Genomic DNA, 115343 nt, shown 5'->3' on the forward strand with positions numbered 1-115343 from the left:
ACCGGTGGAGGTGTAGTTCCAGCTGCTCTGGAGCCCTTCGGCGCCTTCCAGCTCCACGATCGCCTGCCGCCCGGTGATCGCCGGCTCGGTCCCCGGAAAGTCGAACCCCGCAATCTTCCGCACCAGACTCCGCCCACCGTCACACCCCACCAACCACCCCGCCCGCACACTCCCCGCATCACTCTCTCCACCGGCGTTGTCGACCAGCGGGTTGTCGACCAGCGGGTTGTCGACCAGCGGGTTGTCGACAATCCGATCGTTCACACGGGCGTTGCTCAGGTGGACGGTGACGCCTTCGTCGTCGGTGGTGAAGTTGGTGAGTTCCACGCCGCGGCGGAGCTCGACGCCGAGTTCGGCGGCGTAGGCGCCGAGGACAGCCTCGACCGTCTGCTGAGCGACGGCGAACACAGACCTGGCCGGACCCGCGTCGCGGAACTCCGGGTCCTCGAAGTCCACCGTCGCCGAGCTGACCATGATCCCGGCGAAGTGACCGGCCGGCGGCGCACCACCCGCCTTCCTCCCCGAACCTCCGGCTCCACCCGAACCTCCGGCTCGACCAGGTCCTCCGGCTCCGGATTGCTGGGCGCGGAAGGCCATCATCTGCTCGAAGGCCTGCCGCTGCGCCTCCTGCAGCGCCGGCAGCAGGCCGCGGCGGTAGAACGCCTCGGCGGTCGGCAGGTTCACCGATCCGGCTTTGATCGTCGGATCGATCTCGAGCAGCCGCTCGACCACCAGTACATCCAGTCCGGCCAGCCGGAGTTCACAGGCGAGCATCAGGCCGGCCGGCCCGCCTCCGGAGATCACTACGTCCTTGGTGTCCATGAGTAAAATATTAGACCGAGTATAAAATTTGGTCCAGTACAATCTCATCCATGCCCGAGCCAGGACTGCGCGAACGCAAGAAGCAGGCGACCCGGCGGATGATCGCGAACGTCGCCACCGACCTGTTCGTGCACCGCGGATTCGACGCGGTGACGGTGGCGGAGATCGCCGAGGTGGCCGGCGTGTCCAAGATGACCGTCTTCAACTACTTCCCGCGCAAGGAGGATCTGTACCTGGACCGCCACCTCGACCGGCTCCGCGAACTCGAGGCCGTCGTCCGCGACCGCCCGTCCGGCGAGCCCGTGTCCATGGCGATGCGCCGGTACCACCACGAACTGCTCAGCTCCCGGCATCCACTGTCCGGCGCGATCGAGGGTGTGCTCGGGTTCTGGACCGTGCTGCAGTCCAGCCCCGCCCTGATGTCGCGCATGGTCGAGCAGGAACACGAGATCGCGCAGATGCTGACCGGCGTACTCACCGACGAGACCGGCGACGAGTTCGGCGCCCGGCTGGTCGCGAACCTGCTGACCGCGACCATCACCACGATCTTCCACACCCCGGTCGCCCGGATCATCGCCGGCGACGACATCGCGCAGGTGCAGCACGATCAGGTCGCCGTCATCGACCACGCCTTCGACGTACTGGACCACGGTCTCGCCGCGGATCGATGAATCGGTCCAGGGAGGGAGCGACATCACTCCGATGGGTGAGGTGGCGACGGTCCGTGTCCGTCATGATCGGAGCGTGACCACTACCGAGCGTCCCGTTCCTCGCTGGGCCTACCGTCTCGCGCACGCGATCCCGTTCCTCGCGCTACCTTCCGGGCTCTGGCGGCTCGGCCTGGTCTTCGGGTCCTCGATGGGCCTGCTGGACACGAACGGGCAGGCGGCCGCGCTCGGCGGCGCGGGCGGCAAGCTGTACGTCATCTTCCTGACGGTCTTCTCCGAGCTGGTCGCGCTGACCGCGCTCGGGCTGGTCAGTCGCTGGGGCGAGATCGCGCCGCGCTGGATCCCGTTCATCGGCGGCCGGCGCGTGCATCCGTACGCGGCGATCGTCCCGGCCGTGCTGGGATCGCTGTGCCTGATCGCGATCTGGACGTTCGCGTTCCGGGACGTGTTCACCGACGACTTCATCCAGTTCAGCAGCCCGGCCTGGAAGGCGCTGATGCTCGCCTGCTACCTGCCGCTCAACCTCTGGGGACCGGCGCTGCTGGTCGTCACCTGGGCGTACTACCGCAGGCGGGTCAGCGCGCTCGCGGTCGCGGTCTGAGCGTGGCCGAGGGCAGCGGCGGGGCCGGCAGCGGTGCCCCGTCGTACCCGGGAACCATCCCGAAGCGGTCGTTGCCGCCGGCCTCGATCGCGCCCTGCCAGGCATCCCGTGCGGCGACGATCTCTTCATGGGTACGGCCAATGAAGTTCCACCACATCACCAGCTCCTCCTCGAACGGCTCGCCGCCGAGCAGCAGGAAGCGCACCCCGTTGTCGGAGGCAACGAGCTCGATCGAGTCCCGGCTCGCGCCGAGGTAGACCAGCTCGCCGAACCCGGGCGTCAGGTCCCCGACCGAGAGCGCCCCGTCGACGACGAGCACGGCGTACTCGTTGGAGGGCGTCAGCGGCAGTGTCAGCGTACGGCCCGCGTCGATCGTGACGTCGGCGCCGACGAGCGGTGTGTACGCCGGCGCCGGCGAGGTGACTCCGGCCACGGTCCCGATCATCACGGTCCCGTACGCGCCGTCGAGCTCGAGCCGCGGCAGGTCGGCGTACGCGTTGAAGGCGGGCGGGGTCGTCGTACGCACACTGTCCGGCAGCGCCACCCACAGTTGGGCACCGTGCAACATCGGCGGGGCGTCCGGCGTCGAGACCTCGGAGTGCGCGATCCCGTTGCCGGCGGTCATGATGTTCAGCTCGCCGGGGCGGACCAACGCGTGCGATCCGACGCTGTCGCGGTGCTCGATCTCGCCCTCGAACAGCCAGCTCACGGTCTGCAGGCTGGTGTGCGGATGCGGCGGGACCAGCATGCCGCGCTCCCCCGGCGCGTCGTACGGGTCGACGCGCTGTGTCAGGTCGTCGGGCCCGTAGTGGTCCACGAAACACCAGGCGCCGACCATGCGGCGGTTCTTGTTCGGCAGGAGCCGTCGTACTTTGGTGGTCCGTCCCAGCACCACCTCGCGCGCCTCGAGCAGCTCCAGCGCCGGCCCGTCGCATTCGCCGGTGCCGATCACCTCGGCCGGGTCTTTCTCGAGATCGCTCATGATGCCGTCCAATCCGCCAGGACCTGCTGGTCCCAGGTGTTGATGACACGCTCCGGAGTGACGCCGCAGTCCTCGGCGCGTTCGCAGCCGTACACCTGCCAGTCGAGCTGGCCGGGGGCGTGCGCGTCGGTGTCGATCGAGAACAGGCAGCCCGTCTCGACCGCCATCGAGAGCAGGCGTTTCGGCGGGTCGAGGCGTTCGGGGCGGGAGTTGATCTCCACCGCCGTACCGAACTGACGGCAGGCCTCGAACACCACCTCGGCATCGAACTCCGACTCCGGACGGGTGCCGCGGCCGCCGGTGATCAGCCGGCCGGTGCAGTGGCCGAGGACGTCGACGTGCGGGTTGGCGATCGCGCGGACCATGCGTTCCGTCATCGGCTCGGACGCCATCCGCAGCTTCGAGTGCACGCTCGCCACCACGATGTCGAGCCGGGCCAGGATCTCCACATCGCAGTCCAGCGAGCCGTCCTCGTTGATGTCGACCTCGATGCCGTTCAGGATCGTGAACCCGTCTAGCTCGTCCTGCAGCAGTTTGTTGAGCTCGGCAACGACCTCGAGCTGCTGCAGCCGCCGCTCGCGGGACAGTCCGTTGGCGACCGTCAGCCGGGGCGAGTGATCGGTGAGCGCCATGTAGGAGTGCCCGAGGCGGTGTGCCGTCCGAGCCATCTCCTCGATCGGACTGCCGCCGTCCGACCACTCAGAATGCAGATGCAGATCGGCCTTCAGCTCGGCGCGCATCCGCTGGCCGGCCGTGGTCAGGTCGGTGGCCGCCTCCTCGAGCTTGACCAGGTACGACGGGGTCGCGCCGTCCATCGCCTCGACGATCACGGCCTCGGTCTTCGGGCCGATGCCGGCCAGCTCGGTCAGCGTCCCCGCACGCCGGCGCGCCCGGACCTCGGTGGCCGGCAACGCGGCGATCGTGTCCGCAGCCCGCCGGTACGCGTTCACCCGATGCGTCGGCTGCCGATCCCGCTCGAGGTAGTACCCGATCGCCCGCAGCGCCGCGATCGCATCGTCGACGCCCGCTTTGTCCGTCATACGCCCATCTTCCGCCATTTCCCTGGCAGACCCAGTAATTTGCCTGGCAGACCCATCAGGTCGGGGGTTCCACCCCCTGCACACCGGCCGAGAACCCCCCATTTGCCTGGCAGACCCACCAAATTGCTGGGTCTGCCAGGCAAATGGGGCGGGAGAGGGTCGGACGGGCCGGGCTATGGTCGGGACGTGGTGAGAGACGGGCATCGGGCGCGGGCGGACCGGCTGCAAGGGGCGACGGGCGCGCTGGCGACTGCGGCGCAGGCGGCGATGGAGGCCGAGCTGCCGTGGTTCGCGCAGTTGTCCGCGCAGGACCGGTCCTGGATCGGGCTGGTCGCGCAGTCCGGGATCTCCGCGTTCGTCGAGTGGTTCCGCGACCCCGAGGCGCACTCCTCGATGCCGACCCGGATCTTCGGCTCCGCGCCACGGGAGTTCACCCGGGTGATCTCGCTGCACCAGACCGTCGACCTGGTACGGACCACGATCGAGACCATCGAGAACACCATCGGCACACTGCTGCCGCCGGACGACGTACCGATCGTCCACGAGGCCATGCAGCGGTACGCGCGCGAGGTCGCGTTCGCCGCCGCCACCGTCTACGCGCAGGCCGCCGAGATGCGCGGCGCCTGGGACGCCCGCCTCGAGGCCCTGCTCGTCGACTCGGTGATCCGCGGCGAGACCGACGAATCCGTCCGGTCCCGCGCCTCCGCTCTCGGCTGGACCGGCGCCGTCGGGACGACGGGTTCTATCGCACCGAGCGGGGCCGAGGTCGCCGTGGTGGTCGGACGGGCGCCCGAGGCCGAGACGCCGGCGCCCGCGAACGGCAGCTCGAGCATCGTGGACATGGTCCGGCACGCCGCCCGCGAGGCCGGTGCTGACGCACTGTGTGCGATCCAGGGCGACCGCCTGGTGGTAGTACTGGGCGGTACAAGCAAACCTGTGGAGATCGTACAAAAGCTCGCTCGCTGGTTCGGACCCGGCCCGATCGTCGTCGGACCAGTCGTGAAGGACCTGATGTCGGCGGTCACCTCGGCCCGCGCGGCCGTCGCGGGGCTCCGCGCAGTCGCGGCCTGGCCGCGCGCCCCGCGACCCGTCGAGGCCGACGAACTGCTCCCGGAACGGTCACTCTCCGGAGACGGCCATGCCCGCCGGCAACTCGCCAACGAGGTCTACTCACCGCTCACCGCGGGCGATGGGGTCCTCCTCGACACCGTTTCGGCGTACCTGGACTCCGGCGGCTCGATCGAGGCGACGGCCCGGGCGCTGTACGTCCACGCCAATACCGTCCGGTACCGGCTGAAGCGTGTGGCGGACCTCACGGGCTACAACCCGCTGAACCCCCGCGACAGTTTCACACTGCGTGTCGCACTGACGTTGGGCCGCCTGCTCACTCCGGACGCGAGCAGCTCCGTTTTGTAGGATCTCCACAAAAGCGGGCCGGTAGAATTCGTGCTCGCCGTGCGGCTCCGCAGGGGCCTTGCTGAGGGAGAGTTGTCTCGTGCTCGTCATCGTCGCGCCCGGTCAGGGTGCCCAGACTCCAGGATTCCTCGAGCCGTGGCTGGCGGATCCCGTGTTCGAGAGCCGGCTGCACTGGCTCTCCGCGGTCGCCGGCCTCGACCTCGCCCACTACGGCACCGCAGCCGACGCCGACACGATCCGGGACACCGCGATCGCGCAGCCGCTGCTCGTCGCGTCCAGCATGCTCGCCGCGCTGGCGGTGTTCCCGCACCCGGCCGACGCCTTCGCCAAGGTCGGCGCGGTCGCCGGCCACAGCGTCGGTGAGCTCGCCGCCGCAGCCGGTACGGGTGTGCTGACCGCCGAGCAGGCGATGGTCCTGGTCCGCGAGCGAGGCAAGGCGATGGCCGCCGCGGCTGCGCTGACGCCGACGTCCATGACCGCAGTACTGGGCGGCGACCGGGACGAGGTCCTCGCGAAGCTTGCCGAGCACGGTCTGACCCCGGCGAACGACAACGGCCCCGGCCAGATCGTTGCCGCAGGCACCGTCGAGGAACTGGCCGCACTGGCCGCCGACCCGCCCGCGAAGGCGCGGCTGATTCCGCTGTCGGTCGCGGGTGCGTTCCACACGCGGCACATGGAGCCGGCCGTGCAGACGCTGGCGAAGTACGCGACCGCGGTCAGCACGCATGATCCGCGGACCCGCCTGATCTCGAACCGCGACGGTCACGTCGTCCACGACGGCCAGGATGTTCTGCAGCGGCTCGTCACCCAGGTGAACGCGCCGGTTCGCTGGGACCTGTGCATGCAGACCATGTCCGACCTCGAGGTCACCGGCATCCTGGAGCTGCCCCCGGCGGGCACGCTGACCGGGATCGCGCGCCGGGCGCTGAAGGGGGTCGAGACGTTCGCGCTGAAGACCCCGGACCAGCTCGACGATGCCCGCGCCTTCGTCGACAAGCACGGCAGCCCGTCCGAGATCGACGCCTCGCCGACCTGGCGACTGCTCGTCGCCCCGATCAAGGGCACCTTCACGCGCACCGTCGCCGTACGGCGCGAGACCGGGGAGACGGTCGAGGCCGGTGAGGTCGTGGCGAAGGTCGCGAGCCTGCGCGACGAGGTCGAGGTGACCGCACCGCACGGCGGCATCGTCGTCGAATGGCTCGCCGAAGAAGGCGACCCGGTCGCCCCTGGCCAGCCTCTCCTGCGTCTGCACCCGACAGAGGGCAACTGACATGATCACCGCATCGACCGGTTCGCAGTACGCAGGCATCCTCGGGATCGGGTCGTACCGGCCGCGGCGCGTGGTGCCGAACTCGGAGATCCTGGAGCAGATCGACTCCAGCGACGAGTGGATCCAGACCCGTTCCGGGATCAAGGAACGGCGCTGGGCCGGCGAGGACGAGACGGTCCTGATGATGTCGGTGAACGCGGCCAAGGACGCGATCGCCGAGTCCGGCATCGACCCGGCCGACATCGGCTGCGTGATCGTCTCGACCGTCACGCACCTGTACCAGACGCCCGCGATCGCGACCCGGGTCGCGGTCGAGGTGGGCGCCCCGACCGCCGCCGCGTTCGACATCTCCGCCGCCTGCGCAGGGTTCTGCTACGGCGTCGCGATGGCCAACGACCTGGTCCGCGGCGGCAGCGCGAAGTACGTGCTGGCGATCGGCGTCGAGCGGCTCAGCGACATCACCGACCGGACGGACCGCAGCACCGCGTTCATCTTCGCCGACGGCGCCGGCGCCGCGATCGTTGGTCCGGCCGACGAACCGGGGATCGGCCCGGTGGTGTGGGGCTCCGACGGCACGCAGCACCAGGTGATCAGCCAGAAGGAGTCCTGGCAGGAGGTGTTCGGCAGCTTCAACTGGCCGCACCTCACGATGGACGGCAACCCGGTGTTCCGGTGGGCTTCCTTCGAGATGGCCAAGACCGCGCAGCAGGCCCTGGACGTGGCCGGTGTGAAGGCCGAGCAGCTCGACCTGTTCGTACCGCACCAGGCGAACATGCGGATCACCGACGCCATGCGCCGGACGCTCAAGCTGCCCGACCACGTCAAGGTTGCCCGCGACATCGAGCGCCAGGGCAACACGTCGGCCGCGTCGATCCCGCTCGCGATCACCGCGATGCGCGACAACGGCGAGGCCAAGAGCGGCGACCTGGCGCTCATCATCGGCTTCGGGGCCGGGCTGGTCTACGCCGCCCAGGTCATCCGGCTGCCGTAGTCCATAGTTGTCCGGGGCGGCTCAGGTGGCCGAACCGGCAGTAAGTCAGCAGAAATCCGAAAGGGAACCAAGAAATGGCCAGCACCGAAGAGATCCGTTCCAGCCTCGCCGAGATCGTGAACGAGATCGCCGGCATCCCGGTCGAGGACGTCCAGCTGGACAAGTCCTTCACCGACGACCTCGACGTCGACTCGCTCTCCATGGTGGAGGTCGTGGTGGCCGCCGAGGAGAAGTTCGACGTGAAGATCCCCGACGACGAGGTCAAGAACCTGAAGACCGTCGGCGACGCGGTCGCGTTCATCGAGCGCGCCCAGAACGGCTGACCTCCGTCACCGTGCTGGCCAGGGTGCTCGTCGGGGCGCGTCCCCGATGAGCACCACGCCGGCGAACCGCAGTACCCACCCCTCGCTCCCAACCGCACAACGCTCCTGTGAAGGATGAGGTAACCATGTCGAAGACCCGAGTCGTCATCACTGGGCTCGGAGCCACGACCCCGCTCGGCGGCGACGTGGCCAGCTCCTGGGAAGGGCTGCTGGCAGGTCGCTCCGGCGCCCGGCGGCTGACCGACGAGTGGGCCCAGAACCTCTCGGTGCAGATCGCCGCACCGGCCGCGGTCGAGCCGACCGAGGTCATCGAGCGGGTCAAGGCCCGTCGCCTCGACCGGACGGCGCAACTCGCCGTGGTCGCCGCCCGCGAGGCCTGGGCCGACTCCGGCCTCGAGGACTCCGGGCTGGACAAGGAGCGGCTCGGTGTCGCGGTGGCCTCCGGGATCGGTGGCCTGCACACCACCCTGTCGAACTACGACGCCCTGCAGTCCAACCCGCGCCGGGTGTCGCCGCTGGCGATCCCGATGCTGATGCCGAACTCGTCGGCCGCGTACGTCAGCCTGGAGTTCGGCGCGAAGGCCGGCGTGCACACCCCGGTCTCGGCCTGTGCCTCCGGCAACGAGGCGATCTGGCTCGGCCTGGACCAGATCCGGCTCGGCCGCGCGGACGTGGTCGTCGCTGGTGGCGCCGAGGGGTCGATCATGGCGCTGCCGCTGGCTGCGTTCGCGATGATGCAGGCGCTCAGCAAGCGCAACGACGACCCGGAGAAGGCGTCGCGTCCGTGGGACGTGGACCGGGACGGCTTCCTGCTCGGCGAGGGCGCGGGCATCCTGATCCTGGAGTCGTACGAGCACGCCAAGGCGCGCGGCGCGAAGATCTACGCCGAGCTCGCCGGCGCGGGTATCTCCGCGGACGGGCACGACATCGCCCAGCCGGACCCGACCGGTTCGGGTGCGCGGCGCGCGATGGAGCGGGCGCTGTCCGAGGGCGACCTGACCCCGGCGGACATCTTCCACGTCAACGCGCACGCCACCTCGACGCCGCAGGGCGACATCGCCGAGTCGATCGCGATCCGGCAGGCGCTCGGCAAGGAGGCCGATCACGCGATCGCCACCGCGCCGAAGTCGATGATCGGTCACCTGCTCGGCGGCGCCGGAGCGGTCGAGTCGGTCGCCACCGTACTCGCCGTGCACCACCGGATCTCGCCGCCGACCATCAACGTCGACAAGCTCGACGACCAGATCGATCTGGACGTCGCTACCGAGCAGCGCAAACTGCCCGACGGCGACATCGCGGCCCTGAACAACTCCTTCGGCTTCGGCGGCCACAACGCCGCCATCGCCTTCAAGTCGGTGTAGCCGGATGACCATCGCCCCGGCGAAACCCGCGAAACTGCCGAGGGAGCAGGACCCCCGGAATCCGGTCACCCGGCTGACGAACCTGCTCGACCCCGGCAGTCTCGAGCTGATCACCCCTGACAACCTGTCGGGGATGATCGCGGCTCGTGGGACGATCGCCGGGGCCTCCGTGGTCGCGTTCTGCTCCGACGCCACCGTGATGGGTGGGGCGATGGGCGACGAAGGCTGCGACGTCGTCGTGCAGGCGTACGAGGTCGCACGCCAGGATCAGGTGCCGATCATCGGCTTGTGGCACTCCGGCGGCGCCCGGCTGGCCGAGGGCGTACTGAGCCTGCACGCCGTCGGCAAGATCTTCTACGCGATGACGCAGGCGTCCGGGAAGATCCCGCAGCTGTCCGTCGTGCTCGGCCCGGCGGCGGGCGGTGCGGCGTACGGCCCGGCGCTCACCGACATCGTCATCCTCGGTCCTGAGGGCCGGATCTTCGTCACCGGACCGGACGTGGTCCGCTCGGTCACCGGTGAGGACGTGGACATGCTCCGGCTCGGTGGACCCGAGCCGCACGGCCGGCGCTCCGGCGTCGTCCACATCACCACGGACAGCGAAGCGGCAGCGGTCGAACAGGCGCGCCGGCTGACCGACCTGCTCGCGAACCAGGGGTCGATGTCCGCAGACCTCCCGGACACCGACCTGTCCGGATTCCTGCCCGAGTCGGCGAAACGGGCGTACGACGTGCATCCGCTGGTCGGCGGGGTGCTCGACGACGACGCTGTGTCTGCACCGGTCGAACTGCACCAGCGCTGGGCGCCGAACATCGTCACCACGCTCGGCCGGCTCGGCGGACGGACGGTCGGCGTGATCGCCAACAATCCGCTCCGGCTGGGTGGTTGCCTCGACGCACTCTCCGCGGAGAAGGCGTCCCGGTTCGTCCGGATGTGCGACGCGTTCGGCGTACCGCTCGTCGTACTGGTCGACGTCCCCGGATACCTGCCCGGCGTCGGACAGGAATGGGACGGTGTCGTACGGCGCGGCGCGAAGCTGCTGCACGCGTTCGCCGAGGCCGTCGTACCGCGCGTGACGCTGGTGACTCGCAAGACGTACGGCGGCGCGTACATCGCCATGAACGCGCGCTCACTGGGCGCCACCCGCGTCTTCGCGTGGCCGCGGGCCGAGGTGGCCGTGATGGGCGCGGTGGCGGCCGTACGGGTCCTGCACCGGCGCCGGCTGGCCGAGGTCGATCCCGAACTACGGCCGCAGGTCGAGGCCGAGCTCGCCGCCGAACACGAGAAGATTGCCGGCGGCATCGACCGCGCCCGCGAGCTCGGCGTCGTCGACGAGATCGTCGAACCCACCCGAACCCGTACTGCCCTGGCCACCGCGCTGGCCACCGCCTTGGCCGCGGCCGACGGCCCGATCCGCGGAGCCCACGGCAACATCCCGCTCTGAAACCGCTGGACACACACGAAGGGCGCGAACCCTGAGGTTCGCGCCCTTCACGTGGTGCGGCCGCTGTTGTTGACAACCACCGGGGGTGTCCCGACACCCGGTGGCCCAGCGGCCACGGCCCCTCCCACCCTTGTAGTACGTCTGATGCTCAGTCTCATCGAAAAGTTCGGGGAAGTCCCTGGCTTTCACAGGTTTCTTCTGAACTTCTCAGGAGATGCTTAGACAACCTGGTGGAGCCAGCGGACCGGGGCGCCGTCGCCGGCGTAGCGGAAGGGCTCGAGTTCGTCGTCCCAGGGGCGGCCGAGGAGGCGCTCGACCTCCTCGGTCAGGTCGGCCTCGCCGGCGGCCGCCTTCAGCATGGCCGCCTTCAGCCGCTCCTCCGGCACCATGATGTCGCCGTGGACGCCGGTGGTCGCGTGGTAGATGCCGAGTTCGGGCGTGAACGAGTACCGCTCACCTTCGGCGCCGTTGCTCGGCTCCTCGGTGACCTCGAACCGCAGCTTCTGCCAGCCGCGCAGGGCGGATGCCAGCTTGGCCGCGGTGCCGGCCTCGGCCTGCCAGGACAGCTCGGCCCGGTACGTGCCCTGGGCCGCCGGTTGCGGCGTCCAGTCCAGCTTCACGGGCACGCCAAGGATGCCGCCCGCGGCCCATTCGACATGCGGGCACAACGCTGACGGCACCGTGTGGACGTACAGAACGCCACGAGTTGTCGCCACCGGGACCTCCTGTGCTCGAGGGGCGCCTTCCCCAGCGTTCTCGAACAATCTTGTCGGTCTCGGTGTGTTCAGTCCCTCAGGGCATCACAAGACGACCCGCGAAACTTTGGTCCATCTTGCATCACCACCCCCGTAAACACCAGTAACCTCGCCGTGTCAACTACATCCCGTCGACATCACCGCCGTGTCGCGACCTACGGGAAGCGGGTGGCGAGGGCGATGCAGGCGCCGGCGGCGGCGAGCGTGAAGAGCATCGCGATGCCGGCGTACCGGGCGGTGATCTCCTTGTCGACCTCGTCGTAGCCGACCGAGGAGCCGATGTCCTTGTAGACGTCCTTCAGCTCGCCCGCGGACTCGGCCGTGTAGGCCTCACCACCGCTGATCTCGGCGATGCTGCGCAGCTCGGCGCGGTCCGGTGGTACCCGCTGCCGGATGCCGTCCATCTCGATGAAGCCGGAGTCGGTGCCGAAGCAGATCGTGTAGACCGGGGTCTTCTTGGCCTTCGCCTCCTGCGCACCTTCCTGCGCGGTACGGCCGACCGTCCGCTTGCCGTCCGACAGCATCACGATCCGCGCCGGGGCCGGGTCGTTCGGGTGCGCGGGGTCCGGGGGCACTTGGGTGAGCGCCTGCAGCGAGGTGAAGATGCCCTCACCGGTCGCGGTCGACTCGGCCAGCTCCAGGCCGTCGATCGAGCGGTCCACGGTGGAGCGGTCGGTGGTCGGCGGCACGATGATCGAGGCCGTGCCGGCGAAGTTGACCAGCGACACGTTGAACTTGGCCGGCAGGTTGTTGACGAACTCCTTCGCCGACTCCTTCGCCGCCTCGAGCCGGTTCGGCTCGATGTCGGTGGCCATCATCGACAGCGAGACGTCGATCGCGACCACGATCGTGGCCCGTTCCCGCGGCACCTTGACCTTGTCCTTGGGCTGCGCGAACGCCACGATGCAGGACAGCGCGCCGAGCAGCGCCAGCCCGACGGCGACGTGCCGGCGCCATTGCGGGCGCCGCGGGGCCACCCGGTCGAGCAGCGCGATGTTGGTGAAGCGCAGCGCGTACTGCGAGCGGCGGTGCTGGAGAAAGAGGTAGCCCGCGAGGATCAACGGGATGAGCAGCAGGAACCACAGTCTGGCCGGAGACAGGAACTCCATCAGCGAGCCACTCCCTTCGGCGGTTGGTGCAGGCGGGGCGCGACCCGCCGGTAGGCGAGTACGAACCGCACGGTGTCGGCGACCCAGTCGCGGTCGGTCCGCAGCACGAGATGTCCCGCACCTACCCTACGCAGGGCGGCCCGGGTTCGTTCCCGCTGTGCGAGAGCGGCCACTCCGAACGCCTCCCGGACCTTGCGGCGCCGGGTGTCGATCTCCCGGACCTGACCGGTCTCCGGGTCACCGATCGTGACCACGCCGATGTTCGGCAGCTCCAGCTCGCGCGGGTCGACGATCTCGACCGCGAGCACTTGATGCTGGGCGGTCAGCTTGCGCATCGCCCGCTCCCAGGACGGCTCGACCTGACTCGCCACCTCGCCGTCCTCGGGGGTGAGGAAGTCGGACACGACCACCCGCAGGCCGCGCTTGCGCTGCGTCCGGGCCATCGACTCCAGCGCGGCCGCCAGGTCGCTGCGATGCGCCTCCTCGCTCTCACTGAACTGCTCGGCGAGCAGCGCGCGGAGCAACCCGTACAGCGCCAGGCGTCCGGACCGGGCCGGCCAGCGACGCAGCGCCGAGTCGCGGAGCATCAGCCCGCCGAACCGGTCACCGAGGCGATGGGTCAGGAACCCGACAGTGGCGACCGCCGCGACCGCGAGCTCGCGCTTCTCGATCGTCGACGTACCGAAGTCCATCGAGCCGGACAGGTCGACGAGCGCCCAGGTCTCCAGCTCACGGTCCGCGATCAGGTCGCGGACGTGCGGCATCGTGGTCCGCGCGGTGACCGCCCAGTCCATCCGCCGTACGTCGTCGCCCACCTGGTACGCACGCGCCTCCGCGAGCTCGGTGCCGGGGCCCGGCAACAGCCCGAGGTGCTCGCCGTGCAGGTAGCCCTCGAGCCGCCGTACGACGGTCAGCTCCAGCCGCCGCAGCGCACGCTCAGGAGCGAGCTGCGAGATCGTCATCGCAGCCCGCGGATCCGGTCGGTTGGGCACTACACGAACTCCGGGCGGCCGGAGCCGTCGTTGCCGTCGCGCCAGACCGGCTGCGGCGGTGGGACGGTGGCCAGGATGCGTTCGATCACGGCGCGCGGGTCGATGTTGTCCGCGACCGCGTCGAAGGTCAGGCCGAGACGGTGACCCATGACGTCCAGCGCGACTGTCTGGATGTCGCTCGGCAGCAGGTAGTCACGGCCGTGGATCAGCGCGAGGGCGCGGCCGGCGGCGATCAGACCGAGGGTCGCGCGCGGGCTGACACCGAGCTCGATGATCGGCTCCAGGTCGGGCAGGTGGAAGTCGGTCGGCGTCCGGGTCGCCATCACCAGGCGGACGGCGTACTCCGCGACCAGGTTGTGGACGAACACCTGCTCCGCGGACCGCTGCAGCTCGAGGATGGTCTCCGGCTTCAGCACCTGGCGCGGCTCCGGCGGGTCGACGCTCATCCGGCGGAGGATCTCGAACTCCTCGTGCCCTCGCGGGTGCGGTACGTCGATCTTCACCAGGAAGCGGTCGCGCTGCGCCTCCGGCAGCGGGTAGACGCCCTCGGACTCGATCGGGTTCTGGGTGGCGATCACGATGAACGGCTTCGGCATCGGGAACGTCTGACCGCCGATCGACACCTGCCGCTCGGCCATCAGCTCCAGCATCGCGGACTGCACCTTGGCCGGCGCGCGGTTCACCTCGTCGGCGAGCACGAAGTTCACGAAGGTCGGGCCGAGCTCGATGTCGAACGTCTCGCGGGTCTGCCGGTAGATCCGGGTGCCGACGATGTCGGACGGGACCAGGTCCGGGGTGAACTGGATCCGGGCGAACGTACCGCCGACCACGGAGGCGAAGGTCCGGACGGCGAGCGTCTTCGCGACGCCGGGGACGCCCTCGAGCAGGCAGTGACCCTGCGCGAGCAGCGACACCATCAGGGTCTCGACCATGTGCTCCTGGCCGACGATCACCCGCTTGACCTCACCGATGGCCTCGCCGATCAGCCGGGACTGCTGGGCCACCGTTCCCGCCGGCACCGTGGTTTCGGTCATGCCTGTCCTTCCGGGGCCCGCGCGCGAGCCATGTCAAACACCGTCATTCCCCACTTCGCAACACCGGCCATTCCATCAGATCCCCGGGTCCAGCGGCCCAAGGGTCCCGTCCCATCCTGCCCCCCGCCCCCAAATCCCGCGCCCCCGCGCCGCGCCGCGCGCCGCCCCCGCGCCGCGCCGGATGCCGGTCGCACTTTGTGCACGAGGTCCGTACGGCGCGTGCGTCGTCGTACGGATCTGGTGCACAAGGTCGCTCAGCAGGAGCGGCGGCGACAGTGCTACCGGGGATGTGGTGGGATTGGGGTGATGACCGCGACCGAATCCCAGACCGAGGTGCAGCCGGAGGACCGGCCTGCCCTGGAGATTCCGGACGCCCTGCCGCTGCAGCCGGAGGACCCGCCGCGGGTCGGCGAGTTCTGGCTCCGCGGCCGGCTCGGGGCGAACGCGGCCGGTTTCCTGTACACCGCCAGCGCCGAGGACGGCCGGGACGCCATCGTCGCGATGATGACCGAGGGCTCCGCCGACGACGCGGCCGCCCGCGAACGGTTCGTGAACGCCGTCGACGACCTGCCGGTGGACGCCGTACTGGCGCACAACGGCTCCGACGACGACGATCTCGCGCTGTGGGCCGCGATCGGGCCGATCCGGACCGCCGACGGCTCCAGCGCGGCCTCCGACGAGCGGCTGATCGCGGAGCGCCGCGGCGAGGAGATCCTGTCCGCGGTCCTGATGGACCGGATCCCGCAGACCGGCAAGCTCCGCGGACCCGACTTCCGGCACTACTGGGAGAACCGGCGGCGCCCCGGCCTGTTCCGGATCTGGCCGCTGCCGTGGCCGAGCGCGCTACGACCGGCGTCCCGATGGTCGCTGGCGCTGGCGCTGCTGACGATGGCCGTGATCATGGCGCTTGCGGTCTTCCTGGCCTGGTTGCTGTTCCGGCACGCCGCGCCGCTGGAGCCCGAGCCGGTGATCCCGACCCCGAGCGGCACCACGACGGTGACAGTCACGCCGACCACTCCGCCGCCGGGGTCGGGCTCCCCCACCACCGTCGGACCGACGGTCACCAGGCCCACCACCATCAACCCGACCGAGACGCCGCCGACCGGCACGCCGCCGACGCCCACCGATCCGGGCGACAAGTTCTAACGCGTCCGCAGGGCTGTTCAGGAAGTCGCGGGGCTGTTCAGGGCGTCGCGGGGCTGCCGGGCGTGCTCGGGCTGTTCAGGGCGTCGCCGGGCTGCCGGGCGTGCTCGGGCTGTTGCGCTGCCTGGTTCTGGCCAGAGCGATCAGGCCGAGCAGGCTGATGACGGCCCAGCTGCCCTCGAGGAGCAGGAAGCCCCAGGACAGCTGCACGGCCGCGATCGTTGCCAGCACCCCCGATCCGAGCAGGTTCAGGACCTGGTATGTGACCGTACGCTGGTGCAGCCGTCCGGCCTGAGCGGCCGCGAACGCGATCAGAATGGTGATCGCACCAACGATCTCGAGCACATCGAGCGCATGCATGAGGACGCCCCCTCCTGGAGGGTAAGGCGTCGTCTTGTCCGTCCGGGTACGGCGCCGCTCGTCCGGGGAACCCGCCGAAGCACGGGCTCCTAGATGGAGGATAGCAACCGGACGAGCCCGGGATCCTTCCACAGCCGTTCGGGGACGGGCTGCCTGACGAGCGCTGCGTCGGCGCGGATCTCGGCCGGCGAGGACGCCGCGATCAGTACGGACGTGACCGCCGGATGCCTGCTGGGAAAGGCGAGGGCCGCCTGCGGCAACGAGACGCCGTACTGCTCGCAGACCGCGGAGATCCGCCGCGCCTGCACGGTGTCGGCCTGCAGCACCAGTACGCCGGCCACGATCGCGGACACGCCCCGCGCGAGGCAGTGATCGAGGAGCGGGAGCGCTTGCTGGTCGAGCAGCGAGTACTGGCTTGTCAGCAGTACACAGTCCAGGTCGACGTACTGGATCAGCCGATCGAGTTCACGCCAGTCGTCGGACACTGCGCCGACCACCTTGATCACACCGTCGCGGCGCATCCGGTCGAGTACGGGGTACGCCGTCTCGTCATGCGTCGGCGCGAACACCAGGTCGACCGCGAGCCCGAGCCGTTCGCTGCTCGCGCGGATCGAGGCCTCCGGGTCGTCGCCCACCAGTTTGGTCGACAGCAGGAACTCGCCTCGCGGCCGCGGCTGTAGCGCCATACCCAGTCGTTGTTCCGAGGGGCTGTACGCCGGTGAGGTGTCGAAGAAGCGGATGCCTGCCTGGTACGCCGCATCGACCGTGGCGATCGCGGTCTCGTCCGACAGCTCGGCCAGATGTGAGCCGCCGAGGCCGAACCGCGGCGGGCGGAACCGGACCGTCGACCGCGGGGCGAGAACGTGGCTCGGTGCAGCCATCGCACTCACCTCCGCAGGTCGACTACCTCCAGGATCACGGCTCGGCGCCTTCTTCGCACCTCGAACTCAGCCCCCGCACCTGCGCGGCCGTACCTCAGCGACCCGGCGTCAGAGGTCCGGGGGCAGCGGTCCGGGGGCAGGGTCCCGGGGGTCAGCGGTCCCGGGGTCAGCGGCTGAGGTGTCGGCCGCTGAGGTGCCAGCCGCTGGGGTGCCAGCGGCTGGGGGTCAGCGGCCGCAGGTCAGCGGCCGGAGGTGTAGAGCGTCTTGACCTCCTCGTCGGTGAGCGCGCGGTCGTACAGGTGGACCTGGTCGACCGTCCCGTCCAGGTAGTCGACGGGGTTGCCGCCGAACTTGGCGCGACCGATGACCGTGTTACCGGTCGAGCCGGCGTCCAGCGAGCAGGCCGCTTTGGTCGCGACGAGTTGCCCGTCGACGTACAGCCTCAACTCGCCCTTCACCACATCGCGGACGCCGGTCACGTGGTACCACTGCCCCGGGTTCGGCTTGGTCGGCGCCAGTGCGCGGACACCCGGGAAGCTCATCGCGAACCGCTCGTCCTGGCCCGAGTACTGCAGGAAGAACGCGCTGTCCCGGTCGCCGTCCTGGCTCACGAACGTCTGGAACGATCCGTCCGCCTTGTTCAGCTTCACCCAGGCGCTGGCGCTGTAATTCTTGCCGGTATCGAGCAGCGCCGCACCCGTGTCGACGTACTGCCCTGATCCGTTCAGCGCAACGCCTTGACCGTTCTTGCCCTCGGCGAAGATCGCACCGCCCTGGAGCGTGGCGTCATTGTTGCCGACGGCATCTTCCCCGGTCCCGTCCAGCGGATAGAAGTGGATCCCGTCCGCGCCCGGTGTCCCCGGTCCCGGATCCGGCGTCCCACTCCCGCTGCCGTTCGCATTGTCAACAATCTGCTTGTTGATTGTCCGCACCTGGGCGAAGTCCATCTTCGGCACCCGGCGGTCGTAGGTGAAGAAGCCGTTCAGCTCCCCCTCGACGTCGGTGATCTGGGTGTAGACCGAGCCGCTGATCCCGCACTGGGCCGCCGATCTCAGTACGTCGGTCTGGTTCTCGACGTACCGGCGGGTGAGCGTCGCCGAGTCCGGCTCCATCTCGTACGCCGATCCGTCGCCGAACCACATGTGATCCGGGACCTTCAGCCCGAACCCACCGTGCTCGCCGTCGACGGCTGCCCTGTCGCCGGTCGGCATCGTGGTCGCCGGTCCGAGGTACGCGTGATAGTCGAGGATGTTGCCGCGCCCGGAGTCGCCGTGCGAGTTGCAGCAGTTCACGCCACTGTGGGCGTTCACCAGCCGCGACGGGTCCTGCGCAGCCACCGAGTCCGCAACCTGCCCGGTCTCGGTCCGGTCCCACTCACCCCAGCCCTCGTTGAACGGGACCCAAACCGTGATCGAGGTGAAGCTCTTGTGCTCCTCGACCATCTCGTGCAGCTCGGACTTCCACTGGGTCCGCCAGGGCTCGGGCATCGCGTCGGTCTTGGTCGCCGGCATGTCCTGCCAGACCATCAGACCGAGCTTGTCGGCCCAGTAGTACCAGCGATCCGGCTCCACCTTGATGTGCTTGCGGACCGTGTTGAACCCGAGTTCCTTGTGCTGCTCGAGATCGAAGCGCAGCGCCGCGTCGGTCGGCGCGGTGTTCAGCCCGTCCGGCCAGAAGCCCTGGTCAAGCGTCGACAGGTTGAACAGGATCTTGCCGTTGAGCGCCATCCGAAGCTTGCCGTCGGCCCCTTTCTGCAGGCCGACCTGGCGCATCCCCGCGTACGAACCGACCTGGTCGACCACCTTGCCCCGATCGAGCAGCCGCACCTTCAGGTCGTACAGGAACGGATGATCCGGGGACCAGGTCTTCGGGTGCGGGATCTTCAACCCCAGTTCGGTGTTCGCCTTGCCCAGTACTTTGCCGACAATCCGATTGTTGTCGTACGCCGTGACCTCGACGTCGTTGCCCGCGGGCCCGGTCGTCGTGGCGTTCACCTTCAGGGTCTGGTTCGGCAGGTCCGGTGTCGTCTGCAGGCGGCTGATCGACGCCGTGTTCACGGGCTCCATCCAGACGGTCCGCCAGATCCCCGAGCTGCCCTGGTAGAAGATGCCGTGGTCGCCGACCTCACGCTGCTTGCCGATCGGCTGGTACGTCTCGTCGGTCAGGTCCTCGGCCCAGACGATCAGCTCCTGTGGGCCTTTCGCGTGCAGGGCACTCGTCACGTCCACGTCGAAACCGTCGTACCCGCCGCGGTGCGTCGCGACCTGGCGGCCGTTCACCCACACCTTCGCGTCGTAGTCGACCGCGCCGAAGTGCAGCAGGAGTTGCTTGCCCTTCCAGTTGTTCGGCACCTCGAAGGTGCGGCGGTACCACATCCGGTCCTCGTGCTTCTGCAGACCGGACAGGGCCGACTCGATCGGGTACGGGACGAGGACCTTCTCGCCGAGCGTACGGCCGATCGGCGGCTGCTCGTCCGGCGCGGCGGCGGACCATTCCCAGAGGCCGTTGAGATTGCGCCATTCGGGGCGGGTCAGCTGTGGTCGCGGGTACTCCGGAAGCGCGTTCGTCGGCGAGACGTCGGCGGTCCAGGGCGTCGTCAAGGGCGGCGTGCCGACGTGCCAGTCCGGCGCTGCCTGGACCTGGCCGGCGGGGACGACCGCGGCCGAAGCCACCAGGGCCACGGCCGCAAGGATCTTGAGCATGGGCATGTCCTTTCGGGGCGGAAAGGTGCCGTTGGTGGGCTCGCTACGCTCGCCTACGGCCCACCCATGACAACGCTCTCACCACAAAAGCGCAAGAGCTCGCGCACGATCAAACATTGACGCAGACCGGGCTCGGCGTACTGAAGTCGCCCGTCTGCGTCAGAGCACCGGTGGTCCGATCCACCCTGAACGTCGTGACGTTGTTCGACTTCTGATTCGCGACGAACAGCAGTCCACCGGTCGGGTCGAACGCGGCGTGCCGCGGCCAGTCGCCGCCGCAACTCGGCGTACCGATCGGCTCGAGGCCGGCACCGTCGGTCCTGAAGATCGCGACGCTGTTGTGCCCGCGGTTGGTCACGTACACGAACCGCCCGTCCGCGGACATCAGTACCTCACCCGGGTAGTTCTGCGGTCCGGTCGGCGCCGTGGGCAGTGTGGAGAGCGGCGTGAGGACGCCGTCGGCGTACCCGCAGATCGTCACGGTGCTGTTCAGTTCGTCGGCGACGTATGCGTACTGCCCGGACGGATGCAGGACCAGATGTCGCGGACCGGTGCCGGTCGCGAGTTTCGCCTGGTGCTGCAGGGTGAGCTTTCCGGTTGCGAGCGTGTACGCGTACAGCGAGTCGGTGCCGAGATCGACCGCGAGTACGTATTCACCGGCCTGTACGACCTGGTGCGCGTGCGGCGCGGACCCCTCGTGCTTCACGAGATCAGTTTGTTGCCCGAGGCTACCGTCCGGGTTGATCGGGTGCACCGCGATGTCGCCGGATCCGTAGTTCGCGGTCAGTTGATGGTCGCCGATCTTGGCGAGATGACAGGGGCCGGATCCCTTGGTGGGTTGACGATTCAGCATCCGCGGGGACGCCGAGATGTCGATCGCCGTGACGGCGCCGGCATCCTGCTCGTTCACCGCGTACAGGAAGTTGCCCTCGCGGATCACGAAGGACGGGTCCGGTACGTCGATCGTCCCGGTCTTCGTGATCCGGCCCTCGGCGTCGTACCTCGCGATACCGATGCCGTCGCCGTACGTCCCGAGATACATCGTGCCGCCCACGCCTGATCCCTCACGACGTAAGGGCTCCTGGGTGATGCGGTGGTGGATCGGGACGATCGCCGCACTGAAGCCGAGGAGCGCCCGGCGGGTCAGGCTCACGCCGCCACCGGGACGCTGACCCACGCCGGATCGCCGGCCGGCGAGCTGAAGGTCACCGTGGAGCCGACCACGCTCCGTCCGAGGTAGCGCGGATCCACGGTGTCGACAATGAGTACGAGATGGTGCCCGGCCGGCACCTCCCAGCTCGTCGCCTCCAGTTGTACGTCAATCGGGACCGCCCGTCCGGGCGTCGCGCCGCGCAACGTGTAGGGCTTGTGCGTGATCAGCGAGCCGACTCCGAGCGCGTCGACGTCGTACAGGTACGCGAACAGCGACGTACTCGCCGCTGAGGGCTTCACAGTGACGTGCAACTTCGGCGCACCGTTCACGACCGTCTTCTGATCGACGGCCGGCCCCGACCAGACTCCCGCGAACGACCTGCTCACCAGCGGCGTCACCACCCCGGTCGGGATTGTCAACAATCCTTGCAGCGCACCGGAGACCAGTGCGACTCCGCTGTCCGCGACCGTCGGTACGCCGGCGCCGATCGACCGGCTCCATCCGCTCTGCTCCTTGCCCTGCAGCGCACCCGCCTTGGTCAGGTACGACGTGTGCTCCTGGCCGACCGCCGCCCAACTCGAGTAGCCGCGCCACGTGCCACGCTGCGACTTCACCTGCACCGGCGCCTCCCGATCAGCGCCATTGTCCGCACCGGTGAGGTAGTGCCGCAACCAGCCGGCGAGCTCGTCCCAAGTCTCGTTCGGCAGCCCGACCGCCCCGCTCGCCTCTGGCGTGGCGTGATCGCCGTGCGCCAGCAGCAACCGCTTCGGTGTGGTCAGCCTGGTGAAGAAGTCCGTGTACTGCGAGGGCGGGAAGATCGAGTCCTCGAACGCATTCGCCAGGAACACCGCCGGATTGTTCGCGTTCAGATTGTCGACCATCGTCGCCGCCGACCGCACCGGCGACAGCTGCTTGGCCTCCGCGATCGCGCCGTCGAAGTCACCGGTGACGAACTTCGTCTGCAATGCCGCCATCTCTGGCCCGGGCCGCCCGGTGACGTTGCCCAGGGCAAGCAGACCGGCGACGGCCTGGAGCGCGACCGTGTCGTTCGGGTCCAGCGAGCGGATCAAGTCCGCCCAGCCGCTCATCGCACCGACGGCCTTGATCCGCGGGTCCTTCGCCGCCGCGAGCAGTGACGTACCGGCGCCGTACGAGATCCCCACCGCCGCGACCCGGCTGGTGTCGGCGGACGTGTGCTGAGCGGCCCAGTCGATGACCTTGCTGACATCGGCGACCGTCGGCGGTCCGGCGATGTCGATCCCGCCGCCGGTGTCCCAGAATCCACGGCTGGAGTACGAGATCACCTGGAACCCGGCTGTCGCGAGCTTCGCTCCCTGCCCGACGTACTCGACGTTCGGCACACCCCAACTCGACGGCATCACCACAAGCGGGAACGGCCCGTCACCCTGCCCGGTCGGCGTCAGGACGACCGCCCCGATCCCGATCCCGTCGGCGCCGGGGATGCGCTCGTACGACGTACTGAAGCCGGCGGCAACCTGACTGGCATCTGCCCGTGGACCTGCTGCCACGAGAGCGAACGCGACAGTCAGGGCAACGGCAAGAGCGGCGGCAAGTCGGCGCACTGGAGACCTCCGGCATCGGGAACTACCGGAGAGTAACCACAAACCTTCGCCTGTGTCACTACCTCGGCACGGTGTGTACCGGATCAACCCCGGTTGCGTCGACCGACCACGCCCACAGCCGCTGCGCGAGCTCAGGGTCCTGTGCGGCGCGGCTCGGCAACACGAGCGTTGGCGTACCGCGGTACTCGAGGAAGCTCGGACCGACGAACGACCCGGGCGGCAGATCGGCGTACGTCGCCGCATACAGGCTCGGCCACGCGCCGGCCGCGGCGGACTGCGCCACCAGCCGAGTCGCAAGGCGCCAGGCCTGCGCCTGGAGGGCGCGACCCGCGAGCTCGGGACCAGCGGCCTGCAGGTGGGTCGAGGCGTACCCGGGGTGTGCGCCGACGCTGATGACGTCCGCGCCCGCGGCCCGGAGGCGGCGGTCGAGCTCGAACAGGAAGAGCAGATTGGCCAGCTTCGACTTCCCGTACGACTCCCACTTGCGGTAGCTGCCGGCCGGCCGCCGCAGGTCGCCTTCACCGATGCCACGAACGGTCCTGTGCATAAAGGAGCTGACTGTCACAACGCGACTCGAAGGCGTCTTCAGCAGCAGCGGCAACAATCGGCCGGTGAGCGCGAAGTGCCCGAGATGATTCGTACCGAGCTGGAGCTCGAACCCGTCGACGGTCTGCCGGTACGGCGGAGCCATCACGCCGGCGTTGTTGATCAGCAGGTCCAGGCCGTCGTACTGCCCGCTGACCTCGTCGGCCGCGCGCTGCACGCTGGCCAGGTCGGCCAGGTCCAGCTCCAGCACCGTCGGCGCCCGCCCACCCCTCTGGGTCAGCGTTTCCGCTGCCTGCGCGGCCTTTTCGGGGTTGCGCGCGGCAACTATCACGTCGGCGCCGTGTCTGAGCAGTTCCAGCGCGGTCTCGTACCCGAGCCCGCTGGTGGCACCCGTGACGAGCGCCCGTCGTCCGGTGAGGTCGGGAATGTCCGCCGTACTCCAGGTCATGCGCCCACAGTAGTGGTGGGCGCACGACCTGGTTGTTGCTGACCTTACGGAAGGATCTTGCGGGCCTTGAACGCGTCGGTCACCGTTTGCGCGGCAGCCTTGCCGTACAGCAGCCGAGCAGCCTGGACGGTGTCCTGGGCCGCGCCGGCGAACGAGGTGTCGGGGTCGTAGAAGAACGTCGCCTCGAGGATCAGCTTGTTCGCCTTCGTCCGGCCGAGCGACTGGTGGATGTCCCAGAGCGCCCGCGACCAGATCTCACCGTCGTCGTGCACCTCACCGTCGATGTCGTCGGTCGTCTTGGTGCCGTCCGTACGGCGCAGGCAGTGCGGCTCGTCGCTCGTGTACGACGTCGCGTCCCAGTCCATCACGCACGGCAGCTCGAAGCCCTTGCTGACCGGGATCGAGTTCGTGACGGCCCAGTAGTCGCCGAAGCCTTCACCGATCGCGCCGGCCTGCTCGGACTCGCCGAAGCCCGGTACGACATCGTCCTGGATCGCGTGCCCGTACTCGTGCCAGATCACCTCGGCGTCCTCGGCGTCGTCGACCCCACCCTCACCGGTGGTGATCATGTCCGTCGACGGGTCGTAGAACGAGTTGTCGCCTGCATACGTATCCACGCTGAAGTCCTGCGACTCGTTGTTGACGTCGGTGAACCCGAGCTTCTGGATGTACTCCTGCGTCTGGTTGATGTGGTAGTACACCATCACCTGCTCGAACTTCTCGTTCGCGCGCTGGTAGACGAAGGTGTTCGTCTTGCTCTGGGCGATCCCGCCCTTCGCCTCCTTGATGTTGACGAAGGAGCCGTTCAGCTTCCCGGAACCGTCCAGGTTGCGCAGGATCACGTTCTTCTGGGCGAGGAACAGCGCATCCTGGTTCTTGTCGTTCTGGTCGGTCAGCTTCTCGTTCTGCTCGCTGACCACCGGGTTCGGGTCGAACACCGATCCGCGGCCGTCGATGTTGTCGCTGATCACCTTCGACTCGACGACACTGCCGGTCTTCGCATCCACCAGCGACCGGCTGACACCTTCGGTCGAGCGGCTCGTGACGTTCCAGACCAGGCGAGCATTCGGCCCACCGATCACCGCGAGCTGCGCGGCACCACTGGTCGCAGCCGGCTGCCGTACAAGACTCTTGTTCGGCCCCGCGGCCCGCCGCGCCCGAGCAGTCACCGTCGCGTTAGCAGTCTGCGTAGCAGCCGCGGGCGTGGTAGCCGCACTCACATCCAGATTCGCCGGCACGGCATCCCGCCCGTCCGCGACCTCTACGGCCCCACCCTTGGCCACATGCTTCGCGTAGTACCCGTTGACAACCGGCAAGCCCTTGAACGTCTGCTGATACCAATAATGCGTACCAAGCAACGACGTCTTCGTCTTCACCAGCTTCAGCCCGTCCGGATCCCCCCGCACCCCCTCCGGCGCAGCCCCCGCAGCACTGGTGAACGACAACCCCATCGAAACCGTCGCCACCCCAGCCACAACACCCAACAGCACCTTGCGCCGTCCGGCCATAAGACCCCTCCCAATCTCATCCTACGTAACCCAACCATCACAGCCAGTCCGGACCCTAGTTCCCTCCCCCACGCCCTGTGAAGCACCCAACCGCGACGCCTCACCCCGCAAGGGAAAACCCCCACCCACGGCCCGCCAACGTCCAGCCCAAGGCCTTGAACATGGACGTCGCACTCGCACGAAGTGCCCAGATGACTGATGGTCCATCACGGCTACGAACAGCAGATGTCGATGTCGACGCGGCTATCGCGGGTTCTGCAACTTCTCTAGTGCGCGAATTCGCTCCGAGACTCGGGGCTGCCCGGACAGTAAATCGTTGCGGATGGTGTTTGCTGTCAGTCCTTTTCCACCCTCAGTTGCCTGCCATCCGTAGAAGACCTCGATCAATTTCGGTCCGTATCCAAACTCTGCGGCAGCACGATCTGCCTCCCGTTCGGTCCACCTACCCAGCCAAGCCATGAGCGGAATCGCCAGCAGAATCAGCAAGTACAACGACGGCTGGACGATGCTCTCGTGGAAGATGAGCATCGAGATGAAGACCCCGAGATACATGAGAAGGAGGATCCCGCCGATCAAGCATCCAAGAGCCGGCACGGCCCGGAACAGCTTTCCCAACAGCCGGAGCACCGCCAAGATCATGCGCGCAGGTAAGGAGTACCAGAATCCAAGGAGACTGAGCCACGCTCGACCTCTGAGATGGTGTGTGAGCTCATGCGCCAGCACCGCCTCGAGATGGCTCGGCGGAAGGGTGTAGAGCGACCAGTGTGTCACTGCGACCGTGTGTCCAGCCGTCGGTGGGCCCGTAATGTCAGCGGCCTCTTGGATCCACAATGCGAACGGCCGGTCTGCCACACCGAAGCGCGCCACGACGGCGTTCCAAATCGGCCCGAGGCGGGCTTCTTCCACATTCGTTGGCCGACGTAGGCGGAAGGCAATCCTCGCCAGGAAGTCTTCGACAGGCCTCAAGAGGACAACCCCTCCTGACAGCAGCCAGACCAGCACTGCAATCCACGTGCCTGCCTCGAGGTCGAAGAAGAACCCGCAGGCCCAATAGATACAGGCGAAGCTGAGAAGTAGCCAGCCGAGAGCCGGAACCAGATCTGCGTACCGCGTGAGTGGTGTCCGCCCGGGGGTCTCTGAAGGCAACTGCCGCGGACGATGCATATGCGGCGATCGCGGACCTGCCGGAAGATTGCTGTGGCTCGACACCTCCGGCGATCGACGATCGGGAGTGCCGTCGTCGGCTCTGCGGCGTGGGTCAGGCAGAGGACCACTGCCGGAACTATTCACCGAACGTTCCTTTCACGCAGACGGACCGAAGAGCCGCAACTACAGATCGCACAGACCACATCGCGAACCGCGCCGGTGCGCTTAGTAGACAGAGACATGGACATGGTCGTAGTGGCCGCCGGTCGCGCTTGTCGTGTCGTAGATGCCACCACCGTCATATGCCTTCCACTGTCCCGTGCGAGCTGACCAGATCTTGCCGTACCAGATCACATAATGCACACCGGTTCGCGCAGCGTTCTGTACCGCCCAGTTCGCGATGCGATCGCCGTTCGCACGAGCAGGCGACGACTGTCGGGCGTCGGTGCCCACAAAGACATCACACGCTCTTCCCTTCGGGTGATCACTCGTCGGATTCCAAGCATGGGCGTCCCAGCAACCCATGCTGAGGGCACCGAGTGCGGCGCGCGCCTGGCTGATCCACGCAGCCATGCGCGGTGTCACCTGGCCACCAGTCCCGCTCGGGTCCGTCACTGTCGCTTCCTCTGGTGGCCAGACTCCATTGATCGGCTTTCCGGAAATAAGCCCACCTCCGCAGTCATCAGCATCGTCGGATGTGACCACGCCTTCATCGCCGCCTGGCTTTGCTCCGGCCCGTCCCGCATAGGGATCACCGCTCCGGGTGAGGTCGATCCCGGCAAGTGTTGCGATCGTTCGTGCGGCTGTCTCCTGCTTCGCATAAGCAAACGGGTAACCAGATCGCTGAACCGCCTGGGCGGCGTCGTTGTATGACATAGACGGCCATCCGTCTATGTCAACCAATCCAGGCGGACTAGGCGGGTTAGAACCCCCGAAGAAGGCGTCAGCGGAATATGTTGGATCCATGATGTCCTCAGCAGTCCCCCACCCGGTGGATGGCCGCTGCTGAAACAGGCCCAACGAATCTCGATCACCCCCTGTCAGGTTCTGAAGCTGCGACTCCTGCAATGCGGTCATCAAAGCCACCAAAGTAGCTTGGCCAGGTAATCCACGTTTCTTTGCGACGTCATCGATCAGTTTTGCGAAGGCAACCTGGTTGGCGCGCAGCGATCCGTTCCCTTCGGATCCATCGTCACCCATGCCAACTCCCGGCGGGCAAGCTGCAACCACCTGGCTGCCGCTCGTCCCAAACGGAACAAGCATCAGTAGGCTCACTAGGGCAAGCAGTGCAACGATTCCGCCGACCTTGATCACCCAACTTCGGCGAGCAACCAGACCGACAGCCCTGGAGAGATCGCTGTCGTCGTACACGTCACCCTCCGCGCTTGATCATGGTCCGGTCCCACCGTCTACATCACTAATGACCCAGCCGTTTCCCTGCGCAACCACTGTGACCAACAGCGGAACCGTTATGCGCCCGGGCTTGCTCCCTGTGATGTCGACCACGACGGTGACAAATCTGCTGATCCGTCCCGCAGTATCCACCGGAGCCGAATTCGGTTTCGGTGCTCCGACGGTCGCCGAAAACACCCTCGATGAGCCCTTTTGTGCCTTCAACGCTTCATAGGTCGAATCACCTTGCGCGATAAAGCTGGTCACGAGATCGCTGGTCATGTACTGCGCTGCGTCCTCTACAAAGTCTGCATACGTCCGCGTACCTGGCGTCCTTGTGTAGAACTGTTTCGCCCACCTGCCGACCACGTCATTCGCGCTGGCCGTTGCCGACGGATTCGGCTGTAGCATCACAGGCGGCGGCGTGGTATCCCGAGTCTCGGAAGCCGATGGCGTCGGCAAGGGCGTTGAATCCACGCTGGTCGGCAAGGGAAGTGGCCCGGCCGGAGTCAGGATGCCAACCGGCGATCCAGTTGCTTCTTCACGCCCAAGGAGCCTCGGCAACCCCCCACCGATCCCCAAGATGATGATGACAAGAAGGACCACGACGACGAGCACACTGGCCGGGCTCACTGGCTCCGCCCTGCGTCGATCACGCAGCCAGGCCATGCGTTGACCCTGGTCCTCGCGACGCCAAGCCTTCTTCGCTCGGCGGCGATCCCGCCGACCTAGCTCGCCAAAGTCATCAGGATATTCGTAATCGGTCCGTACCAGATCACGCCAATTCTCTGGAGGCTCAGGTCCATCGTGGCGAGGCTGTTCAGCCTGACGTCCGGAAGAATGACTACCGGATCGCTCGACCGAATCCTTCCGCTTCCGTGCCGCCATTGGAGTCACCTACGACCGCGGCCGGGCACAAGGACCGTGACCCCGTCCTTGCTCACTGATGAGTAGTCGCGATATCTCCGCTGCTTGGTCGACGGCAGCCTGCGCCGCTCACGAGGGCCCTTGGGCGGCCCGTCCCGCAGACTGGCCGAGTGAGAATACGTTCGTGGTTCATACCGGCTACCTGCCGCTTCGACAGGCGCTCGTCGGCTGTGACGTCCTCGCGCACCGTCGGAACTTGTCTTCACTCTCGACTGGGATGACGTGCCCCCTCCAGCGCTTGACACGCCCTTGCCGACCGGGCTGATGACCCCTGCAGCATTGACGCTGAGAGTACGCCCGGTATCGCCTTTTGCGTCCTGCTCTCCCTGACGCCGGCTCCCGAGGCCTCGAGGACTTTGAGCGTTCGCAAGCCGCGAACGCTGCAACGCCTCACCCGAGCGTGAGGCTCCCGAGTGACGGCCATCCGCAGAACCGGTTGCCGGCAGGCTGCGTCGCTGCGATGGTCCGCTGAATTCGTTCGCAGCCTGCGCCCCGGGCGATCCATACCCTGGGGCTTGCCGGAAAATACGCACCGAGGAGACTCGCTGCGTGCTCGATCTCTCCTGAGCCGTTGTCCGCTCTTTGTTTCGCTCAGCGACTGTCGGACTTGCTGCACGACCACCAACCGCTCCGAGGATGCGGCGCATGGCGGTCATCGCCCCACGACGGGCCATTCCACCCATGGCGAGACTTCCCGCCCCCGGGCGCATCATGCCGGCCATGCTCTCAAGGAGTCTCCTGAGCCTGAACGCCGCCATCAGGACGGCGATGGCGAGGCCGCTCACCGGGAGCCATCCGAGACTGCCGGTCAGGCTGAAGACGGCCGTCACGAGTGTCAACGTCGCACTGAAGACCAGCATTGCCAGGATCGACTGCAGAACTAGTCCAAGCAGAGCCTCGAACCAGTTCACACCCCATTGCCTTGGCCGTCCAGGAATGATCCACAGACAGGCAAAGAAGACGCCGACCACCAGCAGCAGCAGACATCCCACAAACGCCATCAGCGCCGTAAAGGCAAGACCGATACTCAAGAACGCAAACATCGATGCGGCCACGGCCGCCAGGGCCAGGACACCGATACGGCCGAACGGATTATCTCCCTTAGCCCACTTCGACGTGCCGGCATCGTCACCCCCTTCCGCCTTCGGGATGTCCTTTTCTATGTAGTCTTTCCGCGCTTCCCCGTCAGTTCCTTTGTCCAGGATTGCCTTGCCGTATCGTTTGCAAGCCTCAATGGAGCCGAGGTCAGCGACACACCAAGGTGTGACTACGAATCCGCGCCAGGTGGCATCGGCCGACTTACGCAACAAGGTGTCGCTCGTGGAACCGGTGAAGCCAGGTTCCGGCCACGGAATAGGCGATTGAACAGTACTGCCCAAAGCATCTTTCGCCGGCTCCATAACTGCCTGGGCACCCACCTGCCGTGCGCCGTCCACGCCATTCAGCCAGGTTCGCGGCGCCACTGCGAAACTCGTCGCCAATATGCCAGCCGCAAGCACCCAAACGAGTTGGCCCATTGCGCTACCTGTAGACCGTCGCTGGGTGTAGGCCGCAATCGCTCCAAAAGCCAACGCAGACGGGAGCAGCCAACCTACCAACTGACCATTGATCGCACCAATGGCGCCGGACGCAGCATTGTTCACTGGCTGGATATCTGTGAATGAGAACAACCACCATCCGACCGAGATCGCTCCTCGCATAACGACCACGATGTACATCATCATCATGTTGGCGTAGCCGTTGAACGCCGTGTCGATCGGATCGCGAAGACTCTTGTCGAAATCCAGTCCGTATAGCATCGGACTGTACTGCTCAAATAGCGTGCGACCGTCCCCGTGTGTCAGGTCGGGTGTTGGAAGTAGGTCGGCGAATCCGGTGGGGTTTGTGGGGCCTTGGTTGGGGTCTGCGGCTAGGGCTAGTTGGGCGGTTATTACGAAGGAGAAGGCTAGGACGGTGGCGGCGGTGCGGGCTCGTCGCTGCCAGTTCATGCGACGTGCTCCTTGTTGCCGGTGGGGCGGGGGGTGTCTTTGGCTGCGGGGTCGGAGGTGGGGGTGCCGTCTGCCGGGTACATCGCTTCGTTGTAGGCGGCTTCGTCTGCTTCTTGGTCGTAGACCTCGTCGGGGCCTATGGGGGACTCGTGGCGGACGGGCTGGTGGCGGTCTTGGCTGGTGCTCTCGCCGTTGGATTGACCGTTGAGTTGGTCGTTCGCGGGTGTGGATGGGTGACCGTTTTGTTGCGCGACGGGGGGTTCTGACGGGGAGGGCACGGGGCGGGTTTGCGCGTCGACCGGAGGAGGTCCGGGAGTGGCTGGGGCGGTGGGGGCTGAGGGCTCGGTCGAGGGGTGCTGTGGTGCTGAGTTGGGTGCGGGGTGCGTCGCGATGTTCGCAGGCGCCGGCGGCGGGGTGATTGGTGCTGAGGTCGCGCCGCCGCCGGCGTTGCTGCCGTTAGGAGTTGCGGGCGCGCCGCCGTACGCCGGCCCACGCACACCGTCGTCGGACGGTGCGATGCCGTTGGACGACGGTGTACCGCTCGACGGTGCCGTGCCGTTGGACCTTGGCATGCCGCCGCCGTTGGGAGATGGGGCGCGGCCGCTCTGGGGCGGGTCGGTGTATGTGACGGGGTAGTGGTCCGCGTCTGTGTAGGGCGGTGGTGGCTGGTGGTTGTGGGCGTCGGCCTGGGAGGTGACGTTGGCGGCCGGCTCCAGGAGTTCGTTCTCGTCTTCGGCGAAGGGGTCTTCTTCGACCTGGGAGGCGGTGACGGGGTTGATTGTTTCGGGGGTGTGTTCGGATTCGGGGGTGGTTCTGAGGAGGGCGGCGACCCGTTGGCTGGGGATGTCGATTTGGACGGTGGCTACTTCGTCCCAGCGGTCGCGCATGATGCAGTGGCCGTGGCGGATTGATTTGCCGTTGGCGGCGGTGTTGATGCCGCGGACCAGGGTTTGGTACGGGGCGGTTTGTGGGCGGCCGAGCAGCTCCAGGAGCGAGTCGACCTGTTCGCGGGAGCGGAGGCTGAAGGCGAACAGGGTGGTGATCTGCTCCACCAGGCCGGGCAGCTTCAAAATGCTGGCCGGGTCCTGGGTGTCCAGGACGAGGGAGGCGCCGAGGGCACGGCCGACGCGGGCGATGTAGTCGAGGAAGGAGGCGCCGTCCGGGGTCTTGGTCAGCAGGTGGACCTCGGGGACGATGACGACCTTCGAGCGGCCGCGGAACTCGCGGCGTCCGGTGGTACGGATCATCCAGGCCAGGCAGCCGCGAAGGCAGGCCATGCCGACGCGTTCGATCGGCGACCAGGACTCCGGCGCCGACTCGGGGGACGGCAGCGTGAGGCCGGGCATCTGGACGACCCAGAGGCCTGGGTTCGTGGTCAGGGAGGAGAGGCCGGACGGCGGGCCGGCGACGACCGAGCCGAGGCCGGTCTCGACCAGGTCGCGGAGCGCGAAACCGACCGTACGGACGGTCTCCGAGTCGGAGGCGCAGAGCCGCTGGATCACGCCCCACGACGAGGGGTCGGGCGACTGGATCTCGGCGCGGGTGGCCGCCATGACCGGTGCCTCCGCGGCACCACGCAGGTGCGGCGGGAGCAGGAGCATGAGCTGCGACGGCGCCTGCAGGAGCGCGTCGTCCACGGGCAGCACCCGCAGCAGGTCCGCCGCTCCGGAGAACTGTGCCGTGATCTCGATGACAGCAGTCGGTACGCCGTACTCGGCGGCGACCGCGGATACGCCCGCTGCGTCGCCCTTCAGGTCGAGCAGCGGCACCCAGGCGCCCGCGAAGGCCGAATCCAGACCGCCCATCATCGCGGCGGTCGTCTTGCCTCGGCCCGATCGGCCGAGGAAGAGCGTCGTCGTCGCGTCGCCGAGAGCCGAACCGGCGGCGGCGTCGAATCGCACCAGACCCGGCGTGGAGCCGGTCAGGTACCCAATGGCCGGGCCAGTGGCGTCACCGATCGAAGCACCGCCCCAAAACCAGGACCCGAAGAAGGCTGTCGACTCGCGGACGTGTCCGAGGTCCGGCACGCGCAGTTGGTCGCCTGGCAGCGATTCCAGCCACAGGTCGCGCTGCTCGTCGGCGCCGGCCGCGACCGTGATGCCGCGGTCGGCGTAGTGCGCGATGACTGCGTCGACGTACGCCTCGAGGTCCTCGCGGGTATCCGCGCTGACCAGCAGCCGCGGGTGGTCCTCGACCAGGGTCAGGCCACTGCGGTTGATGTCGCGCTTGACCTCACGCATTACGCGCTCGGTCTCGACGATCTCGTCGGCGGTCTCCTCCGCAGTACCCTTCGCGGCCGAGCGGCGCTGCTCCTTCGCGCTCTTCCGGGTCTCGTCGACGAGGTGGCGCGCGGTCTTCTTGGTCAGCACGCGGAACCGTACGGACGCCTCGACGGTCACGTCGATCTCGTCGCCGTCGTCGTCGATCGCCTTGATCTCCGACAGCGTCCGCAGCCACTCCCCCGCGCCCGGGGTCTCGAGCTCCTCGGGGAAGTCGGTCATCGCCAGAACGGTCGTGTACGCGGCGATCTGGCCGCGGGTGTCGTAGATCCGCAGATGATCTGTGTACGGCACGACGCGGCCGGACGTGAGCCGGGCCAGCGAAGCGCCCGTGATCAGTCCGCGACGCGGCGCGGCGACGGCACCACGGTGCATCTCGCGGCTGATCAGCCAGGAGATGACCTCGGCCGGCGCGGTGTGGGCGCGCCAGACGGTCGAGCCGAGTTGACGAGCGAGCTTGCGCACCCGCTCGTCCAGGTGCGCGAGCTCGCGCGCACTCACTCGCCACGACGTCGTACCGAGGGCGTCGCTGATCGAGCCGCGGACCTGTGCGGTCGCCCGCGGGTCCCGGTCGCTCAAATGCACGCCCAGAGCGACGTACCGCTCCGGCATCCGCATCTCGTCGATCCGGTCGGCCCGGGTCTGCGCCCAGCCCTCGTGGTCGCCGAGCCGGTAATGGCCGTTCACCGAGTCGATGTAGTCCTGGCCGGTCGAACGGCCCCAGACCACTTTCAGGTGGCTGAGCCGGTCGCCGAGGATGGTCGCGGCCGCGCTGACCGCCGCGTCCAGGGCCGCGTCCTGCTCGCCCTCGGTGGCCAGGTCCGTGTTCGCGACCGAGATCAGGAACCACGCCTCGGCGCTGCGCTCGGTCACCAGCAGACCGTCGGCGATGGCGACCAGCCGCGGCGGTGGCAGGCCGCGCTCGCGACCGACCCCCACCAGGTTCAGGAGCTTGTCAGCGATCTTCATTCAGGCCTCTTCCTGACGACGTCCTGCGACTCACCCGTTGTACGTGTTCGGAACCCAGCAGGCGGGCCCGCTGGTTGACCGTGATGTCCGCGCCCGCACGGACCATCGGATCGAGCTCGACGACGGCCTCGCGCTCCCACTCCGGCGTGACCCTCGCCTTCGCCAGGTCGGCGACCTTACGGGTCGACATCCGCTCCCGCCACGGCAGGTACTCCGACTTGTCCGCGGCCCGGGCGCCGAGGCCGATGATCGGCCGGTGCGCACGCAAGGCGTACCGGACGGCCAGCGCCCACTCGGTGACCCGGCGGCGGCGTTCGTGGAACTTCCCCGGCCGCCAGCCGAACGCGGTGATCACGAACGGCGGCACGACGTACAGGCTGACGGTGGGCTTCTTCGGTACGCCGATGAACGGGAACAGCAGCGCGATCCAGAGCAGGATGATCACCGCACCGAAAATGATCATCCGGCGGCGCGCGCCTTCACCGAGGTCGATGCCGAGCAGGTCGTACTGCCGGGTCTCGATCTCGAAGTGGTGGGTCAGGGTACGGCCGACGCGCATCAATTACCCCCGGAGAGCAGTCCCCAGAAGCCCTTGAGCACGTTGATGGTCTGGTTGTTGGCGTAGATCAGGCCGCCGACCAGCACCCCGGCCGCGATGTGGCCGAACAGCTCGCCCCACTCGCGCTTGAAGTAGTGGCCGATCGCCCGCAGCACCAAGATGGCGATGAAGATGTTCCCCGCGATGACCAGGACCCAGTCCTTGAAGTCGGCGCCCGTGGGGACATTGGGGTCGGCCATGGGCACGGCAAGCTGAACCACGCTCGCAGCCAGTTCGTGCGTCGTCATTGCGGTGTCTCCCTTGTTGCCTCGGTCATCCGATGGCCAGTCGCTGGATTCATCCGACGGCAGCCACTTGCCATCGCTGTGCTCCGTCCGTGGCGACAGTACGCCTCAGCGTGAGCGTGTACGTCTGGTCCAGCGTGGTGTCACCCGCACCGTCCCAGGTGACGGCCGCGGTCGCCCGCCGCTCGTCGTCGTTGCCCGCGTAGACCTGCCAGTCCTTGAGTTCACCGAACTTCACCGCACCGTTCAGGCTGCGGATCGTCGAGCCCGGCGCGGTCACCGCGGACACCTTGTTGTCAGACTCCGCGTACGCACCGAAGAACGCCTCCGCGTCCTTCTCGGTCGCTGCCGTCAGGTCGTCGTCTGGCTTGCCGGCGTCCGGCATGTTGGCGGGCAGCGGTGCGCGCTCGTCCGGTACGAACGTCGGCGGCCCACTGACCACGACCCGCGCCGAGGTCCGCGCGACCGGGACCGACACGCGCTCCCAGGCGGTCCCCGCGGCGGCCCAGCCCTTGCTGCCCTGCCGGTTGAACTTGTGCACCTGAACGCGGACGTCGACAACACCGGTGATGCCGTTGTCGGCAGGCTTCACCTCTCCCGGGTACGCCACGTCGGCGGTCTGCTTGCCGCGGCCGTTCCAGCCGGCGCGCGCGTCCAGCCCGGACGCGAGGTCGAGGCCGACCTGGGCGGGACGGGCGTCCGGGTTGTTCTCGTCCCAGGTCAGGTAGGCGACGGCGTACCGGGTGGCGACGGCGCGGGCCTCCTCGGACGGGAAGCTGCTCTGTCCACTGACCACCGTCTGGGGGGTCCGGTTCGGGCTGATCCAGGAGCGGATACCGCTGATCGCGGCCAGCAGCAGTACGACGACGACCAGGCCGCGGAAGAACCGGCGTGCCCAGGTGGAGAACGACGACTCGGGCTCGGTCGACCACGGCGTCTGTCCCGGCTCCAGGACCTCACGGACAGGACCGGGTGCGGCGTGCGTGCCGTGCGGAGAGCGCTGCTTCAGGCGTTCAGGCTGGCGGTTGCCCTGAGGTCCCTGGGGACCCTGGTGGTCCTGCTGGGGTACGTCAGGCGTACGGCCGGAGGGGCGACGCGGCGGGGCCATGACGCCACCGTTCGGCGGCCCCTGGTTCGGCGCGGACTGACCCTGCGGCGCGGAGTACTGCGCGGCTACCCCCTGCGCCTGGCGAGGGGTAGGTGACACCGGCCCGCCGGGGTGGGCCCACCACTCCGGCGCGGTGCTCTGCGGTCGTCCCTTGCCCGGTTTCTTCTCCCGGCGCTGGTCCGACCAGTGCTCACCTTTTGGCGGCAGATTCAGTACTGTTCGCCACCAACTCATCCCTACCCGCCCCTCAGACAGCAGTTACGCGGACAGTAGCCGGGAGGATACGGCAAGCAACCGACCTCCGGGAGACCTGAGCCCAGGATCCGGATGCTCCATCGCTCCCCGCAGCCATACTGTTACCCCGCATGCGGGCAGTGTCACCCTCACCGTCGCTCATACCGGCCAAGAGTGACACCTTCGGTACCGTCGTCATAGCTCCTCTCTCATGCCCGCTCAGGTCGATCGGGCAGCGCACACCATGCCACACGCCGCGGACAGGTTCGAAAATCCGTGCGAACAACATGGTAAAGAACGCATCAACTGGTCACTCATAGTAACCGATCCAGCGGCCCGCCTGTGGAAAACTCTCCCGTGGCGAGGGGGTCAAAATCGCCTGTGGACAACCGCTTGCCGGGAAGCGCCGCAGGCATAAGGTCTGAGTGATCCCTGCTACCCCCTGGAGGACCAGGATGGAAACTCGCCGGCTGGGCAGACTCGGCCATCAGAGCTCGGTACTGATCTACGGAGCGGCGTCCCTCGGCGGCGTCGACCAGGACCGCGCCGACGCCTCGATCCAGGAGGCGCTGGACGCCGGAATCAACCACTTCGACGTGGCCGCCGACTACGGCGAGGCGGAACTGCGCCTCGGCCCCCGGATGCCGGAGATCCGGGACCGGATCTTCCTGGCCACCAAGACCGGCCGCCGGACCTTCGAGGAGGCCTGGAGCGAGATCAACCGGTCGCTCGAGCGGCTGCAGACCGATCACGTGGATCTGATTCAGATGCACGCGGTCTGCGATCTGGAGAACCTCGATCTCGTCACCGGCAAGGGCGGTTCGCTGGAGGCTGCGGTCCGGGCCAAGGACGAGGGCATGGTGCGCGCGATCGGCATCACCGGGCACACCGCACAGGCGCCGTCGGTGCACACCGAGGGACTGCGCCGCTTCGACTTCGACAGCGTGCTGACGCCGCTGAACTACAAGCTCTCGACCGACCCGCAGTACGCCGCCGACTACGCAGCCCTCGTCGAGGCCGTGAAGGCGTCCGACGCGGCGCTGATGACGATCAAGATGATCGCCCGGCGGAACTGGGCCGACGGCGAGCAGAAGGCGTACGACACCTGGTACCGGCCGTTCGACGAGCAGCGCTACATCACCGCCGCGACCGCATGGCTGCTCAACGGGCATCCGGAGATCACCGGTCTGGCGACCGCGGGTGAGACCCGGCTGCTGCAGCAGATGATTGTTGCGGAGCGCGAGCGGGCCGACCTCACCCCTGAGGACGCTGCATCGATCCTGGGCGAGGTCCAGGACTACGCGTCGCCCTTTGTGGACATGCCGATCTGACAAACGACTGACAGCGTGGGCCAGGTCACATTCGAGACTCCGCATTCCGGTCAGCCGTACGGCGTACGAGACCGGCCGGTGCCCTGCGCCGGGGTGCGGGAACAAGTCGCGGGGCAAGCGGTGTTGACTACGGCGTACTCAACTACTTTCGGAGGTCGTAGTGGCAACGGTCGAGCTGACCCAGGACAACTTCAACGAGGTGGTCGGTGGCGACGGTCTCGTGCTGGTGGATTTCTGGGCCGAGTGGTGTGGCCCGTGCAAAATGTTCGGGCCGGTTTACGAGAAGTCGTCCGAGGACCACGGTGACATCACCTTCGGCAAGGTGGACACCGAGGCGCAGGGCGAGCTGGCCCAGGCGTTCCAGATCAGCTCCATCCCGACCCTGATGGCGGTGCGCGACGGCGTCGTCCTGTACTCGCAGGCGGGCGCACTGCCGGCCGCGAGCCTGGAGGACCTGATCGGGCAGCTGCGCGCGGTCGACATGGAAGAGGTCAAGGCGCAGATCGCCGCCCACGAGGCGGAACACGGCACTGAGCCGCACACGCACTGACCAACTGAACGATCAGTTCAACCGATCCGGGAGCTCCCCGCGAGCTCCCGGATTTGTTGTGCCACATTGGTCTTGCTTACACCGCTGACGGTGTGCGGGTTGGTCTCCATCGCTGCGAGCAGTCGTTCGCGTTCTTCGGGCGTGAATCGAGTCCAGCCGTCGCGGAACAGCTTGAGCGCGTGGTACAGCTCGTTGCCCGTCAGCGATCGGCCGATGGCGTCCAGCACGACCTCGCTGTCCATCAGAGAGAGATCGCCTTCCATCAGACCGAGGGCGAGCACCCGGACGACCGGCGAGCCGTTCAGGAAGAGCTCCTTCACCTCGTCCTTGTCGAACTTCTCGACGGCGGCGGCGTGCGAGACGCGCTCCACGATCCGGTCCAGGACCTGGCCGCGGACGGCCTTCAGATCGGGGCTGTTCAACTCGGTGTAGATCGCCGCGTACGCCTCCAGTTCCGGGCCCATGCCCAGGCGGCGCAGGGTGTCCGCGGTCTTCCGGGCCGAGACGGCCATCTGGCGGAGCAGGTCGACCTCGAACTTGCCCAGCTTCAGGGTGCGGATCCGGTCGACGATGGACGGCATCACGATGAGCAGCAGGCCGGCCGCGAGCACCGTCACCAACGGTCCCTCGCCAACCCCGGTGAAAAGTCCGATGAGGCCGGCGACCAGGAGCGCAGCGCCTAGCAGCAGGCAGAGGATGCGCGAGGTGACGTCCACCACGGGCCGGGCGCGCACGGTCCACACGGGCGAGTCCGCGGACGGAGCTGGGTTTCCGTTCACGTCCGACATTGCGCATTCCTCCGTACGCCGCCAACGGGTCCAGCTGATCGTGCCTGCCCCGCCAGCTATCGGCAACAGGTCAGCTGGTCAGGCGTGCGTCCGTCGTACGACGCATGAGCCGCGACAAACCGACCTGGTCGGTGAAGCGACGATCACGTCCAGGAGCAGCCCGACGTACGTGAAACCGTCAGCATCGGGTCAGAAGTTGCGGGAGCTGAGGACGCAGAATTCGTTGCCTTCGGGGTCGGTGAGGACGGTGAACGAGGCGTCGGCGGGTTGGCCGACGTCGGTGCGGTGGGCGCCGAGGGATTCGAGACGGGCGATCTCGGCGTCGCGGTCCTGGCTGGTGTGCGGCGCGAAGTCGAAGTGCAGACGGTTCTTGCCGGTCTTGCCTTCCGGGACAGGAACGAAGACCATGCCGGGTCCGATCCGCTCCCAGGGGGTCTCCTTCAGTGTCTCCTCGTCCACCCAGCCGGGGACGTTGACGCATTCGTGGTCGGTCGCGTAGATCGTCTTCCAGCCGAGCGCCTCCGCCCACCAGGCCGCCTGCGCCTGGACGTCGTGGCAGTCGATGACCGTCGTGTACCACCTGAGCACCATGGCGACACCCTGGCACAACCCACCGACAAAACGGAGCAGACAGAAAGAGCGGGCCCTGGGCAGGAGAAAATCGCCAGGGCCCGCTCTTGGGGCTGACCGGAGCGGCTACGTGGTGGCCGAAGAGGCGCGGGCAGATGAGGCGCTGCCCTGAGGAGGCTCACCGAGGGGGCTGCTCGAGATGACGGTCAGCGGAACGGAGGGGCCACGTCGTTGGGACCCCTCCAGGTCGTCAGCGCAGTGGGTTGAAGGGACGCAGTTCCTCCGGAGTACGTCCGGTGGTGATGGTCTCGGCCAGCAGTTGACCGGTGATCGGGCCGAGCGTGATGCCCCACATCCCGTGCCCGCCGGCGGCGAACACCCGCGGCGAGGACGTGGCGCCGATCAGCGGCAGGCCGTCCGGGGTGCACGGCCGCGGGCCGACCCACTCGAAGGTGCGCGCGTCGAGGTCGGCGTCCCGCAGCAGCGGCCGCGCGGCGTCGACGATCGCGTCGATCCGGCGCGGGTCGAGCTTCGCGTCGGGCTTGCGGAACTCCATCATCCCGGCCACCCGGAGCCGGTCGCCGAGCGGCGTGCAGGCGATCCGTTGCGCCGGGAAGTACACCGGACCGGCCGGTACGTGCGCCATCGGCACGCTGAAGCTGTACCCGCGTCCCGCCTGCACGACAGTACGAACGCCGAACTGCCGCGCCAGGTCGCCGAGCCAGGCACCGGTCGCCATCACGACCGCGTCGAACGGATCGGTCTCGCCGTCGGCCGTGATCAGCCGGACGCCGCGGATCTCGTCGACGATGTCCAACACGTCGACACCGCTGATGATCTGGCCGCCACGTGCCTGCACCGAGTCGGCGAGCAGGTTCACGTACTCGCCGGGGTTGATGAAGCGCTGCCCGTGCAGCCGGATCGCCGCGCCGATCGCGTCCGACAGCGACGGCTCGATCTCGCGGGCGTCGTCACCGCTGATCGCCTCGAACTCGATGTCCTGGCCGGCGGCGTGGATCTGCTCGATCTCCTCGAGCAGCACCTTGCGCTCCTCGACAGTCCGGTACGCGGCCAGGAACGACTTGGCCTCGTACGTCTGCGCCTCGACACCGGCCTTGGCCAGGAAGTCGAACGCGTCCAGGGACTGGCGGTTGACGCCGACCAGGGCCTCCATCGCGGTTTTCCAGCGTCCGGCGGTGCTGTTGCGAGCGAAGCGGGTGAGGAATTTGAGGAGCCGCGGGCTCGCGGTCGGTGGGACGTACACCGGTGAGGCAGGGCTCAGCACCGCACGGACGCCGTACTTGAGGACCGCTGGTTCCGGGAGCGGGGTGGCCAGGCCGGGCGTCAGCCAGCCGGCGTTGCCCCAGGACGCACCCGCGGCGACACCCTCGCGGTCGAGCACGGTCACCTCGACACCGGCCTCCTGGAGGAACCAGGCGGTGGCCAGGCCGACCATGCCCGCGCCGACGACGGCGACGCGGTCGGGGACGATGTGCCGCTCGAAGGAAGCAGAACCAACTGTGGTCATGTATCGATGGTGCGGCCGCCGCGAGCGGCTGTCATGGTGCGATCACACCATTACTCGGACCAATGACTGTGCTCATCGCACAATAACCCGGCACACTGTCCTCATGATCTCCTCGTCTGACCTGATCGTCGCCGTCGGTCCCGCGCTGTTCGAGGTCGTGGTGCCCGGCAAGGGCGACAACGAGGTCCGTGACGTCTTCCTGGCCGATCCCCAGGAGCCTGCGACCGGCCAGCCGGGCGATCTGGTTCTCGGACTCGGTCTGCGCGACGCAGAGGACGCTGTGGAGCTGGTGGAGCGTTGTGTGGCCGGAAACGCGTCAGGAGTCGTTCTCCGTACGCCCTTGGCACGCGACCCGCAGGTCGTCGCTGCAGCCGAACGGGAGGTCATGACACTCGTAGCGCTCCAGCCGAGCGTCACGTGGGCCCATGTGGTGTGGCTGCTCCGCGGCGTACTCGACCGGGCCGCTGCACCGGACTCCCCCGTCGCCGGCGACGCCGGCGTACACCAAGAGCTGTTCGCACTGGCTGACGCTGCCGCAGCGATCGTCGACGCACCCGTGACGATCGAGGACAACCAGTCGCGCGTACTCGCGTACTCCTCCGGCCAGGACCTCACTGACCCGACGCGGGTGTCCACGATCGTTGGACGCCGGGTGCCGCCGGAGGTCATCGCGCACTACCGGGCCCGGGGCATCTTCCGGCGACTGGCCCGGTCCAGTGAGCCGTTTCTGGTACCAGACGGGCCGAACGGCATCCGCCCGCGTCTGGTCGTACCGGTCCGCGCCGGCGGTGAGTGGCTGGGCTCCATCTGGGCTGTTGTCGACGGCCCGGTGAGTGACGCGGTCACTAGCGAGCTCAGCAACGCAGCGTCCGTGCTGGCCTTGCACCTGCTGCGGCTGCGAGCACAGGCCGACGTAGCGCGCAGGAGCGCGATCGACCGGCTGCGGACGGTTCTACGGCAGTTCTCCCCCGACAACCCAGTCGACGTACGGCTACCACGGCAGCCCTGGCGGGTGGTCGCACTCGGCTCACCAGACGGGTACGACGTACCGCAGCAGCTGGACCTGTGGGAATCGACCGGCCGCCGGCACGGGTGGAGCGAGCCGCAGCTGGCTGACCTGGACGGGACGGTGCTGGCTGTCGTCACCGACGCGGACGGGCCCGGCTCGTGGAACTGGCTGCAGAAACTCGTCGTCGAGTCACCCGGTACGTACGCCGCAGCAGGAGGTCCCGCACGCGGTCCGGCGGACCTGCCGAGCTCACGTGCGGAGGCTGTCGAGTTGCTAGGTCTCGTACGGCGGGGTGTGGCTCCGGGGCCCGCGCTGCGCGTGGAGGAGGCGTGGCACGTGCTCACGGTGCATCGGGCCGTGACGTCGCTTGATACCACCAAGATGGATGGTCCGCTCGCGACGTTGCTCCGGCACGACATCGAGCACGACACCGGGTACGTGGAGACGCTGCAGGCCTGGCTGAACTTTCCCGGGCAGCCACAACGGGCGGCGCGTGAACTGCACCTGCACACCAACACCCTGCGGCACCGGATGAAGCGGATCGGCGAGATCGCGGAGCTGGATCTGTCGGAGCCGCGGGAACGGCTGGCGTTGCAGTTGCAGATCGCTGCCGTCCGCACCGAACACTGAGACCTTCGCCACAGGCCTGTGTAACAAGGCTTCACATTCCGGCAACTGTTGAGCAACATCCGGCTGACAGAGTCTTCCTTGTCAGCCGGTCCGGCCTTTCACCAGGAGGCCGGAAAGGCTGCGGGTCCGAACTTTTCACCAGGAAGCTCGGCCCCACCCGTGGGCCCGGCGATGTCTGAGCGACCGCCGGGCCTGCGGCATTTCCAGGCTGGAAGTTGCCTAGGTCAACCGGTTGACGATCGTCCGGTAGACGCCCGGGAGCCGCGCGGCGGCCGGCACGATCAGCGGCGCGATCACCTGCCGGTTACGGGCCCAGAGCAACGATGCGGTGAGCAGGCGGCACTCCCAGGAGACCCGGCGGTACGCCGTCTCATAGTCCTGTGGGCGGTCGGCGCGCAGGCAGTCGACCAGTTCGGCGGAGGTACGCAGCGCTACGGCGATGCCCTCGCCGGTGAGCGCGTCGACGTACCCGGCTGCGTCGCCGACAAGCAGGACGCGTCCGGAGACCCGTGCTCGTACCCGCTGGCGTAGTGGGCCGGCGCCTAGCACCGCGCTCGCGGCTGGGGCTCCCCGCAGGCGGCGTTTCAGGAGCGGGAACGCGTCCAGGTGGGAGTCGAACGTGCCGCGGGCGGACGTCAGGATCGCGACACCGACGAGGTCGTCGGCCACCGGCGTCACGTACGCCTCACCGAGCTGGGACCAGTAAACCTCCACAAGATCCGTCCACGGCGAGACAGAGAAGTGCTGCCGAAGTCCGCGCCGTACCTCACCCGAACCTTCTGCGCACAGATCTAGTTGGCGGCGGATTGGGGAGTGGAGGCCGTCGGCGGCGGCTAGGTAGCGGGCGGTGATGTTGGCGGCTGTTACGGAGGTGGTGTTCTGGGTGATGGGGCCGACGCGGTCGCGGATGACGGGGATGTCGAGGTCGTTGAGGCGGTTCATCAGACCGGCCTGCAGCGTCGTACGTCGTACGCCGAGACCAGGTCCCGCAACGAACCGTGCGTCGACGGAGTGCGATGCGTCGAGATAACGGATCCCGTGGAACTCACGCCCGGTCAGTTCCACGCCCAAACGCCGCAGGTATCCAACGGCACCGTGCGCGATCCCCTCGCCACAGGCTTTGTCGATCGGAGCAGACCGCGGCTCGACAACTACGACCGAGAGACCGGCCAGCGCCGCACGGATCGCGGTGGCCGCGCCGGCCGGACCGCACCCGGCGACCAGAAGATCGATCACGTCACCAGTGCAGACTTCAGCGCGGACTCTTCGGAACGGATGCGGACAGCCAGCAGCGGGATGTTCAGTACGGTGAACACGACCGCCGTCACCCACGCGGTGTGCACCAGCGGCAGCGCGATGCCCTCCGCAACCACCGCGACGTAGTTCGGATGCCGTAGGAACCGGTACGGACCACGGGCTACCAGCCGCAACCCCGGTACGACGATCACCCGCGTGTTCCACTGGTGACCGAGCACGGTGATGCACCACCACCGCAGCCCCTGCGCCAGCAGCACCACCGCGAACATCGTCCACCCCAGCCACGGTACGAACGGCCGGTGCAACGCCTCCACCATGCAGGCCGCGAGCAGCAACGTGTGCAGCGCCACCATGAACGGGTAGTGCCGGCGCCCCGACTCCACACCGCCCTGCGCGAAGCTCCACTTGGCGTTCCGCAGCGACACCACCAGTTCCGCCACGCGCTCAGCAGCGACAAGGAGCACCAACCCCAGGTACCAGCCGTACATCACCACTCCAGGAGCACGAGTTCTGAACAGAAACCAGGTCCCATCGCCAGCAGCACGCCGGGGCCCTCCGGAGCAGGATCCATCCGAAGGGTGTCACCGAGCACGTGCAGCACCGAGGACGACGACAAGTTGCCCACCGCATCGAGCGACTTCCACGTCAGGTCCAGGGCGCCCGGCCGCAACGACAGCGTCTCCGACACCGCCTCCAGCACCTTGGGCCCGCCCGGGTGACTGACCCACGTCCTGATGTCCGGCACCGTGAGCCCGACGGAGCTCAGGAACTCCCGCACGTCCCCGCCCAGATACGTCCGAACCACCTCCGGTACGTCCGCCCCGAGCACGATCCGGAACCCACCGGACCCGACGTCCCACCCCATCACCCGCTCCGAGTCCGGGTACAGCCGGCTCCGCGTCGCCAGTACTGAAGGCCCTGCCGCGGCCGGATGCTCCGAACCGGTCAGCACCACCGCCGCGGCGCCGTCCCCGAACAACGCACCGCCCACCAGGTTCGGCAAGGAGGCGTCGTCGCGCTGCAGCGTCAGTGAGCACAGCTCGACCGACAGCAGTACTGCAACGTGCGACGGCCAGGCCGTCAGATAGTCGTGCAGCCGCGCGACCCCGGCCGCTCCCCCGACACACCCGAGCCCGAACAACGGCAGCCGCTTCACGTCCTCCCGCAGCCCGAGCCGCATCGCGACGCGCGCATCGATCGACGGCGCCGCGACCCCGGTCACCGTCGTGAACATCAGTACGTCGACATCGTCCAGCGTCAGCCCCGCGTCCTTGACCGCGCCCGCGACCGCCTCCGCGCCGAGGTCCACGGCGGCCGCGATCCACGCGTCGTTCGCCGCACCGAAGTCCTTGAGCGCGGCGTACTCCTCCAGCGGCAAGGCCAGGTGCCGGTAGGACACGCCGGCGTTCGCGTGCAGCCGCCGCAACAGTGCCGTTCCCGCGCCCTCCGGCAGACACATCGACGCGAACGCGTCGGTCAGCTCCTGCTGCGGATACCGGTACGGCGGAAGCGCGGGCCGGACCGCTGCGATCCGCGTCATCGTGGCATCGTTACGTCGGTGCGGACCGTACTGAAAGGCCTGGCTCTCGCGTGCCACCCGGGCCCGACCGTTGCCGTCACGGCGCTGGTCACGGCCGTGGCGTGGTCGGCCGGGCGTAGTCCCGCCGGATGTCTCCTGGTCGCAGCAACGATCCTCACCGGCCACCTCTCGATCGGCTGGAGCAATGACGCGATAGATGCCGCCCGCGACACCATTGTGAACCGCCGGGACAAGCCCGTGGTGCGTGGACTGGTGAGTCGCCGGACGCTCGCGATCGGTGCCGGCGTCATGCTGGTGGTCACCATCCCCGTCTCCCTCGCGAACGGATTCGCGGCCGGACTGGTTCATCTGCTCTTCGTCGCCTGCGCCTGGGCGTACAACCTGGGCCTCAAGTCGACGGTGATCTCGTGGCTCCCGTACGCCGTCGCGTTCGGCGCGCTGCCCTCGTTCGTGACGCTCGGGACCGCGCACGTCTGGGCGCCGTGGTGGGCCACCGCGGCAGGAGCCCTGTTAGGAATCGGTGCCCATCTGGCAAACGTCGTACCGGACCTGGCCGACGACCTGGCCACCGGTGTCCGCGGCTGGCCGCAACGCCTCGGCCGCTTCGCCCGGCTGATCGCACCGCTCCCGTTGGCCGCGGCAACCGGTCTGCTCGTGATCGCACCGGCCGGCGCGATCGGAGTGGTCGGCTGGATCGCGCTCGCCCTCGTAGCCGTACTGCTCGCCACGATCCTGCTGTGGCGCGAGGCGCCGTTCCTGGTCACGATCGCAATCGCAGCAGTCAGCATCGTGTCACTGGTGCTCCGCGGCGACGCGCTCGTCTGACCTTCAGCGACTCTTCAGGTGCAGACCGTCGTTCCGTGCTTACGGTGGAACGCATGCATTCCCGACGAACGATCGCCGTCGTACTCGCGCTCCTGGTCGTCCTGGCCGGCTGTTCGAAGACTCAACAGCCAATCGTCCAGCAAGCACCGGTGAAGTCCGAGCGCCCGAACATCGTGTTCGTCCTCACCGACGACCTGTCGATGAACCTGCTGCAGCACATGCCGCAGGTCCAGCAGCTGGCCAAGGACGGGGCCTCGTTCGCGAACTACTCGGTGACCGACTCGCTCTGCTGCCCGTCGCGCTCGTCGATCTTCACCGGGAAGTTCCCGCACGACACCGGGGTGTTCACGAACGGCGGCGACGACGGCGGGTTCAAGGTCTTCCACCAGCGCAAGAACGAGGACTCCACGTTCGCGACCGCGTTGCAGAAGGCCGGCTACCACACCGCGATGATGGGCAAGTACCTGAACGGCTACCAGCCGGACGGCACCGTCGACGGGCAGGACAACTACGTACCGCCGGGGTGGAACGACTGGTACGTCGCCGGCAACGGGTACCCCGAGTACAACTACACGCTGAACGCGAACCACAAGCTCGAGAAGCACGGCAAGGAGCCGAGCGACTACCTGACCGACGTACTCGCCGCGAAAGCCAAGGACGTCATCACCGCCGCGAAGCAGCAGCCGTTCTTCCTCGAGATCGCGACGTTCGCGCCGCACGGCCCGTACACGCCGGCGCCGCAGGACAAGGACAAGTTCCCCGGGCTGAAGGCGCCGCGCGATGCGTCGTACGACAAGTTGCCCACGAACGCGCCGGCGTGGCTGGCGAAGCATCCGGCCTTGACCGCGAAGCAGCAGAAGGCACTCGACAAGGCGTACCGCAAGCGGACCCAAGCGGTGCAATCGGTGGACCGCATGGTCGGCTCACTGCGGGACACGCTCGACAAGGCCGGCGTCGCGGACAACACGGTCGTGGTGTTCAGCTCCGACAACGGGTACCACCTCGGCGAGCACCGGCTGACCGCGGGCAAGCAGACGGCGTTCGAGACCGACATCCACGTGCCGCTGGTGATCGCCGGGCCCGGGATCAAGGCCGGGACCACCCTGCAGCAACCCGCGCAGAACATCGACCTCGCGCCCACCTTCGAGACCCTCGCCGGCCTCACGCCCGCGCCGGACGTCGACGGCCACACGCTGACCCCTCTGCTCGGCGGTACGACACCGACCACCTGGCGTACGACAAACCTCGTCGAGCACCACGGCCCGGACAAGGACCCGACGGACCCCGACCACCCGAAGAAGGGCAGCGGCAATCCCACCACGTACGAGGCACTGCGAACCGCAACCTCGACGTACGTCGAGTACACCGACGGCGCGGTCGAGTACTACGACCGGACGAAGGACCCGCTCCAGCTGAACAACATCGCGGCGTCGCTCCCCGCCTCGCAGCGGACCGCGCTGCACGCGAAACTGCAGGCGCTCAAGTTCTGCAAGGGCCAGGACGCGTGCTGGAAGGCTGCGGCTTAGGTGGCGTCCGGTTTCAGCGGGGCGTTGCTGCCGAGGATGGCGGCCGTCAGGGCCTCGGCCGGCTCTTTGGCGGCGCGTGGGTTGGTGATCAGGACGAGGTCGATCGACGGCAACTCGGGCAGGCCGGCGCTCGGCGGCGGCTCGACCAGGTCGGCGGGCATCAGCGACCGGGCGAAGATCGCGATGCCGAGCCCGGCGCGGACCGCGGCGAGGACGCCGTTCACGCCGCGGACGATGCAGGTGATCCGGCAGGTCCGGCCGGCCTGCTCGAGGGACTGCACACCGAGCGACCGGCTCAGCGACGGCGCCTGGTACGTGACCAACGGCACAGGCCCGTCGGGCGCGATCCGGGTCCCGGCGATCCCCGCCCACACCATCGGGTCGCGGCGGACCAGCCGGCCGTTCGGCTCGTAGCCGCCGCCGGCGCCGTGCTTCACGTAGGCGAGATCGAGATGGCCGGACTCGACCCGGCGGAGCAGGTTCGGGCTCTGGGCAACGGTCAGCTCGAGGTCGATCCGCGGGTACAGCTGGCGGAAGTCGCGAAGGATCTTCGGCAGCGGCGTCAGCGCCAGGTCGTCGGTGACGCCGAACCGCAGCCGGCCGCGGAGCTCGGAACCGGTGAAATACCCGGCGGCCTCCTCGTGCGCGGCCAAGATGGTCCGCGCGAACCCGGCCATCGCCTCGCCGTCCGCGGTCAGCGTGACAGTACGGGTGTCACGGACGAACAGTGGTCGCCCGACGGCCGTCTCGAGTTTGCGCACATGTTGACTGACCGTGGGCTGCCGGATACCCAGCCGCTCGGCCGCCTGGGTGAAACTCAGCGACTGCGCCACCGCGAGGAACGTGCGTAGCTGGTCCGGGTCGTACATCGAAGCGCCTCCCATTACGTCCTGCTATAAGACTAATAGGAGTAATTCGTTGTGGGAATCCAGTACCGAACCCTGAAGATAGAACTGTCCTCCCCTGACCAGTCCAATCGCGTAGGGATCGCTCTTGACCACCCGGGCCACCGGTACAGTCCCGTCCACCGACTTCCATCTCCACCGCCCGACCGACACCACGAACCACCTCCGGGAGACGCAGACGCGCCGCCCCGGATTCAAGGACACCTTCAGCGCGCTGCGGGTCCGCAACTTCCGCCTCCTGGTCAGCGGCCTGCTGGTCAGCTCGACCGGCGGCTGGATCCAGCGCATCGCACAGGACTGGCTGGTGCTGACCCTCACCGGCAGCGCCACCGCGGTCGGCATCACCACCGCGCTGCAGTTCCTCCCCACGCTCGTGCTCGGCCTGTTCGGCGGTGTGATCGCGGACCGCTTCCCGAAGCGGAAGATCCTGCTCGTCACCCAGCTGACGATGGGCACCTGTGCCGGCATCCTCGCGCTGACCGCCTTCACCGGCAGCGTCCAGGTCTGGCACGTCTACACGATGGCGTTCTTCCTCGGTCTCGCGACCGCGGTCGACAATCCGACCCGGCAGTCGTTCGTCACCGAGCTCGTCCCCCGCGACACCGTCCGGAACGCGATCAGCATGGTGTCGTCGACGTTCCAGCTCGGCAGCCTGATCGGCCCGGCGCTGGGTGGCGTCCTGCTCGGCACGATCGGGGCCGGCTGGGCGTTCGCGCTCAACGGGCTGACGTTCTTCGCGTCGATCAGCGCACTGCTGCGGATGCGGGAGAGCGAGATGCCCGGGCTGCACGCGGCCCGCAAGGCGAGCGCCGGGATGCGGATCCGGGACGGCCTGCGGGACGGCGTCCGGTACGCGTTCCATGAGCCTGCCATCCGCTGGGCGATCGCGCTCGTCGGGATCTACGGCATGTTCACGATCAGCCTGCCGGTGACGCTGACCGCGTTCGCCGACCGGGTCTTCCACACCGGCGCCTCGGGGTACGGCGTGCTGAACTCGGTCGTCGCGTTCGGCGCGCTGGCCGGCGCCCTGCTCTCGGCCCGCCGCGTTCGCCCGACCCGCCTGCGGAACCTGATCGGCATCGCCTGCCTGCTCACGGTCACCGAGGTCCTGGCGGCGCTGCAGCCGTCGCTGTGGACATTCATCCCGGTGCTCGCGTCGATGGGGATGGCGACCCTGATGTTCCTGACCGCGGCCCAGTCGATGGTCCAGCTGACCACGCCGGACGGCCTCCGCGGCCGCGTGTCCGGGATCTACAACCTGGTCTTCATCGGGGGCGGCGCGATCGGCGGTCCGACGGTCGGGTTCCTCGCGCAGCACTTCGGCGCGCGGACGGCCCTACTGCTCGCGGGCCTGGTCCCGGCGATCGCCACGGTCGCCATCGGCCTCCGTCTGCGGCGAGACGGGCAGTTCCGGCTCGTACTGGTCCGTACGCGCTCGCCCTGGCACCAGGTCCCGATCCGGCTCAACCTGCAGCAGACCGAGATCCAGTTGGCCAACCCGAAGAGCACACCGCTCCCGCGTACGTCCCGCCCGTTCACCCTCGGCCGCCGGCAACACGCCCGGATGGATTCCCACACGGGCCGCGTACGGGCCCGGCGTCCGCAACACCACTGACGACTCCTGGGGCAGGACTGCGCTGCCTTCCCAGCCCTGCCCCAGGTATCCATCAGGGAACGTTGATGACGCCGACCGCCGGCACCTTGACGGTGCGATGGTGCGCGGTGCCGCCGAGGACCACCTGACGGAGCGCCACATTGTTCTTCGTACTCGACTCGTACAGCCGGTGTTCCGGGTTGGCGGTCACCTGGACGTAGTACGTGCCGTTCGGCAGGTTGGTGATGTCGAACGACTGGCCGGGCAACGTCTGTACGTACGTGTCGCCTGAGCCGACGTCCAGGACCTCACGGACCGACAGCGAGCCGTGGTCGCCGCATGCGGTGTGCAGGTCGGTGTTGCCCGAGTGCCAGTTCGCGTTCTTGACGGTGTAGTCGATGGCATCGGTCGCGGCCAGGCAGAACGCCTCCTTCTGACTGCGGACCACCTCGCTCTGCTTCGCGTTCAGCAGGCTGTAGCGCGCGAAGTCGGTGAAGTGCCAGTGGTGGTGGCCCTCCCGACCGTCCCACTCCATCGTCCCCGTGGTCTGGTAGCCGACCTGCTTGCCGTGCGTGTCGTAGAAGTACTGGTACGCATCCATCAGGTCCTTGCCCTGCCGGCGGAAACCGTCCAGCACCAGCGGTGACGGCCCCGCGTTCCACACGGTCGCCGAGAACTGCAGGAAGTCCTTACCCGCATCCGGCGTTCCCTCGTCGCCCGGCGCGACCTCGATCCCCCAAGCCGGCACCGCCCGCAGGTCCGGCTTCGGACCCTTCGGCACGCTCGCCTTGCCCGTCGGACGGGCCGCATTCGGCCTGGGCGCCGCGTGACCCGCTGACAGCGACTTGGCTGCGACACAGCCGCGGACGCAGGTTTCGCCCTTCTGGACGGTCAGATTCAGCTGCACCGACGATTCCCCGGCCGGGATCTTGAAGAAGTCCCGGTACGCCTTGTTCACCGTTACGATCGCCTTGTACTTGCCCGCGGCAAGTTGTACCGGATCGGCCGAGTTGCCGTACGTCCGCGCCGACCACCCGGTCTGCAGCCCCCAGACCGCCCCTTGGGTGAACGGGTTCGCCGCACAGTCGTCCGGGTACGGCGAGGTCGCCGGCGCGTCCGGACGGGTCCGCGACCCGTCGCCGTTCAGGCAGACCGTCTGGTCCTTCTCCAGCACCTTCTTGCCGTTGGCATCGGTGACCGTGATGTGCAGGAACTTCCCCAGTCCGGCGAAGTCCGTGACGAGCCCCTTCGGCAATTGCCGCACCGGCTTGCCTTTGACGTACTGCGTCGCCACCACCTGCGACGAGTAGGACGCCCTGGTTGCCCGCACCTCGACCGGCGCGTTACCGGCCACCAGATGCGTACCGAGGTCGAGGTCGACGCCGTAGTCCTGCGTGTTCTCCAGCGTGACGTCGATGCTTCCGGCAACCAATTTCAGCGGCGGTTCGCCGGTTGTGGCGGATCGCGCAGCGGCCGCCGACGCGCCCGTGGCCGCGAGTGCGACCAGTCCGGCCGCCCCGGCTGCGGCGAGGACCGCCCGGCCGAGTCTGTGTGCCTTCACGATGATGAAACCCCCTCTTGCCCGTGGCCGGCATCCTCACGAGCCGGCCTACTGCTGGTACGACGACCGGGCAGCGGGGTGGAGTTGATCAAGGTTCGATGGCAGTCCCGTCACAGGAAGTCACCGGCGCTCAATACTTGACTGTGTAAATTAAACCGCCCTAGGCTCGACGGGTCCGCTCATTCCTCCCCCGGAGGACGCTCCCATGTCCTTGAGACGTCGTACGTCCGTCCTGCTCGCCGCCGTCGCCCTGGTGTCGACCGCGGCCGCAACCGCCCCGGCCGATGCGGCCCAAGACCACCCGCAGCCAAGCTCGCCGCAGATTGCCGCCAAGCCCTATCTGGGCTGGAGCAGCTGGAGTCTGCAGTCCACCAACTACCCCGGCGTCAATCCCGACGGCCCCGGCAGCTTCATCAGCGAGAAGAACATCCTCGCCCAGGCGCACGCCCTGGCCACGAAGCTCAAGCCCTATGGATACGAATACATCAACGTCGACGCCGGCTGGCAGGACGGCGGCGACGAGTACGGCCGCCCGGTCGCGATGGCGAAGCGGTTCCCGCGCGGGATGAAGGCGGTCGGCGACGACCTCCACAAGCTCGGGCTGAAGTTCGGCATCTACACCACCGTCGGCCTCGGCACGGACGTGTACCGCGACGGCAACACGCCGATCTACGACGCGCCCGGCTGTTTCACCCGCGACATCGTCTACCCGGACCTGCGCAAGACCAACGGCTGGGACGCGGCGTACAAGATCGACTACGCGAGCCCGTGCGCGCAGAAGTACGCCGACTCGATCGCGAAGGTGTTCGCGTCCTGGGGCGTCGACTTCATCAAGATGGACGGCGTCGGACCAGGCTCCTGGAAGGGCGCCCCGGACGACCCGAACCACAACAACACCGCGGACATCGAGGCGTGGTGGCGCGCCGTCCAGAACGCCGGCCGGCCGATGCAGTACACGCTGTCGTGGTCGCTCAGCCACCGGTACGCCGACGTCTGGAAGCAGAACTCGAACGGCTGGCGGATCGACACCGACGTCGAGTGCTACTGCGACACGATCGTCAAGTGGGACAGCTCGGTGAAGGCCCGCTGGTGGGACCTGCCGCAGTGGATCGACGACGCCGGTCCGGGACACTGGAACAACCTGGACGCACTGAACGTCGGTGTCGGCGAGATGGACGGTCTGACCGACGCCGAACGCCAGTCGTACATGACGTTCTGGGCGATCAACTCCGCGCCCTTGTTCGCCGGTGACGACCTGACCAAGCTGGACGCGTACGGCCTGAAGCTGCTGACCAACCGCGAGGTCATCGCGATCGACCAGTCCGGCAACCCGGCCCGTCCGCTGAACCAGGACCAGCTGCAGCAGGTCTGGTACGCACAGAACACCGACGGCAGTACGACGGTCGCACTGTTCAACCTGGCCGACGCGCCCGCGACGGTGACCGGCCGGTTCGACCAGCTCGGCATCGACGGCAAGGCCACGGTCCGCGACATCTGGGCGAATCAGAACACCCGCAACGTGACCGGCCAGGTCTCCGCGACCCTGCCGGCGCACGGCTCGAAGCTCTACAAGATCTGGCCGAACGGACGCGGCGCCGTCAGCATTCCGGCCGACGTGACGGCGACTGACGTCAGCCGTACGACGGTGTCGCTGGATTGGCGGCCGAGCGCCGGCGCCACCTCGTACCGGGTATTTGCCAACGGCAAGCAGGTGGCGACGAGCTCCAAGCCGGCCACGGTGGTGACGGGTCTGCAGCCGCAGACGCAGTACACCTTCACGGTCAAGGGTGTGAAGGGCGGCCGTACGTCGACAGCGAGCGCACCGGTGACCATGCTCACCGCGAGCTCAGGCGGACCGGTGCGGTACGAGGCCGAGGCGCCGACGAGTACGTGGACCGGCGACGCGGGTGTCTCGGACTGCACGCTGTGCTCGGGCGGCGCGAAGATCGGCAACATCGGGTACGGGGCGACGGTGACGCTGAACGGCATCACCGTCCCGAAGACCGGTACGTACCTGGTGAAGATCGCGTACACCGACGGCGACACCAGCCGGCAGAGCATGCTGACCGTCAACGGCAGCGACGACTACTGGGTGAACTACAGCGGCCTCGGCGACAACGACTGGGGCACGCCACAGGTCACCTACCTCCCGGTCAAGCTGACCGCCGGATCAAACTCCCTGAAGATCAGCAACCCGAACGGCTACATCGCCGACATCGACTGGGTCACCGTCTGAACCAGCAAAGACCGCGGGGCCGGCACCACCAGGGCCGGCCCCGCGTTTTACTAGATTCATGAGCGCCTACCCAGAACCACTGATCCCGCCGGGCGGTACCGCACCGGTCCCGCGCCGGATCCGCGCATTGCTCGACGACCGCGTCGTCCTCGACACCTCCGACGCGATCTACCTGTGGGAGTTCCCGCCGTACCCGCAGTACTACGTACCGCTTGCGGACGTCGCCGACGGCGTCCTGATCGCCACCGGCGAGACGAAGGAGTTCGCGCACGGTGTCGCACGCGTCCACACAGTCGGATCGGGGCACGCCTGGGTGTACGACGAGGGCGTCGCCAAGGATCGCGTCCGCTTCCAATGGGAGGCGCTGGACAGCTGGTTCGAGGAGGACGAGGAAGTGTTCGTCCACCCGCGCAACCCGTACAGCCGGGTCGACGCCGTCAAGTCCGCCCGCCACGTCACAGTCTCCGCCGCCAACCAGCTCCTGGCCGATTCGACCTCCACAGTGATCGTCTTCGAGACCGGGCTGCCGCCGCGCTACTACTTCCCACGGACCTCCGTACGCCTCGAGCACCTGACGCCGAGCGACACGGTCACCGCCTGCCCGTACAAGGGGCGCACCAGCGCCTACTGGTCAGTCGCCACGGTGCCCGACGTCGCCTGGTCGTACGACTTCCCGACCGCGCCACTGCTCCCGGTCGCCGGTCACATCGCGTTCTTCAGCGAGAACGTCGACATCACCATCGACGACGTACCCCAGGAACGCCCGGTCACCCCGTTCTCGAACCCGGCCGGCCAACCGATGGGAACGTCAGATAGCCGCCGTCGACGCGCCGTCCATGGTGATGATCGAAGCGGTGACGTAGCTGGCGCGCGCCGAGGCGAGGAAGACTGCGACGTCGGCGACCTCGCTGGGTTCGCCGGCGCGGCCCATCGGGATGTCGCGGACCATCTCCTGAAGCAGCTCGTCCTTCGGTTTTCCGGTCGCGCGGACCGCGGCCTCGAGACCCTCGTCGACCCGGCCGGTGCGCGTCATCCCCGGGTTGATCACGTTCACCCGGACGCCCTGGCTCGCGTACGCCTTCGCGTAACCGGCCGATGCGAGCATCAGCGCCGCGTTCGCCGCGCCGCCCCCGATGTGCAATGGGTTGGCCGAACGGCCGCCCTGGCCGACGACGTTCACGACCGCACCGCTGCCGCGCTCGGCCATCCCGCGGATGACCGCCTCGGTCGCGTGCATGTACGTGAAGTACTTCGCCTCCATCGCCGCGTGCAGCGCCGTGCTGTCCAGCTCCGCGGGCGGCGTCCGCCGGGCCGCGCCCGCACAGTTGATCAGGATGTCCGGTACGCCGATCCGCGCGAACGCGGAGCTCGTCGCCTCGGCGTCGGTGAGGTCGACCGCCTCCACCCGGAAGCTCAGACCCTTCGCGGCGAGTTCTGCCTGGGCCTTTGCGAGGTTGCCCGCATCCCGGGAGATGCCGATGACGTCGGCGCCCTCCCGCGCCAGCGCCTCGACACACGCCAGTCCGATCCCCTTGCTCGCTCCGGTGACCACAGCGGTCTTCCCGGCCAGTTCCAGCTCCACGTGTCTCCTCAACTGTTTGCTCGGTCCAGCACCTGACGAGTCTACGCACGGAATACTGAGAGCCTTCGGCACGGACCGAACCCCGAGCAATCGTCATCTTTGGGGCCAAGGGCAACTTTCGCTGGTGCGGGCTTGATCGGGCCAGTACGATCGGTGATCAGATCGACACTCTCAGTTTCGACGCCTGATGCCCGCTGAGCACCGACGCCGGAGGAATCCCGTGCCGACCACCTCTCATTCACCTCCCAGTGCCGGCGAACGCCTGTCCTGGAAGGGTTTTCTCCATCATGACCTCCCGGCTTCGCTGGTGGTCTTCCTGATCGCAGTTCCACTCTCTCTGGGGATCGCCGCCGCCTCCGGCGCTCCGCTGATCGCCGGCCTGGTGGCCGCGGTGATCGGCGGTGTCGTCGCCGGTGCGCTCGGCGGCTCCCCGCTCCAGGTCAGCGGCCCGGCGGCCGGCCTGACCGTGGTCGTCGCGGACCTCATCCATCAGTTCGGCTGGGCCGCGACCGCCGCCATCACCTGTGCCGCCGGGTTCCTGCAGATCCTGCTGGGCGTCACCCGGATCGGCCGGCTGGCACTGTCTCTCTCCCCTGCCGTCGTCCACGGCATGCTCGCCGGAATCGGCGTCACGATCGCCGTCCAGCAGTTGCACGTCGTGCTCGGCGGTCAGGCACAGAGCTCGCTGATCGCCAACGTGGCCGGGCTTCCCGCACAGCTCATCACTCATCACGGTCACTCGGTTGTGGCCGGCGTACTGACGGTTGCCGTCGTGCTGGCCTGGCCGAGAATCCCCAGAGCCAAAGTAATTCCGGCGCCTCTTGTCGCCGTCGTCGCGGTCACCGCACTCGCGGCCGCCGCGATGCCGGACGTGCGAAGGGTCGACCTGCCGGACAATCCGTTGCAGAGTCTGATCCTGCCTGCGATGCCGGCCGGTACGCCACTGGAGATCGCCACCGCCGTACTGACGATCGCCTTGGTGGCGAGCGTCGAGTCGTTGCTGTCGGCCGTTGCCGTCGACAAGCTGCACCGCGGCACCCGGAGCAATCTCGATCGCGAACTGATCGGCCAGGGCGCCGCGAACGCGGTCTCCGGCGCCCTCGGCGGGATGCCGGTGACGGGCGTGATCGTGCGCTCCTCCACCAATGTCGCGGCCGGCGCCCGCACCCGGCTGTCCTCGATAATGCACGGCCTGTGGATCGCTGCGTTCGTCCTCGCGGCCGGCTCGATGCTCGAGCTCATCCCGATGGCCGCGTTGGCCGGCGTACTGCTCGTGACCGGGCTCCGCCTGGTGCAGCTCGCCCACATCCGCACGTTGCGACGGCACGACGAGTTGCTCGTGTACGTCGTGACCGCGCTCGGCGTCGGCGTACTCGGACTGGCCGAAGGAGTCCTGCTCGGACTGGCGCTGGCGGTCGTGCGCGTGCTGTACCGGCTGGCCCGAGCGACCGTCACCGCGACCGAGGCGGATGGCGTGTGGACCGTACGGATCCAGGGCGCGCTGGTCTTCCTCGGGGTCGCGTCGCTCGTGCGGACGTTGCGTTCGATCCCGACCGGCGCGGCGGTTCGCGTCGAGCTGGCCGCCGACCACCTCGACCACGCGGCTCACGAGGCGATCGAGGACTGGCGGCGCGGCCACATCGCGCGCGGCGGCTCGGTCGAGGTGGACGCGGAGCCGTTGAAGATCAGGAGCAGCGGTACGGCGAGCGTGCTCGCGACCAAACCGTCCAGCCAGTAGTGGTTCGCAGTGACCAGGACGACCGTGAAGGTGAGCAGCGGGTGTGCGATCCACAACCAGCGCCACCGGGACCGGGTCGCGCGGATCATGAAGACCGCGACCATCAACGCCCAGCCGACGTGCAGGCTCGGCATCGCGGCGAACTGGTTCGCGATGCCGGAGTGCGTGCTCGGTCCGTACACCGACTGACCGAGCAGTACGCCCGTGTCCACCCAGCCCGGCATCATCCGCGGCGGGGCCAGCGGGAAGAACATGTGCCCGATCAACGCCAGACCGGTCAGCGAGGCGAGCGCCCAGCGCGCTTTCCCGTACGCGTCCGGACGACGGATCATCAGCCAGAGCAGCACCACCGCGGTGAGTGGGAAGTGCACGCTCGCGTAGAACAGGTTCGCCGCGCGGGCGACGCCGTCGACCTGTAGCGCGTGGTGCTGGAGCGCGGCCTCGCTCGGCAGACCGAGCCACGACTCCCAGCGGATCAGCTCGTGCGCGTGGTCGTACGCCGAACCCGAATGCTCCGCGGACAGGAAGCGACCGAGGTTGTAGACGCCGAACAGGGCCGCGAGCAGCGCAATCTCCCGGACGATCCGCCAGATCCCCCCGTGCTGCTTCTTGCCCAGCTTCTTGTCGAGTTCCGGGAGCGCCGGTTGCCCCACCCGATCCAGAATCACCTGCGCCACGCCGACCCCACCCCAAACCGAACGCTCGTTCTCTGACTTCTCACCCTGCGCCTCCGGCCACCCACAGATCAAGAACGGTCATTCGTTTTCCGCTGTGATCCTCGGCACCCTTCGAAGTTATCGCAATCTGCTGATAGTTGCGAACAACATGAACCAACTCACATCGCTGCAGGCAGGGTCTAAATCGGTGGACCCGGACGGGAGCGCTCGGGAGGGTGCTCGGATGGCGACGAACTTCATCCGGTGGACGTGGATGCGGGCCGTGCTGCACAACGGCTGGTGGCTGGTCGCGAGCGTCTACCTGGTGGTCGACGCCGGCCTCTCCCCCGCGCAACTGGTGCTCATCGGCTCGGTGCAGAGCGCGTTCGCATTGGTCTTCGAGGTACCGGCCGGCGTGGTCGCAGACACCATCAGCCGCAAGTGGTCGCTGGTGATCTCGCAGGTGCTGATGGGTACGGCCATGATCGCGACCGGGCTGTTCTCCTCGTTCCCCGCACTGCTCGCGACCCAGGTGCTCTGGGGCATTTCGTGGACGTTCGCCAGCGGATCCGACGTCGCGCTGATCACCGACGAGCTGGACGACCCTGTACGTACCAACCTTGTCCTCGTCCGCGCCGCGCGGGCCCAGCTGACCGGCGCTGCGACCGGCCTGGTCGTCCTCGGCCTGCTCGCCTGGGCCACCCGGCGGGACGTCACGATCGTGATCACCGGTGCCGCGATGACAGCGCTCGCGTTCTACGTCGCCCTGCGCATCACCGAGCAGAACTTCGTCCCGACCCGGACGGCCCGCTGGTCGGCGTCCTGGACGACGTTCCGCCGTGGCCTCGCCCTGGTCCGGCAGAGCCGCGCGATCCTGCTGATCTTCGCCGCAACGTTCCTGGTGAACGGCGCTTCCGACGCCGCCGGACGCCTTACCCAGAAGCGTCTCCTCGACCTAGGCCTCCCGTCGGCCCCGGACCCGATCATCTGGTTCACGGCGCTCGGCGTCCTCGGCCTGGTCCTCGGTGCGGTCGTACTTCGCCTGGTCACCCGACGGATCAACGGCACGCACGCCGCGACCGACTACGCACTGGCCGCCCTGGTCGGCGTCCTCAGCATGTTGCTGCTCGCATTCGCCCGCGGCCCGCTCGCCGGCGCGATCGCGGTCGTACTGCTGAACGGCGTCGTCACCCCGCTCACCCGCGTGATCAGCACGATCTGGGTCAACGCCCGCACCACCACCGCTGTCCGCGCCACCACGCACTCGTTTCTCGCGCAGCTCGAGTACCTGGGCGAGATCGTCTGCGGCCTGACCGTCTCCACGATCGCCGGCCTCACCACCGTCCCACTCGCCTTCGCAGCCTGCGCATTCCTGTTCGCCGCCACCGCCGCACTGATGCGGTCGCGTAGGTGAGGAGGCTCCAAGCGGCGTTTCAGGCAGTGGATGTGGACCACGTGATCGTTGCGTGGTCCGGGGCTGCGTCAACGTGCAGAACGGTGGCGTCGGGGATGGTGTCGTAGGGCGCGACGACGACAGGAAGGAACAGGTTGTAGAGCTCGGCGGCGATCAGGGCGCCGAGCGGGATGATCGGGTCGGAGCGGGCGAGGACGATCGCGGCGGGGGCCGTACGGGCGCGGATCTGTTCGGCGAGCACGCTCGACGCGGAACTGGAACCACGGCCGGACTCCATCAGCAGGATCCGGCCGGTGAGGACGGCTCCGCATTGCGGGTGATGCGCGTCGACGATGCGCCCGTCGGCATCGGTGCCGCCCCAGAACGACAATGGCGCGGTGAGCCGGATCGGTACGCCGGTTGCCGTACCAGGATGCCGTGTCAGGCCGTGGAGGATCACGTGTCGAGGACCACTCGGCCGGCGCGGGCGGACGCGACACATTCGGCGAGCGAGCCGAGAACCGCGCTGACGTTGAGGTTTCCGGGAGCGTAGTGCGCCCACTTGCCCGAGTTCGTCATAACGCGTTTCCAGGTCGGCTGCAGGATCGCCGTGACGTACGTGCAGGTGTCGACGACAACGGTCACGCCGGCGCGCTGCAGGACCTGCAACTGGTCTCCAAGGCGATCCCGCGTGGCGCGGGAGGTCGACAGGTAGAACGGGAGTTGCAGCGGCGGTCCCGCGACCAGCTCCGCCAGGCGGACACATTCGTCGTACGACGCGTGTGGCGTACCGACACTCACGGCGTCCAGTTCTTCGGTGTTGCTCGACAGCGCACTTCGTACCTCCTGAAGCGTTTTCAGGTCGACCGTGTGAACCGGCAGGCCATCGATCGACGTCGGCGCTTCGGGCGTCACACCGACCACATGGAACAGCGCCACTCCCCCGGCAGATGCGGCCGCCGCGCCGAGAGCCTTCAGGTCGTCCTCGGTCACATCGACCGGGATCCCTTCCAGTACAGGGATTCCGGCGCCGACGACCGACCCGATGTGGTGACCGAGCAACGGATACGCCAGCTCCGAGTGCAGGAAGTCGCCGAGCGGCCGGCAGTCGAAGGCGACCGTCCCGACGCGCGCCTCGGGCGTCTGCAAGCCGGCGTACGGCGCGCGTGCGGTGATCGCGGCGCACACGTCCAGGAAGTCGCCGTACCGGTCCGTCCGGGCGCCGAGCACCGAGTTCGCGAACACGATCGCGTTCGACTCGGCCCAGGCGATGTGCTCGCCCAGAGCGGGACGGTTCGGGAGCTGGTACGGCGCACAGGTGAACGTCTGCGCACATCCGAGATCGGCGTACGCCGTCATCAACTCACGCCCCGCCTCGGCGAGCTCCTGGTCGCGGACGAGGGCGGGGTGGATGAGGTCCGTCGAGCCGACGTTCAACGTGGTCGGCACCCGGACCTTCGCGCCCAGGTCGACGAGGCGGTGGACGAAGTCGAGGCTGACCTGGCCGTGGTACAGACACGAGTCGACGTGCGCGGACGTGATCTCGACCAGCCGCGGCGCCCCGGAGATCCGCGCCTGCCCGACCACCACGCGCATCGCGAGCGCAACGCCCTCCCCGTCCTGCCCGCTGAGCATGCGGTCCTCGGCGGCGGTCAGGTGCAACGGCATGAACCGACGGTAGCGGACCTGCAGCACTCATCAATGCGCCACTCCTCGGTCCCGCGAGCGGTGCAGGACCGGCGCGGCGCCAATTGATGAGTGCTGGCGGTCCGCCTCCTAGACCAACTGCCGCCGTGACGCGACGAGCGCGCCCGTCTCGTACCCGTCTGCGCGGAGCATTTGGCCGGCGGTCACATCGAGGATGTCGATGCTGAGCGGTCCCGTGACATCCTCCGAGCTGATCGGCCGGTCGTCGACGTACAGATCGACCCGATCGAGGCCTTGGGCATCGACAGCTACAGTGAGCGTCGTACCTCCGAGCGACGTCTTCAGGTCGAGCCGCCGCGCCGGCCGGGCAGCGAGCAACTCACCCGCCCGGTTCAGCAGGTCGACGTTGCCGTCGAGCAGGTCCGCCTTGGTCATCCGGTGGGTCTCGTGCGGTGTTACGCCGAGATCCTCGACCGGCGTGCCGGCGAGCTTCCCGACCCGGAGCGTCCGGCGGATCGCGACGCGCAGGTTCGCACCGTTCGGCAACGCGACGTACGGCGAGGTCTCGTCCGGTGGCGGCGGTTCATTGAGCAACTGCGCGAGCAGGCCGTGCGTCCAGACGTTCGCGCCGCCCGCGCCGGTGTTGTCGTCGACGCCGAGGATCGTGCCGATCTCGTGGTCCGCGAACCCGGCGGTGAAGATGTCGGTCGCCGAGTAGACGCGGGCGTCGGTGATCAGGACGACGGGACCGTGGTACTGCTGCCCGATGTCGTTCGCCCCGTCCTCCGGCGTGATCGGCTTCGCCGCCGAGTACTGCGCGCCGGTCTCGATCGCGAGATCGAGCGAGTCGAACCACGGGCCGAGGTCGATCCCGGCCGGGTTGTGCTGGTGCCGCCGGCAGAGCTTCAGGTTCAGCGGCGTACTGATGAACTGCACCGGTTCCGGCGCGATCCGTCGCGGCGTCATCGTCTGCAGAGTGAACTCGCTCGCGTAGATGTGCCCACCGCCGTTGTCGCGAACGTCGACGATCAACCCGTTCTGCGGCAACAGCGCAGCCAGCCGGACGAATTCGTCCCGGAACGCGACCGGGTCCGAGACGCTGAACGTGAAGATCCGCAGATGCCCGAACCTCCCGGACGCCGTACTGACCTCGCGAGCGCGGAACACACCGGGCATCGTGGTCGGCAGGTCCGCACCGCCGACCGCCGCGGGCGTGGCGAGTTCGGCGGAACTGCGGCCGCGCTCGAGTTCGAGGACGTCACGGACGTACAGCACCTTCTTCGCGCGGGACTTCTCGTCGGAGTCGAGGTCCAGGCCCATCGACGCGGACGCCTCGCTGACCGCGTCCAGGTCGGTCATCGGCGGCAGGTTCGTGGTGACCTTCCACTGCTCGCGCAACTCCTGACCGGAGCCGTCGAGGCCGACGTACGTGAGCGTGACCCAGTCCTCGTCGGGCGGCGCCTGGATGACGAGCGGCCGCAGTGTCAGCGATTCGAGGCCGCGGGCGAGGTTCGCAGCCTCGTTGCTGCCGGCGAAGCGCTCACCGTTCAGTGCGACGGCGCGGGCGATCGGCGTACCGTTCCAATGCGTCGCCTCGGCACCGGGCCCGAGCTGCGGAGCGTCGTAGCCGGCGACGGTCTGCGTGACGAGGTAGCGCTCGGCGCCCGTCGCGTCGTAGCACTTCTCGATCATGAACGGCAGGTACGCGATCTTGCCCGCGAACGGCGCCGGCAGCAGGTAGTTGGTGTGCAGGTCGCGGACCGAGTTGACGATCGCCGACATCTGCCGGTGGAACATCCACTCGGCTTCCATCGTGGCCGGAGTCTGACGCTCCATCCGGGCGCGCATCACGCGCAACCGCTGCACCGGATTCACCGCGTGCATCGCCATCTTCAGCGGCAGGTGCACGTAGTTCTCACTGAGCAGCAGCAGCGCCTGATCGACCAGGATCTTGCGTTGGTCGAGCGTCAGGCTGCCGGCCGCTCCGAGAAAGTCCCCCAGCGGTACGACGGTGCTCGCCGCCTTGCCGGCCCGCTTCTGGACAGGCCGTTTGATCGTGCGTGGTTGAGACATCGTTCCCCCAATGCAACCGCCCCTCCCCACACCGTCGTCCGCGCCCCACCCAATGTCAACGCCCCGGGCTGCCTGCGGCGTCGGGTCGACCACACGCCTGTAAGGATGGGCGGGTGAAGGAGTTCTGGGACAACATCACGTCGGTACAGCCGGAGCCGTCACTGCGGCTCGTGATCGGGACGGGCGTGGTGGCGCTGCTGCTGATCGCATGGCGGCCGATCTGGAAGTACACGCGGCAGGTCGTGACGATCGCGCACGAGGGCGCGCACGGCCTGATCGCGGCGCTCGCCGGCCGGAAGCTGTCCGGGATCCAGTTGCATTCGGACACGTCGGGCGTCACCGTGTCGCGCGGCAAGCCCACCGGCGGCGGCATGATCGCCGTACTGCTGGCCGGTTACCCAGGTCCTGCACTGTTCGGTCTGGCTGCTGCGTTCGTCCTCAGCCGCGGGTACGCCGTTGCACTGCTGTGGGGGCTGCTGGTGGCGCTGGCGATCCTCCTGCTCCAGATCCGCAACCTGTTCGGCCTGTGGTCAGTGCTGGTGTTCGGTGCGGTTGTCTTCGGGGTGACGTGGTGGGGCAGTACGTCGGTGCAGACAGCGTTCGCCCACCTGCTCACGTGGTTCCTGCTGCTGGCAGCGCCTCGCGCGGTACTGGAGTTGCAGCACTCACGGCGGCGCGGCCAGGGGCGTAGCTCGGACGCTGACCAGCTCCGGCGGCTCACCGGCGTACCGGCACTCCTGTGGGTCGGGGTGTTCGGCCTGGTGACGCTGGGCTGTCTCGCAGTCGGCGTCCTGTGGTCTGGTGTACTACCCAGCTAGGCCGGTGGCAGGGTGACGCCGAAGCCTGTGACGGCGAGGCGCAGCAACACTTGGCCTGGTCGCAGGAGGTCGGCAACCTTGGCCGCGCTCAGCACCTCCAGCTCAGCCAGTCGCTTGTCGTAGGTGCCGTCCAGGCGTGCCGCCTGCAGCTCCACGGTGTTGTACCAAACCTTCTGCCGGGACTCCTTGAGAAAGCGCTGCGACGCCAGCCGGTTCAGCGGTGTCAGCACACGGTCGATGAGCGTACGCACGCCGGTCGCCGCCAGCTCGTCGTCCTCGGCGCCGACCCGCTCCGCCAGTACCCCGTCGATCCGCTCGTGGTCCCGCCGGCGCCGATCCATCAGCTGCTGATCCAGGAACTCGTCGTCGCTGATCACCGCAAGCAGCGCCTGTGGCAGGTCGTAGTTCACATGCGCGTTGATCCCGAGCAGTACGTGCGCCAACGCAGGCAGCTCCGGCGGCGCATCGAACGCCAGCTGCCACGGCCGGGCCACCAGCTCCCCATCAAGCGCTTGCAGATAGAGCTCCGCGAACTTCACGTCCCACAGCTCGACCCACTCCGGATCCTCGAACCTCGCCCTGTCGATCGCCCTTCCCACTGCCTGCGTCGTCCGCAGATAGGTCCCGAGGAAGAACCGCCGATGGGCAAGCTCGTCCGGCAGTACGTCGAGACGCTCCTGCATCCGCGCCACGACGTCCGCGACCGAAGCACCGTCGTTCATCGAACCTCCCCCGAGGTCGGACCTGCGAACAACACCACTGTCCGCCGCCCTGGCTCTCGTCGGCAAGCACTGTCCGCGGAGGGGCGGCGTGAGTCGCTCCTCCGCGGTGCTCTTTCAGCTGCGACCACCTGCAATCGGGCGGCCGCGCTGAGCCACACCAGGGCCGCCGTACGGGTAGTCGGCCGCGCCCGGGTCGCTGGCCTCGTCCAGCTTCGCCGTCTCGTCCGCGGTGAGGTGCAGGTCCGCGGCCGCGAGGTTGTCGTCGAGCTGTTCGAGCGTCCGGGCGCCGAGGATGACCGACGTCATCGCGGGCCGGTCGACCAGCCAGGCCAGCGCGACCTGCGCCATCGAGATCCCCCGCGCTTCTGCGATCTCACGGACTGCGTCGACCACGTCCCGGACCCGCTGGTTGCGGCTGCGGCGGTACCAGGACTCGACACCGCGGTCCGGGTTCTCACCGAGCCGGGTGCTGCCGCTCGGCTCCTCGTCGAACGAGTACTTGCCGGTCAGCCACCCACCACCGAGCGGTGACCACGGCAGCAGACCCAGCCCGTTCTCCTGCGCGGCCGGGACGATCTCCCACTCGATCTCGCGGACCAGCAGGTTGTACTGCGGTTGCAGCGTGACGAGCGGCGACCAACCGCGGTACGCGATCAGGTCACATGCCTTCTGCAGCTGCCAGCCGGTGAAGTTCGACAGGCCGCCGTACGAGATCTTGCCGGCCCGTACTGCGTCCTCGAGGAAGCTGAGCGTCTCCTCGAGCGGGGTGATCGGGTCCCATGCGTGCAACTGGTACAGGTCGATGTGCTCCACGCCGAGCCTCTGCAGCGATCCGTCCAGCGCCTTGCGCAGGTGCCGACGCGACGTACCGACATCGTTCGGCCCGTCACCGGTCGGGAACCGGCCCTTCGTCGCGAGCACGACGTCGCCGCGCTTCTTCGCCAGCCAGCGGCCGACGATCTCCTCGGACACGCCGGCCGAGTACACGTCCGCGGTGTCGACGAAGTTGCCGCCGGCCTCGACGTACCGATCGAGCTGCGCGTGCGCGCCCGCCTCGTCGGTCTCGCTGCCGAACGTCATGGTGCCGAGTGCATAGGTCGAGACGACGGCGCCGCTCGCGCCGAGAGTGCGATATTCCACGATTGCTCCCTCTCTCAGAACTGTCCGACGTGAAGACTACGGTGGTCGGTATGAAGACAAGCGAACTGCTCCTCGACGCCCACAGCCGGGTCCAGGAGGTCCTGCACGACGTGGTGACCGGGCTCGACGACAAGACGCTCGCGACCCGCCCCGGCGACACGGCGAACTCGATTGCCTGGCTCGTCTGGCACCTGACCCGGGTGCAGGACGACCACCTGGCCGACGCGGGTGAGTACGAGCAGGTCTACGCCGCTGACGGATGGTCCGAGCGGCTCGGGCTGCCGCTCGACGCCGCCGACACCGGCTATGCGCACACCTCCGACCAGGTCGGCCTGGTCAAGCTCTCCGCGGACCAACTCCTCGGGTACTACGACGCCGTGCACGCGCGCACCGTCGAGTTCCTGAAGACGGTGACCGACGAGGGTCTGGACCGGATCGTCGACCGGCGGTGGACCCCGGCGGTCACCCTCGGCGTGCGGTTGGTCAGCGTGATCGACGACTGCGCCCAGCACGCGGGCCAGGCGGCGTACGTGAAGGGTCTGCTCAGCTGAGGCCGGTCTGCCACAAGGTAGTGCCCGCGATCAGGTAGAGCTTGTGGTCCGGCAGCAACGCGGCAGCCAGCGGCCGGCCTTCCGGTCCTTTGCTCTCCTGCACGGTCCACTGCCCGTCCTGACCCGTGACGAGCACTATTTTGTTGTCCTTGGCAACCACTTGGACGATCTTGCCGTCGTTCAGTACCGGCGGCGGCAGCTTGTCCTTGTCCCCCACCGGGATCGACGGGACACCCTGGAGTCGCTTCGCCGTTCCGGACGCGTCGAGCTGCCAGATCGCGAGCTGACCGTCGACGTACCCGGAGATCACGCAGTCCTGCTCGCAGGTCGCTGTGTTCGCCTGGCTCCGGTTGCCCGGGTCCGGCAGGACGATCCGCTTCCAGCCGGTGTCGAGTCTTGTGGAACGCCAGACGGCTGCTTCCTGCGCGACGACGTTCGGAGCCAGCCGGACCTGGGAGCCGACGATCACGATGCTCTCGCCGAGCGTCGTGCCGAAGCTCGGCCCGACCAGGAGGGACGGCGTGCTCTGCAGCGCGGTCTTCGTCGGGTCCTGGCGGGTCCACTTGCCGTTCTGCGGCAGCCAGACCATCGCGTCGTTGCCGGTCTGCACACCGCCCCAGGAGCCGAGGAGCGCGCTGCCGCTCGGGGTCAGTACGGCGCTGAACAGGTCGCCGGCGGTCTCCCCGCCGAACGTGAAGAAGTTCTGCGGGCGTTCGATCAAGCCGGTCTGTGGGGTGCCGGTCCAGACCGTCCAACGGGTGTTGGAGTGCGCGCCGCCGGAGGCTCCCCCGAGTGCGAGGAGCTGCTTGCCGTCGTACGCGATCGAGTACCAGACCGCTTCGAAGGCGTACGGGCTGGCGGGGTTCGGCGTGATCGCGACCGGCGTACGGGATCCGTTGTCCATGAGTTGGAGCTCGGGGACGACCTTGGCGCCGCGGTGCCGCAGGCCGATCAGCAGTTGGTTGCCGTGTGCAGTGAGCGTGACCGGCTCGGCCTCGCCGACGTCGACCTTGGTCCAGCTGATCTCCTGTTGGTCCTGCTGCTTCTGGTCGTCACTGCAGGCGGTGAGCGCCGCGAGCAGCAGGATCGCGACGGCAGTGAGCCGGCGCATCTCAGCGGCTCTGCGGCAGCTTGGTCGTCCGCTTCTTACCGGTCCGCGGCGCAGACGGCGGCGGGACGACCGGGCCGATGTCGCCGTCCGGCGCGGTGTCGAGGTCGATCATCACCGGAGCATGATCGCTCGGGCCGGTACCTTTCCGGGCCTTGCGATCGATCCACGCGGCCTTGACCCGCTCCGCGACGCCGACGGTCGCGAGCATCAGGTCGATCCGCATGCCGAGGTCCTGGTGGAACATGCCGGCGCGGTAGTCCCAGTAGCTGAAGACCCGGTTCTCGGGCCAGCGGTCGCGGACCACGTCGTGCAGGTCCTTCGCGGCCATCAGCTCCGCGAGCGCCTGCCGCTCCGGCGCGGTCACGTGCGTCTGACCGACGTACGCCACCGGGTCGAAGACGTCGGCGTCGGTCGGAGCGATGTTCATGTCGCCGCAGACGATCTGGTCCGCGGGACCGTTCGCGACGACCTCTGCCAACGCCGCGAGCCAGGCGAGCTTGTACTGGTAATGGTCGGAGTCGACCTCGCGGCCGTTCGGCACGTAGAGCGAGTGGATGCGGATGCCACCACAGGTCGCGGCGACCGCGCGGGCCTCCGGATTCGGGAAGCCCGGCGCGCCGGCCACCCCGGTCACCACGTCCTCGAGCCCGACCTTCGACAGCAGGGCGACGCCGTTCCACTGCGGTTCGCCGTACAGACCGATCTCGTAGCCGCGACCGGTCAGCTCGGCACCGAGCAGCTTCGTGAAGGCGCCGTCCGCGAGCTTCGTCTCCTGCAGGCACACGACGTCCGGCTGCCGCTCGTCCAGCCAGTCGAGCAGCCGCGGCATCCGCTGCTTCACCGAATTCACGTTCCAGGTTGCCACTCGCATCCGACCAAGGTAGCGGTAGCCGGGGACAATCCTCAGCCCAGCTTCGGGGCGTGCCACACGAGGGTGTTGAGCAGGTCGGTCGCCGGGCGTTCGACACTGTTGTTGTGCCGCGGCTTGTCCTTGCGGCCCCAGGCGTCGTTCCCCAGCCACGGCGGTACGCCGAACGGAAGGTCGCGCGGGGGCACCGGCGCATAGTCGGACTCGCTGAACTTCGCACCGTAGTTGGGTCCGCCGTTGTCACCGTCCGGGTCCGGCGTCACGATCGCCCTCAGGTCGACGATCGCCTGACGCCAACTGTCGACGAGCACCTTGGGACTACGGCTCGACGGATGCGGCACCTCGAACACCGGGAGGTCGGGCCGGTCGTTCCACAGGCGGACAGCCGATCTGGCTTGCGTACCGAACGCGACTATGGCCTGCAGTTGCGGTCCGGTGATCAGCTCGAGCAGCGTGTTGCGCCACGCCAGCTGATCGGGTCGCTCCAGCAGCGGCGCCGCCTGCTGGGCGCGGGACGGCCGGAGTGCATAGGCGTACGCGTTGACGAGCGCGTAGCTGTGGGTCAGGCCGAGCTTCGTCAGGAAGCCCTGCACGCGTTGGCCGGCGTCACCCACCAGAGTGCGGCCGGCGATCCGTTCGGTCGGGCCCGGGTCGGATGCGATGGCGAGCAACCGTGCGGTGCGGTTCAGGCGGCCGCGGTAGAAGATCGGTCCCCAGTCGTGCCAGAACAATGTCCGGAAGTCCGCATAACTGGGGACTTTCGCGAAGTGCCGTGCCACCGTGACCGGCGGGCCGGGATCGAAATCACCCATCGAACAACCTCCCCCTCGGCGATACGCTCATGGACGGGGCGGCACGGGGATTCTACGGGAGGGGGAGCAATGTTTGTACTGCGTGGAACCGTGGTGACGATGGGGCCCGGCGGAGACGTTCTGACCGGTGGCGCGGTGTACGTGGGTGACGACGGGCTGATTGCCGCCGTCACGCCTCTGGATGCCGTACCGGACGGGTTTGCGAATGCGCCGCGGATCGCGGCCGGCGGATTGATCTTTCCGGGGCTGATCGATCTGCACAATCATCTGATGTACAACAGCCTGCCGTTGTGGACCGAGCCTGCGCGCAAGGTTCCGTGGACGTCGCACAACCAATGGGGCGGCGCGCCGACGTACAGCTCCCAGATCAGCCGGCCGGCCCGACTGCTCGGCGCGGCAGCGGGGCGAGCACTGCTCAGGTACGTCGAGACGCGGGCGATCGTCGGCGGGACGACATCCATCCAGGGGAACCCGCGCGGCGCCGTACCGCCGGACAACGACCTGGTGCGGAACGTCGACTCGGAGAAACTCGGAACGCACGACGATTTCATCCGGGTCAGCACACTGGTTGCCGACAGCGCGGAGGCACTGGCACCGTATGCGACCGCGGTCGCGGCGGGACGCGGATTCATCGCGCATTCGGCGGAGGGTTCGGACCCGAAACTGCGATCGGAGTTCCGGCTGCTCGAAGATGTCGGGGTGGTGAAGCCACAACTGGTGGCGATTCACGGCGCGGCGTTGAATGCCGAAGACTTCGCGGCGATGCGGGCCGGAAATTCCAGCCTCGTCTGGTCGCCGTTCTCGAATCTGTGGTTGTACGGCGCGACCGCCGATGTGAAGACCGCGCACGCGGCGGGTGTGCGTTTGTGTCTCGGTTCGGACTGGGGCCCGTCGGGGACGCGGAATGTCCTGTGGGAGTTGAAGGTCGCCGATCTGTGGAACAAGGCGCAGGCCGTCTTCAGCGACGAGGATCTGGTCCGGATGCTCACGTCGAACCCCGGCGCCGCGCTGTCGGCGGTCTGGCCGCACCCGGTCGGCCGGCTGGAACGTGGCGCGCTCGCCGACCTGATCGTCGTGCGCGGGTCCGCCAACGATCCGTACCGCAGCCTGATCGATGCGACCGAGTCGGACGTGCGCCTCGTCGTCGTAGGCGGTCGTGCCCGCTACGGACTGCGGTCGTTGCTGAAGCCGCTCGCGCCGACGGCGACTCCGATCGCGGTCGGCCGGCTGTCCCGTCTGATCGACTACGGCGATCCTGCGGTCACGTGGCAGGGAGTCGTCGCGGATCTGGAGAAGATCCGTCAGGATCCCGATGGCGCCTCGGCCCGCGTCGCGTCGTTCGGGCTCGACGGGGACGCCGCGCCGGCCGACGAGTTCGTGCTGCTGCCGGACATGCCGGCTCCCGAGGTCGTCGCCGACGCCCTCGACGGGGCTGCGGAGCCGCCGCCAGTCGTCGTTCCGCCGCTCGAGCCCCTCACGACGGGGCGGGCCTGGCTCGACGCGGTCGATGCGAACCCGTTCCACCACGGACTGCTCAGCGGGCTCCGCAGCTATCTGTGACTTTCAGTAGTTATCCACATACTTGAAGTCATCGGTCCACGGAGGCCCGAAACGCGGCACTCTCTTGGGCAAGGAGATTCCCGGAGAGAGGAACGATGGCTGATCTCGACTGTGATCCGGCGGATGTGACGGCCCTGGTGGCCTACCTGCGCGACATCGGGCAGCACGAACTACTGACCTTGGAGGAGGTGAACGAGCTCTCGTACTGGATCGAGGCGGGACTGCTGGCGGCCGAGCGGCTGAACGGCGATCCGGGACCGTACGACGCGGCCGAGCTGCGACGGGTGGTCGCGTGCGGGCAGCGCTCGTGGCAGCGGATGGTCGAGGGCAACCTGCGGCTGGTCGTGTCACTGGCCCGGCGGTACGGCGGGAAGGGCATCTCGCTGCTCGACCTGATCCAGGAGGGCAACATCGGGTTGATGCGCGCCGTGGAGCGGTTCGACCACCGGCTCGGGAACCGCTTCTCGACGTACGCGATCTGGTGGATCCGCCAGGCGATCGGCCGCGCGATCTCGGACCGCTCCCGGCTGGTCCGGATGCCTGCCCAGGCGTACGCCGACGCGTCGCGGGTGGGGTCGGCGCGCCATGACCTGACCCAGGAGCTCGGCCACGAGCCCAGTACGGCGGAGCTCGCGAGGGGGACCGGTCTGAGCATCGCGCGGATCGAGCGGGCGCAGGCGTGGCGGGTGCATCCCGAGACGCTCGACCTGGACGAGGCCGACCCGGTGATCGACGACGACCCGATCGTGCTCGGGGCGGCGCTGCGCCGCGACCTCGCGTACCACCTGGAGTTCCTCGACGACCTGCACCAGTGCGTTCTCCACCACCGTTACGGCCTGCACGGCCACATCCCGTCGACCCCTGAGGAGACTGCCGTCCAACTCGACCTGAACCCCGCGAAGGTACGCGCGCTGGAGCGTGAGGCCCTGCGGCAGCTCCGGCGCCGGGCCTTGCCACAGCTCCGCGAGTACGTCGCCTGAGACCCGGCTTGGAGGGACTGGAATGATGTGAGTGTGAGACTTCTGCGGACCCACTGGCCACGTGAGCTGGGCGACGCCGTCTCGGCGGCGGCCCGGCAGGCGACCGGACACAAGGAGGCCGTCCTGGCCGCGGTGCAGCTGGCGAACGGCCGCTGGACGGCCGGGACCCGCGCGGCCGTGTACCTGCCGTCGGACTCCGCCGACGCGGACCGCCGCGTCGGCTGGGAGCAGATCGAGCGTGCCAACTGGGACGCCGAGGCGTCGGTTTTGCACATCTACGAGACCACCGACTTCGGTACGCCGCTGCACGCCACGGAGCTCAAGGTCGAAGACCCGGGACGGTTCGGCCAACTGCTCCGCGAGCGGGTCGACGCGAGCATCGTCGTGCAGCGTCATGTCGCGCTGGCGGGCAAGCGCGGCGTGCGCATCGTGGGCCGTCGCAGCCCGGCCGGTACCGACGCCGCGGTCACCTGGAACATCGTTCTGGACAAGGGGTTGGAGCCGTCCCAGCCGGGCGTGGTGGAGGCCGCCGAGGAGGCCCTCCGGGAGGTCCGGGACGAGTTCGGCGTCTGACCCGGCAGGGACCCGAATCCCGTTTTTGTAGTTCGGCACCCGCCTGCTAACCTACTCAGGTCCTCGGGGTTTCGGGGACGCACGCAACATCGTGATCCTGCGTAGCTCAATTGGCAGAGCAGCCGGCTGTTAACCGGCAGGTTACTGGTTCGAGTCCAGTCGCAGGAGCAACCTCGAGCAGCCGGGTTCTCCTGCACAGGAGCCCGGCTCTTTTCGTTTCCGGCCTCGGGTAGGTTCGGGGCGTGAATCGGCAGGGGTGGGCGCGGCTCCTCGGCAGGCTGATGCTGCTGGGCGGGCTCGTACTGGTCAGCGGCTGCGGGACCGAAAGTGCGGTGTCCGGTGGAGTGCCCGGCCGTACGCCGGATGTCGCGACCCCACGCACGCCGGGCTCCGGAGTCTCCGCCGAACGCCGGCCGACCCCCTCGCCCACACCGACCCCGCCGCCCCGGACCTGTCCGGCGTCCGGCGCCCAGATCACGGTCGGTCCGGTCGACGCAGCCCTCGGACACCGGGCCGTGGTCGTGAAGCTGACCAACTGCCGATCGACTCCGATCAACCTCAACGGCTACCCCGGCGTCACGGTGCTCGACGCCCGGCGCAAGCCCATGAAGGTAACCGTTGCCCACGGCATCTCGTACATGGCCATCGACCCCGGACCGACCAGAATCCGCCTGTCCAAAGGCGAAACAGCCCTGGCGGCCGTCTCCTGGTCCAGCACCGTCGAAGTTGCCGAGGACAAAGCCTCCGGCACCTACCTCGACCTCGCCCCACGCGCCGGCAACTCCCCCGTCACCTGGCCCGTCGACACCGACCTCGGCACCACCGCCAAAGTCACCCTCACCGCCTGGTGCCTGAAGTTCCCGAACTGATGACCCCTCAACTATTGGCCTAGCCCACAGACAGGGCGTACTTTCCTCTGCAGTATCCCGAGGGGGCCTCGGGGATGGAGGGGAAGGAACCCTGTGAACATCAAGAAGGTCATCACGACCAAGGCCGGCCGACTGCTGGTCGCCGGCGTGCTCGGAGCCGGTGTCCTCGTCGGTGTCACGGTCGCCGCCAACGGCGCCGTACGCCCGGACTGCAAGACCCTGTCGTACCCGCTCTGCCCACGCTCCGTGGCCGCCTCGCAGGTCGTCGACAACAGCCTGCCGAAGACGAAGCTCGTCCCGGCAGACCGCAACGCATTCCTGAAGGACACTCCTGACGTGTACGGCAAGTCCGGAGTCACCAAGGACTTCGCGTCGAAGCCGATCGCGAAGATCGGCGGATCGTTCAAGACGAACAAGACCGCCCTCGGCAGCTTCACGCTGACGCCGGGCAAGTGGCTGGTGAACTCGACCGCGTTCTTCGCCCGCACCGCCAAGGGCGTCGCCGGCACCCGTCCCGAGCTCGCGCTCCGCGTCGGGGCGACCACGACAGCGTTCGGTACGGACTACGGCACCATCCTCGGCACGGAGATCTCGCCATCGGCCGATCGTGAGCTGTCGGGCTCGACCGTGAAGGTCGTGACGGTCACCAAGACCACGACTGTCGACGTGTTCGCGTTCGGCTACAACGACGACGGCAGCGCAGCCGGCAGCGGCGACATCACCGCCTCCGCGTCCGTCGTGGCGGTCCAGGTCGGCTGACCGCGTTCGTGAACCCCCGGGGCGCCGCGCGAATTCGCGGCGCCCCGGGGTCACGTCATGCTTCGGGAGGAAGTGGCTACTTCCCCTTCTTCCGGTCGATCGCCCGCTGGATCCGTTGCTGCGGCTGACCGAGAATCTTCGCCAGCAGCGGCACGCGGTACTTGTACGCCGCGATCGCGCCAACCACGATCACCAGGAAAATGAACCAGCCCATCAGTGTTCCCTTCGTCCGGCCCTGCCTCCATCATGCCCGGTCCGGCCCACCCACCCCTCAGTCAAACCCCTGACCCACCCCTGGTTTCACACCACACCCCCACCCACCAGATACGATCACCCGCACACGGGGCGGTAGCTCAGCTGGTTAGAGCAGGGGACTCATAATCCCTGGGTCGCGGGTTCGAGTCCCGCCCGCCCTACTGTGCGTCTGTAGGAGTTCGGGTCATCATCGGCAGGCCTGTCATGCTGCCTCGGTGAGGTCGGGCTCGATGGTCCAGGAGGCGGTCGCGCGGTCGAAGACCTGCGTTCGGATGTCGGGCTCGACGGGGTGGGCGTCCGCACAGTAACTGCAGGTTCCGTCCGGGCGTCGGTAGTAGCCGTGATCGTGGGTGTGGTCGTTCACGGGATTGCCCGCGGTGCTCGGGGTGCGTGCGCGGTCCGCGCCAGCTCGTCCACAGCAGAGGCCACGGTGGAGACCGAGATCGCGAGGGCGAGATCGATGGTCATCGTTGCGCCTTTCGGTCGGCCGGCAGCTGGCGAGATCGTGTCTTCAGGGGAGTAAAGTGGCGTACTGGTGTGATCCGCGTCTCATCTTGAGAGGTGGTGAGTTCTCGGCCATGGCCGACGATTGGGCCGCGACGATGCTCCGGGCCAGAGAGCGGCTGCTGACTGGTGGGCGGATCGAGGAGATCGAGGGGCCGAGTGCGGAGATCCTCGCCTCGTGGCGTCGCTCGACCGACGGCGGCGTCGACGCCAGGGACGTGACCACTTCGTACGTCGAGAACGTCAATCTCGCCTCACGTCTGGCCAGGGCGGCAGGCTCCGTCGTCGACGGGGTCGCCGAGGACGTGGCCGGCAGCCCCGTCGCGGCGGTCCTGGCCGACAGTCGCGGGCGGGTACTGCTCCGCCGTTCTGGGCTCGGTGAGCTCGAGCGCCGGTTCGACTCGGTCCTGCTCGCGCCAGGGTTCAGCTACGCCGAGCACCATGTCGGGACCAACGGCATCGGCAGCACCCTCGAGGCCCGGGGAGCGTATGCGGTCTGCGGACACGAGCACTTCTCCGAGCGGTTGCAGGACTTCGCCTGTTTCGGCGTCCCGGTCCGTGACCCGTTCAGCCACCGATTCGTCGGCGTGCTGAATATCGCCACTTGGGCCGACCGCGCCAACCCGGCCCTCGCGGCGCTGGTGCGACAGGCGGTGGCGGTGATCGAGTCGCGGCTGGTCGAGCTCGGCGGACAGGGCGAGCGGCTGCTGCTCGATGAGTACCTCGGTGCCTCACGGCGCTCCGGATCCGGCGTGCTCGCGATCAGCGACAGCGTCTGGATGTCGACGCCGGAGCTGACACGGGTGATCGGCTCCGTCGAGCACGGTGACACGTGGACCATGGTGCAGGACGCCCTCGGGCGGTCGGACGCCGCGGAGGCTCCACTGACGATGTCCGACGGCAGGGAAACGATGCTCCGGCTCCGCGCGGTGCGTCGCGGCAACGAGCTTGTCGGCGCGCTGGCCTTCCCAGCCAGTACGACGCCCCGGCCGCCCGCCCCCAGGCGACCGGTCGCAGGCATGCTCCCCCGATTCGTCGCCGGCACTCCGTCCATGCTGGATGCGGCCCGGAGAGTGAGCAAGCATTGTGCGCACCGCGATCCGGTCGCGCTGATCGGCGAGCCCGGGGTCGGCAAGGCAGCGCTGGTGCAGGCGGCGCTGCAACTGCATGCCGCGGGCAAGATCGCCGTCGTTCGTGAGGCGGTCCGGAATGCCGGCCCGGACGACGTCGACCGGCTGATCATCGACGTGGGTACAGCACTCCGCGCGGGGTCGCCGGTCATGATCAAGCACGGCGAGCGCCTGCCGGCCGACGCACTCGACCGGCTGTGCGGCGAGGCGCGAGCGATTGCCGATGCCGGCTGGCTGGCGCTGACAGTCCGGGTCGCTGCGGGCGATCCGATCACGCCCGAACTGGGTACCACCGGCATTCCGACCGTGCTGGTACCACCGCTGCGGGAGCGTACCGAGGATCTCCCGGCGATCGTCGCGGTGCTGCTCGCCCGGCAGCCCGGAACGCGTTCCGTGGCGGTCACCGGGCAGCTGATGACCAGGCTCCAGCACGAACCTTGGCCGCGGAATGTGGCCGAGGTCAACGACCTGCTGGCTGAGATGCTGCGCGCCACCGACGGCGACAAGCTCGACATTTCCGACCTGCCGACTCGCTTCGGCCGCGGGCTGCGGCGTCGGCTCACCCCGATGGAGTGGCTCGAGCGCGGGGCGATCGTGCAAGCGCTGCGCGCCGCCGAGGGCCGCAAGGACGTGGCGGCCACGTCGCTCGGGATCTCGCGGGCGTCGATCTACCGGAAGATCAGGCTCTTCGAGATCGCCCCGGACGACTACATCTGATCCGGGCGCACTCGTGCCGGCCGCGTGTCCTACCCGATGGGACCGTCTCCTGTCGCTCCGTTCGCTCGGGTTGAGGCAGTTCGGCGTGACCCAAGGCAGGTTGCAAGGGGTGTGACCCGGATCTCACAGTGAGACGCATCTTCGTCAGCGCTGCCGTTTCATCGTTCCAACGTCATCTTCGGAGCCGTACCACCCCGGCCGGCTCCCGACCTTGGAGGCAGTCCATGAGCAGACAGGCCGTCTCTCCGCAGGTAGCCCAGGAGAACCGTGCCTGGGTTCGCGACTTGAGCAGCTGCGGAGATCGGCGTGAGCTTGCCAGCCGACGCCTGTACGAAGTCCTCCAGCGGGCGGCGAGATCAGAAGTCAGGCGGCGCGCCTCCAGGCTGCGGCTCGCCGGACCGGAGTTGGACGACATCGCGCACCATGCGGCCGCGGACGCGCTGCTGACGATCTGCGGCAAGGTCGGGACGTTCCGCGGTGACTGCAAGTTCACCACCTGGGCGTACAAGTTCGTGATCTTCGACGTGGCCGCCAAGATCAACCGGCACTTCTGGCAGCGCGCCGGCGTCGCGTTCGACGACGAGGACTGGGAGCGGCTACCGAGCCGGCTCGACATCGCGCCGGAGGTTCACGCCGAGAGCCAGGACCTGATGGAGGCCGTGCATCGCGCCGTCAACGAGACGCTGACGGCCAAGCAGAAGCTGGTCTTCGTCGCGTTGGTACTGAACGGCATGCCGACCGATGTGCTCGCCGACCAGCTCGGCTCGACGCACAACGCCATCTACAAAATGATGTTCGACGCCCGCCGCAAGCTGCGCACCGCCCTGGCCGACGCAGGCTACTTGCCGAGCTGCAGATCGCACGATCAGACGAGCCAGTAACCAGAGCCGATCGATGCTGTTGACTCGCAGGATCATGCGATGGCCGCGACCTCGTCCAAGACGAGCTACAGCACTGTCGAGGACGCAACTTGGCCGCACTAGCATCGCGGCATGCCTTTGCTCGTGGATCCGGCCTTGCCCGAGGGAACACTGCGGGACGTCACGCAACCGCGTCTGTTGACCGGCGATGGGCTGGTACTGCGACCGTGGAAGGCGATTGACGCGGCCGCAGTGCGAACCGCATTCGACTGTCCTGACATCCAGCGGTGGCATGTCCGGCGACTCGACACCCTCGAGGAGGCTCTCGAGTGGACCGGGCAATGGAGCGACCGCTGGGACAGCGAAACAGCGGCGAGCTGGGCGGCCGTCGATGCGGACGACGAGCCGCTCGGCCAAGTCGGACTGCGCAACATCTCGTTGGCCGAGGGCTCAGCGAGCCTGTCGTACTGGGTGACTCCCGCGGCGCGAGGCCATGCGATCGCCACGAGGTCGGTGGAAGCCTTGTCCGCTTGGGCTTTCGGGCAGCTCGGCTTCAATCGGCTGGACATCCACCACTCCACCGCCAACACCACCTCCTGCCGAGTCGCCGAACGCACCGGCTACAAGCTCGAGGGAACCCTCCGCCAAGCCATCAAACACGCAGACGGCTGGCACAACTGGCACCTCCACGGCCGCCTCCACACCGACACCTCAACAACAACCGCCTGAAGGAGCATCACGGGTCTGCCAGGAGGACGGCTTCGGCCAGGGCGCGGTCGATGACGAGTCCGTTGATCAGGCCCGATTTCAGGGTGGCTCGAACGGCATCACTCTTGCGTGCGTCGAAGGCGATGCCGATCCGTGTGGGCACGGAACGCAGTTCGGGTTCGGAGATGCCGATCATCCTTTCGTCCATCGGCGTCTGCACCGTGCGGCCTTGACCGTCCAGGAGGAGTCCGACGACCTCTGCGCACACCCTCAGGTCGCGAGCCGTCTCCCGGTCGTGTGCCGACGCCGCCTCGTAAACCGTCGACAGCTCATTGCCCCAGGCACCGATGCCGATGGCGCAGACTGTCAACTCACGAAACAACTGTTGACAGCGTACGAAGTCCGGTTGCTTGCGATAGATCTCCGGACCTGAGTCATCGGGGCACACCATCGGCGCGTAGTAGAGGTAGGCAGGCCCGCCGCCGGCTCGCGTGAACCGGCGCACTGCTTCCATCACGTCCCACGCGTCGATCCGCGACACCGCCCCGGTGATCTGCACGACAGCGCACCTGCTGAAGCCGTCAACGAGATCGGGCAGGCCCATCAGCGTGCGGGTCGACGAAATACCGACGACGTCCCGATCGCTCACGATCTCTTGCAAGAGCGAAGTTGCGGCTTGGCCGACGCTGCTGCGCAAGAGCTGCAGGGAGTCGTCCGGCGCCTGAGTCACGGCGCAGTACCGCAACCCGAAGCGATCCTGTAGCTGGCCGGACAGGTCCATCTCCAGGTCGTCGGGCAGGCCGATCTCGATCCGCACCAAGCCGGTTTCACGAGCACGTTCCAGCAACCGGCCAACCTGGAATCTGGACAGGCCGAGCTCCTCTGCGATCTGTACGCGAGAACGCTGCTCGAGGTAGTAGCGCCTCGCCACCCCAGCCATCAACAGCATCTGGCTCTGTTTGCCGCGTACTCGTCGGCCGTCGACCTTAGGTACATCAGCGCCACCGTTGGTATCGCTCATATGTGCATTCTAACCCTCACTTTTACCGGACGATTGCCAGACGGTTGCTGGCGCTGCGTTAATCAGGTTGTCCGCCTGGCTCGCTCGATCGATCAGATGAGCGATACCCGAGAGGCCTTTGAATGAAACGACAGCCTCCAACCGCGAGGGTTGCGGCACGCTGGAGACGTGCCTTGCAGCGGCACGGCAAGGACTACCTTCTCTTCGCGGCGTTGGTCGGCCCGAACCTCGCGCTCATCCTGGTTTTCTCTTACTGGCCGGTGATCTACAACTTCTACCTGAGCTTCACCTCGTGGGACATGATCTCTCCGAGTCCGACCTGGGCCGGCCCAGCGGCGTACGGCGAACTGTTCACCAGCCCCGACTTCGGCCACGTGCTGCTCAACACGCTGAAGTTCGTTGCGCTGATCGTCGTCGGCGCCGTCGCAGGCGGCCTTGGAACGGCCATGGTGCTCAACCAGCGACTTGTCGGTCGGGGCCTGGTCCGGACGGTCAGCTTCGCACCACACATCGTGTCCGGGGCCGCGATCGCCACGCTCTGGCTGTTCATCCTCGACCCGAGCTTCGGCCTGCTGCGCGCGGTCCTGGAACCGCTGGGCATCACCTCACCCCAGTGGACGACCAGTTCTCACTATTCGCTGTACGCCCTCGTGATGGTCTACCTGTGGAAGGGCGTCGGGTTCTGCGCCATCATCTACGTCGCCGGACTGCAGAACCTGCCAAGTGACTTGTTCGAGGCCGCGAGGCTGGATGGTGCGGGTAGCTGGTCGCGTTTCCGCTACATCACCCTCCCCCTGCTCTCCCCCGTCACCTACTTCCTGGTCGTGACCTCGATCATCGGCACGTTCCAGGCCTACGACGTCACCGCCATCATGACCGGGGGCGGTCCAGGCATCTCGTCGACCACCTTGAGTTGGTTCATCTACCAGAAGGCATTCCAGGCATCTGATGCCGGAGTGGCAGCCGCCGCGGCGATGATCATGCTGGTCATGCTGCTGGCGATCACCTTCCTGCTGACCCGATTCGCCGAGCGGAGGGTGACCTACCAGTGAGCGCCAACACTTCCCCACGACGCCAATCGGTCAGCAGGACGGCGCCGCGACAGATCGTCATCTATGCCTTGCTGGTGCTGATCGCTGCCGTCTTCATCATGCCGCTGTACTGGCTGTTCAGCTCAGCGGTCAAACCCAGCGGCGCGATCTACCGCTTCCCGCTCCAATGGATCCCGCACCACCTGCACTGGTCGAACTTTGCCAACGCCTGGCACGACGCTCCGTTCGGGTCCTTCTTCGTCAACTCGATCATCGTGACCGTCATCGGAACCGCCATCAAGATGGTGCTGGCAACCGGCTCCGCCTACGCCTTCACGTTCCTGCCGTTTCCCTTCAAGCGGGGCATCTTCTTCCTGTTGCTCGGCACGCTGATGACCCCGGGCACAATCACGCTGCTGCCCAACTATCTGACCGCCTCACACCTCGGCTGGGTCGACAGCTACGCGGGGCTCATCATCCCTGGGGCGGGATCGGCGTTCGGAATGTTTCTGCTCCGCCAACAGATGATGACCCTCCCCCGCGAGGTGTTCGAGGCCGCCAGAGTCGACGGCGCCGGCCACCTGCGGATCCTTCTCCAACTGATCGTGCCGATGTCGCGACCGATGATGATCACGGTCACGCTGATCACGGTGATCGAGGTGTGGAACGACTTCATCTGGCCTTTGATCATCACGACGACGACCCAGATGCGTACGTTGCCGATCGGCCTGCTCTACCTGAAATCCCAGGAGGGTTACAACGACTGGGGCGCCATCATGGCCGGCACCGTCATGGTCGCCGCACCCATGCTCGTCATCTTCCTCCTCGCACAGCGCTACATCGTTGCCGGGTTCTCCGGCGGGGCGATCAAGGGCTGACCCACTCACTGCCGTCACAGCCGAAAGGACCGCATCCCATGTCAGGAAACAACTCTGCCCACAGCCTGAGCAACGGGTTGAGCAGACGCTCATTGCTCAAACTGGCCGGCGCCGGCGCTCTCGCAATCCCTGCCCTTGCAGCGTGCTCAGGTAGCGGCGGTGGCGCCGGCGGCGGGTTCGCTGCAGTCGACATCAAGGTGCCGGAGAAGTACCGCAAACGGAGCCAGAAGGTCGTCCTGTGGAGCTCGTGGAACGGGAAGCCGGGCAACCTGCTGAACAATCTGATCAACAAGTTCAACGACTCACAGAACGACATCTATGCCCAAGCACAGTTCCAGGGAAACTACTTCGACGCCACGTCCAAGGTCACCGCGGCCCTGCGAGCGAAATCGGTCCCGGACATCATGGCGTTCGGCCAGACAGCTTGGCAGATCTTCTTCCTCAACGAAACGCTCGAAGACCTCGACAGCTACGCCGACGACGCATTCAAGTCGTCGTTCTACCCGAACCTGTTCAACGCCGGCGTGATCAAGAACAAGCTCTACTGGGTCTCGTTCGCCCGCAGCACACCGATCATGTACTACAACAAGAACCTGTTCGCCAAGGCCGGGCTACCCGACCGCGGACCGAAGACCTGGACAGAACTGCGGGAGTGGGGACCTGCGCTGGTCAACCAGAAGGCCGCCGGCAAGCCGGTAAAGGCGACCGAACTGTCCGGCGGCGACAGTTGGGAGTTCGAAGCCAGTGTGTGGCAGTTCGGCGGGCGCATCTCCAACGGCCTGGACGTTACCGTCAACAAAGACGGAGCCGTCGAGTGTGCCGACTGGATGCGAAAGCTGATCTTCGAGGACAAGATGGCGATCCTTGCCCGCGACTACGGGACCAACTTCAACAACGGCCTGGTCGGTACCTACATGAACTCGACCGGCGCGCTGTCCGGCACCTACGAGGCGGCCAAGTTCGACGTCGGCGTCAGCCCACTGCCTACCCAGGTCACACACGGAGTACCGACAGGCGGCGGCGGACTCTCGATCTTCAAGGGCATTCCGAAGGAACGCAAGGAAGCCGCCTGGGAAGTGATCAAGTTTCTCTCCTCACCGGAATCGGCCGCGACGTGGTCGTTGGGGACCGGCTACCTGCCGGTCGTGAAGGAGGCGGTGAACCGGTCCGAATACAAGACCGCGCTGGCGAAGGACCCCAATCGGGGCGTGGCCATCGCCCAACTGGCGCAGGCGGGCAAACTCGACGAGGTCGACGCCTACGTGCAGAACGCATCACCCATCATCTACGCAGGGCTCCAGAAGATCTACGGCGACAACCAGCCGGCCCAGCGGGTGCTGGACAGCGTGGCAGAGCAATTGAAGGCCGGCGAAGAGAAGATCAAATCGAAGTACGACAAGCTCGTCGGAGACGAGGGCTGACCCGGTGGCACCGTTTCGTATCACCGGCCATCGCGGCGCCATGGGCTATATGCCCGAGAACACAATCTCCTCCTACCTTCGCGCCGTCCATGACGGCGTGGACGAAGTCGAGCTCGACCTGCGCCTCACCAAGGACGGTCACATCGTCCTCATCCACGATCCGGCAGTGGACCGCACAACCAACGGCCACGGTGCGGTCGAAGACCTCACCCTCGGCGCGCTGCAAGGTCTGGACGCCGGCAACGGCGAGCACATCCCGACCTTCGCCGAAGCGATCGAGGCCATCGACGTCACCATCCTGGCCGAGATCAAAGCCGACGCGGCAGTCGAACCACTCCGCCAACTGCTGGCCGAACGCCCGGAACTGCGACAGCGGATCCAGCCCATCAGTTTCCACGCCGAAAGACTCGAACCATTCGTCGAGGCCTTCACCGACCTACGCTGCGCGCTCTTGTCCGAAACCGGGTCCGAACAGCTGCTGGAGCAGGCACTCGCATTGGGTGCCCAGTGGGTCGGGGTCGGCTGGCAGGGAAGCAATCCGGAGCTCATCAAGCAGGCCCACAACAAGGGGCTGGAGTACTGCCTGTGGCCGGCGCCAACCCGAACTGAAGTCGATCGAGCCATCGCCTGGGGCGCGGACGGCGTCACCACCGACTATCCGCAGCGAGTCATCCGGCCCGGTACCGAGGAGACCCAACCTTGAACCACTCAGCAATCGAAGCGGTCCTGTTCGACATGGACGGGACCCTGTTCGACAGCGAACGCATCTGGGACGTAAGCCTCCAGGACCTGGCGAGCAAGCTGGGTGGCACCTTGTCCCCAGAAGCCCGGCTCCAGATCGTCGGCAGCAACCTGCTCAACACTGTCCGCATCGTCCAAGACGACATCGGAGTCCACGGCGATGACCAGCACCTCGCGAAATGGCTGCTCGACCGAACACAGGAGCTCTTTTCAGTCGGTGTTCCCTGGCGTCCGACGGCCCCGGAACTGGTTGCGGGCGTACGTTCCAACGGGATCCCTGCCGCATTGGTCACCGGAAGCTACCGGGCGCTGGTCGATGTCGTACTCGACCAGCTTCCACCGCGGACGTTCGACGTCGTGGTGTGCGGCGACGAGGTCACGTGCCCCAAGCCCCATCCGGAGTCGTACCTGACCGCGGCCGCCAGGCTGGGGGTGGACGTACACAACACCGTCGCGATCGAAGATTCGCAGATCGGCATCGCGTCAGCGGTAGCGGCTGGATGCGTCGTTGTCGCCGTCCCCGAGGACCCACGGACCCTTCCTGAAGGCCACGGCGCCACCGTCGCTCCGTTGTCCTCGATCACCGTCGACTGGTTGAGCACTCTGACCTGAACCCAGCCGGCGGCGGCGTGCCGGTGGCTGGGTTCAGGCTCATCAGTCAGTGCTCGGGGTAGAGCTTGGTCAGTAGGGATCCGTTCTTGTCGTACGCGCGTACTGTCAGGTGGTCTTTGGTGGTGTGGGGGGTTTTGTCGAGGGCGGTGAAGGTGAACCAGCCGTCCTTGACGGGGGCTTCGTACTTCGGGCCGGCGCCGACCTGGACGACGATCTTGGCGGTGTTGGCCGGTGCTCGGCCCCACCCGGTGGGCAGGCTGCGGCCGCAGGTTGCGCCGTTGCAGTCGGTGCCCTCGGGGAGAATCGTGGCGATCTCCTTGCCGAAAGTCCCGTCGGGCCACTCGATCCGCGGGTAGTCCGTGCCGAGGTCGTCGAGGCGTACGGCGGTGACTCCCCAGCCGTACCCGGCGCTGTTGATCTGGTTCGTCGGCAGCTGGCAGGCGATCGCCGTCTTGCCGGACGGCGAGATCGCGATCAGCAGTTCACGGGAGAACCCGGTGTAGAACTTCTCGGTCAGGCTGAGCCGGTCGGAGACCTGGATGTGCCACTTGGTCATGTCGACCCAGGCGTTCACGGAGCAGTTGCGCAGTTGGCCGGCCGGGTCGTCGGGGAACGGATCCGCCTTGGCGGCAGCGACCAGCGCGGCCGAGGGCTTGTCCCCGCCGGGGATCGAGCAGACGAAGATGCTCTGGTGACTGGTGCCCGGGGCGAGCATGTGCGAGCTCACGGAGCGGAATCCGGTGGTTCCCTTCAGCGTGACGTTCGCGCCGGGGTACCGCAGCGCGCAGCGGCGTTCGGCCTCCTTCTTGGAGAGCCGCTGGCCGGCACCGTCTTCACCGCGGGGCACGCCCGGGACCGGGCTGAACTGCGACGTCTCGGCATCGGCACCGGCCACGCCCGGGTCGTTGCTGTTGGTGATGAGATTGGGTACGAGCGTGACCGCGAGGGCTGCCGCCGCGACGCCGGCGACGGCGCCACCGGCGGTCAGGAAACGGCGGCGCCGGAGGCCGCGGCGGCCTCGGGTGACAACGGTTGCGGTATCGAAGCCGACCGGTGGCTCGGTGCCGGTCAGGCGGTCCAGTTCGGCGCTGACCTCGCGGGTGTCTTCCATCTCGTTCTCCTTCACAGCGCCGGGCTCCGGCGCCGGTCGATGGCTTTGCGGAGAGAGTCGAGGCCACGGGAGGACTGGCTTCGCACCGTACCCTCCGAGCACCCGAGGAGCTCCGCGGTCTGCTCGACCGAGAGGTCCTCGTAGTACCGCAGGACGATGCACGCCCGCTGCCGTGGCGCGAGTGCTCGCAGCGCTTCGAGCACTTCGTCACGGTCAGCGTGCCCCGGCGCGAAGTCACCGCTGGGTACGGCGGCGGACTCCGGGATCTCGGCGATGGCGACCTCGCGACGCCACGGACGCCGGCCGCCGTCGTACGCGACGTTGACCAGCATCCGGCGCGCGTACGAGAACGGGCTGGCGGTCCGTTGCACCTTCGGCCAGGCGAGATACAGCTTGTAGAGCGTCTCCTGGAGAACGTCGTCCGCCTTGTGCCAGTCGCCGCTCATCAGGTACGCCGTCCTCCGCAGCGACGGAATCGCCGTCTCCACGAACTCGACGAACGCCTTGTCCCGCTCCGCCATCCGCGCCTCCACTCTCCTTGTGCACCCAAGACGGAAAGACGGCTTCGTTACGCTGCATGCCCTGACGATCCTCTGCACAGATCATCACCTGCGCTCCGCCCGGGCCGCCCGTGCAACCAACTTCGCTGCCGGTGGCGTGTCTAACCCGGAATCAAGGATGGGAGAACAGATGAGTGATCGGGACGCCGCGTTCGAGAGCTATTTTGCGGCACGTTCCGGCGCCATGCGCAGCACGGCCTTCCTGCTCTGTGGCGACTGGCACCGCGCGGAGGACCTGGTCCAGCAGACGTTCACGAAGATCTACCTGGCGTGGCACCGGATCCAGCGGCAAGAGGCGATGGACAACTACACCAGGCAGACGCTCGTCCGGACGTTCCTGTCGGAGCGGCGCCGGGGCTGGTTCCGGCACGAGGCGGTCGGGTTCGCGCCGATCGACGAGGTGGCGCCGCCGGCCGTACTGCAGGAAGAACGGCTCCTGTTGCTGGAGGCGCTCGTGAAGGTGCCGCCCCGGCAACGCGCCGTGCTGGTCCTGCGCTACTGGGAAGACCAGTCCGTCGAACAGACGGCGGCGCTGCTCGACTGCTCGACCGGAAATGTGAAGAGCCAGGCCGCGCGAGGTCTGGCGACACTGCGCGGGCTGCTTGAAGAGGAGAAGGTTCGATGAACGAAGAAGACCTGAACAGGGCGTTCCACGACGTGATCGTGCGCAGCACTCCGCCGCCGTCGATGGATTCGGGGCTCGCGCTCGAGGAGGCTCGGCGGGTGCGCAAGCGGCGCCGGGCGGCGTGGGCCGGGATCGCCGTCGCAACGCTCGTGGTCGGCGGTGTCGGGGCGGGTCCCGCACTGTTCGCGCACCACAACGGCGGGTCGGTGGGCCGGATGGTCGCCGGCGACCCCACCCCGTCGACCTTGGTGTCGACACCGCAGAAGGTGTCCACGCCGCACCAGGCGTCCACACCGCAGCCGGCCTCGACCCTGACGCCGACGACACGGAAGACCGACGACCCGTGGCCGGAGGGCCAGACGGACCGTACCGCCAGCGCGGGTCCGCGTGCCGCTCGGGCCGTGACGCTGATGAACGACCTGACGTCGGCGGTGCCGGACGGGTTCACTACGCCGGATCTGAAGTTCCCGAGCGGTGACCCGATGCGATGGCCGCAGGCGCAGTACGCGTCCAGCGACGGCGAGCTGGACTACTGGGAGTACAAGGCCAGTATCCCGGTGCAGAAGGGCGACCGGGTCGGCGAACTGATGGTGCAGTCGACCACGCCAGACGGGAAGCCTGCGGGCGACCTGTGCAAGCTGGCCAAGAAGTTCTGGGGCGGCACCGGTACGTGCAGCATCATGAACGTCAGCGGTAAGAAGGTCGGCGTGGTAACCACCAACGGGCGCGGCAGCTACGACCAGTGGGCCGCCTACCGGTACGACGACGGCACCGTCATGTACTTCGCGCAGACCAAGCAGATCGAAGGCCGAAAGTCCCTCACCCAGCCGATCTTCACCCCCCGCCAGCTGGCCGAGCTCGTCGTGACACCGAAGTTCAAGATCAGCGCCTGACCAGGTTCACCGACCATGGGGCGGTAGGTGCAGATGCTGGACGTCGAGGTGGCGAGTGATTCGGAACCCTCGGCGCAGGTAGAGGCGATGGGCGCCGGTGGGGCTTTGGGCGTCGACCGTGAGGGTTATAGGAGCCTGCCGGGTGGTGCGGCAGCGGGTCAGGGTTGCGGCGAGCAGGGCGGACGAGATGCCGCGGCCGCGGTGGGCGGGGTCGGTGCCGATGGGGCCTAGTTCGACTTCGTTGCGGGCGTTGACGCAGGCGAGGACGAAGCCGGCCACCTGACCGTCCGGTGCGACGGCGAAGGTGGAGAGGTCGGGGGCGAAGGCCGTGTCGGTGACGAGCTGGTTCAGGGTTTCGGCGTTGTGCGGTTCGACCAGCCGTTGGTCGCGGTACGCCTGTTCGTAGGTGGTGTAGAACGCGGTCGCCGACACGTCCGCCCAGCCCGCGCTGCGCAAGTTTGCCGGCAGTGCAGGCGGGCCGTCCGGCCACGTCGTGTTGTCGTGCGTCATGGTCCACACCGGGTAGCCCTCGTCGAAACCCTGCGCCCGAAGTACGACCTGCTCGGCCGGGTCCCCCGTGCTCACGCGGAGGATCTGCAGCTCCGGCGTTGCGGTCGCCAGCCCGACCAGCCGGGAGATGATCTCGGAGTCCACACCACGGCGCGACCACCAGGCGCCGTGCCCCCGGCGGTGACCGGGGGTCGGTGGCAGTACGGCGACCGCGGCCGCCGCCCCCGTCTCGCCGAGCGTCGCCAGCTCGACTGACCACGAGCGCATGAACGCTGCCGCCTCGTCGGGGGTTACCGGGTCAGCCGAGGTTGCGGTTGCCAGGGCGGCCAGCAGCGATGCGTCGGCTGCGGCTGCGGGGCGCCAGTGCATGTTGGCTACTTCGGGGGGTCGAGGTGGGTGGTTAGTTGGTGGAGGGTGGATTGCAGGCGTTGGACTTGTTGTTCGGTCATGCCGAGGGATTCGCCGACGTGGCAATAGGCCTCGTAGAGGACCGGGCCTAGGGCTTCGCCTTCGGGCGTGAGGGAGACGGTGACCGAACGGGCGTCGCTGGCGGACCGGTCAAGCGTGAGCAGGCCGCGATCGGCGAGGCGGCGCAGCAGCGGTGTGAGCGTGCCGTGGTCGAGGCGGGTGGCGCGGCCGATGTCGCCGATCGAGCAGGTGCCGAGTCGGGTCAGCGTGGTCAGGACCAGGTACTGCGGGTACGTCAGCCCGTGCGGCTCGAGGACCGGGCGGTACAAGGACGTGACCAGGCGCGACAGCGAGTACAGGTCGAAGCAGAGCAGGTCTCCGAGGACCCGGTCCTCCGTCATGGCTCCTCCTGTGGTCAGCGTCTCACGGCGGTTGCACTTGACGACATAGTATCTTGTGCACAAGTATCTTGCACACAAGATAAATTTCGAAGGAGAGCGACATGCCGACTCGTACCGCACGGACTGCCTGGAACGGAACTCTCGAGCAGGGCTCGGGCCAGGTGGAGCTGACCAGCTCGAAGGTCGGGACGTACGACGTCTCGTTCCCGAAGCGTGCTGCTGAGGACGCGGGCGGCGCCACCAGCCCCGAGGAACTGATCGCGGCCGCACACACCGCCTGCTACGCGATGGCGCTGAGTGCGGAGATCGCCGGGCGTGGCGGCGTACCGCAGTCTCACGAGGTGTCCGCCGAGGTGTCGCTCGGGCCGGACCAGGCCGCGGGCGGCTTCAAGCTCACCGGGATCAAGCTGACGGTGCGCGCCGAGGTGGACGGTCTGGACGCGGCCGGCTTCGAGGAAGCAGCGCAGGCCGCGAAGGCGAACTGCCCGATCAGCAAGGCGCTGGCCGGCGTCGAGATTACGCTGGACGCCGCGCTCGAGAGCTGACGTTCCGCCGCCCGGAGACTCACCTAGTCTCCGGGCAGTTCTGTCGGTGGGGTCGTGCATGCTGGACGCAGCCTGACGAAGGAGGCGCCATGGAGTGGCGAGACCTGCCGATGTCGTCGTGCCCGCGGGGCAACGAGGTCGAGACGTTGGAGTTCGCCCTGGACCGGGTTCGGCGGCAGTTCGCGTGGAAGACCGGCGGGCTCAGCGCCGAGCAACTTCGGCAGACACATCCGCCGTCGACGCTGACGCTGGCCGGGCTGATCAAGCACATGGCGTTCGTCGAGGACGGCTTCACGGCGCGAGCCGCCGATCAGCCACTCGGGTCGCCCTGGGACACCCGCGGCTGGACGGAGAACGACGAATGGGGCTGGGCGTCCGCGGTCACCGACGATCCTGACGAGCTCTACTCCCTCTGGTACGCGGCTGCCGCACGCTCCCGCACCAAATGGCAGGAGCTCAGCGCGGACGGCGGACTCGACGTGGTCATCCCGGACCCAGATCCGGCCTGGAGCTCGAACCGCCGGCGGATCGCGATCGACCTGCTCGAGGAGTACCTGAAGCACACCGGCCAGGCGGACATGTTGCGCGAGGCTGTCGACGGCGTGACGGGCAACGATCCTGACTGACCTCGCCAACACGCTCAGAGATTCGTACGGCATCCGCGCCGTTGACCTGCACCGGATCGCGGCGGGTACCAACACTGTCAACTACCGCATCGTCGACGTCGACGGGCGCAACTGGTTCGCCAAGATCTACCGCGGCGACCTACCACGCGAACGCGCCGCGATCGAGCTGACCGCTTTCGCCGGGCAGGGCGGCGTGCCCGTTCCGGACGTACGCCGGACACGCACCGGTGCGCTGATCGACGAGCGGATGCCGATGTCGTTGTGGGAGTTCGTCGACGGCGAAACGGCCGAGGGCGGCATCACCGGCGACCGCTGGCCCGCAATCGGTACGGTCCTCGGCAGACTGCACCGACGCCTGGCCGAGCACCCGCACGCCACCCCGGCGCTCCGCCCGGCAACCGAGGTCCGGGACGTCGCGCGCTCCGAGCGCAGCTTCGATCGGCTGATCGCGAGCCTCCACGAACGCGACACACCGAGCCCGTTCCAGGAGTGGGCCCGCGAGGCAGCGCAGGAACGCCGCGCCCTGCTCCACAAGGCCGGCGCGATCCTCGCCGACCTGCCCGCACTGACCGTGCAAGTCCTGCACGGCGATCTGGCCGCACCGAACCTCATGCTCCGCAAGGACGAGGTCGCGGCGGTGATCGACTTCCAGCCCCCACGACCGGGCTTCATCGCCTGGGAGATCGCCCGGATCGGCTGCGACCCACGGACGGTGCTGCTCGGCGACCAGTGGATCGACGGTCTGCGCGAGTTGCTCGACGCGTACCGCGCCGAGCATCCCGCCGTACGCCCGGAAGACCTCCGGTCCGCCGTCGCGGTTGGTTGCGCATACACCGTCGGATCGACGTATCCGCTGGCCGAACCAGCCCCGGTCAGCGCGTCGCTCGAGGCTTATGCACGCGCGAGACACCAAGCTGCGTTGCACATCCTCCAGAGACTGGAGGATCTCAGTGACGCATCACGGCGATGAACTGCATCCCCTGGGGTGACGTCAGATTGACGAGCTCCCAGCCGCGTTGTTCGAGGAGCTCGACGACGCTCAGCACCTGGTCGAGCGCCGACTCGTACGACGTGCCGCCGCTCAGCACCGCGGCGTACCGGAGGGGATACCCGTCCAGGCTGACCTCGCCGGACAGGATCTTCGGGGCGCGAAACATCCGCGGCGGCCGCATCTGGGACATGCCGCCAGCGTAGGACCGCCTCCGGTTCATGCGGCGATCGACACGTTGAACATCCGCTCGGCGTTCTGCAGCGACTCGGTGACGATCGCCTGGCCCTTGGCGACAACCTCCTGCTGGTACGCCGCAAGATCCTCCCCCGACGTCAGCGCCCGGGTCAACCGCGCCGCATCCCAAAGGGCCGTGTTCGCACCCGCACCCGCGGCCGGCGTCATCGGATGGACGGCGTCCCCGAGCAAGGTCACGCACGCCGACGACCAGGTCGGCACCGTGATGCAGGTCCGCAGCGTAATCGGGAACGCGGCCTCCGCCTCGCCGACATCGACCAGCGCGCGGATCGCCGGATGCCACTCCCCCACCGACCGCGCCACCAGCGCCCACAGCTCGGTGGCAGGCAACTCGAACAGCTTCTCGTCCGGCACGCCGAGCACCGCGTTCGTCCCGGTCAGTACAGCCATCAGATAGTCGCCGTACTCCGCAGGCGGCTCGCGGAACACCACCGGCGCGAACGCCGCGCCAAGGCCGGACCCGTCGCTCACGAAGCAGAACCCGCGCAGGAACGACTCCGGCGCGATCTCGCGGACGGCCGGCGTCAGCGGCACCTTCCCGTAGATGCAGCGCACCCCGATGTCCACCACGTCGAGCGACGGCACGACCTGCCCGCGCACCCGCGATCCCACCCCGTCCGCGCCGACCAGTACGTCGGCGGTCGCGGAAGTTCCGTCCGCAAAGGCGATCTCGACGCCGTCAGCAGTCTCGGCGTACGACGTGAACTGCTTGCCGAAGCGCAGTACGTCATCCAGCCCCGTCATCAACGCGCGCCGGAACGCGTACCGATCCACCGACGTCACCGCGTCCGGACCGCTCACCGGATACAGCTGCTCGAACTGCTGGTTGAGCTGCGCATCGAAGCCCGCCACCAGATCGCCGGGCCGGGTCGCCGTCGCGATCACCCGCCGCCGCACGGCATCCGGCAGCATCGCCGCCAGCGCCTCCTCCCCGACCGGGCTGATGTGGATCCGGTACCCCTGCTTGCGGTACCGCGGCGACGGATCGCGCTCGTACACCGTCACCTCCACGCCCGCCTTCCGCAGACCCTGCGCGAGCGCCAGCCCACCGATCCCGGCACCCATGATCGCGACCTTCATCGCCGACTCCTGTCATCCGTTCATCAAGCTTTATCATCCGTATGGTTGATTAAGTTAGCACGCCGGTTGGAAGTCCGCTAGGATGGCCGTCGTGCGGAGATCCCCCGGCCCCGAGGAGCGGCAGCGTGATCCCGAGCGCAGCAAGCAGCAACTGCTGGACGCCGCGGTCGCGGAGTTCGGCGCGCACGGGTTCAGCGGCGCGCGGGTCAGCGAGATCGCCGCCCGGGCAGGCGTCAACAAACAGCTGATCTCGTACTACTTCGGTGGCAAGGAAGGCCTGTACCGCGCGGTCGCCGACCGCTGGCGGGCCGCCGAGCCGACCATCACCGCGACGGCCGAGACCCTCGGTGAGGTCGTCGGCGCTTACGCCCGCGCGACCATCGAGCAGCCCGACCTGCTCCGGCTGCTGATCCGCGAGGGCATCGACCGCGACACCGCCGGCAACGACGCCGGCGCGCAGTACGAACGCTTCCAGGGCATGCTCGCCGACTTCCGCCGCCGCCAGTCCGACGGCGAACTCGCGGCCGACCTCGACGCTGCGTACGCCGGACTCGCCCTCTTCGGCCTGGCCGCCGTGCCGGTCGTCTTCCCCCAGATCGCCCGCGCGCTCGGCCTCGACCCGGACACCGAAGACTTCACCGACAAGTACGCCGAGCAGGTCGCCCTGCTCGTGTCATATCTGAAGGGTTAAAGGGCTCCGGAGATCGCGCGGGTGCGGAGCTCGGCCTTGTAGGCCTCCAACGCGATGAGCTCGCCGAACATCCGGTTGTACTCGTCGGCGCGGTCGATCGGGTTGGTGCGCTGGAGCTTCGACTTGAGGTCCGCGATGCGGCGCGCGCAGGTCAGCTCCTGGACACGGGCCATCAAGGCCTGTGCGTACGGCGCGTCGGGCTCGCGGCCGAGCCGCAGCGGGTCCACGGCGAGCGCACCGACCACTGCGGCGGCCGGATCGTTGCCGACGGCATCGCGTACGGCGACCACCCACGCCTCGCCAGGTGGCGCGGTGGACGGGCCACCGGCCTTCGCCATCGCGGCGCGGATCGCGGCCAGCCAGGGATGCGTGAAGTCGTGATCGTCGAGCTCGTCGAACGCCGCCCCGACCAGCGCTGGGTGCTGCATCGCGACCTTCAGTGCATCCCACTCGATCACGAACCGCTGATCCCGCGGCGACGGGATGTCCGTACGCCGAGCCGGCGCCGGCTGCTCCGCGCCACCGGCCTGCACCGGCGGGCGCGACTGCCCGGACGGACCGGACTGGGCCGGAGCGGCCGTCTGCCTGGAGGCCGCGCGGTACACCTCGGAGCGGACCTGGTCCTCGTCCATGCCCAGGCGGCCGGCGAGCTCGCGCGTGAACGCGTCCACCTTGGACCGGTCGCGGATGCTGATCACCAGCTTCGCCGCCTCGCGCAGCGCGTCAACCCGGGTGTCCGCCCGGTCAAGGTCGTATTTCGACAACACGTTGCCGAGCACGAACCGGTACAGCGGAACCCGTCGGCCGATCAGCTCGCGGACCGCCGCGTCGCCCTTCTGCAGCCTCAGGTCGCACGGGTCCAGCCCGTCCGGCTCGACCGCGACGTACGTCTGCGACGCGAACGCCTGATCGCCGGCGAACGCCTTCAACGCCGCCCGCTGACCCGCCTCGTCACCGTCGAACGTGAAGATCACCTCGCCACGGAACTGGTCGTGGTCGAGCAGCAGCTGCCGCAACACCCGGGCGTGGTCGTCGCCGAACGCCGTACCGCAGGTGGCGACCGCGGTCTGCACACCGGCGAGGTGACACGCCATCACGTCGGTGTAGCCCTCCACCACCACCGCCTGCCGGCCTTTCGCGATCTCGCGCCGGGCGAGATCGACGCCGTACAGCACCTTGGACTTCTTATAAATCGGGGTCTCGGGGGTGTTCAGGTACTTGGCTTCGATCCGGTCGTCGTCGAACAGCCGGCGCGCGCCGAACCCGATCACGTCCGCCGAGGCGTCCCGGATCGGCCACATCAGCCGGCCGCGGAACCGGTCGTACAGCCCGCGCTGCCCGTCGGCGGCCAGACCGGAGGTGACCAGCTCGGTGTTGGTGAAGCCGCGCCCGCGCAGATGGCTGATCAGCGCCTCGCCGCCGCGCGGCGCGAAGCCGACGCCGAACTGCACAGCGGCGTCCTTGTCGAAGCCGCGCTTGTCCAGGAACTGCCGGCCGATCGACGCCTCGGCCGCCCCGAACAGGTTGTCGACGTAGAACTCGGCGGCCGCCTTGTGCGCCTCGACGAGCCGCGGCCGCTGGTTGCCCGGGCCGCGCTGCAGCGGCGCCCCGGAGTCGTCGTAGCGCAGCTGGATGCCGACCTTCGAGGCCAGCGTCTCGACCGCTTCCGAGAAGGTGATCTGGTCCACCTTCTGGATGAAGTCGATGACGTCGCCGCCCTCCTGGCAGCCGAAGCAGTAGAAGAACCCGCGCGCCGGGGTGACGTTGAACGACGGCGACTTCTCGTCGTGGAAAGGGCAGAGACCCTTCAGGTTGCCCCCGCCGGCGTTCTTCAAGGTCACATACGAGCCCACGACGTCGTCGATCCGGGCTCGCTCGCGCACCAGCGCGATGTCCTCTTCCTTGATCCGGCCTGCCACCCCGCGAGTCTACGATCATCGCCAAGCACGTCGGCCCGCGGGACGACGAACTGCGTGAATTCAGGGACGCGGCGCCAGCGGAACGGTCGTGTAGCGGCTCGCGGTCCCGGGCTGCAGGAGGCGCAGTGACGGGTCCTGCGTGGTCGCGTTGGCGGTCGTGGTGTCCTGCAAGCGTCCGTCCTTCACGACCCAGCCGCTGCTGTCTTCCAGAACGCCCTGGTCGTAGCCCAGCGGGTTCCTCGCGGCCGAGGCGCCGGTGGCAGTGAGTCGCTGCCCAGCAGGGTCGTACGTGTACGCAGCGGTGACGCCGCCCGCGGAGCCGACCAGGCCGACCGGGGTGCCCTGACCGTCGAGCACGTAGTACTCGACGGCGCCAGTCGTCGTGAGCGCGAGCGGGGTGTCGTCGTCGGCGGTGTCGAGGTAGGTGATCTCGCCGTGCCGGGTGACGGACTGCACCTCGCTGGTCGGGCCGTAGCCGTACCTGGTGACGTAGTCTCCGTTGGTCGCCGAGACGAGCTCGTGCTGGTCGCCGCCTGCCCAGGTGTAGGTGGTCGTGCCCGCGGCGCCGGTGTGACTCGTCAGCTGCCCAGCGGCGTTGTAGGTGGCGGTGCGGTTGCCCGGAGAGGCAGTTCGGTTGCCAGCGGCATCGAATGTGTACCCGGGGTTGCTGAGCTGGTTACCGGAGTTGTAGGTCAGCGTCTGGACCGTCACATCGTCGACCTCGGCCGTCAGGCGGTTGCCGGCGTCGTCATAGGTGTAGGCGTAGCTGTGGCCGGCGTAGTTCGAGACCGTCGCGAGCCGGTTGGCGGTGTCGTAGCCGTAGGTCGAGACCTGTGAGGTGAGGTTGTCCTCCGACCATCGCAGTACGTGACTGTCAGTGCTGACGGCCTGCGACGGGCAGGGCTGTCCAGCGACGTACGGCGAGTAGCAGTACGTCGTGTCGTAGACACTGGTCGCGTCGTTCGAGGCCCGTGACGTCCACGTCCGCGCGACCCGGCCGGACTTGTCGTACGCCGTGCTGGTGTGGGCCGCGAACGTGGTGTGGTCCGGGTTCGTGTTGAACCAGATATCCGTCCGGCGACCGCTGTCGTCGTACGCGAAGTCCGTCTTCTGGCCGTTGGCCATCGTCAGCTCGGTGAGCTGGTTCGCGGCGTCGTAGGTATAGATCATCGACCTGCGCTCCGGGTCGGTCTTCGAGATCAGGTTCCCGGTCCGGTCGTAGCCGTACGCCAGCGTCCCGCCGCCCGAGGTGGCGACCCGGCTCCAGACCCGGTTCTGCGGATCGTAGACAATGGTCGTGGTTCCGGAGCCGTCGGTGCGGGTCAGGACGTTGCCGGCGCCGTCGTAGGTGAAGACGACGTCGGGAGTGTTGTCGGAGTACTGGATGGTCTTGATCCGGTCGGCGCGGTCGTACGCGTAGATCGTGCGCATCCCCCGGCCGTCGCGCACGCTGTGGATCCGTCCGAAGCCGTCGTAGGCGATCACAACCGGCGCGAGGGAGGACCCTGCCGGTGGCGTGATCCCGGTCAGCTGGTGGTCGGTGCGGGCGTAACTGCTCACGTTGCTGCGCGGATCGGTCGACGTGGCGAGCGTGCCGTCGGCGTTGTAGCTCACTGCCGACGTACCGGCCGTCAGCTGGTTGCCCACCTCGTCGTACGTCAACGCCACATTGTTGCCTTGAGCATCGGTTGTGCCGGACGGCAGGTACCGCGCCGCGCCTGGATTCGTGTACGCGGTGGTCGCGGTCGCGCCGGTCGGGGACGTCACGCTGGTCAGGGACTCGCCGCCGTTGACCGCGGGATCGTGGCCGAACGTCGTGACTGCGCCGGTGCCGTCGGTCGAGGTCGCGACGTCGCCGAGCGGCGTGTACGTCTTCGCGCGACTGCGGCCGAGCGGGTCGACGACGGACGTGACCAACTTGCCCGCGTCGAGGCGGTAGTCGGTCTGCGGCCCGTCGGACGGATTGCCGTAGGCGTTGTTCGGCTCCGCGACGAGAGTCTCGCGGGACGAGTAGTAGGTGAAGCGGGTCATGGCCGGACCCACGAAGGTCTCCTGGGTGACCTTCTTGACCCGGTGGGCGGTGTCGTACTGGATCGCGGTCTGCCGGTTCGCGCCGTTCGTGATCGTGACCAGGTCGCCGGTGACCGCGTCGTAGGTGAACCGTGTGGCCTTGGACGTCAGGTCCGTGATCTTCGTCAGCTTGCCGTCGGTGTAGGTGTAGGCGACGCTGCGCTGGGTGCCGTCCGCGCCGGTCTGGGTGATGCCGGTGAGGCTTCCCGACCAGGTGAAGTTCGCGGTGTTCGCGCCCGCGGCGCCGCGGGTGGACACCACCTGCGAGAGCTGTCCCGCTGTATAGGTGAAGGTTGCGGCCCGCGAGTTGCGGTCGGTGATCGAGGTCAGCTTGCCGGCGGCGTCGTACGTCGAGACCTCGTTGGTGAGGTGGTCCGTCACGGTCCAACCCGCGGCGGTCTTCGCCATCGTGACCTTGAAACCGGGCGGAGCGGTGTAGGTGGTCGCAGTCAACGGCTCGAACAGGCCTTCGCGACCCTCGGGTGCCAGGTACACCACCGAGTTGTCGGTGTTCAGGATCAGCTTCGTGTCCTGGCCGACCCGCATCGCCCAGCCGGCGCCTGCCGAGCCCGACGGTAACGCGGCCCCGGCGGCGCGCCGCAGACTGTTGTAGTCCAGCCCCAACTCGAGATCGTGCTGGATCCCCGGCAGGACCAGGTCGTTCGTGGTGACGAGCAGGTTCCCGGTTCCGACATCGACCGAGGCGGACACCTTGTCGGAGATCGCGAACGGGATCCGGGTCGCCGACGGCCGGGGCCCGGTCGGGCTCGCGCTCACGTCTGCTGCTGGTTCGGCTACCGCGGACGGTGGGGCACACAACGGCAGGAGTGCCATCAGGGCCAGGGCGGGGACAAGGCGGCGAGATCTGCGGGCGGGCATGCCGGTAAAATAGTGCACTAGACCGGAGCGCGATACCGGCAACAGGTCGCAACAACCTGCGGCCTCCGCGGACGGGTGGGTTAGCGTTCGGGCGTGGAGACTCAGGAGACGGTGGAATTGGGTGGCAGCGGGACCCGGGTGTCGCGGGTCGTGCTCGGGCTGATGCGGATCAAGGAGCTGTCCGACGGCGAGATCCGGACGCTGGTCGGCACCGCGCGGGACGCCGGGGTGACGATGTTCGATCACGCCGACATCTACGGCGGGCCGCACGGGTGCGAGCAGCGGTACGGCGACGCGCAGCCGGTCCCCGCCGCGGAACGTGACCAGGTGATAATCCAGTCCAAGGTCGGGATCCGGCGCGGATACTTCGACTTCTCCCGCGAGCACATCGTCTCGAGTGTGGAGCAGTCGCTGGCAGCGCTGCGTACGGACTACCTGGACGTACTGCTCCTGCACCGCCCGGACACGCTGGTCGAGCCGGACGAAGTGGCGGCAGCGTTCGATGAGCTGCACAGCAGCGGGAAGGTGCGGGCGTTCGGTGTCTCGAACCACACGCCCGGTCAGATCGAGCTGCTGAAGCGGTCGGTCCGGCAGCCGCTGGTCGCCAATCAGCTCCAGTTCAGTCTCGCGCACGCCGCCCTGGTCGCGCAGGGTCTGGGCGCCAATATCGTCGGCCTCGAACAGTCCGCGGACCGGGACCTCGGCATCCTGGACTACAGCCGGCTCAACAACGTCACCATCCAGTCCTGGGGTTCGCTGCAGAAGCCGTCGCCGGGCGGTGTCTTCATCGGCGACCGGGACAAGTACGCCGCGCTGAACGACGCGCTCGAGGAGGTCGCGAAGGCGTACGACAGCACGCCCACCGCGATCGGCCTCGCCTGGATCGCCCGGCACCCGGCCGCGATGCAGATCGTGATCGGCACCACCACGCCGGCCCGCGTCCAGGAGGCCGCCACCGCCGCCACCATCACCCTCACCCGCCAGGAGTGGTACCACCTCTTCACCGCGGCCGGCCACACCCTGCCTTAAGGTTTTGGGCATGCCTCGTACTCTTCGTCCTGGTCAGCGGTCCGAGCTGTATGTCGTCGATGTCGTGAGCAACGAGCACCGGTTGGTGTTCAGGTCCGACGAGGTGCTGTTCGAGGCGCCGAACTGGCTGCCGGACGGCACGTTGGTTGTCAACGGCAACGGGCTGCTGTACCGGGTCGCGGACGGGCTCGAGGAGATCGAGCTCGGCGGCGTACCGGCGATCAACAACGACCACGTGGTGAGCCCGGACGGGCGGACGGTCTACGTGTCCGCCGACGACGGGCACATCCACGCGGTGCCGACCGAGGGCGGCCCAGGCCGCAGGGTGACGAACGATCGCGGACCTGGATTCCACCATTACCTGCACGGGGTGTCCCCGGACGGTGCGACGCTCGCGTACATCGGTCTGGAGTGGGTCGGCGAGCAGCGGATCACCAACGTGTGGACGATCCCGGCCGCGGGTGGCGCCGACCTACAGCTGACCGACGACGAGTTCGCCGACGACGGCGCCGAGTTCAGCCCGGACGGCGCGTGGATCTACTTCAACTCCGAGCGTGCCGGTGAGGCGCAGCTGTTCCGGATCCGGGTCGCCGACGGGCACGTGGAGCAGTTGACCGACGACGAGCGGGTGAACTGGTTCCCGCACCCGGCGCCGGACGGTTCGTCGATCGCGTACGTGAGCTTCCCGACCGGCACGCAAGGGCATCCGGCCGACATCGACGACGTACGGCTGCGGCTGTTGCTGCGCGACGGCGAGGTGCGCGAACTGACGAGCCTGTTCGGCGGCCAGGGCACGATGAACGTGCCGAGCTGGTCACCGGACAGCTCGTCGTTCGCGTACGTCACCTATCCGTTCTAGACATCGGACAGCTCGATCGAGGAGTCCGCCAGGCGGGCCGGGTCGACCTGCTTGCCGGACCTGATCAGGTCGCGGACCGCGTCGATTGCGCCCCACGTGTTGACGTGCATGCCGGCCAGCACGTGCTTGTCGCCGGCGAGCCAGAACGCCACGTACGCGCCGGACTTCGGGTCGCCGCGCAGGACGACCTGGTACGACGTACCGCGCGGGACCTCGCCCGCGTACTCCATGCCGAGGTCGAACTGGTCGGTGAAGAAGTACGGGATCGCGTCGTGCGAGACGTCCTCGCCGAGCATCGACTTCGCGGCCGCCTTGCCGGTGTCCTTCGCGTTCTGCCAGTGCTCGACGCGGACCGAGCGCCCGAACAGCGGGTGGTCCCAGCGCACCACGTCACCCGCGGCGTACACGTCCGCGACCGACGTCTGCAGGTCGGCGCCGGTGACGATGCCGGAGCCGTTGTCGGGCGTCGCAACCTCGATGCCGGCCGCCGCCGCGAGCTCGGTGTTCGGCCGGACGCCGACGCCGACGATCACCAGCTCCGCCGGGACGACATCACCGGCACTCACCTTCACGCCGGTGACCTTGTCGGTCCCCTCGAAGCCCTCGACGCCGGTGCCGAACCGGAACAGCACGCCGTGCTGCCGGTGGAGCTCGGCGAACAACTCACCGACCTCCTCGCCGAGCACTGCGGCCAGTGCAGTGGACTGCGGCTCGACGACGGTCACCTCACAACCGCGCTCGCGAGCCGCGGACGCCGCCTCGAGCCCGATCCATCCGGCACCGACCACGACGACGCGCGGCTTCGCGGCGTACGCATCGGTCAGCGCCTGCGCCTCCTCGGCCGTCCGCAGGTAGTTCACCCCGGGCAGCTCGGCACCCGGCACGTCGAGCTCGCGGACGCGACTTCCCGTCGCGATCAGCAGCTTGCCGAACGGCACCTGAGAACCGTCGTCCAGCGTGACCGTGTGCGCGGCCGCGTCGATCGCGGTCACCGTGGTACCGAGACGGAGGTCGATCGTGTTGTCGTCGTACCACTGCTGGTCGTGCAACTGGGCGGCATCGGTCCCGGACTTGCCGAGCAGGACGTCCTTGGACAACGGTGGCCGCTCGTAGGGCAATGATCGCTCACTGCCGATCAGGACGATGCCGCCGCTCCAGCCGTCTTTCCGGAGGGTCTCGGCCGCGGTCGCTCCCGCGAGACTCGCACCGACGATCACGATCTGTTCATCAGCCATGAACGAACCTTAGGGCACGTCTCCCGATCCCACGTCGTAGCGAGGAGGTGCTCGGTGCGGTAGCTCGGTGCGCGGGGGCGAAGGTCTCGATGCGGAGCATCGTGGCCTTCGGTCCCGTGCGGCGAGGTGCCGTGCCGAGTGCCCCGCAGTAGGCGGGGGATCGGGAGACGTGCCCTGGGTCCTCGCCGAGGACTTGTCGCAGGCGGTCCGGATGACTACGTTATCGCAGGACATAATACGTCCTATGTCCTCCTTGGGAGAGTCATGCGCGTACCCACAGCAGGCCGTCTCGCGGCCGCCGCCCTACTGGTGTCCCTCACCCTCACCACCACCTCCGCCCACGCCACCCATCCAATCTCTTCATCCCCATCCCCATCCCCATCCACAGCGCCCACACCCGCTGCTGCTGCCGCCGCCGCTGCCGCCGCTGCTGCCGGTGCCGCCGCCGCTGCCGGTGCCGATGCCGCCGGTGTCGATGCCGCCAGCGAGCCTGCGTCGGCGCCGTTCGCCGAGGACAGCGTGCTGTTCCAGCAGAAGACCGAGGGCTACTCGTGCTTCCGCATCCCGGCGATCGTGCACGCCACGAACGGCGACGTGCTCGCGTTCGCCGAGGGCCGCGTCGCCGACTGCGGCGATGACGGCGACATCGACATCGTGCTGCGCCGCTCGACCAACGGCGGCAAGACCTGGGGACCGCTCCAGGTGGTCTCCGACGGCAACGGCAGCACCCACGGCAACCCAGTGCCGATTGTTGACAATCAGACTGGTCGGATTGTCCTCGTCACCACCCACAACGGCCCAGAGCCGTGTACGAACGGCTGCGACCGCGACCCGTACGTCCAGACCAGTGACGACTCCGGCGCCACCTGGACCGCACCGCGCGAGCTGACCGACGCAAAGCTGCCGACCTGGAACTTCTGGTACGCGACCGGCCCGATGCACGGCATCCAGCTCCAGCACGGCCCGCACGCCGGTCGTCTGATTGTCGGCGCCAACTACGAGACGTACGACGGCGTCGGCCCGCACGTGTACGGCGTCCATCTGCTGTACTCCGACGACTCCGGCGCGACCTGGCACATCGGCGCGACGACGTCCCGCGACGACGGCTCGATCATCGCCGGCGAGGTGACCGTGGTCGAGCTGACCGACGGCCGGATCTACGCGCTCGCCCGCGAACGCGGCACCGACCCCGGCAACCGCGCGTACGTGATCAGCAGCGACGGCGGCGCGACGTTCGACGCACCGTTGCGAACGATCCCGAAGCTGGTGGTGCCGGACGTTCAGGGCTCACTGCTGCGGTTCAGCGCGCGCAACGAAGGCGCTCAGCGCAACCGCATCCTGTTCTCGGCGCCGGCACATCCGGCCGCCCGTGAGGTGATGACGGTGCGTTCGTCGTACGACGAGGCGCGCTCGTTCGGCACCTGGCAGCAGGGCAAGGTGTTCTGGTGGGGTCCGTCGGCGTACTCCGACATGGTCCGCCTGGACGGGGATCGGGCCGGATTGCTGTACGAAGCGGGCGTTGCGAGCCCGTACGAGTCGATCCGCTGGGCGCGCTTCAACGAGGCGTACCTGTCGACGCCGAATGGTACGCCGCCGGGCATCCCGGGGCCACCGGCGCCGGGTCCGCTCACTGCCGACATCAGCCCGGCGCACAATTCGGCGTACGTCCGCGGTGGCGCGACTGTTGCCGAGGGCAAGTTCGGGAACGGGCTCGCGCTGGACGGGACGGACGACTACGTCGAGGTCCCGTACGACCGGTCGATCGATCTCGGCGCGGACGACTTCACGATGATGACGTGGATCAAGTACGGCGCGACGACCGGGTCGCACGCGATCCTCTGGGCGTACCGGACCGGCTCCGGCACGACCCCACAGGTGTGGTTGCGCGCGGAGCCGGAGAGCAACCGCATCCGGGCGTTGCTGTCGGTGGATCGCTTCAACGTGACGGTGCAGTCGACATCGGCGTACAACGACAACGCCTGGCATCACGTCGTACTGCAACGGGTCGACGGAAGGCTCCGACTCGTTGTCGACGGCAACGAAGTCGGCTCGACCGCGGCACCTGCGGGCTCGGTCACAGCCGGCAAGGAGTTCGGCATCCAGGGCATCCACATCGGCCAACGCGTCGACGGCGCCAACCGCTTCCAAGGCACCCTCGACGAGGTCCGCATCTACCGCCGAGCCCTCTCCGACACCGAACTGACCCAGATCCGCCAAACCAACACCCCCAACCCCAACCGCCTAGCCCTCAACCTCCCCTTCACCACAATCCACTGACCCACTCCACCCACGCCCACCCCACCCAGCCCGCACACCCCACCCGGTCCCACGCACCCAACCCTGCCCGCGCACCCAGCCCACCACCGACCGCCCCCACGCACGCCAGCCGGTGGGTGGGCACGCCCGGTTATCCACCGTCGTTGGGGGTTCTCCGCTCACACACCAGCGGAGAACCCCCAACCCGAGCGGACATCCGCTCGCACTGAACGGCGGCGAGGCCGGGACGGCGGGCAGGCCAGAGCAGGCGAGCGCGGCCGCCAACCAGGGCGGTAGGTAGGCACGCCGGGTTATCCACCCTCGCTGGGGGTTCTCCGCTCACACACCAGCGGAGAACCCCCAACCCGAGCAGATATCCGGCTCTTGCGTCCGATGTGTGGGTACTGACCACTCCGATTCCGAGCCGTGGATGCTGGCTGCGTGTGGTCTGGGGTGGCCGGGGCGGACAGCTCGACAGGACATGTCGGTTGGGGTCTGGCCGGTGAGTAGTGCACCTGAGCGTGGAAGTGCGGTGCGCGTACGGTGTCTCGGGGTGCACTACCTGTCGAAATGTCCGTCGGTCCACCCACACCTACGACAGAAGAGCCAGATATCCGCTCACGTTGAACGACGGCGAGGCCGGGCGGGCAGGGCGGTGCGGGGCACGCAGGACAGGGCGGCCAGACAGGCAGGGTGGGCGGAGCGGGCGAGGCGGGCGGCGCGGAGCGGGCGGGGCGGGGCGAGCGGAGCGGTGGTACTCGCGGCGGGTGGCGGGGAGGGCGGGGGTGGTGTGGGAGTTAGCCGAGTAGGTGTTGGTGCCAGGCTTGGGCTGAGGGGTCTGTCAGGGAGGCGACCTGGTCGACGATGACGCGGAGGCGGGTGGTGTCGTCGGGGGCGGCGGTGAAGTCGGACTGGAACGGGATGTCCAGGTGCCGGGGCGCGGATTTCCAGAGGGCTTCGACGAGCTCGGTGAGGAGTTCGCGCTGGACGGCGCGGCGGGCCTGGCGTTCCGGCGAGTTGAGAACGTGGTACATCCCGACGCCCTTCAGCAAGCCGATCTCGGTACGGATCCCATCCGGTACGACTAGATCCGCCTCGTACCGGATCAGACGCGACCGGCCGAACACCGCATGCGTTGCCTGCTCCGCGGCGTTCGCGAACCGTCCGATCAGCTGACTGGTGAGGTCCTTCAGCCCGCCGAGCGCCCGCCGGCTGTCGTCGAACGTGGCCGCCGGCCAGTAGTTCAAGGCTTGCAGCCGGTCCCAGCCCTCGTCCAGCTCGGCGTCTGTTGCTTCCGGCAAGTACATCTGCCGGACCGTCTCCCAGTACGGCTCGCGCACGGTGTCGACCGCGGCGAGGTCGATGTGGTGGGCAACGATCCCGTCCTCGATGTCGTGCACCGAGTACGCGACGTCGTCGGCGAAGTCCATCACCTGCGCCTCGAGGCAGCGCCGCTCCCCCACCCCCGGCCGCAACCAGGTGAAGACCGCGAGGTCGTCGTCGTACACCCCGAACTTCTGCTCGCCGGACCGCCGCGCCCACGGGTACTTCGTCGCAGCGTCCAGGGTCGCGCGGCTGAGGTTCAGCCCGACGCTGCGGCCGTCGGCGTCGAACGTCTTGGACTCCAGCCGGGTGAGCAGGCGCAGCGTCTGCGCGTTCCCCTCGAAGCCGCCGATGTCCGCCGCGACCTGATCCAGCGCACGCTCGCCGTTGTGGCCGAACGGCGGATGCCCGAGATCGTGCGAGAGACAGGCCGCGTCCACGATGTCCGGATCGCAGCCGAGCGTCGCCGCCAGCTCACGCCCGATCTGCGCGACCTCGAGGCTGTGCGTCAACCGGTTCCGCACGAAGTCGTCGCTGCCGGCGGTCACCACCTGGGTCTTGGCCGCGAGCCGCCGCAGCGCCGCACTGTGCAGGACGCGCGCCCGATCACGCGCGAACGCCGTCCGCCCGGGCCGCTTCACCGGCTCCGCGACCCACCGCTCCGCGTCGTGCTCGTCGTACCCCTCATGCTGCTTCCTCATCACCACCCACACTAACCGCGCCCACCGACATTCCGGTGAAGCCGAAGGGAAAGCTCAGTGCGAACGGAGCGCGGTCCGGAACCACCCACCACCGGCCCGAGCGAGGGCGCCGGCTGGGATCCGCCGACGACAGCCAGCAGGTTCCGGTAGCGTTCGAGCAGCGGGTCGCCGCCGACCTCCAGCCGGTGGATCAGACGCTGCCGGTACGCCGCGTCGTCAACCTCGCCGAACGTCTCGCAGTACCGACCGACCAACAGCTCAACGACCGACCGTGCGGCAGCCGACAACGGTTCGATGCCGTCGGCAAGCGTCGTCTCGACGGTCTCATTCCACGTCGGACAGCTTGGCCGGTCGGTGCACGAGTCGAAGCTCCTCGGGTCGGGTGCCGCGGCGAGCCACCATCCGCGGTACGGCGCGCCGAAGCGGCAGCTCACCGATCGAGAAGAGTATGCGGTCCCCTGTGGTCATGACCGACACTCTGGCGCCTGCATCAGGTGGAGACGCAATAGCGATGCCAGGTCACGCCGTCACCGAACATCTCGGTGCCCGCGGGCCGCAGGTCGAGGCGGTGCGTGTCGTACCAGCGGTCGCCGCCGACGAGCACCGGGTGAACCAGGAGCGCCACTTCGTCCACGAGGTCCTGGTCCAAACAGGTCCGGAGCAACGTGAGTGAATCGATGCGAACGGTTCGAACGCCCTGCCTGCCAAGGACTGTCAGTATTTCGGGGAGGTCGACCTCCTGATAGCCGGCGATCAGCTCGCGGGTGGTCGCGTCGGCGGGACGCGCCGGGGACTGGTCGGCGTACAGGGCGAGGACGCCGGACCAGTAGCCGAGCTCGCGGAGCGACTCCCAGGTGTGGACGCGGGCGTGGTTGTCGACGACCGCGAGCAGCGGACCCTCCGGACGTGGTCCGCGACGAGGGGCGGCGCGTACTTCGTTCTCCTGGGCAACGATCGTTTCCGCGTCGGTGAGCGTCACGTCCTCCTGCCACAGGGTCGCCAGCGCATAGAACCGCGCGAGGTCGACGTCGAATCCCGACGCCACCCCGTCCAGCGAGACCGCCAGCTGAGCCACCACATGAGGCCGCATGTCTCCAACCTAGAGACGGCCACCGACAAATCCCCCGGCCCGGCCCACTGGTGATCGGCCTCGCCTACTGGTGGTCGGCGTCGCCTACTCGTGGTCGGTCGGCCAGGGTGGCGGCGTGCCGGGGACCATCGCTGACTCCAGGCGGATGCGTACTGCTTCGCGGGCGCGGGCGTAGCCGGTGTCGTCGTTGTGGAGGATCGATGCGAGGTTGGCGGCTTCGTAGTACGCGTTCAGGTCGAACGCGAGCTGCTTGGCGTCCCCGACGAGCTCGTTGCGCTCGACCGCCTCGGTGACCGCGGTTTCGATCAGGTCCATCCACTCGTCATGGACGGCGGCCAGGTACTCCTGGACGGCGCCGTCGCGGGCGGAGAACTCGTGCGAGACCTTCTGGAAGAAGCAGCCGCCCGGGAACACCCGAGTGCGCGAGTAGTCCAGCCAGTACTGACTCAAGGCCCACACCCGCCCGAGACCCGGATCGACCTCGTACGCCGGGAGCACCACGTTGTCGGCGTAGATCCGGCGCGCGGCCCGGATGGTCGCGAGCTGCAGCTCCTCCTTGGAGCCGAAGTGTGCGAACAGCCCGCTCTTGCTGATCCCCAGCTCGGTGGCGAGACGGCCGATCGACAGCCCCTCGAGTCCGTCGACCGAGGCGATGTCGACGGCACGCCGCAGCACGGCGCGACGGGTCTGATCACCCCGCGCCAGCCGCCCGTCGATCTTCTCCACGACATCCGATCCTAGGGGGTGCACCGGAACTGCTTCGATCCGATGAGTGCTACGCTCTGGGAAACTAATAATACGACCGTTCGTATAGTTTACTGGAGGGGCGCCATGCGGAAGCTGATCAGTGTCGGATTGCAGACAATCGGAAAGTTGTCACCGCGGCTCGGTGGACGACTCGCCTTCACGCTCTGGCGGCGGCCGCTCGCCCGCGGCCGGGTCCGCCCGGACGAGCAGATTGTTCACAATGCGGCGAAGGTCGAGGTGATCGACGGCGTGCAGACGTACGCGTGGGGCGACGGCCGGCGGCCGGTGCTGCTCGTGCACGGCTGGCGGTCACGCGCCTCGCGGTACGCCGGGTTCATCACGCGCCTGCTCGAGCTCGGATACAGCCCGGTCTCGTACGACGCCCCCGCGCACGGGGACTCCGGTGGCGACGTGGTGTCGATCCTGGGTCATCAGCAGCTCATCCGCGCCCTGGAGGAACGGCACGGGCCGTTCGAGGGCGTGATCGCCCACTCCCTCGGTGTGCCGTTCGCGCTGTACGCCGTGCGCCAGGGCGTCGCCGCGCAGCGGATGGTGATGATCAGCGGCGTCGCGGACTTCGGCTACCTCGCCGACACGTTCTGCGCCGAACTTGGGCTCGGACCGAAGCTCAATCGGGAGCTGCGGCGGTCGATCGAGCGCGGGTACTTCGACGGCGACATCACGATCTGGGACCGGTTCTCGGTCAAGGCGAACAAGACCGAGTTGCTCGTCGTCCACAACGACGAGGACGACGTGGTGGATCCAGGCCAGGCGCAGATACTGCTGCGGAGCTACGGCCCGCACGCACACTTCCTCCCGACCACCGGCCTCGGGCACCGCCGGATCCTCTCGGACCCGGCGGTGATCGCCGAAGCAGTCGCCTTCCTGCAGGACGCGGACCACACTGCACAACAGGAGCAGGAGCCCAGCCGCGGATCAGATGTCGCGGAAGGTCTCGATCTGAGCGCCTAGCGAGTTCAGCCGGGTGGCGAGGTCCTCGTAACCGCGGTTGATCACGTAGATGCTGCGCAGTACCGACGTACCCTTCGCGGCCAGCATCGCGATCAGCGCGACCACGGCCGGGCGGAGCGCCGGCGGGCACATCATCTCGGCGCCGGAGAAGTGCGTCGGTCCCTCGACCATCACCCGGTGCGGATCGAGCAGCTTCACCCGGCCGCCGAGCTTGTTCAGGTCGGCGAGGTAGATCGCGCGGTTCTCGTACACCCAGTCGTGGATCAGCGTCTGCCCGGTCGCGGTCGCCGCGATCACCGCGAAGAACGGCAGGTTGTCGATGTTCAGCCCCGGGAACGGCATCGGGTGGATCTTGTCGATCGGCGCGTGCAGCTTCGACGGCCGGGTGGTCAGGTCGACCAGCCGGGTGCGCCCGTTCTCCGCGAGGTACTCGGTGCTGCGGTCGTAGTCGAGCCCCATCTCCTCGAGCAGCGCGAGCTCGATCTCGAGGAACTCCACCGGCGCCCGGCGGATGGTGATCTCGGACTTGGTGACGATCGCCGCGGTGAGCAGGCTCATCGCCTCGATCGGGTCCTCGGACGGCGCGTAGTCGACGTCCACGTCGATGTCGGCCTTGCCGTGCACGGTCACCGTGGTGGTCCCGATGCCGTCGATCTTCACGCCGAGCAGGTCCAGGTAGAAGCAGAGGTCCTGGACCATGTAGTTCGGGCTGGCGTTCCGGATCACCGTGACGCCGTCGAACCGGGCCGCGGCCATGATCGCGTTCTCGGTCACGGTGTCGCCGCGCTCCGTCAGCACGATCGGCTTGCCCGGCGCGATCGCCCGGTTGACCAGCGCGTGGTACTGGCCGCCGGTCGCCTTCACCTCGAGGCCGAACGGGCGCAGCGCGGTCATGTGCGGCTCGACGGTCCTGGTACCGAGGTCGCAGCCACCGGCGTACGGCAGCTCGAAGGCGTCCTCGCGGTGCAGCAGCGGGCCGAGGAACATGATGATCGACCGGGTCCGGCGGGCCGCCTCGGCGTCCATCGAGCTGAGGTCGAGCTGCGCCGGCGGCACGATCTCCAGGTCGCCGGCGTCGTTCAGCCAGGTGGTCTTCACGCCGATCGAGTTGAGGACCTCGAGCAGCCGGTTGACCTCCTCGATCCGCGCGACCTTGCGCAGCGTCGTGCGGCCCTTGTTCAGCAGCGAGGCGCAGAGCAGCGCGACGCCGGCGTTCTTGCTCGACTTGACGTCGATCGAACCGGAAAGCCGCCGTCCGCCGACGACACGGAGGTGGACCGGACCGCCACCGAGAGAGACAATTTCTGAGTCGAGCGCCTCGCCGATCCGGGCGAGCATCTCGAGGGTGAGGTTCTGATGACCCTTCTCGATCCTGTTCACCGCACTCTGGCTGGTGTTCAGTACTTCCGCGAGCTGCGTCTGCGTCCAGCCGCGGTGCTTGCGGGCGTCCCGGATGAGATTTCCGATCCGGCTCAGGTAGTCATCGGTCATGCTCCGGACCTTATCTCACATGTGAGATACCTCTGCACCGACCCGCCGGTACGAGGGTAGCGAACATCACGTCCGGTCCGTGCAGGACCCACCCGACCTGCTGAAACGCCCGCAGCCTACAGTTGCTCCACACTCCCGCCGCCACCCGGAGAGGACCCAGCAGATGCCCGAGGACACCTCCGCCGCGGTGGTCAACGAGTTCGAGGCCGAGTCGTGGCCGCTGGAGGCAGCCGCGGACAGCCTGCACCAGGTGATCGAGGGCTTTCACAACGGTGACACCAGACCGCTGGTGATCGGCGACGGCGACCAGCCGGTGCTGGTCGTGCTGGCGATCGCGGACCTGGCCGACTTCCGGGCCCGGATCGCGGAGCTGCTGGGCAGCCCGGTCGACGCCGGCTGGCTGCGGTACTACCTCCGGTCGAACTTCGACATGAGCTCCGAGCGCCTGGTCGAGCTGCTCGGCGTGGACACCGACCACGGGCTGTCCTCGCTGGCCAGTCAGGTGAACGTCGAGCAGGCCGCGACCCTGATGCCGGACCACCTGCGCCGCACCGAGGCCGGCGGGAACCCGCTGATGCTGATCGGCGACGGCATGATGGCGACCGCCGCGCTGCTGTCGTTCCAGGCGTTCCAGGTGCTGCTGGCGCTGGAGGGCGACGGCAAGAACGACGACGACTCCTGCGCGCACGACGACGAGGAGAAGCCGACCATCCCGCTCGAGGCGCTCGCGGAGCGGATCGGGCCGGTGTCGACGCAGCTCGTCGCGCAGATCAATGCGGGCCGCGAGCCGGGCCTCCCGCGGTACGAGCTGCATTTCGAGGACGATCTCGTCGAGCACCTCCACGACCTGGAGGCCCGCGCGCAGAAGGCTCCCGGCGGCGGCGCGTACGACGAGCTGAACGACCTGCTGCACCAGTTCGACCAGATGCGCAGCGGGCTGGTCGAGGTGGAGGCCGACGAGGAGCCGGACGAGGCGCCGTACCTGGAAGCCACCGATCTGAAGGCGGCGCTGCCCGACATCCGGGACGCGTTCCGCGACGGCGCCGACGACCCGTACCTGATCGGTCTCGACGGGCGCCCGCTCGCGGGACTGATCTCCTTCGACCTGTACGAGGAACTGCAGCAGGTCTCGGTCGAGATGGACGGCACCGACGAGGCGCCGGTGCTCCCGCTCCCGCAACCGCGCTGGGAGAACGGTCCCCGCCTGCTGCCGTTCGATATCGCGCTCGAGCTGTGCGAGGCGGTCTGCGAGGACATCACCAACGGCGAGGCCTCGATGCTGTTCATCGCCGACGAGGACGACGAGCCCGAGCTCGTCCTCGCTCCCCTGGTCTGGCTGTGGGCGTACGTCGACCACCTCAACCTGGAAGGCGTCGAGGCCTGACACTTCGGCACGGCTCGAAGTGAGTCCTCGCGGTGTCACTCTGGAAGGGTGAAACGGTCCATACCGCTGCTTGCGGTCGCCTGCTTTCTCCTCACCGGGTGCTCGTCCGGCAAGCCGGTGGTCAGCGTCGACCAGGCGGTCACGCTCGCCGACCAACAGGTTCATCTGAAGGTGACCGGCCTTCCCTCTCACAAACCGGTGACCATCGGCGCCGAGGCTGTCGACCAGCACGGGCAGAAGTGGCACGGCGAGGCGACCTTCACCACCGACGACCACGGCACCGTCGATCTCGACAGTGCCAAGCCGTCAGCCGGCAGCTACCAGGACGCCGACGGGATGGGGCTGTTCTGGTCGATGAACCCACCCGACGGAGATCCGGACGCGCAGTCGTACATCCCGCCGACGGAGAACGGCCGGTTCGTCGAGCACCTCGAGGTCTTTGCGAGCCGTGACGGGAAACGGCTCGCGAGTACGGCACTGACCCGGCGCTGGCTGGCCTCCGGCGTGACGACCAGGCCGCTCACGATGACCAAGGACAAATTCACCGGCGTGTACGTCGCCCCGAAGACGGACGGGGCGAAGCATCCCGCTGTACTGCTTCTCGGCGGATCGGAAGGCGGTGTGCCGCCCCGGTCCAGCCCGGAACTCCTGGCGTCGCACGGCTACCCAGTGCTGGCGTTGGCGTACTTCCATGCACCAGGGGTGCCGGTGGACCTGCGGGACATTCCGCTCGAGTACTTCGCGTCGGCGATCCGCTGGCTCGCGCGACAGCCCGGGGTCGATCCGGCGCACGTCGTCGTGATGGGTGCGTCGTTCGGCAGCGAGCCGGCGCTGCTCGTCGCCGATCATTTCCCGGAGCTGGTCGCCGGGACGGTGTTGTTCGCCCCGGGCTCGTACGTAACAGGCTCGTTCCCGCACCCGGGCGGCGCGGCCTGGACGTACCAGGGGAAGCCGTTGGAGGCGGGAGATCCGATCCCGGTCGACGGCGTGGACGGTCCCGTCCTTGCGGTCGCCGGCTCCGGCGACGCGCAGTGGGGTTCCAAGCAGTCGGCGGAACTGATCATGCAACGCCTCGACGAAGCACATGCCACGTTCTCGCACGAGGCCGTGATCGTCACCGGCGCGGGCCACGGTGTCGGCGGTACGCCATACCTGCCGCACGGCACCATCTTCGCCCACCCGATCGCCGGCCGGCAGGCGCTCGGCGGCACCCGCCCTGCCAATGAGTCGGCACTACAGCAGGGCTGGGCGAAGACGCTGGCGTTGCTGGCGTCGTTGCGGCATTAGGAGACACGCCCTAGCTGAACGGGAACAGCGTCTGCCACTCGGCGAGGGTTGCGAGCTCGTAGACGCCGGCCGGGGTGTACGGGTCCTTGGCGAGGATGTCGCGGAGCTCGGCCTCGTCGGCGACGTCGTAGACGAGCAGTGCGCCGGTGCCGTCGGTGAACGGGCCGGCGGCGACGAGTTTGCCGGCCTCCCGCAGCTCCGCGAGGTAGTCGCGGTGCGCCGGGCGGACCTCCAGCCGGCGGTCGGTCTCGGTGACGTCGAAGCGCAGCTGTACGACAAATTGGGCCATGACCAGAACCCTACACAAGCCCTTGCAAACAACACGATTTGGTGCGGGTAAGGGAGTCACAAGCCGCCACAGCGGCCGGTTCAGGTCAGACCCGAAAGTCGACGGTGAGCTCCCTTCCCGCCCGGACATTCTCACCAGCCGACGCACTGCTATGCAAGGGTTTGGTGAAGACAAATTCCTACCGACAGTTGATTCAGATAACGCTTCGTGATCGATCCACCGGAGCGGGCCATGAGAGCGCTGATACAGCCGTACAGACGGTCACGCCGCTGTGTTGTCAAGGCCCGATGGCCCGAGTACGACGACAGAAGTTCGAGGTACTCGGCGGTCGAATACTCCTGCTCCCACACGTACCGGCGGCACTCAACAGACCCGAACCTGCCGGACTCCCCAAGCTCCCCCGACCCGTCCGGCAGATCGTCCGCACGCGCTGGCCCGTCCCCCACCGGGTCGTCGGTGAACCGGGCATAGCAGGACTGCACGTCGGCGAAGAACTGCTCCGACCCACCGGCAACGTGCTGCGTCGACACGACGGCCAGCGCACCGCCCGGTCGCAGCAGGTCTGCGCAGCGCTGAACGCGCGTCGCCGGGTCGAGCCAATGGAAGGCGGTCGCCGAGATGACCAGGTCGTACGACGCCACCGGCAGCTGCCACGTGTCGAAGTCCGCGACGACCACCTCGACCGTCGGGAGCTTGCGCCGCAGAACCTCCGCGAGCCCAGGACCGAGCTCGACCGCGGTGACGGACCAGCCGCGCTCCACCATGGCGGCGGTCGCCTGGCCGGTGCCGGGCCCGATCGCAAGCACTTTCGGGCGGTCGCCGACCACCCGCGCGAGCTCGTCGAAGAGCTCGCGGGGATAGCCGGGCCGGACGCGGTCGTACAGCTCCGCGTCCTCACCGAACGTCTGCCGGAGGGTCTGTCGGCTCACCCGTCCAATGCTGCCCGACCCGCCTCCAAACGTGCCACCGGAAGCCGGAACGGCGAGCAGGACACGTAGTCGAGGCCCACCTCGTGGAAGAAGTGGATGCTGTCCGGGTCGCCGCCGTGCTCGCCGCAGATGCCGAGCTTCAGGTCCGGCTTGGTCGCCCGGCCGCGCTCCACACCGGTACGGACCAGCGCACCGACGCCCTCGCGGTCGATCGACTCGAACGGCGACACCGCGAAGATCCCCTTCTCCAGGTACCGGGAGAAGAACGCGCCCTCAACGTCGTCCCGGCTGAAACCCCACGTGGTCTGGGTCAGGTCGTTGGTACCGAACGAGAAGAAATCGGCCGCCTCCGCGATCTGGTCGGCGATCACCGCGGCCCGCGGCAGCTCGATCATCGTCCCGATCGGAACCTCGACACCGACCTCGGCCAGCACCCGCTCCACCTCGTCACGCACCAGATGCAGCTCCTGTACGGCGCCGACGAGCGGAATCATGATCTCCGGCCGCGGGTCCTTCCCCTGCTCGCGTAGCTCGACGGCCGCAGACGCGATCGCGCGTACCTGCATCGCGAACAGGCCGGGGATCACCAGGCCGAGCCGTACGCCGCGGAGGCCAAGCATCGGGTTCTGCTCGTGGAGCCGTTCGACCGCCGCGAGCAGCGCCGCCTCGTGCCCCGGCTGCTCACCGCGTTCCCGTGCGACCGCGACCTTGACCGCCAGCTCCTCCATCGACGGCAGGAACTCGTGCAGCGGCGGGTCGATCAGCCGGATCGTCACCGGCAGCCCGTCCATCGCGCCGAGCAGTTCCAGGAAGTCCCCGCGCTGCAAGGGTTCCAGCTCCGCCAGCGCGGCCTCGCGCTCCTCGTCGTCGGCGGCCAGGATGAGCCGTTCGACGGACTCGCGCCGCTCCCCCAGGAACATGTGCTCGGTCCGGCACAGCCCGATGCCCTCGGCCCCGAACCGTCGCGCCCGCGCCGCGTCGTCCGCGGTGTCGGCGTTGGTCCGTACGCCGAGTCGCCGGACGTCGTCCGCGTGGCTGATCAACCGGTGCACCGCCACGACCAGCTCGTCGCCCGCGTCCGGCGCGAGCGTGCCCTCGAAGTACTGCACGACCGGGGACGGTACGACCGGGACCTCGCCGCGGAACACCTCGCCCGTGGTGCCGTCGATCGAGATCAGCTCGCCGGCCTCCAGCACCGTACCGCGAACGGTAATGGTGCCCTTGGCAACGTTCACGTCGAGCTCCTCGGCGCCGCACACGCAGGTCTTGCCCATGCCCCGCGCGACCACGGCCGCGTGCGACGTCTTGCCGCCGCGGCTGGTCAGGATGCCCTGCGCCGCGATCATTCCGTGCAGGTCGTCGGGGTTGGTCTCCTTGCGGACCAGGATCACCTTCTCACCGCGTTCGGCGGCCTCGACGGCGGCGGCCGACGTGAACACGACCTTGCCCGACGCCGCGCCCGGCGAGGCGCCGATCGCCTTGGTGATCAGGTCCTTGCTGGCATCGGCGTCGAAACGCGGGAACATCAGCTGCGCGAGCTGCGCGCCCTTGACCCGCTGCAACGCCTCGTCGGTGTCGATGACGCCCTCGTCGACCAGGCTGGTCGCGATCCGGAACGCCGCCGCCGCGGTCCGCTTGCCGACGCGCGTCTGCAGCATCCACAGCTTGCCGCGCTCGACGGTGAACTCGATGTCGCACAGGTCGCGGTAGTGGCCCTCGAGCGTCGCCATGATGCGCATCAGGTCGTCGTACGAGGTCTTGTCGAGCTGCTCGAGCTCCGCCAGCGGAACCGTGTTGCGGATGCCAGCGACGACGTCCTCGCCTTGGGCGTTCTGCAGGTAGTCCCCGTACACGCCGGGCTGTCCGGTCGACGGGTCGCGGGTGAACGCGACGCCGGTGCCCGAGTCCATGCCGAGGTTGCCGAAGACCATCGAGCAGATGTTGACCGCGGTGCCGAGGTCGGCCGGGATCCGCTCCTGCCGGCGGTAGAGGATCGCGCGGTCGGCGTTCCAGGAGCCGAAGACGGCCTCGATCGCCAGGTCCATCTGCGTCCGCGGGTCCTGCGGGAACTCACGGCCGGTGCGCTCGTGCACGGCCTGCTTGAACGTCTCCACCAGCGCCTTGAGGTCGGCCGCGTCCAGGTCGAGGTCGTTGCGGGTGCCCTTCGCCTGCTTCGCCGCCTCGATCGCGTCCTCGAAGATGTCGCCGTCGAGGCCGAGCACGGTCTTGCCGAACATCTGGATCAGCCGCCGGTACGCGTCCCAGGCGAACCGCGGGTTGCCCGAGTGGTGCGCGAGCCCGTTCACCGAGTCGTCGTTGAGACCGACGTTCAGCACCGTCTCCATCATGCCGGGCATCGACACGGCGGCTCCGGAGCGGACCGAGACGAGCAGCGGGTCGTCGGCCTGACCGAGCTTCTTGCCCATCTTCTGCTCGAGCAGGTGGACGTGGTCGTCGATCTCGTCGGCGAGGTCGGCCGGTACGGCTCCGGTCTCCAGGTAGACCCGGCAGGCGTCGGCGGTGATCGTGAATCCGGGTGGTACCGGCAGGCCGAGATTGGTCATCTCGGCCAGGTTCGCCCCCTTGCCG

Annotated in this window: 103 protein-coding genes, 2 tRNA genes, 2 pseudogenes and 1 riboswitch (2 of these 108 cut by a window edge); of the genes and pseudogenes, 48 read left to right on the top strand and 59 right to left on the bottom strand. The window is 68.1% G+C overall.

All coding sequences use genetic code 11. The features are described 5' to 3' along the window. Positions 1–822, bottom strand: the 5' end (the start) of a protein-coding gene (locus tag ACGFI6_RS00200; protein ID WP_393113821.1) for an FAD-dependent monooxygenase. Its footprint begins 834 nt before the window's first position; only the first 822 of its 1656 coding nucleotides appear in the window; the start codon lies at positions 820–822; its stop codon lies off the left edge, out of view. 50 nt (positions 823–872) lie between these two features. Here ACGFI6_RS00200 and ACGFI6_RS00205 point away from each other — a divergent pair, with 50 nt between their 5' ends. Together ACGFI6_RS00205 and ACGFI6_RS00210 are read left to right on the top strand one after the other, a co-directional pair. Next, complete coding sequence (locus ACGFI6_RS00205; protein ID WP_393113823.1) at positions 873–1493, top strand: TetR/AcrR family transcriptional regulator; 621 nt, start codon at positions 873–875, stop codon at positions 1491–1493. Between the two features lie 73 nt (positions 1494–1566). Beyond that, positions 1567–2091 (top strand): hypothetical protein, encoded by a 525-nt coding sequence (locus tag ACGFI6_RS00210; RefSeq protein WP_393113825.1) that lies wholly within the window; start codon positions 1567–1569, stop codon positions 2089–2091. On the opposite strand, the gene ACGFI6_RS00215 is transcribed toward ACGFI6_RS00210, so the two are convergent. Together ACGFI6_RS00215 and ACGFI6_RS00220 are read right to left on the bottom strand one after the other, a co-directional pair. Next, positions 2066–3073: a pirin family protein gene (locus ACGFI6_RS00215; protein ID WP_393113827.1), complete on the bottom strand. Its 1008-nt coding sequence runs from the start codon at positions 3071–3073 to the stop codon at positions 2066–2068. The two genes, ACGFI6_RS00210 and ACGFI6_RS00215, sit on opposite strands and share 26 nt — an antisense overlap. Then, on the bottom strand, positions 3070–4113 hold the full coding sequence (locus ACGFI6_RS00220; protein WP_393113829.1) for a PHP domain-containing protein: 1044 nt from the start codon (positions 4111–4113) through the stop codon (positions 3070–3072). Before ACGFI6_RS00220 ends, ACGFI6_RS00215 begins: the two co-directional genes overlap by 4 nt. 186 nt (positions 4114–4299) lie before the next feature. Here ACGFI6_RS00220 and ACGFI6_RS00225 point away from each other — a divergent pair, with 186 nt between their 5' ends. From ACGFI6_RS00225 to ACGFI6_RS00250, 6 genes are all read left to right on the top strand, one after another. Continuing rightward, positions 4300–5529 (top strand): PucR family transcriptional regulator, encoded by a 1230-nt coding sequence (locus ACGFI6_RS00225; protein ID WP_393113831.1) that lies wholly within the window; start codon positions 4300–4302, stop codon positions 5527–5529. 79 nt (positions 5530–5608) lie between these two features. Further along, positions 5609–6799 (top strand): acyltransferase domain-containing protein, encoded by a 1191-nt coding sequence (locus ACGFI6_RS00230; protein WP_393113833.1) that lies wholly within the window; start codon positions 5609–5611, stop codon positions 6797–6799. A gap of 1 nt (position 6800) precedes the next feature. Then, complete coding sequence (locus ACGFI6_RS00235; RefSeq protein WP_393113835.1) at positions 6801–7790, top strand: beta-ketoacyl-ACP synthase III; 990 nt, start codon at positions 6801–6803, stop codon at positions 7788–7790. A 74-nt stretch (positions 7791–7864) separates the two neighbouring features. Next, positions 7865–8113, top strand: a complete 249-nt coding sequence (locus ACGFI6_RS00240; RefSeq protein WP_130380551.1) for an acyl carrier protein — start codon at positions 7865–7867, stop codon at positions 8111–8113. Between the two features lie 125 nt (positions 8114–8238). Beyond that, positions 8239–9474, top strand: coding sequence for a beta-ketoacyl-ACP synthase II (fabF, locus tag ACGFI6_RS00245; RefSeq protein ID WP_393113838.1), 1236 nt, complete (start codon positions 8239–8241; stop codon positions 9472–9474). A gap of 4 nt (positions 9475–9478) precedes the next feature. Next, a complete protein-coding gene (locus tag ACGFI6_RS00250) occupies positions 9479–10918 on the top strand; it encodes a carboxyl transferase domain-containing protein (protein WP_393113840.1) in 1440 nt (479 codons plus the stop codon). A 218-nt stretch (positions 10919–11136) separates the two neighbouring features. Here ACGFI6_RS00250 and ACGFI6_RS00255 read toward each other — a convergent pair whose 3' ends face one another. From ACGFI6_RS00255 to ACGFI6_RS00270, 4 genes are all read right to left on the bottom strand, one after another. Next, positions 11137–11634, bottom strand: coding sequence for a DUF3145 domain-containing protein (locus tag ACGFI6_RS00255; protein ID WP_393113842.1), 498 nt, complete (start codon positions 11632–11634; stop codon positions 11137–11139). Positions 11635–11828: 194 nt separating this feature from the next. Continuing rightward, on the bottom strand, positions 11829–12782 hold the full coding sequence (locus ACGFI6_RS00260; RefSeq protein ID WP_393113844.1) for a VWA domain-containing protein: 954 nt from the start codon (positions 12780–12782) through the stop codon (positions 11829–11831). Beyond that, positions 12782–13744 carry a DUF58 domain-containing protein gene (locus ACGFI6_RS00265; protein WP_393115733.1) on the bottom strand — a complete coding sequence of 321 codons (963 nt, stop codon included), beginning with the start codon at positions 13742–13744 and terminating at the stop codon, positions 12782–12784. The genes ACGFI6_RS00260 and ACGFI6_RS00265 overlap by 1 nt, the downstream gene beginning before the upstream one ends. Before the next feature lie 29 nt (positions 13745–13773). Beyond that, positions 13774–14808 (bottom strand): AAA family ATPase, encoded by a 1035-nt coding sequence (locus ACGFI6_RS00270; RefSeq protein ID WP_393113846.1) that lies wholly within the window; start codon positions 14806–14808, stop codon positions 13774–13776. Positions 14809–15114: 306 nt separating this feature from the next. Here ACGFI6_RS00270 and ACGFI6_RS00275 point away from each other — a divergent pair, with 306 nt between their 5' ends. Then, positions 15115–15954, top strand: a complete 840-nt coding sequence (locus ACGFI6_RS00275; RefSeq protein WP_393113848.1) for a hypothetical protein — start codon at positions 15115–15117, stop codon at positions 15952–15954. A 75-nt stretch (positions 15955–16029) separates the two neighbouring features. Here ACGFI6_RS00275 and ACGFI6_RS00280 read toward each other — a convergent pair whose 3' ends face one another. The 15 genes from ACGFI6_RS00280 to ACGFI6_RS00350 all read right to left on the bottom strand — a co-directional run bounded on the left by ACGFI6_RS00280 (position 16030) and on the right by ACGFI6_RS00350 (position 35784). Beyond that, a complete protein-coding gene (locus tag ACGFI6_RS00280) occupies positions 16030–16311 on the bottom strand; it encodes a hypothetical protein (RefSeq protein WP_393113850.1) in 282 nt (93 codons plus the stop codon). 23 nt (positions 16312–16334) lie between these two features. After that, a riboswitch (guanidine-III (ykkC-III) riboswitch) is annotated at positions 16335–16403 on the bottom strand. After that, a complete protein-coding gene (locus ACGFI6_RS00285; protein WP_393113852.1) occupies positions 16401–17192 on the bottom strand; it encodes an aldo/keto reductase in 792 nt (263 codons plus the stop codon). (Overlaps the previous riboswitch by 3 nt.) A 239-nt stretch (positions 17193–17431) precedes the next feature. Continuing rightward, a complete protein-coding gene (locus ACGFI6_RS00290) occupies positions 17432–19894 on the bottom strand; it encodes a LamG-like jellyroll fold domain-containing protein (RefSeq protein ID WP_393113853.1) in 2463 nt (820 codons plus the stop codon). A 109-nt stretch (positions 19895–20003) separates the two neighbouring features. Then, positions 20004–21047: a lactonase family protein gene (locus tag ACGFI6_RS00295; RefSeq protein WP_393113855.1), complete on the bottom strand. Its 1044-nt coding sequence runs from the start codon at positions 21045–21047 to the stop codon at positions 20004–20006. Next, the gene (locus ACGFI6_RS00300) at positions 21044–22630 is read right to left on the bottom strand and encodes a CocE/NonD family hydrolase (protein WP_393113857.1); all 1587 of its coding nucleotides are present in this window, start codon (positions 22628–22630) and stop codon (positions 21044–21046) included. Before ACGFI6_RS00300 ends, ACGFI6_RS00295 begins: the two co-directional genes overlap by 4 nt. A gap of 58 nt (positions 22631–22688) precedes the next feature. Beyond that, positions 22689–23624: an oxidoreductase gene (locus tag ACGFI6_RS00305; protein WP_393113859.1), complete on the bottom strand. Its 936-nt coding sequence runs from the start codon at positions 23622–23624 to the stop codon at positions 22689–22691. 44 nt (positions 23625–23668) lie between these two features. Then, on the bottom strand, positions 23669–25090 hold the full coding sequence (locus tag ACGFI6_RS00310; RefSeq protein WP_393113862.1) for a M4 family metallopeptidase: 1422 nt from the start codon (positions 25088–25090) through the stop codon (positions 23669–23671). 285 nt (positions 25091–25375) lie between these two features. After that, complete coding sequence (locus ACGFI6_RS00315; protein WP_393113864.1) at positions 25376–26278, bottom strand: M48 family metalloprotease; 903 nt, start codon at positions 26276–26278, stop codon at positions 25376–25378. 225 nt (positions 26279–26503) lie between these two features. Next, on the bottom strand, positions 26504–27649 hold the full coding sequence (locus ACGFI6_RS00320) for a hypothetical protein (protein ID WP_393113866.1): 1146 nt from the start codon (positions 27647–27649) through the stop codon (positions 26504–26506). An 18-nt stretch (positions 27650–27667) separates the two neighbouring features. Beyond that, positions 27668–28339, bottom strand: coding sequence for a hypothetical protein (locus ACGFI6_RS00325; RefSeq protein WP_393113868.1), 672 nt, complete (start codon positions 28337–28339; stop codon positions 27668–27670). A gap of 224 nt (positions 28340–28563) precedes the next feature. Then, positions 28564–30585 carry a hypothetical protein gene (locus ACGFI6_RS00330; RefSeq protein WP_393113871.1) on the bottom strand — a complete coding sequence of 674 codons (2022 nt, stop codon included), beginning with the start codon at positions 30583–30585 and terminating at the stop codon, positions 28564–28566. Further along, positions 30582–33833, bottom strand: coding sequence for an ATP-binding protein (locus tag ACGFI6_RS00335; protein ID WP_393113873.1), 3252 nt, complete (start codon positions 33831–33833; stop codon positions 30582–30584). Before ACGFI6_RS00335 ends, ACGFI6_RS00330 begins: the two co-directional genes overlap by 4 nt. Next, complete coding sequence (locus ACGFI6_RS00340; protein ID WP_393113875.1) at positions 33820–34392, bottom strand: hypothetical protein; 573 nt, start codon at positions 34390–34392, stop codon at positions 33820–33822. Before ACGFI6_RS00340 ends, ACGFI6_RS00335 begins: the two co-directional genes overlap by 14 nt. After that, positions 34392–34679 carry a hypothetical protein gene (locus ACGFI6_RS00345; RefSeq protein ID WP_134118528.1) on the bottom strand — a complete coding sequence of 96 codons (288 nt, stop codon included), beginning with the start codon at positions 34677–34679 and terminating at the stop codon, positions 34392–34394. The genes ACGFI6_RS00340 and ACGFI6_RS00345 overlap by 1 nt, the downstream gene beginning before the upstream one ends. A gap of 49 nt (positions 34680–34728) precedes the next feature. Beyond that, complete coding sequence (locus tag ACGFI6_RS00350; protein ID WP_393113877.1) at positions 34729–35784, bottom strand: conjugal transfer protein; 1056 nt, start codon at positions 35782–35784, stop codon at positions 34729–34731. Between the two features lie 689 nt (positions 35785–36473). On the opposite strand from ACGFI6_RS00350, the gene ACGFI6_RS00355 reads away from it, so the two are divergent. Both ACGFI6_RS00355 and trxA read left to right on the top strand, forming a co-directional pair. Further along, a complete protein-coding gene (locus ACGFI6_RS00355; protein WP_393113879.1) occupies positions 36474–37349 on the top strand; it encodes an aldo/keto reductase in 876 nt (291 codons plus the stop codon). Between the two features lie 160 nt (positions 37350–37509). Further along, a complete protein-coding gene (gene trxA / locus ACGFI6_RS00360) occupies positions 37510–37899 on the top strand; it encodes a thioredoxin (RefSeq protein ID WP_393113881.1) in 390 nt (129 codons plus the stop codon). 17 nt (positions 37900–37916) lie between these two features. On the opposite strand, the gene ACGFI6_RS00365 is transcribed toward trxA, so the two are convergent. The 3 genes from ACGFI6_RS00365 to ACGFI6_RS00375 form a co-directional block, all read right to left on the bottom strand. After that, entirely contained in the window at positions 37917–38687 is a 771-nt protein-coding gene (locus tag ACGFI6_RS00365; protein ID WP_393113883.1) for a hypothetical protein, read from the bottom strand. Between the two features lie 189 nt (positions 38688–38876). Beyond that, entirely contained in the window at positions 38877–39278 is a 402-nt protein-coding gene (locus ACGFI6_RS00370) for a VOC family protein (RefSeq protein ID WP_393113885.1), read from the bottom strand. A gap of 229 nt (positions 39279–39507) precedes the next feature. Further along, the gene (locus ACGFI6_RS00375) at positions 39508–40785 is read right to left on the bottom strand and encodes an NAD(P)/FAD-dependent oxidoreductase (RefSeq protein WP_393113887.1); all 1278 of its coding nucleotides are present in this window, start codon (positions 40783–40785) and stop codon (positions 39508–39510) included. Positions 40786–40888: 103 nt separating this feature from the next. Here ACGFI6_RS00375 and ACGFI6_RS00380 point away from each other — a divergent pair, with 103 nt between their 5' ends. Further along, positions 40889–42424 carry a PucR family transcriptional regulator gene (locus tag ACGFI6_RS00380; RefSeq protein WP_393113889.1) on the top strand — a complete coding sequence of 512 codons (1536 nt, stop codon included), beginning with the start codon at positions 40889–40891 and terminating at the stop codon, positions 42422–42424. Between the two features lie 219 nt (positions 42425–42643). On the opposite strand, the gene ACGFI6_RS00385 is transcribed toward ACGFI6_RS00380, so the two are convergent. The 3 genes from ACGFI6_RS00385 to ACGFI6_RS00395 are packed head-to-tail and all read right to left on the bottom strand — an operon-like array spanning position 42644 to position 45221. Continuing rightward, complete coding sequence (locus ACGFI6_RS00385; RefSeq protein WP_393113891.1) at positions 42644–43660, bottom strand: NAD(P)/FAD-dependent oxidoreductase; 1017 nt, start codon at positions 43658–43660, stop codon at positions 42644–42646. Then, positions 43657–44169 (bottom strand): isoprenylcysteine carboxyl methyltransferase family protein, encoded by a 513-nt coding sequence (locus ACGFI6_RS00390; protein WP_393113894.1) that lies wholly within the window; start codon positions 44167–44169, stop codon positions 43657–43659. The genes ACGFI6_RS00385 and ACGFI6_RS00390 overlap by 4 nt, the downstream gene beginning before the upstream one ends. Continuing rightward, complete coding sequence (locus ACGFI6_RS00395; protein ID WP_393113896.1) at positions 44169–45221, bottom strand: type III polyketide synthase; 1053 nt, start codon at positions 45219–45221, stop codon at positions 44169–44171. The genes ACGFI6_RS00390 and ACGFI6_RS00395 overlap by 1 nt, the downstream gene beginning before the upstream one ends. An 18-nt stretch (positions 45222–45239) precedes the next feature. Here ACGFI6_RS00395 and ACGFI6_RS00400 point away from each other — a divergent pair, with 18 nt between their 5' ends. After that, the gene (locus ACGFI6_RS00400; protein WP_393113898.1) at positions 45240–46046 is read left to right on the top strand and encodes a UbiA family prenyltransferase; all 807 of its coding nucleotides are present in this window, start codon (positions 45240–45242) and stop codon (positions 46044–46046) included. Positions 46047–46099: 53 nt separating this feature from the next. Then, positions 46100–47572, top strand: a complete 1473-nt coding sequence (locus tag ACGFI6_RS00405; RefSeq protein WP_393113900.1) for a sulfatase — start codon at positions 46100–46102, stop codon at positions 47570–47572. On the opposite strand, the gene ACGFI6_RS00410 is transcribed toward ACGFI6_RS00405, so the two are convergent. Beyond that, positions 47569–48441: a LysR substrate-binding domain-containing protein gene (locus ACGFI6_RS00410; RefSeq protein WP_393113902.1), complete on the bottom strand. Its 873-nt coding sequence runs from the start codon at positions 48439–48441 to the stop codon at positions 47569–47571. The two genes, ACGFI6_RS00405 and ACGFI6_RS00410, sit on opposite strands and share 4 nt — an antisense overlap. Positions 48442–48565: 124 nt before the next feature. Here ACGFI6_RS00410 and ACGFI6_RS00415 point away from each other — a divergent pair, with 124 nt between their 5' ends. Then, positions 48566–50092 (top strand): MFS transporter, encoded by a 1527-nt coding sequence (locus ACGFI6_RS00415; protein ID WP_393113904.1) that lies wholly within the window; start codon positions 48566–48568, stop codon positions 50090–50092. Positions 50093–50144: 52 nt separating this feature from the next. Here the strand turns inward: ACGFI6_RS00415 and ACGFI6_RS00420 are convergent, their stop codons facing one another. Next, positions 50145–51632, bottom strand: coding sequence for a lysyl oxidase family protein (locus tag ACGFI6_RS00420; protein WP_393113906.1), 1488 nt, complete (start codon positions 51630–51632; stop codon positions 50145–50147). Positions 51633–51837: 205 nt separating this feature from the next. On the opposite strand from ACGFI6_RS00420, the gene ACGFI6_RS00425 reads away from it, so the two are divergent. Both ACGFI6_RS00425 and ACGFI6_RS00430 read left to right on the top strand, forming a co-directional pair. Then, positions 51838–53868, top strand: a complete 2031-nt coding sequence (locus tag ACGFI6_RS00425) for a fibronectin type III domain-containing protein (protein ID WP_393113908.1) — start codon at positions 51838–51840, stop codon at positions 53866–53868. Between the two features lie 58 nt (positions 53869–53926). Beyond that, positions 53927–54577 (top strand): annotated as a pseudogene (locus ACGFI6_RS00430) (DUF427 domain-containing protein); the annotation flags it as partial. A 99-nt stretch (positions 54578–54676) separates the two neighbouring features. Here the strand turns inward: ACGFI6_RS00430 and ACGFI6_RS00435 are convergent. After that, positions 54677–55450: an SDR family NAD(P)-dependent oxidoreductase gene (locus ACGFI6_RS00435; protein ID WP_393113910.1), complete on the bottom strand. Its 774-nt coding sequence runs from the start codon at positions 55448–55450 to the stop codon at positions 54677–54679. A 187-nt stretch (positions 55451–55637) separates the two neighbouring features. On the opposite strand from ACGFI6_RS00435, the pseudogene ACGFI6_RS00440 reads away from it, so the two are divergent. Continuing rightward, positions 55638–56780: pseudogene (locus tag ACGFI6_RS00440) on the top strand (SulP family inorganic anion transporter); the annotation flags it as partial. A gap of 275 nt (positions 56781–57055) precedes the next feature. Here the strand turns inward: ACGFI6_RS00440 and ACGFI6_RS00445 are convergent. Next, a complete protein-coding gene (locus ACGFI6_RS00445; RefSeq protein WP_393113912.1) occupies positions 57056–57865 on the bottom strand; it encodes a phosphatase PAP2 family protein in 810 nt (269 codons plus the stop codon). A 223-nt stretch (positions 57866–58088) separates the two neighbouring features. Between ACGFI6_RS00445 and ACGFI6_RS00450 the strand changes: the two genes are divergently transcribed. Then, complete coding sequence (locus ACGFI6_RS00450; protein WP_393113914.1) at positions 58089–59258, top strand: MFS transporter; 1170 nt, start codon at positions 58089–58091, stop codon at positions 59256–59258. A 19-nt stretch (positions 59259–59277) separates the two neighbouring features. On the opposite strand, the gene ACGFI6_RS00455 is transcribed toward ACGFI6_RS00450, so the two are convergent. The 3 genes from ACGFI6_RS00455 to ACGFI6_RS00465 all read right to left on the bottom strand — a co-directional run bounded on the left by ACGFI6_RS00455 (position 59278) and on the right by ACGFI6_RS00465 (position 62957). Continuing rightward, on the bottom strand, positions 59278–59697 hold the full coding sequence (locus ACGFI6_RS00455; RefSeq protein ID WP_393113916.1) for an aconitase X swivel domain-containing protein: 420 nt from the start codon (positions 59695–59697) through the stop codon (positions 59278–59280). Further along, positions 59694–60905 carry an aconitase X gene (locus ACGFI6_RS00460; protein ID WP_393113919.1) on the bottom strand — a complete coding sequence of 404 codons (1212 nt, stop codon included), beginning with the start codon at positions 60903–60905 and terminating at the stop codon, positions 59694–59696. The genes ACGFI6_RS00455 and ACGFI6_RS00460 overlap by 4 nt, the downstream gene beginning before the upstream one ends. A gap of 108 nt (positions 60906–61013) precedes the next feature. Further along, entirely contained in the window at positions 61014–62957 is a 1944-nt protein-coding gene (locus ACGFI6_RS00465) for a S41 family peptidase (RefSeq protein ID WP_393113921.1), read from the bottom strand. 113 nt (positions 62958–63070) lie between these two features. On the opposite strand from ACGFI6_RS00465, the gene ACGFI6_RS00470 reads away from it, so the two are divergent. Further along, positions 63071–63775 carry a M50 family metallopeptidase gene (locus ACGFI6_RS00470; RefSeq protein ID WP_393113924.1) on the top strand — a complete coding sequence of 235 codons (705 nt, stop codon included), beginning with the start codon at positions 63071–63073 and terminating at the stop codon, positions 63773–63775. Here the strand turns inward: ACGFI6_RS00470 and ACGFI6_RS00475 are convergent. Then, positions 63772–64497 (bottom strand): DUF5995 family protein, encoded by a 726-nt coding sequence (locus ACGFI6_RS00475; RefSeq protein WP_393113926.1) that lies wholly within the window; start codon positions 64495–64497, stop codon positions 63772–63774. The genes ACGFI6_RS00470 and ACGFI6_RS00475 overlap by 4 nt on opposite strands. A 114-nt stretch (positions 64498–64611) precedes the next feature. Beyond that, positions 64612–65637: an aldo/keto reductase gene (locus tag ACGFI6_RS00480; RefSeq protein ID WP_393113928.1), complete on the bottom strand. Its 1026-nt coding sequence runs from the start codon at positions 65635–65637 to the stop codon at positions 64612–64614. A gap of 50 nt (positions 65638–65687) precedes the next feature. Between ACGFI6_RS00480 and ACGFI6_RS00485 the strand changes: the two genes are divergently transcribed. Further along, positions 65688–66188 (top strand): DinB family protein, encoded by a 501-nt coding sequence (locus ACGFI6_RS00485; RefSeq protein ID WP_393113930.1) that lies wholly within the window; start codon positions 65688–65690, stop codon positions 66186–66188. Here the strand turns inward: ACGFI6_RS00485 and ACGFI6_RS00490 are convergent. From ACGFI6_RS00490 to ACGFI6_RS00500, 3 genes are read right to left on the bottom strand one after another with little or no spacing between them, the layout of a single operon-like run. Continuing rightward, positions 66181–67299, bottom strand: a complete 1119-nt coding sequence (locus ACGFI6_RS00490; protein ID WP_393113932.1) for a hypothetical protein — start codon at positions 67297–67299, stop codon at positions 66181–66183. The two genes, ACGFI6_RS00485 and ACGFI6_RS00490, sit on opposite strands and share 8 nt — an antisense overlap. Before the next feature lies 1 nt (position 67300). Beyond that, positions 67301–68170, bottom strand: coding sequence for an exodeoxyribonuclease III (locus ACGFI6_RS00495; protein ID WP_393113934.1), 870 nt, complete (start codon positions 68168–68170; stop codon positions 67301–67303). Between the two features lie 32 nt (positions 68171–68202). Continuing rightward, positions 68203–68979 (bottom strand): uracil-DNA glycosylase family protein, encoded by a 777-nt coding sequence (locus ACGFI6_RS00500; protein WP_393113936.1) that lies wholly within the window; start codon positions 68977–68979, stop codon positions 68203–68205. Between the two features lie 69 nt (positions 68980–69048). On the opposite strand from ACGFI6_RS00500, the gene ACGFI6_RS00505 reads away from it, so the two are divergent. The 6 genes from ACGFI6_RS00505 (at position 69049) to ACGFI6_RS00530 (ending at position 73720) form a co-directional block, all read left to right on the top strand. Next, positions 69049–70539, top strand: coding sequence for an amidohydrolase family protein (locus tag ACGFI6_RS00505; protein ID WP_393113938.1), 1491 nt, complete (start codon positions 69049–69051; stop codon positions 70537–70539). Between the two features lie 95 nt (positions 70540–70634). Then, positions 70635–71519: an RNA polymerase sigma factor RpoD/SigA gene (locus ACGFI6_RS00510; protein ID WP_393113940.1), complete on the top strand. Its 885-nt coding sequence runs from the start codon at positions 70635–70637 to the stop codon at positions 71517–71519. 33 nt (positions 71520–71552) lie between these two features. Beyond that, positions 71553–72092: a hypothetical protein gene (locus tag ACGFI6_RS00515; RefSeq protein WP_393113943.1), complete on the top strand. Its 540-nt coding sequence runs from the start codon at positions 71553–71555 to the stop codon at positions 72090–72092. Between the two features lie 95 nt (positions 72093–72187). Then, positions 72188–72260: transfer RNA gene (locus ACGFI6_RS00520), tRNA-Asn, on the top strand. A gap of 74 nt (positions 72261–72334) precedes the next feature. Beyond that, a complete protein-coding gene (locus ACGFI6_RS00525) occupies positions 72335–72961 on the top strand; it encodes a DUF4232 domain-containing protein (protein WP_393113945.1) in 627 nt (208 codons plus the stop codon). A gap of 93 nt (positions 72962–73054) precedes the next feature. Beyond that, entirely contained in the window at positions 73055–73720 is a 666-nt protein-coding gene (locus ACGFI6_RS00530; RefSeq protein ID WP_393113947.1) for a hypothetical protein, read from the top strand. A gap of 76 nt (positions 73721–73796) precedes the next feature. On the opposite strand, the gene ACGFI6_RS00535 is transcribed toward ACGFI6_RS00530, so the two are convergent. Next, positions 73797–73934: a hypothetical protein gene (locus ACGFI6_RS00535; protein WP_165546613.1), complete on the bottom strand. Its 138-nt coding sequence runs from the start codon at positions 73932–73934 to the stop codon at positions 73797–73799. 128 nt (positions 73935–74062) lie between these two features. On the opposite strand from ACGFI6_RS00535, the gene ACGFI6_RS00540 reads away from it, so the two are divergent. The 4 genes from ACGFI6_RS00540 to ACGFI6_RS00555 all read left to right on the top strand — a co-directional run bounded on the left by ACGFI6_RS00540 (position 74063) and on the right by ACGFI6_RS00555 (position 77915). Beyond that, positions 74063–74136: transfer RNA gene (locus ACGFI6_RS00540), tRNA-Ile, on the top strand. A gap of 417 nt (positions 74137–74553) precedes the next feature. Next, a complete protein-coding gene (locus tag ACGFI6_RS00545; protein WP_393113950.1) occupies positions 74554–76326 on the top strand; it encodes a sigma-54-dependent Fis family transcriptional regulator in 1773 nt (590 codons plus the stop codon). 224 nt (positions 76327–76550) lie between these two features. Next, positions 76551–77207, top strand: a complete 657-nt coding sequence (locus ACGFI6_RS00550; RefSeq protein ID WP_393113952.1) for a sigma-70 family RNA polymerase sigma factor — start codon at positions 76551–76553, stop codon at positions 77205–77207. Between the two features lie 111 nt (positions 77208–77318). Next, positions 77319–77915, top strand: coding sequence for a GNAT family N-acetyltransferase (locus tag ACGFI6_RS00555; protein WP_393113954.1), 597 nt, complete (start codon positions 77319–77321; stop codon positions 77913–77915). 7 nt (positions 77916–77922) lie between these two features. Here ACGFI6_RS00555 and ACGFI6_RS00560 read toward each other — a convergent pair whose 3' ends face one another. Then, complete coding sequence (locus tag ACGFI6_RS00560) at positions 77923–78915, bottom strand: sugar-binding transcriptional regulator (protein ID WP_393113957.1); 993 nt, start codon at positions 78913–78915, stop codon at positions 77923–77925. 173 nt (positions 78916–79088) lie between these two features. Between ACGFI6_RS00560 and ACGFI6_RS00565 the strand changes: the two genes are divergently transcribed. From ACGFI6_RS00565 to ACGFI6_RS00585, 5 genes are read left to right on the top strand one after another with little or no spacing between them, the layout of a single operon-like run. Continuing rightward, positions 79089–79967 carry a carbohydrate ABC transporter permease gene (locus ACGFI6_RS00565; protein WP_393113959.1) on the top strand — a complete coding sequence of 293 codons (879 nt, stop codon included), beginning with the start codon at positions 79089–79091 and terminating at the stop codon, positions 79965–79967. After that, positions 79964–80824 (top strand): carbohydrate ABC transporter permease, encoded by an 861-nt coding sequence (locus tag ACGFI6_RS00570; RefSeq protein WP_393113961.1) that lies wholly within the window; start codon positions 79964–79966, stop codon positions 80822–80824. Before ACGFI6_RS00565 ends, ACGFI6_RS00570 begins: the two co-directional genes overlap by 4 nt. 38 nt (positions 80825–80862) lie before the next feature. After that, positions 80863–82245 (top strand): ABC transporter substrate-binding protein, encoded by a 1383-nt coding sequence (locus tag ACGFI6_RS00575; RefSeq protein ID WP_393113964.1) that lies wholly within the window; start codon positions 80863–80865, stop codon positions 82243–82245. Positions 82246–82249: 4 nt separating this feature from the next. Next, positions 82250–82948 (top strand): glycerophosphodiester phosphodiesterase, encoded by a 699-nt coding sequence (locus ACGFI6_RS00580; protein ID WP_393113966.1) that lies wholly within the window; start codon positions 82250–82252, stop codon positions 82946–82948. Then, positions 82945–83598: an HAD family hydrolase gene (locus ACGFI6_RS00585; protein WP_393113968.1), complete on the top strand. Its 654-nt coding sequence runs from the start codon at positions 82945–82947 to the stop codon at positions 83596–83598. The genes ACGFI6_RS00580 and ACGFI6_RS00585 overlap by 4 nt, the downstream gene beginning before the upstream one ends. A 46-nt stretch (positions 83599–83644) precedes the next feature. On the opposite strand, the gene ACGFI6_RS00590 is transcribed toward ACGFI6_RS00585, so the two are convergent. Together ACGFI6_RS00590 and ACGFI6_RS00595 are read right to left on the bottom strand one after the other, a co-directional pair. Then, positions 83645–84709: a hypothetical protein gene (locus ACGFI6_RS00590; RefSeq protein ID WP_393113970.1), complete on the bottom strand. Its 1065-nt coding sequence runs from the start codon at positions 84707–84709 to the stop codon at positions 83645–83647. An 11-nt stretch (positions 84710–84720) separates the two neighbouring features. Beyond that, positions 84721–85230 (bottom strand): SigE family RNA polymerase sigma factor, encoded by a 510-nt coding sequence (locus tag ACGFI6_RS00595; protein ID WP_393113972.1) that lies wholly within the window; start codon positions 85228–85230, stop codon positions 84721–84723. A 169-nt stretch (positions 85231–85399) separates the two neighbouring features. On the opposite strand from ACGFI6_RS00595, the gene ACGFI6_RS00600 reads away from it, so the two are divergent. Continuing rightward, the gene (locus tag ACGFI6_RS00600) at positions 85400–85894 is read left to right on the top strand and encodes a SigE family RNA polymerase sigma factor (RefSeq protein ID WP_393113975.1); all 495 of its coding nucleotides are present in this window, start codon (positions 85400–85402) and stop codon (positions 85892–85894) included. Next, positions 85891–86787: a hypothetical protein gene (locus ACGFI6_RS00605; protein ID WP_393113977.1), complete on the top strand. Its 897-nt coding sequence runs from the start codon at positions 85891–85893 to the stop codon at positions 86785–86787. The genes ACGFI6_RS00600 and ACGFI6_RS00605 overlap by 4 nt, the downstream gene beginning before the upstream one ends. A 6-nt stretch (positions 86788–86793) precedes the next feature. On the opposite strand, the gene ACGFI6_RS00610 is transcribed toward ACGFI6_RS00605, so the two are convergent. After that, the gene (locus tag ACGFI6_RS00610; RefSeq protein WP_393113979.1) at positions 86794–87666 is read right to left on the bottom strand and encodes a GNAT family N-acetyltransferase; all 873 of its coding nucleotides are present in this window, start codon (positions 87664–87666) and stop codon (positions 86794–86796) included. A gap of 5 nt (positions 87667–87671) precedes the next feature. After that, entirely contained in the window at positions 87672–88106 is a 435-nt protein-coding gene (locus ACGFI6_RS00615) for a MarR family winged helix-turn-helix transcriptional regulator (protein ID WP_393113981.1), read from the bottom strand. 101 nt (positions 88107–88207) lie between these two features. Between ACGFI6_RS00615 and ACGFI6_RS00620 the strand changes: the two genes are divergently transcribed. The 3 genes from ACGFI6_RS00620 to ACGFI6_RS00630 all read left to right on the top strand — a co-directional run bounded on the left by ACGFI6_RS00620 (position 88208) and on the right by ACGFI6_RS00630 (position 90247). Then, positions 88208–88651, top strand: a complete 444-nt coding sequence (locus ACGFI6_RS00620; protein WP_393113984.1) for an OsmC family peroxiredoxin — start codon at positions 88208–88210, stop codon at positions 88649–88651. An 89-nt stretch (positions 88652–88740) separates the two neighbouring features. Beyond that, entirely contained in the window at positions 88741–89277 is a 537-nt protein-coding gene (locus ACGFI6_RS00625) for a DUF664 domain-containing protein (RefSeq protein WP_393113986.1), read from the top strand. A 55-nt stretch (positions 89278–89332) separates the two neighbouring features. After that, entirely contained in the window at positions 89333–90247 is a 915-nt protein-coding gene (locus ACGFI6_RS00630; protein WP_393115734.1) for a phosphotransferase enzyme family protein, read from the top strand. Here ACGFI6_RS00630 and ACGFI6_RS00635 read toward each other — a convergent pair. Then, the gene (locus ACGFI6_RS00635; RefSeq protein WP_393113988.1) at positions 90225–90458 is read right to left on the bottom strand and encodes a hypothetical protein; all 234 of its coding nucleotides are present in this window, start codon (positions 90456–90458) and stop codon (positions 90225–90227) included. The two genes, ACGFI6_RS00630 and ACGFI6_RS00635, sit on opposite strands and share 23 nt — an antisense overlap. A 26-nt stretch (positions 90459–90484) precedes the next feature. After that, positions 90485–91603 (bottom strand): FAD-dependent oxidoreductase, encoded by a 1119-nt coding sequence (locus ACGFI6_RS00640; RefSeq protein ID WP_393113990.1) that lies wholly within the window; start codon positions 91601–91603, stop codon positions 90485–90487. Positions 91604–91694: 91 nt separating this feature from the next. On the opposite strand from ACGFI6_RS00640, the gene ACGFI6_RS00645 reads away from it, so the two are divergent. Beyond that, the gene (locus ACGFI6_RS00645; RefSeq protein ID WP_393113992.1) at positions 91695–92294 is read left to right on the top strand and encodes a TetR/AcrR family transcriptional regulator; all 600 of its coding nucleotides are present in this window, start codon (positions 91695–91697) and stop codon (positions 92292–92294) included. On the opposite strand, the gene dnaG is transcribed toward ACGFI6_RS00645, so the two are convergent. Both dnaG and ACGFI6_RS00655 read right to left on the bottom strand, forming a co-directional pair. Next, the gene (gene dnaG / locus ACGFI6_RS00650; protein WP_393113994.1) at positions 92291–94213 is read right to left on the bottom strand and encodes a DNA primase; all 1923 of its coding nucleotides are present in this window, start codon (positions 94211–94213) and stop codon (positions 92291–92293) included. The genes ACGFI6_RS00645 and dnaG overlap by 4 nt on opposite strands. Before the next feature lie 60 nt (positions 94214–94273). Next, on the bottom strand, positions 94274–97060 hold the full coding sequence (locus ACGFI6_RS00655; protein WP_393113996.1) for a DUF6531 domain-containing protein: 2787 nt from the start codon (positions 97058–97060) through the stop codon (positions 94274–94276). A gap of 195 nt (positions 97061–97255) precedes the next feature. Between ACGFI6_RS00655 and ACGFI6_RS00660 the strand changes: the two genes are divergently transcribed. Beyond that, positions 97256–98191, top strand: a complete 936-nt coding sequence (locus tag ACGFI6_RS00660; protein WP_393113999.1) for an aldo/keto reductase family oxidoreductase — start codon at positions 97256–97258, stop codon at positions 98189–98191. 10 nt (positions 98192–98201) lie between these two features. Next, the gene (locus ACGFI6_RS00665) at positions 98202–99050 is read left to right on the top strand and encodes a TolB family protein (protein WP_393114002.1); all 849 of its coding nucleotides are present in this window, start codon (positions 98202–98204) and stop codon (positions 99048–99050) included. Here the strand turns inward: ACGFI6_RS00665 and ACGFI6_RS00670 are convergent. Continuing rightward, positions 99047–100285, bottom strand: coding sequence for an NAD(P)/FAD-dependent oxidoreductase (locus tag ACGFI6_RS00670; RefSeq protein WP_393114004.1), 1239 nt, complete (start codon positions 100283–100285; stop codon positions 99047–99049). The two genes, ACGFI6_RS00665 and ACGFI6_RS00670, sit on opposite strands and share 4 nt — an antisense overlap. Positions 100286–100549: 264 nt before the next feature. On the opposite strand from ACGFI6_RS00670, the gene ACGFI6_RS00675 reads away from it, so the two are divergent. After that, the gene (locus ACGFI6_RS00675) at positions 100550–102562 is read left to right on the top strand and encodes an exo-alpha-sialidase (protein ID WP_393114006.1); all 2013 of its coding nucleotides are present in this window, start codon (positions 100550–100552) and stop codon (positions 102560–102562) included. Between the two features lie 776 nt (positions 102563–103338). On the opposite strand, the gene ACGFI6_RS00680 is transcribed toward ACGFI6_RS00675, so the two are convergent. From ACGFI6_RS00680 to ACGFI6_RS00695, 4 genes are all read right to left on the bottom strand, one after another. Next, positions 103339–104565, bottom strand: coding sequence for a deoxyguanosinetriphosphate triphosphohydrolase (locus ACGFI6_RS00680; RefSeq protein ID WP_393114008.1), 1227 nt, complete (start codon positions 104563–104565; stop codon positions 103339–103341). A 324-nt stretch (positions 104566–104889) separates the two neighbouring features. After that, positions 104890–105033: a hypothetical protein gene (locus tag ACGFI6_RS00685; RefSeq protein ID WP_393114010.1), complete on the bottom strand. Its 144-nt coding sequence runs from the start codon at positions 105031–105033 to the stop codon at positions 104890–104892. A 22-nt stretch (positions 105034–105055) separates the two neighbouring features. After that, positions 105056–105655, bottom strand: coding sequence for a dihydrofolate reductase family protein (locus ACGFI6_RS00690; RefSeq protein WP_393114012.1), 600 nt, complete (start codon positions 105653–105655; stop codon positions 105056–105058). Between the two features lie 84 nt (positions 105656–105739). After that, positions 105740–106381, bottom strand: coding sequence for a TetR/AcrR family transcriptional regulator (locus tag ACGFI6_RS00695; protein ID WP_393114014.1), 642 nt, complete (start codon positions 106379–106381; stop codon positions 105740–105742). 105 nt (positions 106382–106486) lie between these two features. On the opposite strand from ACGFI6_RS00695, the gene ACGFI6_RS00700 reads away from it, so the two are divergent. Next, positions 106487–107374 carry an alpha/beta hydrolase gene (locus tag ACGFI6_RS00700; protein ID WP_393114016.1) on the top strand — a complete coding sequence of 296 codons (888 nt, stop codon included), beginning with the start codon at positions 106487–106489 and terminating at the stop codon, positions 107372–107374. Here ACGFI6_RS00700 and ACGFI6_RS00705 read toward each other — a convergent pair. After that, on the bottom strand, positions 107339–108865 hold the full coding sequence (locus ACGFI6_RS00705; RefSeq protein ID WP_393114018.1) for a helix-turn-helix domain-containing protein: 1527 nt from the start codon (positions 108863–108865) through the stop codon (positions 107339–107341). The two genes, ACGFI6_RS00700 and ACGFI6_RS00705, sit on opposite strands and share 36 nt — an antisense overlap. A 163-nt stretch (positions 108866–109028) precedes the next feature. On the opposite strand from ACGFI6_RS00705, the gene ACGFI6_RS00710 reads away from it, so the two are divergent. Both ACGFI6_RS00710 and ACGFI6_RS00715 read left to right on the top strand, forming a co-directional pair. After that, a complete protein-coding gene (locus ACGFI6_RS00710) occupies positions 109029–110249 on the top strand; it encodes a hypothetical protein (protein ID WP_393114020.1) in 1221 nt (406 codons plus the stop codon). 48 nt (positions 110250–110297) lie between these two features. Next, positions 110298–111536 carry an acyl-CoA thioesterase/BAAT N-terminal domain-containing protein gene (locus ACGFI6_RS00715; RefSeq protein ID WP_393114022.1) on the top strand — a complete coding sequence of 413 codons (1239 nt, stop codon included), beginning with the start codon at positions 110298–110300 and terminating at the stop codon, positions 111534–111536. 10 nt (positions 111537–111546) lie between these two features. Here ACGFI6_RS00715 and ACGFI6_RS00720 read toward each other — a convergent pair whose 3' ends face one another. The 3 genes from ACGFI6_RS00720 to ppdK form a co-directional block, all read right to left on the bottom strand. Then, on the bottom strand, positions 111547–111825 hold the full coding sequence (locus ACGFI6_RS00720) for a YciI family protein (RefSeq protein WP_393114023.1): 279 nt from the start codon (positions 111823–111825) through the stop codon (positions 111547–111549). Between the two features lie 149 nt (positions 111826–111974). Further along, positions 111975–112754, bottom strand: coding sequence for a class I SAM-dependent methyltransferase (locus ACGFI6_RS00725; protein ID WP_393114024.1), 780 nt, complete (start codon positions 112752–112754; stop codon positions 111975–111977). Further along, positions 112751–115343 carry the 3' portion of a pyruvate, phosphate dikinase gene (ppdK, locus tag ACGFI6_RS00730; protein WP_393114025.1) on the bottom strand. 59 nt of this gene lie beyond the right edge of the window, so the window shows 2593 of its 2652 coding nt (coding positions 60–2652); its start codon lies off the right edge, out of view; its stop codon occupies positions 112751–112753. The genes ACGFI6_RS00725 and ppdK overlap by 4 nt, the downstream gene beginning before the upstream one ends.

The organism is Kribbella sp. NPDC048928, from assembly GCF_043197975.1.
Classification (GTDB): domain Bacteria; phylum Actinomycetota; class Actinomycetes; order Propionibacteriales; family Kribbellaceae; genus Kribbella.

Bases quoted from the DNA above. Each gene is read 5' to 3' on its own strand.
- ACGFI6_RS00625 (WP_393113986.1), top strand. From the start codon at position 88,741: ATGGAGTGGCGAGACCTGCCGATGTCGTCGTGCCCGCGGGGCAACGAG.
- ACGFI6_RS00665 (WP_393114002.1), top strand. From the start codon at position 98,202: ATGCCTCGTACTCTTCGTCCTGGTCAGCGGTCCGAGCTGTATGTCGTC.
- ACGFI6_RS00280 (WP_393113850.1), bottom strand. From the start codon at position 16,311: ATGCATGCGCTCGATGTGCTCGAGATCGTTGGTGCGATCACCATTCTG.
- ACGFI6_RS00465 (WP_393113921.1), bottom strand. From the start codon at position 62,957: ATGTCTCAACCACGCACGATCAAACGGCCTGTCCAGAAGCGGGCCGGC.
- ACGFI6_RS00450 (WP_393113914.1), top strand. From the start codon at position 58,089: ATGGCGACGAACTTCATCCGGTGGACGTGGATGCGGGCCGTGCTGCAC.
- ACGFI6_RS00215 (WP_393113827.1), bottom strand. From the start codon at position 3,073: ATGAGCGATCTCGAGAAAGACCCGGCCGAGGTGATCGGCACCGGCGAA.
- ACGFI6_RS00635 (WP_393113988.1), bottom strand. From the start codon at position 90,458: ATGTCCCAGATGCGGCCGCCGCGGATGTTTCGCGCCCCGAAGATCCTG.
- ACGFI6_RS00395 (WP_393113896.1), bottom strand. From the start codon at position 45,221: ATGACGCGGATCGCAGCGGTCCGGCCCGCGCTTCCGCCGTACCGGTAT.
- ACGFI6_RS00205 (WP_393113823.1), top strand. From the start codon at position 873: ATGCCCGAGCCAGGACTGCGCGAACGCAAGAAGCAGGCGACCCGGCGG.
- ACGFI6_RS00340 (WP_393113875.1), bottom strand. From the start codon at position 34,392: ATGCGCGTCGGCCGTACCCTGACCCACCACTTCGAGATCGAGACCCGG.
- ACGFI6_RS00330 (WP_393113871.1), bottom strand. From the start codon at position 30,585: ATGAACTGGCAGCGACGAGCCCGCACCGCCGCCACCGTCCTAGCCTTC.
- ACGFI6_RS00275 (WP_393113848.1), top strand. From the start codon at position 15,115: ATGACCGCGACCGAATCCCAGACCGAGGTGCAGCCGGAGGACCGGCCT.
- ACGFI6_RS00690 (WP_393114012.1), bottom strand. From the start codon at position 105,655: ATGCGGCCTCATGTGGTGGCTCAGCTGGCGGTCTCGCTGGACGGGGTG.
- ACGFI6_RS00265 (WP_393115733.1), bottom strand. From the start codon at position 13,744: ATGACGATCTCGCAGCTCGCTCCTGAGCGTGCGCTGCGGCGGCTGGAG.
- ACGFI6_RS00250 (WP_393113840.1), top strand. From the start codon at position 9,479: ATGACCATCGCCCCGGCGAAACCCGCGAAACTGCCGAGGGAGCAGGAC.
- ACGFI6_RS00260 (WP_393113844.1), bottom strand. From the start codon at position 12,782: ATGGAGTTCCTGTCTCCGGCCAGACTGTGGTTCCTGCTGCTCATCCCG.
- ACGFI6_RS00425 (WP_393113908.1), top strand. From the start codon at position 51,838: ATGTCCTTGAGACGTCGTACGTCCGTCCTGCTCGCCGCCGTCGCCCTG.
- ACGFI6_RS00700 (WP_393114016.1), top strand. From the start codon at position 106,487: ATGCGGAAGCTGATCAGTGTCGGATTGCAGACAATCGGAAAGTTGTCA.
- ACGFI6_RS00220 (WP_393113829.1), bottom strand. From the start codon at position 4,113: ATGACGGACAAAGCGGGCGTCGACGATGCGATCGCGGCGCTGCGGGCG.
- ACGFI6_RS00405 (WP_393113900.1), top strand. From the start codon at position 46,100: ATGCATTCCCGACGAACGATCGCCGTCGTACTCGCGCTCCTGGTCGTC.
- ACGFI6_RS00485 (WP_393113930.1), top strand. From the start codon at position 65,688: ATGAAGACAAGCGAACTGCTCCTCGACGCCCACAGCCGGGTCCAGGAG.
- ACGFI6_RS00335 (WP_393113873.1), bottom strand. From the start codon at position 33,833: ATGAAGATCGCTGACAAGCTCCTGAACCTGGTGGGGGTCGGTCGCGAG.
- ACGFI6_RS00490 (WP_393113932.1), bottom strand. From the start codon at position 67,299: ATGCGCCGGCTCACTGCCGTCGCGATCCTGCTGCTCGCGGCGCTCACC.
- ACGFI6_RS00375 (WP_393113887.1), bottom strand. From the start codon at position 40,785: ATGACCACAGTTGGTTCTGCTTCCTTCGAGCGGCACATCGTCCCCGAC.
- ACGFI6_RS00575 (WP_393113964.1), top strand. From the start codon at position 80,863: ATGTCAGGAAACAACTCTGCCCACAGCCTGAGCAACGGGTTGAGCAGA.
- ACGFI6_RS00620 (WP_393113984.1), top strand. From the start codon at position 88,208: ATGCCGACTCGTACCGCACGGACTGCCTGGAACGGAACTCTCGAGCAG.
- ACGFI6_RS00325 (WP_393113868.1), bottom strand. From the start codon at position 28,339: ATGGCCTGGCTGCGTGATCGACGCAGGGCGGAGCCAGTGAGCCCGGCC.
- ACGFI6_RS00500 (WP_393113936.1), bottom strand. From the start codon at position 68,979: ATGGGTGATTTCGATCCCGGCCCGCCGGTCACGGTGGCACGGCACTTC.
- ACGFI6_RS00410 (WP_393113902.1), bottom strand. From the start codon at position 48,441: ATGTACGACCCGGACCAGCTACGCACGTTCCTCGCGGTGGCGCAGTCG.
- ACGFI6_RS00595 (WP_393113972.1), bottom strand. From the start codon at position 85,230: ATGGCGGAGCGGGACAAGGCGTTCGTCGAGTTCGTGGAGACGGCGATT.
- ACGFI6_RS00550 (WP_393113952.1), top strand. From the start codon at position 76,551: ATGAGCAGACAGGCCGTCTCTCCGCAGGTAGCCCAGGAGAACCGTGCC.
- ACGFI6_RS00535 (WP_165546613.1), bottom strand. From the start codon at position 73,934: ATGGGCTGGTTCATTTTCCTGGTGATCGTGGTTGGCGCGATCGCGGCG.
- ACGFI6_RS00390 (WP_393113894.1), bottom strand. From the start codon at position 44,169: ATGTACGGCTGGTACCTGGGGTTGGTGCTCCTTGTCGCTGCTGAGCGC.
- ACGFI6_RS00605 (WP_393113977.1), top strand. From the start codon at position 85,891: ATGAACGAAGAAGACCTGAACAGGGCGTTCCACGACGTGATCGTGCGC.
- ACGFI6_RS00270 (WP_393113846.1), bottom strand. From the start codon at position 14,808: ATGACCGAAACCACGGTGCCGGCGGGAACGGTGGCCCAGCAGTCCCGG.
- fabF (WP_393113838.1), top strand. From the start codon at position 8,239: ATGTCGAAGACCCGAGTCGTCATCACTGGGCTCGGAGCCACGACCCCG.
- ACGFI6_RS00460 (WP_393113919.1), bottom strand. From the start codon at position 60,905: ATGCCGTTGCACCTGACCGCCGCCGAGGACCGCATGCTCAGCGGGCAG.
- ACGFI6_RS00285 (WP_393113852.1), bottom strand. From the start codon at position 17,192: ATGGCTGCACCGAGCCACGTTCTCGCCCCGCGGTCGACGGTCCGGTTC.
- ACGFI6_RS00290 (WP_393113853.1), bottom strand. From the start codon at position 19,894: ATGCTCAAGATCCTTGCGGCCGTGGCCCTGGTGGCTTCGGCCGCGGTC.
- ACGFI6_RS00380 (WP_393113889.1), top strand. From the start codon at position 40,889: ATGATCTCCTCGTCTGACCTGATCGTCGCCGTCGGTCCCGCGCTGTTC.
- ACGFI6_RS00510 (WP_393113940.1), top strand. From the start codon at position 70,635: ATGGCTGATCTCGACTGTGATCCGGCGGATGTGACGGCCCTGGTGGCC.
- ACGFI6_RS00670 (WP_393114004.1), bottom strand. From the start codon at position 100,285: ATGGCTGATGAACAGATCGTGATCGTCGGTGCGAGTCTCGCGGGAGCG.
- ACGFI6_RS00720 (WP_393114023.1), bottom strand. From the start codon at position 111,825: ATGGCCCAATTTGTCGTACAGCTGCGCTTCGACGTCACCGAGACCGAC.
- ACGFI6_RS00685 (WP_393114010.1), bottom strand. From the start codon at position 105,033: ATGACCACAGGGGACCGCATACTCTTCTCGATCGGTGAGCTGCCGCTT.
- ACGFI6_RS00610 (WP_393113979.1), bottom strand. From the start codon at position 87,666: ATGCACTGGCGCCCCGCAGCCGCAGCCGACGCATCGCTGCTGGCCGCC.
- ACGFI6_RS00345 (WP_134118528.1), bottom strand. From the start codon at position 34,679: ATGACGACGCACGAACTGGCTGCGAGCGTGGTTCAGCTTGCCGTGCCC.
- ACGFI6_RS00505 (WP_393113938.1), top strand. From the start codon at position 69,049: ATGTTTGTACTGCGTGGAACCGTGGTGACGATGGGGCCCGGCGGAGAC.
- ACGFI6_RS00475 (WP_393113926.1), bottom strand. From the start codon at position 64,497: ATGAACGACGGTGCTTCGGTCGCGGACGTCGTGGCGCGGATGCAGGAG.
- ACGFI6_RS00675 (WP_393114006.1), top strand. From the start codon at position 100,550: ATGCGCGTACCCACAGCAGGCCGTCTCGCGGCCGCCGCCCTACTGGTG.
- ACGFI6_RS00305 (WP_393113859.1), bottom strand. From the start codon at position 23,624: ATGACCTGGAGTACGGCGGACATTCCCGACCTCACCGGACGACGGGCG.
- ACGFI6_RS00710 (WP_393114020.1), top strand. From the start codon at position 109,029: ATGCCCGAGGACACCTCCGCCGCGGTGGTCAACGAGTTCGAGGCCGAG.
- ACGFI6_RS00640 (WP_393113990.1), bottom strand. From the start codon at position 91,603: ATGAAGGTCGCGATCATGGGTGCCGGGATCGGTGGGCTGGCGCTCGCG.
- ACGFI6_RS00600 (WP_393113975.1), top strand. From the start codon at position 85,400: ATGAGTGATCGGGACGCCGCGTTCGAGAGCTATTTTGCGGCACGTTCC.
- ACGFI6_RS00235 (WP_393113835.1), top strand. From the start codon at position 6,801: ATGATCACCGCATCGACCGGTTCGCAGTACGCAGGCATCCTCGGGATC.
- ACGFI6_RS00365 (WP_393113883.1), bottom strand. From the start codon at position 38,687: ATGTCGGACGTGAACGGAAACCCAGCTCCGTCCGCGGACTCGCCCGTG.
- ACGFI6_RS00545 (WP_393113950.1), top strand. From the start codon at position 74,554: ATGGCCGACGATTGGGCCGCGACGATGCTCCGGGCCAGAGAGCGGCTG.
- ACGFI6_RS00355 (WP_393113879.1), top strand. From the start codon at position 36,474: ATGGAAACTCGCCGGCTGGGCAGACTCGGCCATCAGAGCTCGGTACTG.
- ACGFI6_RS00590 (WP_393113970.1), bottom strand. From the start codon at position 84,709: ATGGAAGACACCCGCGAGGTCAGCGCCGAACTGGACCGCCTGACCGGC.
- ACGFI6_RS00370 (WP_393113885.1), bottom strand. From the start codon at position 39,278: ATGGTGCTCAGGTGGTACACGACGGTCATCGACTGCCACGACGTCCAG.
- ACGFI6_RS00350 (WP_393113877.1), bottom strand. From the start codon at position 35,784: ATGGCCCCGCCGCGTCGCCCCTCCGGCCGTACGCCTGACGTACCCCAG.
- ACGFI6_RS00555 (WP_393113954.1), top strand. From the start codon at position 77,319: ATGCCTTTGCTCGTGGATCCGGCCTTGCCCGAGGGAACACTGCGGGAC.
- ACGFI6_RS00560 (WP_393113957.1), bottom strand. From the start codon at position 78,915: ATGAGCGATACCAACGGTGGCGCTGATGTACCTAAGGTCGACGGCCGA.
- ACGFI6_RS00705 (WP_393114018.1), bottom strand. From the start codon at position 108,865: ATGACCGATGACTACCTGAGCCGGATCGGAAATCTCATCCGGGACGCC.
- ACGFI6_RS00240 (WP_130380551.1), top strand. From the start codon at position 7,865: ATGGCCAGCACCGAAGAGATCCGTTCCAGCCTCGCCGAGATCGTGAAC.
- ACGFI6_RS00680 (WP_393114008.1), bottom strand. From the start codon at position 104,565: ATGAGGAAGCAGCATGAGGGGTACGACGAGCACGACGCGGAGCGGTGG.
- ACGFI6_RS00495 (WP_393113934.1), bottom strand. From the start codon at position 68,170: ATGCGAGTGGCAACCTGGAACGTGAATTCGGTGAAGCAGCGGATGCCG.
- ACGFI6_RS00615 (WP_393113981.1), bottom strand. From the start codon at position 88,106: ATGACGGAGGACCGGGTCCTCGGAGACCTGCTCTGCTTCGACCTGTAC.